Here is an 89794-nt window from a genome sequence, read left to right as displayed (position 1 = left end):
CCGGGGTTGCCGGACGGCTTTGCGGCTCGATCCGGCGCATGCCCGGCGGGCGGGTGTCACGCGTTGGCGCAGCACGCACATCCGGGGCTTTTGGTGTCAGGCTGCGCGGCGTTCCCCGACGCTCAGGCGCGCTGATGCGCGGCTGTTCGATCCGGGCGCGGTTCGGTGCAGGCGTTGCGCGAACGCCTGTTCCGCTGCGCCCCGCCGGGCCACCCGACAGGCTCCGCTCAATCCGGCGTTCTTCCACGCGCTCACCCGGCCGGCGGACCGGTTGGGACGTCACTGCACGCGGGGGAGGCGCGGCCGATTGTGCAGCGGCGGCTTCAGATTGCATGTTCCGGATTCCCGGTGGCAGGCGGCCTGCCTTTGGCGGCGTACGGGCGGCGGAATCATAGGTGCCGGCGCTCACACCCGCCTGCGGCGCATCGCGTCTTGCGCGGTCCCTATCCCTATCGCCTCTGTCTCTGCGGTCACCACCTGTCCAGTCGCCCCGGCGTCCATCCCGGCCGTCCCGTTCATGGCGGTCCCAACGGTCATGACCGGTGCTGCCGACCGGGCGGATGGAGGAGATATTATCGTTCAGGCGCAGGCCGTTCAGCTTGTCGACCGAGGCATCGACGATCTGGCAGCGGCCCTGGAAATTGGCGTGCTCGCACACTTCCCATTTGCCGGACCGGATCTGGATCGACGACACATTGTCATTGAACCGGTACCGGCTGAGATCGCGGATGCCGCGATTGATGCCCAACGAAGCGCCGCGGTCATAGGAGTCGGTATACAGCGTGACCGCCGCATCGCGCGCGCCATAGTGCCCGCGCAGCGGCGGACGTTCCCGCCGGTAATGGGTCGAGGAATAATAAGGCTGGGAGTAGCCATACCAGCCAAACCCGTACGGGTCGTAGCCAAGGCGCGGATCGTAATAGCCATAGCGCCGGTAATCGGGCGAATAACCATAATGGTAGACCTGGATCGAGGTCGAGGCGCCGTAGCCATAGCTGTAGGTGTCATAGCCATACTGCTCGTCATCGACATAGCGGATGTAGCCATTCTCATCGCGCACGAACATCAGGCCATGCTCGGCATCTGTATATTCATATACAGGACGCACCGATGAAATCTCTGCGTCCATGCCATACCAGGCAAGATCCGGAACGTCATAGCGCAGGAAGACGCAGCGGCCGGTAAAGTCGCTGTGCTGGCAGACTTCCCACTGTCCAGACAGCACCGCGATGGAGCGGGCCCGGTCGTTGAACTGCAGGTTCGGCAAGGCGTAGATCGGGTCGTATATTTCGCGGGCTTCACCGGAATAATTGGCACCGCTGTAGAGGATCAGCGTTGGCGGTCCCTCTTCCATCGCGGGGTCATAGTCATAGGTTTCTGTCTGGGCCTGTGCCCCCGCAGCCATTGCGATTGGCGCGGCGAGCACTGCCAGGAGGCGGAGGAACCTTGTCATCATCGGCCATACTTTCACTCAGTCTGGCAGAAAGTATGGCAAATCCTGTCTGAACAACCCGCAACAAACTGTGTCAGGCCCCGGGCGGGGGTTCTTCCTCTTCCGGCTCAGCCATCCATTCGTCCAGCGTCGCCACCACGACGCGGCGCGCGGCGAGGTCCACAACCGGCACATCCGCGAGGGTAAAAGGCACGAACACGCTGCCGCCGCCAGTGAGGTCTATCTCCAGCAGATCCCCTGCCCCGAAATCCTGAACGGCGCGCACGCGGCCGGCCCGATCGCTGCCGCCCGCATAGACATCGAGACCAACGAGATCCTCGATATAGAATTCGTCCTCGTCCGCTTCCGGCAGGCTGGCGCGGGGCACGTACAGCAGGGTGCCGCGCATGGCGTCCCACGCTTCCTTCTGCTTCTGCTCTTTCGGGCGGACGATGAAATGCTCCTTTCCCGGACGGGCAGATTTCGGCGTCAGGATCACTTTGCCGGACTCATCCAGCAGGGGGCCGAAATCGAACACGGCGTCAGGATCGGCGGTGAAGCTTCTCACCCGTACATCGCCGCGAACGCCATGGGCGCCTTTCAGGACGCCCACCACGATCAGCCTGTTGTCTGCTGTCTTGCTCATGCCGCCTGTGTAGCGGCGCGCGCGGCAAGGGCAAGCGGCAGCTACCGTCGCCTTAGCGCCACCCGCTGTACCGGCGGACGGACGAGATATTGTCGTTCATCCGGATCGGGCCGAGGTCGCCGGCACCGGCCGTCAGGATCGCACAGCGGCCGCGATAGTTCGCGTGTTCGCACACCTGCCAGGTGCCGCCGCTGACATAGAAGGAGCTGGCCTTGTCGTTGAACCGGTACTGGCTGAGATCGGCGACATCCCGGCTGATCTCCATCGCGTAGCCGCGCTGATTGGAATCCGGGAACAGGACAACACCCTGTCTGCCACCCCAATCGCCCCGACGGCCATCGCGCCGGCCATCCCCGCCGTCGTCCCAACGGTCATGACGTCCACCCCGGTCATACCCGGCCGGGCGGATTGAGGAGATAGTGTCGTTCAGGCGGTAGGCATTCAGATGCCTTTTGCTGGCATCGATGATTTCACACCGGCCACGGAAGTTCGCGTCCACGCAGACTTCCCACACGCCGCGATTGATCGCGATGGATGAGGCCCGGTCGTTGAAGCCGATACGGCCAAGACTGGGCACCGCGCCGTCAATCCGGACGGCTTCTCCACGGAAACCGGCATTGGAATACAGGACGGCCCCGCCCTGGCGGCCCTGATAGTCCCCGCCGCGCCAGGTATCCCGGTCACCGCGATGATCGGCACTCGCAGGCAAGGCCAGGGCAGCAAGACCCGCCGCAAAGGCGAGCGCGGAAACAAGCGTCTTCTTCATAACAGGCTCCTTTTCGGACAGACCGCTTTTAGGTGAAGCGATCTGAACCCGATCAGGATTCCCCGTTATCCTGTGTTCAGCTTTTCGGTCGGTTTTCGGGCCGCATACGGAAAAGGCCGGCACCCTTCCCGGATGCCGGCCCTTCCATGGCCCGTCAGAGGGCGCCTGCCTGTTGGCGGGCAGCTTATTCGGAAGCGGCTTCTTCTGCCGGGGCTTCCTCAGCCGGTGCTTCTTCGGCCGGAGCGGCAGCAGCTTCAGCAGCGGCTTCTGCCGCAGCAGCGGCTTTCTCTTCACGTTCCTTGATGCGTTCCTGGGCTTTCTTGCCCGGCTCGCCCTTGTTCGGGTTGTTGCCGTGCGTCCAGGTCACGACCGGCTTGCCGTCGACTTCGAGCTGCGACAGGAACCGGGCGACGCGTTCGGTCGGCTGGGCACCCTTGCGGACCCATTCAGCAGCTTTCTCGGCGTCGATCTGTACGCGGTTTTCCGAGTCTTTCGGAAGGCGCGGATCATAGGTGCCGATCTTCTCGATGAAGCGGCCGTCACGCGGGGCGCGAGCGTCGGCAACAACGACGGAGTAGAAAGGGCGTTTCTTGGACCCGCCGCGAGCGAGCCGGATTTTGAGGGCCATGGGGTTATCTCCTGTGTACTGGCGTCTCTGGAATGTTCTAGTCGGCCTCTAGGCCGCGGATGTGCTCATGATGGCGGATCACTTCCGCCACGATGAAATTGAGGAATTTCTCGGCAAAGGCCGGATCGAGACCGGAGTCCTGCGCCATGGCGCGGAGCCGTTCGATCTGTTCTGCTTCGCGGGTCTTGTCCGCAGGCGGAAGATTATGCTGAGCTTTCAGCTTGCCAACCTGTTGGGTCAACTTGAAACGCTCGGCCAGCGTGTGGACGAGGATCGCATCGAGATTGTCGATGCTGTCGCGGAACTGGCTCAGCTGGAACTTGGCCAGTGTCGTGTCGATGTCGGTCATTTCTTTTTACCCCCCAACAGGTCGCCCATGCCCGGCGGAAGCGATCCGCCGCCAAGGCCCGGCAGCTGCTGGCCGCCCATCTTTGCAAGATCAGCCTGCGAGATGCCGGCCTGCTGCGCCATGCTCAACATGTTCTTCATGCCGCCCTTGGTGCGCATCTTCTTCATCATGCCCGCCATCTGCTGGTGCATCTTTAGCAGCTTGTTCACGTCCTGCACCGTGGTGCCGGAGCCGGCGGCGATGCGCTTGCGGCGCGAGGCGTTGAGCAGCGCAGGCTTTTCACGCTCGGCTTTCGTCATGGAGGAAATGATCGCCTCCTGACGTTTCAGGACATTGTCATCGAGGTTTGCCGCTTCCATGGCCTGCTTGGCCTTGCGGGCGCCGGGCAGCATGCCCATCAGGCCGCCAAGACCGCCCATCTGCTGCATCTGCCGCAGCTGATCAGCCAGATCGTTGAGGTCGAAGATGCCCTTGCGCATCTTCTCCGCCATCCGCTCGGCCTTTGCGGCGTCCATCTGCTCGGCAGCTTTTTCGACCAGCGAGACGATATCCCCCTGCCCGAGGATGCGGCCCGCGACGCGTTTCGCATCGAAGGCGTCGAGCCCGTCGAGCTTTTCGCCGACACCGAGGAACTTGATCGGCAGGCCGGTGACCGCACGCATGGAGAGCGCGGCCCCGCCGCGGCCATCACCATCCATCCGGGTCAGGACAAGGCCGGTCAGCGGCAAGCGCTCATGGAAACGCCGCGCGGTTTCGACCGCATCCTGGCCGGTCAGGGCATCTGCGACGAGCAACGTTTCCTGCGGCTGGGCGATCTCTGCGATCTCGGCCGCCTCGGTCATCATCTGTTCGTCGATACTGGTCCGGCCGGCGGTATCTAGGAAGAGAACGTCATAGCCGCCGATCTTCGCGGCATTCATGGCGCGCCGGGCGATGTCCGCCGGCAGCTGGCCCTGCACGATCGGCAGGGAGCTGACATTCTCGCCACACTGGCCTGCCAGAATTGCCAGCTGTTCCATGGCCGCCGGGCGGCGCACATCGAGCGAAGCGAGCAGGACTTTCTTGCGGCCCTTCTCCGACAGGCGCTTGGCCAGCTTGCCGGTCGTGGTGGTTTTACCGGAGCCCTGAAGGCCCGCCATCATGACGACGGCCGGCGGGCTGTCGACGCGCAGGCTGGTATCGGCGTCTTCGCCGCCCAACATGTCGACCAGACCGTCATAGACGATCTTGATAACCTGCTGGCCCGGCTTCACGGAGCGGATGACTTCCTCGCCTACGGCGCGGGTCTTCACCTTGGCGATGAAGTCCTTGACCACGGGCAGCGCGACGTCTGCTTCCAGCAGCGCAACACGGATTTCGCGCAGCGCTTCGGACACATCCTTCTCGGACAGCGCGCCGCGCCCCGTCAGGTTGTCGAAAATGCCGCCGAGCCGTTCGCTGAGGGCGTCAAACATCGCGTTACTCCTTATGCCGTCTGTCAGAACTGTCCTGACATGGGCACTCCATGGGTTCAACGCAAAGACCAAGAGCCCCGCTGAGCGACACTTCGCCGGGCGGGGGGCCTCGCTGTCCTCACGGGAACGGTCAAGGCGCGCTTCTGGATTTGCGCAGATTTGGCGCGGCTAAAGCACGCGAATGCCAGCGGCGTCAAGCTTTTAAGCCTGTTGCAACTCCCGCACCCGGTCCTGCAGCAGGGCGATTGCCGCTTTCGCCTCATCCCCGACCAGCGACAGGACGGCCATATCGGCCCATGTTCCGTTGGCCATGCGGAAATAGCTGCGCAGCGTGCCTTCGCGCTTGGCCCCGAACCGTTCGATGGAACGGATGGAGCGCTCATTGCTTTCCGGCGTCAGGATCTCGATCCGCCGCATACGCGAGGCATACGCACGCTGGATGGTGGCAAGTTGAACCGCCGGGACGATTGCGGTGCCGCGCATCTCGTCGACGATCCAGAGAGAAGCAATCCGCAACCGCCGGTGCGTGCGGGATATATCTGCATAGGCGACCACACCGGCAAAGGCGCCGTCCGACTTCCGCCAGATCGTGAACGGGATGTAGTCACCGGACTTTTTCAGCTCCAGCGTATGATCGAAATAGGAATGGAAATTGGTGCCGGTCGCGATCACCGGCATCCATTGCCACATGGCTTCGACCGCAGACGTGTTCATCAGAACGTCCCGGTCTGCTTCCGTCAGCACTTTCAGGCTGACCAGCTCGTTCTCAAAGCCCGGATCGTCCAGTTTCATGCCCTGACAGTCTCACGCTTGGGCATTTTGGCAAGGCTCCGGAATAGAAAAACCCGGCACTTCATCCAAATGTGATTTAAGCCGACCTGGAATCCGGACTCAGTTCGTGTCGGCCAGCTTCTGGCTGAGATAGGTGAATTCCAGAGCCGTCCGCTTGGCGCGCTCGGTCTGGTTGGCCGCCGCGGCATGTCCGCCATCGATGTTCTCGTAATAGAGGAATGGCAGGCCTGCCGCCTCGAACTTCTTCGCCATCTTGCGCGCATGGCCGGGGTGCACCCGGTCATCCTTCGTGGACGTCACAAAGAATGGCTCGGGATAGGGCTTTGACGCGTCGAAATTCTGGTAGGGCGAGATCGTCTCGAGGAAGGCCCGCTCTTCCGGCACTTCCGGAGACCCGTATTCATCGACCCAGGACGCCCCTGCCAGCAGGAGATGGTAGCGCAGCATGTCGAGCAGCGGGACCTGCACCACAACGGCATTCCAGAGATCCGGCCGCTGGTTCAGCATCACGCCCATCAGCAGGCCGCCATTGGAGCCGCCCATGATGCCGAGATGATCCGCGCTGGTCACGCCGGAGGCAATGAGATCCTCGCCCACGGCGATGAAGTCGTCATAGATGCGCTGGCGGTTCTGCTTCAGGCCGGCCTGGTGCCAGGCCGGGCCGAACTCGCCGCCGCCACGGATGTTCGCCAATACATAGGCCCCGCCCTGCTCCAGCCAGAGCCTGCCCGTCACGGGGCTGTAGGCCGGGTTCATCGACACCTGGAAACCGCCATAGGCATAGAGCAGCGTCGGCGTGGTCCCGTCCATCGGGATGTCTTTCCGCGCGACGAGGAAATACGGCACCTTCGTTCCATCCTTGGAAGTCGCGAAATGCTGCTCCACCTTCAGGCCTGCCGCATCGAACTTGGCCGGCACACTTTTCAGCAGGGCCGCCGCATCGCTCGCGGTATCGTATTCGAGCAGCGAGTCCGGGGTCAGGAAGTCTTCATAGTTCAGGAAGACGGTCTTTTCGTGCGGATTGGCAAAGGCGATGCTGGCCTGGCCTTCGCCCGGCAGCGCTACGCTCCAGGTCCGCCAGCCATCGCTGCCGGGTTCAGCCCGCATCACCTTGCCGACAGCCGTGTCGCTGACAGACAGCAGCATGGCGTCCCTGGCGATGGCAACACCTTCCAGCGCCTGCGCTTCGGAAGGCCGGTAAACGAGGGAGACTGCCGGCAGCGCCCGGGTCTCCATGAACGCGGCCACATCAAAGGCAACAAGATCGCCGGACCTGAACGCATCTGACTGGCGTTCCGGTGCCCAGTCTTCCTGCAGGGAGACGAGGAACTGGCCCCGGTAAATGCCTTCCGGAGACGATTTCATTGGAATCGGCCACCGGACCGCCGTGGTCTCCCCTTCCGGGAACCACCAATAGCTCGACGTGAAGAAGGTTTCCGCCTCCACAGCGCCCTGAAGCACCCTGCCGTCATCCAGTTCCAGCGTCATCGGCCAGACGCCGACATCCGTCACTTTGCCGCGGAAGACTTCCTCAGCGCTTTCCAGGGATGTGCCGCGCGCCCAGCGTTTGACGACGAAGGGGTAGCCCGACTCCGTCACCGTGCCTTCGCCCCAGTCGGTTGAGATCAGCACCGTATCCGGCCCGGCCCAGGCGAGGCCCTGTTTGGCTTCCGGTGTGACGAAGCCATCTTTCACGAAAGTCCTGGTCGCCAGATCGAATTCGCGCTGGATCACGGCATCCTTGCCGCCATCCGACAACGAGACCATGCACTTATAGGTCCCTGTGCCTTTCGGCTCGAAACAGTTCGCGCCCTTGTAGACCCAGTTCTTGCCTTCCGATTCCGCCAGCTGGTCGAAATCGACCACGGTTTCCCAATCCGGTTCATCGGTGCGGTAAGACGCGATGGATGCCCGGCGCCAAAGGCCGCGCACATTGGTGTCGTCTTGCCAGAAATTGTAGACATAGCCGGAGCGCACCACGCCATAGGCAATGCGCTCCTTGGAATTCAGTGCATCCAGCGCCGCCGCCTCAAAATCGGAATAACGGGGGTCCGCCTGAAGCTCGGCCAGCGTCCGCGCATTCTGCGCGCGAACCCAGGCGAGCGCGTCGTCCCCTTCAACTTCTTCGAGCCAGGGGTACGGATCCTCGCCCGGGAGAGACCCAGCAGGTTTCAGGGATTCTGTATCGGCCAATTTGCTCTCCGGAAATTGTGTCACTGCACATGTGGCGATCGCCAGTGCGACCAGACAAATGGAAATGCTGCGATTGAGCAACCCGCGGGATCCGCCAACTATTCGGCCCAGCGGCCAAGGCGTTCGAATTTCACCGATTCAACGATCAGCGCCCGGGACTTGTCCGGCACGACCGGGCGGATGCCGAGATAATCGACCCCCTGCTCGCCCTCAATGACCGGCACATCATATTCAAAGCTGTAATCCTGGAACTCGCGTTGCAGGTCGAACACCTGCCAGCCCGAATCACCGACCCGGCCGGCGGAATAATTTGCCTCCATCTGAAGGGCGCCCCGCGTATCCGCCGGGCGGGCCCGCACGGTGCACCGGACCGTAAAGCCGGAGAACTGCACTTCCATGTCCGCCGCCAGCCGGAAGTGGGGCCCAAGTTCGGGCGCTCTCTCGAGCGTATCCGCGTCCACCTCGATATAAAGTTGTTTGCGTCCTTTCGGCCCGTCAATCAGCCGGGTGGTGGCATCCCCGCCGGCGACGACCTTGTTCAGATAGGCCCCGGAAACGGTGATTTCGTTGTAGTTCTGGCCATCCCCGGTCACTGCGCCGGACGGCAGGCGGCCGACGCCCGGCATGATGGCGATGCCCACCATTCCGGCCGCAACAAGCAGGGCGAGAGGAAAGAATATCCTGTCCTTCATCGGGGCCTTTCTCACTCTGGTGCGTTCGTAACGCTGCAACCGCCGGTCGCCGCTGGTCAACTGGGCCTGCTCCTGTTAGCAGGTGCTCGTCGGTTCTGGCGAGCGGCATTCGCCGACGCATCTGCTACGGGGTTTGCGCCATATGTCAAAGTCAGCCTTGAAGCGCCGGGCGCGGGAAGCCCGTCACTGGCTGATGGACGCCTGTTTTCCCCTCTGGTCTGAACGCGGTGTCGGCGAGCACGGCCTGTTCCGCGAATCGCTGACGCTCGACCACCAGGCCGGAGACCAGAAAACGACCCGCGTCCGTGTTCAGGGGCGTCAGACTTATGTCTTCACCGAAGCCCTGCGGATGGGCTGGAAACCGGACACCGCCGCCGACCATATCGGTATGGGCCTGTCTACACTGGCAGGCCCGGCCCTGCGCAGCGACGGGCTCCCCGGATGCGTTCTGAATGCGGATGGTTCGGGTCTGGCCGACGATAGGGTCGACCTCTACGACATCGCCTTTGTCCTTTATGCTCTGGCTGAATCCGCCATCGCCCTCGACGGGGCGGAAGAGGCTCTGGCGGGCGCGGCGGCCATTCTCAAAACGGTCGATGCAAAACTGCGCGCCCCTGATGGCGGGTATTTCGAGCACATTCCCGGCATAGACCAGAATCGTCATCAGAATCCCCACATGCATTTCCTGGAAGCCTGCCTCGCCCTGCACCGGGCGAATCCGGAAGGCGGTCACCTGACCCGCGCGGGCGAGATCATCAGCCTGTTCGACCGGTTCCTGACCGCCGGACCGGGAGACCTGCTGGGCGAGCATTTCGCCCCGGGCTGGACCCAGCCGACCGGACGCGATGCAGAGATTGTCGAGCCCGGCCATCAGTTCGAATGGGTCTGGCTGCTGCATGCTTTCGCGAAGGCCAGCGGTACGCCGATCCCTCCCCGGGCGGAGACCCTTTACGTCTTTGCATGCTCTACGCTGGACGAAGAAGGCAGGGCCCTGCTGGAGGTGACCCGCGAAGGCGCGGTCGCCGACGGGTCGCGCCGTACCTGGCCACAGACCGAAGCCCTGAAGGCCCATCTCGCCATGTTCGAAGCGACTGGCGAGGAAAGCTTTGCCGCTGCTGCCTGCCGCAGTTTCGATGTGCTGATGGACGAACACCTGACCCCGGAAGGCGGCTGGATCGACAGGTACGACGCCACCGGCAAACCTGTCGCCCACATGATGCCAGCCTCGACAGGCTATCATGTCGTGCTGGCCATGGTGGAGCTGATGCGGATCATGGACGCTTGAATCGGCAGCGTTTTGCGCCGAAAAGGCCGCCAGACAGACATTCAGGACTATAAAAGGACCACTGATCGCGATGCCGAAGCTAGCTCTCGTCCGCCACGGACAATCCGCCTGGAACCTCGAAAACCGTTTCACCGGCTGGTGGGATGCCGACCTGACCGAAAAAGGCGAAGGCGAAGCCAAGAAGGCCGGCCAGTTGCTGAAAGGCGTCGACGCTGATTTCCGCGCCGCCTTCACCAGCTACCAGACCCGCGCCATCCGCACGCTTTGGCTGGCGCTGACGGAGATGGGACGCGCCTGGGTGCCGGTGGAAAAAGCCTGGCAGCTGAATGAGCGCCACTATGGCGGCCTGACCGGCCTCGACAAGTCGGAGACCGCCGCAAAGCATGGCGACGAACAGGTTCATGTCTGGCGCCGTTCATATGACGTGCCGCCGCCGCCGCTGGAAAAGGGCTCCACCTGGGACCTTTCCACCGATCCGCGCTACAAGGGCATCGACATTCCGGATACGGAAAGCCTGAAACTGACGCTGGACCGCGTGCTTCCTTATTGGGACGCTGAAATTGCCCCTGTGCTGAAGTCCGGCAAGGACGTCGTCATCGCTGCACACGGCAACTCCCTGCGCGCGCTCGTGAAGCACCTGTTCAACGTGCCCGACGACAAGATCACGTCCGTCGAGATCCCGACGGGCAATCCGCTGCTGATCGATCTGGACGATAGTCTGAAGCCGGTCGCCGTGCGCTATCTCGATGCAGACCGCGCCCAGGCGCTGCCGGACCTGCCGTGAGCAAACGGCGCGACCAGCGCATGATGGGGCGGGCGCTTGCGCTCGCCCGTCTCAATCAGGGCCTGACCGGCGTGAACCCGTCCGTCGGCTGCGTAATCCTCGATTCCCATGGTCACATTGTCGGGGACGGCGTGACCGGACGGGGCGGCCGGCCCCATGCGGAAGAGATTGCGCTGGAAGAGGCCGGAGAAGCCGCGCGCGGCGGTACCGCCTATGTCACGCTGGAACCCTGCCGCGAACGCTCGGCAGGCGGCAAGTCCTGCTCTGTGAAACTCGAAGAGGCGGGCGTAGCCCGTGTGGTCTGTTCTGTGCTGGACCCGCACCCGGTCGCCAATGGGGGCATCCTGCGCCTGCGCCGGGCAGGCATTCAGGTGGATGTCGGCCCCGGCCGCCACGCAGCCGAAGGCCTCTACCGCGCTTTTTTTGCGAGTGTCGGTTAGCCCGGGAACGGCCCTGCAAAATCGATGATCTTCTGATAGAAGGCCTTCGAGTCCCGCTGGAAAGCCGCCTTGTTGAACTGCGCTTCGTAGGAGGCGCGTCCGCCAGCGACGATCTTCGCGGCGAACTCCTCGTCCGTGATCACTTTGCTGAGCGCATTCGCCAGCGCACCGACATCGTTCTTGGGAATCAGAACGCCGTTCTCGCCGTCCTTCACATAGGCCGCAGGTCCGACGGCATCGGCGGCGACCAGCGGGCGTGACGCCGCCCAGGCATCCACCGTGACGGTTCCGAACGGTTCGTAGCGCGACGGAAAGGCCACCACGTCGCAAGCCGCGAGCAGCGCACCGCGATCGTTCCGCCAGCCGAGGAAGCGGACGCGATCGTCAAGGTTCAGCCGCTTGCAATGCGCGCGCAGTTCTGCCTCCAGCGGGCCCTCCCCCGCGATCCAGACATAGAGGCCCGGCACTTTGGCGGTGGCGTCGAGCAACGTGTCGAGGCCTTTCTTCTCGTGCAGGCGGGCAAGCGCCAGGGCGACCGGCGCATCTTCGGGCGTGTCGAGGCTTGCCCGGTCAACCGGGTCGGCACCCTCAAAGTCTGCATAGGTGTGGATGATGCCGGACCGGTCCTCGCTGACCCCCTGTTCGCGGATATGCCGCAACAGGTCGATCGTCAGACCGACATGCCATTCGCAATTCACGAAGCGGGCAAGCTTGTAATAGCCGCCATACCAGCCGATCGAACGGTTGCGGTATTCCTTCGGTGCAAACTGCCCCGCGCGGCCCATCCAGTATTCGATAACATCCGGTTTGAATGTCTTGATCGCCTCACCCAGCACACGGCGCGTGGGAAACGGCCAAGCATTGTTGAACGGCGCCACATCGACGCCGATTCCGGCCTCACGGAATTTTTGTACGCGGAACTGATTGTCCGGCCGCGTCACGACGTGTTGGGTAAGACCGGCTTCGGCCAGAGCCAGAACCGATTCCAGCATGATATTTTCCGCGCCCCCCTCCGGGGCACCGGCCATCACGTGCATCACGCGCATCGGCCTCTCCTTCATGTCAGGTCAGGATATCTGGTGACGCGCATAGCCATTTACAGGCGCGGCGGCAAACACTGGTTGGCAGTGGGGGCTGAAATGCCTAAGCAGGGGCCGAGCCGAGACAGGAACCAAAGCCATGTCAGCCTATCGCCTCTTCGGCGCCGAAACCTCACCCTACTCACTGAAAGTGCGTGCCTTTCTGCGGTACAAGGGAGTCGAGTTCGAATGGATCACCCGGTCCCGCGACACGGAAACCGATTTCCGCGCACTGGCGCGTATCGCGACCGTGCCGCTACTGGTCGCACCTGATCGTCGGGTGAGCCAGGAATCGACCCGCATGCTGTTGGCGCTCGAAGCGGCGCAGCCGGAGCCGTCGGCCACGCCTGAGGATCCCGCCCTTGCAGCCCTGTCGCTGATCCTCGAAGACTATGGCGACGAGTGGCTGAACAAGTGCATGTTCCAGCAGCGCTGGGGCAACAAGCCGGACCGCGACCAGGCGGGCCTGCGCGCCTTGGTGCAGTTGTCGGGCGGCAAGCGCCCGCGTGCCTGGAAGAAGCCGTCGGTCCAGATTGCCGAGCGCATGGCCGACCGCCTGCCGCTGGTCGGTGCTTCGATTGAGAACCAGCCGGTGCTGGATGCGTCCTGGCGCCGCTTTGCGGAATTGCTGAATGCGCACCTGAAGCAGCATCTTTTCATTTTCGGGGGCCGTCCGGCCTTTGCCGATTTCAGCCTCGCCGCCCAGTTCCAGCAAATGCTGCTGGACCCGACCCCGGCAGAATGGCTGAAGGATCGCGCACCGTTCATCACGGCCTGGTGCGAAAACATGGATGACCCGAAAGCCGGTGGTCCGTTTGCGGACATAGCCGCACTTCAGCCGACGCTTACACCGCTGTTCGCGGAAGAAGTCAGCAAGACCTATCTGCCTTGGACGAAGGCGAACGCCGACGCCGTGCGCGCAGGCGAAGACAAGGTCTCCGTTGACCTCGAGGCCGGCACCTTTGTGCAATCGGCCCAGAAGCACGCTGCCGAAGCCTTCAATGCGGTCGACCGTCATGTCAGCCGCACACTGAAGGAATCGCTCGCGCTGGAAGATTTCCTCAGCGCCGCCAATTGCCTTCAGGTATTCCGCCATGCGGAGAAAGTGGCCAACGCCGGCGCCTGATGGTTCAGTTTAAAAGATAACGGCGCGCCCCGGTCAGGAGCGCGCCGAATCGTGTCTCAATCGGACAGGACCGGACTTAGGCTGCGTCAGCCTTTTTCTTACCGATCAGTTTCGGCTCCGGTGCTTCGGAGGTTCCGATCTCGATCTTGCGAGGCTTTTTCTCTTCCGGAAGTTCACGGACGAGATCAATTTTCAGGACGCCATGGTCCAGTTGAGCGCCGGTCACGAGAATGTGATCGGCTAGCTGGAAGCGGCGGATGAAGCTGCGCTGGGCAATGCCGCGGTGCAGATAGTCCCTGCCGCTGGCGTCTTCGGTTTCGGTTTTCTTGCCGGCAACGGTCAGCAGGCCTTCCTTCGCCTCGATCTCGAGATCGTCCTGCGTAAAACCGGCAACGGCAATCTCGATGGCGAAGGCGTTTTCGTCGACTCGCTCGATATTATAAGGGGGATAGCCCTGCGAACCATCCAAGCGCGCGGCCTGATCGATCATGTTTGCCATGCGGTCAAAGCCTACCATGGTGCGGTAAAGGGGGGTCAGATCTATATTCGACATGTGTTCAGTCCTCTGTCTCAAAGCAACTGGGAACACCCTGATCGGGGGGTTCCGTCTGGGGTTCGGACTTCGCAAACACCCGGCCCGAATGATGGCACCGGCACGAAACCCGGCCACGGCCCGCGTCGCAGCACCGTGACAAAGGTACATGTGGGTGCCTAAAAGGGCGGTTCAAGAGGTCCCATCGACGGAGAAACACAGATGAAAACCGCCGTATCCACTACCCTCCTTTCCCTGGCGCTGCTCGCCGGCTGCTCCCCTGCTCCGGCAGACAGCCCGGAAGCCGTTGCCGAACTCGATACCGCAGCCGCAGAGACGCCCACGCCTGAAAGCGCGCTGGAAGCCGCCATCGCCAGCGATGTGCGCTCGCCCGAGGAAAAAGCCCGCGACGTGTGGCGCCATCCGAAGGAAACGCTGGAATTCCTGGGCGTGGAAGCCGATGACACCGTCGTGGAAATCTGGCCGGGCGGCGGTTGGTACACCAACATCCTCGCACCCTACCTGGCCTCCGGCGGCGGCAAGCTGGTCGCTGTCCTGTTCTCGCCTGAAGGTATTGATGACGCCGAGCGTGTTGCCCGGATCGAGACGAACAATGAAAACTTCAAATCGAACTATACCGACCCGAAGTTCGGCACGATCACCTATTCCGGCTTCTCGGCAAACAGCGGCCCGTTGACCGAGCCCGGCACCGCGGACGTCGTGCTCACCTTCCGCAACATCCATAACTGGATGGCTGGCGGCTACGAACAGAAATTCTTCAACGACGCCTATGCGGCCCTCAAGCCCGGCGGCATTCTCGGCGTGGTCGAGCACCGCCTGCCGTCAACGGCCGTGCAGGACCCGAAAGCCCCGAGCGGCTATGTCCACGAAGACTATGTGCGCACGCTAGCGGCCAATGCCGGTTTCCAGTTCGACGGATCCTCCGAGATCAACGCAAACCCGGCTGACACCGCAGACCATCCTTACGGTGTCTGGACGCTTCCGCCGGTCAGCAACCAGCCGGACGAAGGCGAAGAAGCCCCCGAAGGCTGGGACCCGGAAGCCTACAAGGCCATCGGCGAAAGCGACCGCATGACGCTGAAATTCATCAAGCCGGCGGAGTAGTCCGTCTCCAGAATTACCCCTGCCCCGCCGGCCAGTCCGGCGGGGTCTTTCTTTTTGGTTCCGACATGACACTCAAGACCCTGTTCCCCACCTTCGTGAAAGAGGCAGCCCTCGGCACAGAAGCACTGCGCACCGAACTCGAAGCCGTCTGCTGGCTGCTGGAAGACGAGGACACAGCCGGCAACGACTGGTGCGACGAACAGGGTTATGACGGCTACACGTCCTACGCGTCGCTGGATGACCTGCCAGAACGCTTCCCAGAGTTCGCTGCACTGAAAGACCTGCTCGACCAGAAGGCTGGAGAATTTGCCCGTGAGCTGCACTGGGACATGAACGGCTTCCATCTGGAACTGGATGCGCTCTGGGTGAACATTCTCGGCGAAGGCGGCAGCCATTCCGGCCATATCCATCCGGGCAGCGTCATTTCCGGCACCTATTATGTCGCCGTGCCCGACGGCGCCGGCACGCTGAAGATGGAAGACCCGCGCCTCACCTTCATGATGGGCGCGCCTCAGCCAGCAGACGACGCGCCGGAAACCGCGCGCCGTTTCGTCTATCTGGAACCCAAGGAAGGCCACGCGCTTTTCTGGGAATCCTGGCTGCGCCATGAAGTCATGCCGAACCGGGCCGAAGAGCCGCGTGTGTCGATCAGCTTCAACTATGCCCTGATCCGAAACTGAGGAAGTTCCGCCCATGATCATCGTCACCGGCAGTGTCCGCACCCAGCCCGAGACAGCGACAGAGCTCCTTGCCTTGTGCCTTGAACACTGCGCCCGCTCGCGCGCCGAAGACGGCTGCATCGCCCACAATGTTCACGCCGATTGCGATGATCCTGCCCGTCTGGTCTTCGTAGAATACTGGCGCGACATGGGTGCGCTGAAAGCCCATTTCGCGCTGAAAGAGAGCCGCAATTTCGTCAAAGCCGCCCGCCGCCTGTCTGCTGGTGGAACGCCCATGCGGATCTTCAAGGCGGAAGAAGTAAAGGCAGAGGGCTAAGACATTAGTCGTCTGCGGCAACGCCGCCCTTGACGTTCAGGTCTCAAAAGGCCATCGCCACGCGAACTCTCACTTCCTCCCTAAGCGAGCGCAGACAATGGACCTTTCAAAGATCAGCGCGGGCCAGAACCCGCCGGATGACCTCAACGTTCTGATCGAAGTGCCCCTCGGCGGCGACCCGATCAAATACGAGATCGACAAGGATTCCGGCGCCATGTTCGTCGACCGCTATCTCTACACCGAGATGCGCTATCCCTGTAATTACGGCTTCGTCCCGCATACGATGAGCCTCGATGGCGACCCGATCGATGTCATGGTCGTTGGCAACCGCCCGCTGGTGCCGGGCTCCGTCGTGCGCGCCCGCCCGGTCGGCGTTCTCATGATGACGGACGACAAGGGCCCGGATGAGAAGATCCTCGCCGTGCCGCACCCGAAGCTGACGGCCTACTACGACAAGATCGCGACCTATCACGATCTGCCGCAGACGCTTTGTGACAAGATCGCTCACTTCTTCACGCACTACAAAGATCTCGAACAGGGCAAATGGACCCGGATCGAGGGCTGGTATGGCATCGAGAAGGCCCGTGAGCTGATCGATGCCGCCGTAAAGCGCGGCACCGAGAGCTGATCCTCTAACCCTGACGGGGGCCTGAATGGACCTTTCGGTCTGGATTGCCCTGGTTGCCCTGTTCATTGCAGGCGGCCTGACCCCCGGCCCGGCTGTCATGCTGGTGATGAGCACCTCGCTGCGCTATCGCGCGCCGACGGCGCTCATCCCGGCCCTCGGCGTTGCCGCTGCAAACCTGATCTGGATTTCGCTGGCCGCCGGCGGCATCGCAGCCTTTGCGGCGCAATTCCCGGTATTGCTCAACGGGCTGAAGATCGCCGGGATCTGCTTTATCGCCTGGCTCGCCTGGTCTCTGGCCATGGCGGACCCGTCGAGCCCCCATGCCAGCGCGAAGGACGCCCCGCCGCGCGGAAAGCTGTTCGCCCGCGGCGTCGGCCTGCAGGTGCTGAACCCCAACGCGCTGGTCTTTTTCGGCCTGCTCTTGCCGTCCTATTTCGACATGACCCACCCGGTCGTACCGCAGACGCTGATCATGATGGCCACGATCACCGTGTGTGAAATGACCGGTCTGACGCTCTATGCCTGGTTGGCGGACGGCATGAACCACCATTTCGAATCGCCCGCCTTTACCCGCTGGTTCAATCGCGGGGCGGCGCTCGCCATGCTGGCATCAGCCATTTTTGCTTCAGTTTCGACGTTTACGCCGCACACTTAGCGGTCGACCACCTCGAACCGGCCGGTTTTCGTATTCCGCCAGTGCAATTCGCCATGTTTGATCGCAAACCAGGCGCCGTGCAGTTCCAGCTCGCCTGCGCTGACGGCTTTTTCCACGAAGGGGAAGCTCATCAGATTCTTGAGGGAGGTTTCGATCCCTTCTAGTTCCAGCGAGAATTGCGGATTGATCGACCCGGATTCGAGCACCCGGTGGCGCGCCTCATCGAGCAGCGAGACCCACGGGGTCACGAATTCGCCGATCAGCGGGTTGTCTCCACCGGCAAGTGACGCCTGCACACCGCCGCAGCCGCCATGCCCCATCACTACGATGTGTTGTACCTTCAACACGTTCACCGCATATTCGAGCGCCGAGCTGACGCCGTGCAGCTTTCCGTCCGGCATGTAGGGCGGCACGAGATTGGCGACGTTTCGCACAACAAACAGCTGGCCGGGCGCCGCAGAAAAGATGTCAGAAGGCTCCGCGCGGCTGTCCGCGCAGGCGATCAGCATGATGGCCGGGCTCTGGCCCTCGCCCAGTTCGCGATAGAGGGCCGCTTGTTCAGAATAGACTCCGCCGCGGAAGCGTCTGTAGCCTTCAATTAGCTCTTCAATCGATTTCATGATCTCAATCCAGTTTCCAAGCCTGTTCCTGCCGGCGCTCCTCTATTGCATACTGCAGAAGTCGCCAATGTGAATCGGACATTGTTTACGTGTTTGGCCTAGTTTCAGGAACGAGGCCCCCGCAGTAACGCCGCAAGTGCCGCCTAGTTCCGCAAGGGAGACCATTCGAATGTCGACAGACGCCAGCGTGAAGAAGACTTCCCGCAAAGGCCCTTCGCGCAGCGAGGAGTCCCGCGCCGCCATCCTTGAAGCCACCCGTGCCGAACTGGCCGAAAGCGGCTGGCGGACTTTCAGCGTGGATGCCGTGGCCAAGCGGGCAAGCGCCTCGAAGCAGACGATCTATCGCTGGTGGCCGTCCATCGGCGCCATGTGCGTGGATGCGGCGCTGGCGCTGGTTCCGGACAGCCCCGATGGCGGACGCGATCCGCAGGAACGTATCGCCACGCTGATTGTCCCGCTAGAAGCGGCGGCCCGTACCGGAAATGGCCATGCAGTGCTGCGCGGCGCGCTGATGGCGGCGGCGGACGACCAGCATGCCGGCGAGGCCTGGCGCGCCTGGATGAGCCGCGACATCCGCCAGCCGATGCGAATGGTCCTTGCCGAACTGGCGGCAAAACGTGTGATCCGGCGCGATTTCGACCTGGATGAAGTGATCGAACAGCTCCTCGGGCCGCTCTGGCACCGGATCTGTGTGCTCCGCGCCCCGGTGAAAGAGGGCTACAGCGTGCAGCAGGCCCGATACGCCCTGCGCGTCTATTCGACGATCTGACACGTCAAAACCGGCTGAATCGCCTCCCTTCCGGACAGGCTTAATCCCTTCCTGCACGAATCTTGCAGCGGGTTTCCCCAAACAGGGAGGAGCCCCCCATGCACGCCGGACGGATTGCTTGGATCGATCACGTAAAAGGCCTTGGTATCATCCTCGTGGTGATGTCGGTCGCCGCGCTCGGTTTTGGCGCGCCCGAAGGGGGATCCAACTGGATGCTGGGTGTTGCGGCATGGGCAGATCCGTTCGTCGTTCCGGCTTTTTTCCTGATTGCGGGCCTGTTCCTGCACCGCTCCCTTTTCGGATCGGCCCCGGCCTATTTTGACCGCAAGCTGCTGCGCCTCGTCTATTTCTTCACCCTTTGGCTAGCCATTGAGACGGTGATCCTGAACGCGGGCGCCTTCACCCGCGGCCCGGCGGAACTTGCGCGCATCTACCTTTCCGGCTGGATCGCGCCGCACAGCCCGCTCTGGTTCCTGCAGCAGCTTGCTCTCTTCTATCTCGTCACGCGTACCATCCGGCGGCTGAAAGCCCCGCGCGTGCTCGCCGCAGGGGCCTTGTTGCAGATGCTGGCCGCAGCGGGCCTGTTCCAGACCGGCTGGTCCGTGGCCGATCATTTTGCCAGTAATTACATCTTCTTCTACACTGGCTATGCCGGGGCATCGCTGGTCTTTTCCTTTGCGCAGAGCGCGACCACGCGCTGGCGGGACATTGGCTGGGCCCTCGGCATCTGGGCTGGTGTGCACACAGCCTTTGTCGCCATGGGGATTGCCGGCCTGCCGATCGTCTCGCTGATCCTTGGCTTTGCCGGCAGCTTTGCCCTGATCGGTATGGGCGTTCTTCTTTCAACGCTGCCCGCCGCACACTTTATCGGCGATGCGGGCCGCCAGTCCATGGCCATCTATCTCGGCTTCTTCATTCCGCTTCAGGCGGTGGTGACTCTGGTGCAGGCAAGCGGCATCTTCGCGGATGCCGGGGCGGCCAGCCTCGCGGTTGCCGCCGCCGCGCTGATGATCGCGCTCGGCATGCATCGTCTGGCGATGGAGACGCCGCTGCGGATGCTATATGTCCGCCCCCGGATTTTCAGGCTGAAGCGCTCTCAGACCTCGCAGCGCGGCACCTTGCTGGTTTCACCGACGCAGCCAGATGCTTGACAATTGGCGCCTAGCGCCCGCGGTTCCACACCATGAGCGGATCGAAGGCGCCGGTTTCGGCCGCCTTCTGGAGCTGCGCGATCTGCTCCGACACCGGGTTTGCCCCGCTCGCCTTGGCCTGCGCACCATAAAGTGCTTCATCAAGACGGCAGATCTGTTCGAACAATGCCTCTGACCGGTCCACCAGTTCCAGGAAGCGCACCGGCAGGCCCCTGCCCTCCTGCGCCTTCACGTCGAGCGGTGGATCCTCTCTCCGTATGCGGTATTTCTTGGCAGCAGCGTCGTCTCGTTTCATCTCGCCGTCGCGCACAGCCTTCTGCATGACCAGCCAGCTCGCCGCCTGCATCAGGCGCGTCGTCAGCTCCATGCTCCAGGCGGCATAAGTCAGTCCCGGCTCACGATCCAGCGTCTTGGCATGTTCGCGGCCCGGCCCGTCCAGATAGGTGGCGGTTTCCTCGACCAGCGCCATACCGCGCGTGAAGACGGTATCGAACAGCTTGCCGCCGGTGAACCCGTCCGACATGCTCATGCCTTCGTCCTGCGACTGTTCCGCTGCCATAAATCTGTCCCTGACGCTCTGGACACCAACACGTGCTTTACCATGGCGACGTTTATGTCCGCTTAATCCCCGCCGCCACCAAACAACGCATCGGCTGCTGATTTCTGGGCGCGTTTCTTCTCGATTTCCCGTTCGCAGGCGGCAATGCCGTCTTTCAACTGCACAATGCGCGCTTCCAGCTCGTCCACAGACATCTGCTCCAGCGTCTGCGGTGTGTTCACGAGGATTGGCTCTTCATCCGAAATTGCCATCATCGCCTCCCGATCGGTCTCTTGGGGTTCATCAAAGCAGAAACTGCCCTTACATGCGACTCCTCAACACGGGAGTCATGCACATGGGCGAGACGATGAAAGCCGTCGAAATCGAAAAGGACGGGCCGCTTTACCTCGCGGACCTGCCAAAGCCGGAACCGGGCGAAAACGAGGTTCTGGTAAAGACGGCCTTTTCCGGCCTGAACCGCGCGGATCTCGTCCAGAGAGCCGGCGCCTATCCCCCGCCGCCTGGTGCCTCGACCATCCTCGGCCTGGAAATCTCCGGCACGGTCGAAGCTGTCGGCAGCGGTGTTACGCGCTGGAAAGCGGGCGACAAGGTCTGCGGTCTTCTGGCTGGCGGCGGCTATGCCGAATATGTCGCCGTCGATGAGGGCTCCCTCTTCCCGGTGCCGGAGGGCATGAGCCTCGACCAGGCCGCATGCCTGCCGGAAGCGATGATGACGGTCTGGGCCAATGTGTTCGACCGTGTCGGCCTGAAGGCCGGGGAGAATTTTCTATGCCATGGCGGCACATCCGGCATCGGCGTGATGGCCATCCAGATGGCAAAGGCGGCAGGCGCCGCGAAGATCTTCGCCACGGCCGGGACGGACGAGAAATGCCAGTTGGCCACCAGCCTCGGCGCGACCCGCGCGATCAACTACAAGACCGAGGATTTCGCCGAGATCGTCAAAGCCGAAGGCGGATCCGACGTCACGCTCGACATGGTCGGCGGCGATTACATCCAGAAGAACATATCCGCGGCCAATCCGGACGGGCGGATCATCAACATCGCTTACCAGAACGGCTTCCAGGCGAACGTCAATTTCGCCCCGGTCCTGATGAAGCGCCTGACGCTGGCGGCCACGACACTGCGGGCCCGGCCTCTGCCGGAGAAAAAGCGTATCCGCGACGCGGTCGAAGCCGATTTCTGGCCGCACATAGCCAGCGGTGCGATCATTCCGGTACTGCAGAAAGTCTTCCCCGCCGCAGACGCCGAACAGGCCCACCAGCTGATGGCCTCCGGCACCCATTCCGGGAAAATCCTGCTGTCCTGGTAAAAAAGGCCAAATTTACAGACCCCTGTGGCTGATGCCTTTCCAATACAGGGCAGCTGTACTATAGAAACGGGCAAGGTTCAGCACGCGCCTGACCTCAACCGCCCGGCACGACGTGCCGGGCGGCTGCATTTCAGGCGGCGTAAAAACAACAGGGAGAGCCTCATGTCCGAAGTCCTCATGCCGAAGGCCACCGCCGTCTGGCTGCTCGACAATACCAGCCTCACCTTTGCCCAGATCGCGGATTTCTGCGGCCTGCATCACCTTGAAGTCAAAGGCATCGCCGATGGCGACGTGGCCGAGAACATGCGCGGCGTCGACCCGATCGCCGGCGGCATACTCTCGCGCGAGGAAATCCAGCGCGGCGAGAATGACGAGAGCTACCGCCTGAAAGTGGCCGAGTCGAAAATCGCCCACATCCCGCAGCCGAAGCGCAAGGGCAGCCGCTACACCCCGGTCATCCGCCGCCAAGACAAGCCGGACGCCGTGGCATGGTTCATCCGCAACCACCCGGAAGTCTCCGACGCGCAGATCTCCAAGCTGATCGGCACCACCAAGTCGACGATCAACAATGTACGCGACAAGAGCCACTGGAACTCGCCGAACATCCGCCCAGTCGACCCGGTGACGCTCGGCCTCTGCACCCAGATCGAGCTCGATGAAGTGATCGCGAAATCGGCCGAAAAGCGCCGCAAGATGGAAGCCGAGAAAGCCCTGCGCAGCGAGGGCCCGGGCCTCGCCCCGGCCCAGGACGATCCGGACGCCTACGACACGTCGGAAGAAGACGCCGCGAAAAAAGACGTCTCCGCCGACGACGTGTTCCGCGACTTCAGCTGATCCGGGCATACCCGTCCAAAAAGAAAGCCGGCGCTCTTCGGGTGCCGGCTTTTTTCATGTCCGCCTGAGTCTGCGATAATCCGGATAAGTCCGATATAGTCATGACGCGGTCCGGTTTAGTCCGGCAATGCACATGCGTGATCCGCGCTAAGTCTGCCTCAGGAACACATACCAGGCACCCGACCCGCCATGTCGCGGATGCGCTTCGGAATATCCGGACACGAGCGCCCGCGCCGCAGGCATCTCCAGCCAGCGCAGGAAGTTGCGGCGCAGGACGCCCTCCCCGCCTTTCCCCTTGCCTGTAATAACCAGCACACAGCGCGCGCCTTCCGCCTGTTTCCGGGCGAGGAATTCCGGCAACGCCGCATCGGCACTGATTTGGGTATGACCATGCAGATCGAACCGGCCAGCCAGTTCCAGCTTTCCCCGGCGCACGCGCTTCTCGTTAGCCCGGTTCTGCGGCACCGCTGGAGATTTTACCGCTTTCGGCATGGGCTTTTCCGGCGGTGCGGGTGGCGGTTTCGCCTTGCCATGGCGCAGCACCGGCTCGCCATGCTCCAGCGCGTCGATGAAGGTTTCAATATCTTCCGTCTTCGGACCGATCGGCTTCACCGTCCGCGCAACGCGGGCCCAGGCGCGGGCTTCATCAGGGGTCAGGCGACGGTGGCTCATGCCCGCCCCTTACGGCGCCGGCGGGATCATGTCGAGGCTGGCATAGCCTTCGGTCCGCATCCGCTGCGCCACGGCACGCGGCAGGAAAACCCAAAGGCGCCCTGGCGCATTCATCGTTCCGGCGCGGTCTCCCGCTTCGGTGCCCGTGCCGAAATAGATGTCGCCGCGCACGGCGCCCTTGATCGCGCCGCCGGTATCCTGCGCCACCAGCATGCCAGACCAGCCCCCGCCGAGGCCCGGCGCAGTGGTCTGCACAAACATGGGCACGCCAAGTGGATGAAGGCTCGTATCGACAGCCATCGAGCCAAGCGGTGTCAGCGGAACACCTTCCGCGCCGACGGGCCCTAAAGCAGGGTCGCCTTCCGCTTCAGCCCTGAAGAACACAAAGCGCGGATTCTGGTTCATCGCCGTTCGCGTCTCCGCCGGCCCGGCCCGGTTCATCCAGGCACGGATGCCCTGCATGCTGGCCTCCCCGCTGGAGATGCGTCCGGTACGGATCAACCAGTTGGCGGTCGATTTGAACTTGTGCCCATTATGCGCCGCATAGACCGCGCGCATAGTCGTGCCATCCGGGAAGGTCAGCCGACCGGAGCCCTGGATCTGGAGGAAGAACACATCGGCCGGATGGGCATAGGCAATTGCCTGAACACCCGACGTCGTGATCTGGGCCCGCGAGGGATAGGGCCGCGTTGTGCCGTTCGGCAGGCGCTGCAACGGCTTGCCATTGTTCGGAATGAGGTCAGACGGCAAGGCCGGGACGGGTTCGGTGAAGGGCGGTGTCGGCGTCCGGCGCGCCTCATAGGTCGGTTCGAAATAACCTGTGAACTTGCGCGCGCCATCCGGCGGGATGATTTCGATCGGTACAAAGACCTGTTCGATCAGGGCGCGGGCTTCATCGTCGCTGCGGGCCGCGGAGAGGGCGCCGCAAGGCTCGGCCCAATCTTCCACCCGCCCAGCCCAAGGTGCAGCATCGGAAAGATAAGCTGTGATCTCCAGGCCGGAAAACTTTTCGCACGAGCGTTTGAACGCGCTGACTGCCGCTTCGAGTCTGGCAGCAGGCCAGTCAGGCAGGTCGGAAAAAGCAGCAGGCGTTTCCCATGCCGGAAGCTGCGGAGGTGCGGCCGGCAGTGGCGCTTCAGGCGCCGGAGGCGTGATCACCTTGATCGGTGCAGGCTGGGTCTGACAGGCGGCCAGCAGGATCAGGAGGATAAACGAACGGAAACGCAGCCACATGCACGCTTTATGGCGTGCTTCCGGCTGAAGTGTCACCCGGAAATGTTGTGCCGGCGGGCCCTAGTTGGCGACTTCGACGTCGTCCAGAATCCAGTTTGGATCATCTGCCCGGACATTGCGCATGAAGGTCCAGATTTCCTTCGCAGTACGCACCATTTCACCATCGCCCAGTTCGGCTTCGTAGCGAACCGCAACCCGCGCGATGTCCCCGTCCAGTTCTGCGCTTTCGATCTCCGCCTTGCGGATGCGCAGCAGCTCAAAGCCCGGCTGGTCCGGCGTCCGTTCGGAAATGGCCGCATCCCAGGCTTCGTAAACATCGTCGTCCAGCATGGGGCGGAGCTTGTCACGATCGCCGCGTGCAAAGGCCGAAACGATGATTTCATACGCTGCGCGAGCGCCTCTCATGAATGCAGGTGTGCTGAAGCTGCGATCGACATTGTAGATTTCTTCGAGTCCGCCTGCAGCCGGACCGGTGAATATCGGCTTATCTGCATGGGCCATTGCATCATCGCGGGTTTTCGCCTGGTTGGGCGCTTCATCGCCAGCAGTTGCCGGGGACGGCCGCTTCACGGGATTGTCATTGTCGCCCTTGCCGAGCGCAAAATACAGGCGCGACAGGACAAACAGCGCAACTGCTGCCAGGATCATGACTTGCATCACGGGGTCCATTGGTGGTGGCGTGTCCTTGCATTCGTGTTCACTCAACCCCCAAGATAGGGCCGACAGGCTGGAAGTGCCAGTGATCATTGCGCGTTAAGGGGCCGCATGCTAGCGCCCGCCCGGTAGAGTTGGGAGGTAGACATGACTGATACAAGTGCGCCGCAAGCACCAAACCAAGGCCAGAACGGCGCGACCCCGGCGGGTCTGCGCGTGCTCGGCCAGTATGTGAAGGACCTGTCCTTCGAGAATCCGGGGCATCCAGCGGTGCAGTCCCAGCCGAATATCGATCTTGGCATCGATGTCGGCGCAACCCCGCATGCCGATGGAAACGGGCTTTACGAAGTCTCGCTGAAATTGTCGGCCAAAGCTGTCGCAGACGGCACGGTGCTTTTCATCACCGAGCTCGACTATGCCGGCCTGTTCCAGCTTCAGAACGTGCCGCAGGCCCAGCTTGAGCCGCTGCTGCTGATCGAATGCCCGCGGCTGCTGTTCCCGTTTGCCCGCCGCATCGTGGCAGAGATCACGCGCGAAGGCGGTTTCCCGCCCCTGCTGATCGATCCCGTCGATTTCGTGCAGCTTTATCAGCAGCAATACCGCCGCGCGCAGGAAGCCGCCGCCGCTTCAGGCCAGGCGCCGCCTGCTCAGGACGCGTAACGCTTCCAGAAAGCTTCATCGCCAAGGTCGCTCACGAACGCCTCGTGGGCGGCTTTTTCATCCTCGGTCAGCCGGGATGCGAGCGATTTGGGACGCTGGCGCGCAGGCTGGAACTCTTCCACGATTTCGGTTTCGACGACGGCCTCAAACGAAAACGCCCGGGCCCGTCCGCCCATGAGCTCCAGGTACACCGCCGCGAGCAGCTGGCTGTCCAGCAGAGCCCCGTGGAATGTCCGGCTTTCCAGCGAGATGTCGAAGCGCTTGCAAAGCGCGTCGAGGCTGGCGGGTGCGCCGGGGAACTTACGGCGAGCCATCGCCGCCGTGTCCACCCATCGGTCATCCGGAATCGGGTCCCGCCCGCACCGGCCCAGTTCCATGTTCAGGAATGACCGGTCAAATCCGGCATTGTGAGCAACCAGCGTGGCGTCGCCGATGAACGCCAGAAACGCATCGATCACTTCCGGCGCCTCAAACGGCGGCGCATCCTTGAGGTCATCATCGGTGATGCCGGTGATGCGAACCGTATCCGCGGACACTTCCCGGCCCGGATTGATCAGCGTCCGGAAAGTGCGGCCCGACGGGATGTGGTTGATCATCTCGACAGCGCCGAGCTCGATGATCCTGTCGCCCTCATTGGGGTTGAGGCCCGTGGTCTCGGTATCGAAAGCAATCTCGCGGATCTGACTCATGCATTGTCCCCTGCGGCCTTGCGATTCATCAGGGCTACTATGGCGCGAACATGATCGCGTGCAAACTCGAACCCATGCGCTGTCGACAGGATAAAATCCGCTTTGGCGCGCTTTTCGGCATCCGGCACCTGGCGCTTCAGAATGGCTTCGAAGGTTTCTTCCGTGACGCCCGGACGGGAAAGAACGCGTTCGCGCTGCACTTCCGGCGGCGCTGAAACGACGAGTACATAGTCGCAATAGCCTGACCCGCCGGTCTCGTAGAGCAGCGGAATATCCAGGACCGCAAAGGCCGCACCCGATTTCCGGGCGGCTTCCCGGAAATCCTGCTGCGCGGCGCCGGCAAGCGGATGGACGATGCTTTCCAGCCGTTTCATCGCCGCAGAATCGTTCAGTACGCGTTCGCGCAGCAAAGTGCGGTCGATGGCGCCTTCGACCTTTACACCGGGAAAGGCCGCTTCGACCGGGTCCACAGCCGCGCCGCCCTTTTGGTAGAGCTGGTGGACAGCCGCATCGGCATCATAGACCGGCACGCCCTCATCCCGGAACAGCGTGGCTGTGGCAGATTTCCCCATTCCGATGGAACCTGTGAGGCCGAGGATGATCACGTCGTTACCTCCACGAGCTTGCGGCAATGGGCCAACGCTTCCTTGGTGTCCGGCAAAACACCGAACCAGTGTTCAAAGCTGTACGCTGCCTGCGCCACCAGCATGCCAAGCCCGTCCATCGGCTGCCAGTTCTTGGCCAGCGCCTCTGCCCGGATGGCCGCAGCGGGCTTGCCGTAAGAGATGTCGTAGAAATACTGGCCGGTGGCTTCCGGCAAGTCGAGGCTTTCACCTGAATGCCCAAGGCTGAGCGTGTTGATCACGACATCGGCCGTCGCCGCTTCAGAGATTCCCTGTTCCAGTGAGCAGATATCCGCGGTGATGCCCGTCTCGGAAACCAACGTTTCCGCCCGTTCGCGGGTCCGGTTCGCGATGGTAATCTCGGCGCGCAGGTCCATCAGGCTGATGGCGACCGCGCGGGCAGAACCACCGGCCCCTAGCAAGGTCACCCGGCATCCGGCCACTTCGATACCGGCATCCAGCAAGCTACGCACAAAGCCGGGCGCATCCGTGTTCTCGGCGCGCCACCCCCCCTGCTCCCGGCGTATTAGCGTGTTTGCGGCACCGATGCGGCGCGCGATGTCGCTTGTTTCATCGGCCAGCTCCAGCGCATCTTCCTTGTGCGGAAGAGTGATGTTGAAGCCGAGGGCGTTGCGTTTCGAAAGCGTTTCGAGCGCACTTCCAAGATTTCCGCGCTCAACCCGCAGCGCTTCATAGCTCGCATCGAAGCCGTGTTCGCGGATCCACATATTGTGGATCACAGGAGATAGCGAATGCGAGACCGGATCGCCGATCACACCCAGCAGCCAGGTCATGACGGCAGCACCCCCCGGATGCGGAGATAATCAAGCAATGGCAGCAATGGCAGGCCGAGAATGGAGAAGTAGTCCCCCTCGATCTTGTTGAAGAGCTGCGCGCCGAGGCTCTCCAGTTGGTAAGCACCGACAGTGGACAGAAGCGCCTCGCCCACCTGCTCGACATATTGTTCGATGAAGTCCTCGCTGAGCGGGCGCATGGTGAGCCGTGGCCGTGCGAGGTGTCTCCAGACAGGCTGGCCGTTTTCACATACGACAATGGCCGTCTCGAGCGTATGCGCCTTACCGGACAGTTTGCGCAGATGATCGCGTGCTCCGTCCAGGTCCTTCGGCTTGTCGAAAGCTTCGTCACCGAGGGCGAGCATCTGGTCTCCGCCGATGACAAGCCCCGGCTGGCGCTGGGATATCTTGATGGCTTTCAGTTCAGCAAGCCGCATGGCCTGATCGCGCACGGGAAGGCCTTCGGCGCGCAACCCGGCTTTCATTGCATCTTCATCGACGTTCGGGCGAACAGCTGTGGCATCCACACCAGCAGAGGTCAGCAATCGCCGGCGGCTTTCGCTGCCGGACGCAAGAATCACTTCAAGACTCACAGATGCCCCCGGCGTTCGTTCAGCATGTTCAGAATTGCGGCGGCCGTTTCTTCGACCGAGCGGCGGGAGACATCGATCGTCCGCCACTTGTTGCGCTGGAACAGGCGGTTGGCCTGGGTCACTTCATCGCGCACGGCGTCTTCGTCGGCATAGATTGTGTGCTCGTCCTGATTCAATGAGATCAGACGCGCGCGGCGGATCTGCACAAGACGTTCAGCGCTGATCTTGAGCCCTACAATCATTGGGCCTTTGTCGCCCATCTTCTCTATGTGTGGCGGGAGCTGCACCCCTGGTACAAGCGGAATATTCCCGGCACGGACTTTCCGGTTGGCGAGATACACACAGGTTGGCGTCTTGGAGGTCCGGCTTACGCCCAGCAGGATCACATCGGCGCCGGTCAGGCTTTCAACATTCTGGCCGTCATCATGCGCCAGCGTGAAATTTATCGCCTCCATGCGTTCGAAATAGTCTTCGTCCAGCGCGTGCTGTCCGGCGACTTTCTGGTTGGCCGAAATGCCGAGGTGGCGGCTGAGCATGGCAATGGAGGCGTCCAGCACCGGCAGTGTCGGAATGGATTTCTCGCGGCAGAAAGATTCCAGCCGTCCGCGCAGAACCTCGTCAGAGATTGTGTACCAGACCACGCCGGGCGCGGCTTCGATCTCACGCATCACGCGTTCCAGCTGGCGTTCGGACCGGACAAGGTAATAATTGTGCTCCAGCGCCTGCACATTCTCGAACTGGGCGCAGGCCGCGCGCTGGATGGCGTTCAGTGTCTCGCCCGTGGAATCGGAGACGAGATGCACATTGAAATAGATGCTGGGGCGTTGGGACCGAGTCATGGTCTCCTTGTCTTGCCGAGGTTTGGGGATTTCACAAGACCTGTGACTCGCCTGTGGATAGCGCTTTTTGTCTCGCTGGAATCACAAAAATCCCACAGGTGGCGGAATCCGACTCCGCGGAATCACCTTCCGTTCCGGCCTGTGACTCCAATTGGCCCGTTTACGTTTGGTTAACTATTGAATCCCGGGTGTTAAGACACCCTTAACCCTGTCTGCCAACCTGTGACTCCTGTGTGGAATTCTCTGGACAAATCCGCGCATCACCCTTTTTCCCACGGACTCACCGTCTAATAGTCATAAGCGCCCTGACGGGCTTGTTTTTTGTTTTTGGGAAAATTGCCATGGGCACCGATGGATCGAAAAAACTGCTTCAGGTTCTCGGTGGAGAGCGATTTGAACAGCCACCAGTTTGGATGATGCGCCAGGCTGGGCGGCACTTGCCCGAATATCTTGAGCTCCGGTCCCGGGCGAAGAATTTCCTCGACTTCTGTTACACGCCTTCGATGGCAGCTGAGGCGACGCTTCAACCCATTCGCCGCTACGGGATGGATGGAGCGATCCTGTTTGCCGATATTCTGCTGATCCTGGACGCGATGGGATTGGGCGTGAAATTCGAAAAAGGCGTTGGTCCGCTTGTAGAACAGATTTCCGGACCGGCTGACCTCGACCGCGTACCGGCTGTCAAAGCGGCCGACAGATTGTCTCCCATCTATGAAACCGTGTCCCGTGTGCGAGAGGGCCTGCCGACGGAAACAGCATTGATCGGGTTTGCCGGGTCGCCTTGGACAGTCAGCCTTTATGCTATCGAGGGGCGCGGAAAGACCGACAAGTCCGATGCCTGGCGTTGGGCACATGGCCGGCCGAAAGATCTGGCAGCGGTCATGGACAAGGTTGGCGAAGCGACGGTGGAGTACCTCGCCCGCCAGGTGGAAGCCGGTGCCGAAGCGCTGATGCTGTTTGACAGCTGGGCAGAAGGCCTGCCGGACAATATTTTTCGCGAAGTCATCATCGCACCAACCAAGAAGCTGGTCGCCCGCCTCCGCGAGCGCGGTGTAACCGTGCCGGTGATCGGTTTCCCGAGGGGCGCAGGCGTCATGCTGGAAGCCTATGCCAAGGAGACCGGCGTGACCGCGGTCGGGCTCGACACGGCGGCTGTGCCTTCCTTCGTGAACTCTGCGCTTCCAGCTGACATGCCGGTTCAGGGCCATCTCGATCCCCTGCTACTGATCGAAGGCGGTTCGCGCCTGGACGACCGGGTACGGGAATTGATGGCAGCTTATTCCAGCCGCCCCCATATCTTCAATCTTGGCCATGGCGTCCGTCCGGAGACGCCAATCGTAAACGTCGAGCGCGTTCTGGAGATTCTGCGGAGAGGATGAGTATGGGCCGGAAAATCGCCGTCGTATTGTTCAATCTGGGTGGACCGGACAAGGCAGAGTCTGTCCGTCCATTCCTTAAGAACCTGTTCCGCGATCCGGCCATCATCACCGCACCGCTGCCAATCCGATGGTTCCTGGCGCGGCTGATCTCGCGCACGCGGGCCCCAAGCGTGATCAAGAATTATGCGATGATGGATGCGGGCGGCGGGTCTCCCCTTCTCCCTGAAACAATGGAACAGGCTGAAGCGTTACAGGCAGAATTGGCGAAGCGGCTACCGGAAGACGAGGTGCGCTGTTTCATCGCCATGCGCTATTGGTATCCATTCACTGAGCAGGCCGCGAAGGATGTGAAAGCCTGGGGCGCGGATGAAGTCATCCTGTTGCCGCTCTATCCACAATTCTCCACGACGACGACGGGGTCCTCGCTGACAGCCTGGAAGAAGGCTTACAAGGATCCGGTCCGGACCGTTTGTTGTTACCCGTTTGAGGAAAACTTTGTTTCGGCTCACGTCGAGCGGATCATGCAGGCCTGGGAAAAAGCCGGCCGGCCGGAGAATGTCTCCCTGCTCCTGTCCGCGCACGGTCTGCCGGAAAAGATCGTGAAAGACGGAGATCCCTATCAGTGGCAATGCGAAACCATGGCGGAGATGATCACGGGGCGTGTGCCGCGTGATTGGGAGGTCACTGCCTGCTACCAATCCCGGGTTGGCCCACTGAAATGGATCGGCCCGCCGACCGAGGAAGTGATCGCCGAGAAATCGAAGGCCGGGAAAAACATCCTGATCGCCCCAATCGCCTTCGTGTCGGAGCATATCGAAACCCTGGTCGAGCTTGGCGAAGAGTACCGCCTCGTTGCGGAAGAACATGGCGCAGCGAGCTATACGCGTGTCGAGGCGCTGGGCACTCATCCGGAATTCATTTCCATGCTGGCTGGCGAAACGCTGGAAGCGCTGGGCATGAAAACGCCAATGCGTTCCTGTGGCGGCGACCGGCTCTGCCCCCATGAGTTCAGCGGATGTCCACACAAACAGCCAATCCGCAAAGCCGGCCAGGCAATCAATCCGCAATCCTGAAGGATCGGCAGACATGCTCTACAACTGGATCAAGGCCGCACATTTGATCTTCGTCATCGCCACGATGGCGAGCCTGATGATTTATCCGCGCTACAAGATCCACCAACTGGCGAGCCAGCCTGGCGAACCCCTGTTTGAAACCATGAAGTCTGCTGCCAACAAGCTGCGCCTGATCGTCATGAACCCTTCGATTATCCTGATCTGGGTATTCGGCGGGCTTATGTTGTGGATGAACCCGGCCCTGCTGTCTCAGCCGTGGATGCATGTGAAACTGTTGTTCGTGACCCTGATCACCGCCATGCACGGTTACTATGTTTATGTTGGCAAGCGAATTGACCGCGGTTCGTCGAAAGTGTCTGCGAAGACTCTGCGCATGCTGAACGAAGTGCCGTTCCTGATGATGATTGTCGTTGTGATCATGGTCCTGGTTCGACCGCTCTGACCGAGCCGGTTGCGCGCGAACTCTTGACGAACAGGGCATCCTGAGCCCATAAGCCCGTCAATCCGGTGCACAGTCCTTGTGCCTTGCGACATCTTTCCCGTCGCCCGGGCCTCCCAAAATCCGTCTCCCGCAGACCCCTACAATTGGAATCCATCGGCATGGCCTCTTCGATGCTCGACAACGTCACAAGCGTGACTCTTCGTGAACTCAAAGCGAAGTCTCCGGAAGAGCTGCTCGCCTACGCGGAAGAACTGGAAGTCGAGAACGCCTCCTCGATGCGGACGCAGGATATGTTGTTCGCAATCCTGAAGGAGCTGGCCGACAGCGAAGTGGAAATCACCGGCCAGGGCGTGCTGGAAGTCCTGACCGATGGCTTTGGCTTCCTGCGCTCACCGGAATCCAACTACCTACCCGGCCCGGACGATATCTATGTCAGCCCGGAAGTTCTCAAAAAGGGCAATATCCGTACAGGTGACACGGTCGAAGGGCCGATTGTGGCCCCGCAGGACAGCGAGCGTTACTTCGCCCTGACTGACGTTTCGCGGATCAACTTCGAAGAACCGGACAAGGCCAACAAGAAAGTCCACTTCGACAATCTTACGCCGCTCTATCCGGAAGAACGCCTGCGCATGGAAAGCCAGGATCCGACCCGGAAAGACCGTTCCGGCCGCGTCATAGATATCGTCGCGCCGATCGGCAAAGGCCAGCGCGCCCTGATCGTTGCGCCGCCGCGGACCGGTAAGACGGTGCTACTGCAGAACATAGCGTCGGCCATCGAAGAGAATCACCCGGAATGCTACCTGATCGTCCTGCTGATCGACGAGCGACCGGAAGAAGTGACAGACATGCGCCGTACGGTGAAGGGCGAAGTTGTTGCTTCGACCTTTGACGAGCCGGCGACCCGCCACGTCCAGGTCGCCGAAATGGTGATCGAGAAGGCCAAGCGTCTTGTTGAGCACAAACGCGACGTCGTGATCCTGCTCGACTCGATTACGCGTCTTGGCCGGGCCTACAACACGACGGTCCCCTCCTCCGGCAAGGTCCTGACCGGCGGTGTCGACGCCAACGCTCTGCAGCGGCCGAAGCGTTTCTTCGGTGCCGCGCGGAACGTCGAAAACGGTGGGTCGCTGACCATCGTCGCAACCGCTCTGATCGATACGGGCAGCCGGATGGACGAAGTCATCTTCGAGGAATTCAAAGGCACCGGTAACTCCGAAGTCGTGCTCGACCGGAAGATTGCCGACAAGCGGACCTTCCCGGCCATCGACATCATGAAGTCCGGAACGCGGAAAGAAGAACTCATCACGCCGCAGGACCAGCTGTCGAAGATCTATATCCTTCGCCGTATTCTGGGACCGATGGGCACAAACGATGCCATCGACTTCCTGATCGACAAGCTGCGTCAGACGAAGACGAACGACGAATTCTTCGAAGCGATGAAAAACTGATCGGAGGCGTTTGGTCATGAGCGAGCGCGACACGATCTGCGCCCTCGCTTCGGGCCAGCCCCCGGCCGCCATCTGCATTCTCCGTCTGTCGGGCGACCGCGTCTGGAAAATTGCCGGCGCCCTGCTCGAGTGCGGGTTGCCGGAACCGCGCCATGCCACACTCACCCGGTTTCGCGATGAAGACGGAAACCTGATTGATGAGGGCCTCGCCCTGTTCATGCCGGGGCCGCATTCCTACACAGGCGAGGACACGCTGGAGCTCTATCTTCATGGTGGGCCCGCAGTGATCAAACACTCACTTGAGGCGTTGGCCCGGCAGCCTGGGGTTCGCCTGGCGGAGCCTGGAGAGTTCACACGCCGCGCCTTCGAGGCTGGCAAGCTGGACCTGACAGAAGCTGAGGGCGTGGCCGATATCATCGAGGCCGAAACGGAAGCGCAAAAAGCCCAGGCCCTGCGCCAGCTGACAGGCGGCCTGACAGAGACCTATGATCGCTGGCGCGCAGAGCTGACAGGTGTGCTCGCGCTGATCGAAGTCATGGTCGATTTTCCGGACGAAGGCGACACGCCGGAAGACACGGTCCGACCGATTCTCGACAAACTGGATCTGATCATCGCTGAGCTCGAAGATGCACTCGGCGACCGGGGAATTGGCGAAAAGATCCGGGATGGGTTCCGCGTCGCGATCGTCGGACCGCCGAACGCTGGCAAGTCTTCCCTGCTCAACCGGATCGCCCGGCGTGAAGCGGCCATCGTGACAGATATTGCCGGTACGACCCGGGACGTTGTTGAAGTCCGTCTGGTGCTTGGTGGACAGGTCGTCTGGCTGGCGGACACAGCAGGCCTCCGAAAGACAGCAGACGTCGTTGAAGCGGAAGGTGTACGCCGGGCAGAGCGTGCAGCACGCGAAGCAGATCTCCGCATTCATGTCATCGATGGCGCCAATCCTGCCACGCCAGCAGGACCCGTTGAAGATCTGGATATCGTCGTCTTCAACAAGGCCGATCAACGGTCAGGAGCGTCGGCACCAGGGGATGCCCTGCTCGTCTCGGCAGCGACCGGTGAAGGGATTGAAAAACTCGAATCCCTGATCGGAGCATTTATCTCCAACCGCGCCGCCTCCGTAGAAGCCCCGGTCATTACACGGGCACGGCACAGGGAGAAACTGAGCGCCGGTCTCGCCAGTCTGGTTCAGGCGCGCCAGCTGTTGGAAGACGATATGGGCGCCGAACTTGCAGCCGAAGATGTGCGCATGGCCCTGCGCCAACTGGGCGCCGTGATCGGGACGGTTGGTGTTGAAGATATTCTGGGCGCTGTCTTCTCCCAGTTCTGTATCGGCAAATGACCCCTAGGGTTTAGCGGCCCCCGGCGTTATATAGCCCGCTCATTATCCACAGGATGAACAGAGCCATGACGGGAACCTCCCGCTTCGATGTCATTGTAATTGGCGGCGGCCACGCCGGATGCGAAGCCGCATCCGCGGCCGCACGCTATGGCGCAAGGACAGCGCTCGTCACGCACAAGATCTCGACAATCGGTGAGATGAGCTGCAATCCGGCCATCGGTGGACTCGGCAAAGGGCATCTGGTCCGGGAGATCGACGCGCTAGATGGTTTGATGGGCCGGCTGGCCGACAAGGCGGGTATCCAGTTCCGGATGCTGAACCGTTCGAAAGGCCCGGCGGTGTGGGGTCCGCGATCGCAGATCGACCGGAAGCTCTATCGCCAGGCGATGCAGGAAGCGATCCTGAACCATGAGAATCTGACGGTCATTGAAGATGGCGCTGAAGACCTGATCGTGGAAAACGGCCAGGTCGCAGGTGTGATAGGCCTGACCGGCGAAGAATACAGGGCGCCGAAAGTCGTTATCACGACAGGGACTTTCCTGAAGGGTGAGATCCATATCGGGGCAAAGCGGATTCCTGCCGGACGTGTGGGCGAGGCGCCTGCCATCGGCCTGTCGGACCGGCTGTACAGTCTGGACCTGCCGATGGGCCGACTGAAAACCGGCACGCCTGCCCGTCTCGATGGTCGCACCATTGCATGGGACCGGCTGGAAATGCAGCCCGCCGATGATGAGCCAGTACCCTTCTCTTACATGACCGACCGGATCGACGTCCCGCAGATATCTTGCGGGATCACGTGGACCACACAGGAAACCCACGCGATCATCGAAGAGAACATGGAACAATCCGCCGTCTATTCCGGCGCAATCGCCGGGCGTGGACCGCGCTATTGCCCGTCGATTGAAGACAAGGTGAACCGGTTTGCAGACCGCGACCGGCATCAGGTGTTCCTGGAACCGGAAGGTCTCGACGATCACACGGTCTATCCGAACGGCATTTCGACGTCGCTTCCAGAAGATGTTCAGGAGCGTTTTGTCCGTACGATCCCCGGACTGGAGAGCGTGAAGATCCTCCAGCATGCCTATGCCATCGAATATGATTACGTCGATCCGCGAGCCTTGAACGCGTCACTCGAAGTGAAAGCGCTGTCAGGTCTTTATCTCGCAGGCCAGATCAATGGGACGACAGGTTATGAAGAAGCTGGTGCCCAGGGTCTGATGGCCGGTCTGAACGCTGCCCGCGCGGCCGGCGGGAAAGACCCAATCATTCTGGACCGGGCTGAAGCCTATATTGGCGTTCTCGTCGATGATCTGATCACCCGCGGCGTGACGGAGCCCTATCGGATGTTCACATCCCGGGCCGAATACCGCCTCGCCCTTCGCGCGGACAATGCCGATCAACGGCTCACAGAGAAAGGGATCGAAGCCGGATGCGTTGGTGAAACACGCGCGGCGATGTTTCACGTGAAACATTTGGCCCTGTCGGAATCCCGAAAAACGCTCCAAACCCTGTCATTATCCCCGGCGAAAGCCCGGGAGGCCGGGTGGAATGTTAATCAGGATGGTCGCATCCGCACCGCTTGGGAATATCTCGGATACAAAGACATATCCCTCGAGACCCTTTCCAAAGTCTGGCCGGAGCTTTCGGACATCGATCCGGCCATCGCGGCGCAATTAGAAATCGAGGCGCTCTACTCCGGTTATATCGAACGCCAGGCCGGGGACGTCGAAGCGCTTCGCCGGGATGAGGCTCTCCGTATTCCCGACGCGATCGACTATTCGGCGATTGGTGGTCTCTCGAACGAGGTCCGTCAGAAACTCGAGGCCATCCGACCGGCCACACTCGGACAGGCGTCCCGTATCGAAGGTGTGACGCCGGGGGCGCTAACCGCGCTTCTTGGTCATGTGAAACGCCGCCGGAAGACAGGCTAGAATATGGAAAACCAGGATCGCGCGGCCTTTCTGGCCGCTGAGGATGTTTCACGTGAAACACTCGACCGGCTCGACCGTGTCATCGACACGCTGGATGCCTGGCGGCAGCGGAGCAATCTTATCGGACCGCGGGAGTGGCCCGTGATCTGGACCCGCCACGTCGCCGACTGTTTCCAGCTTCTGGATCATCTTCCAGAGGACGCAAAAGTCGTCGACCTCGGGTCTGGCGCCGGATTTCCAGGTCTGATCATCGCGGCTGCGCGGCCGGAGGGCCATGTAACCATGATCGAGAGTGTCGGAAAGAAATGTGGCTTCCTTCGTGCGGCAATTGAAGCGGCCGGCCTGAAGGCAACCGTTCGTCAGGAACGCGTGGAATCCACCGGGCCGATTGCCGCCGATTATGTCACTGCGCGAGCTTTTGCACCGCTTCCGAAATTGCTCGACTATGCGGCGCCATGGTTGAAACAGGGTGCAACAGGGCTTTTCCTCAAGGGCGAACGCTGGAAAGAAGAATTGACGGAGGCCAGCCAAACATGGAACTTCGCTTATGAGGCGATTCCAAGCCGGGTTGGTGGGTCAGGTACAATTCTGATTGTCAGGGAGCTACGAAGTGGCAGGCATTAGGCCCAGAATCTTTGCCGTCGTGAACCAAAAAGGTGGCGTCGGTAAAACAACAACTTCGATCAATCTCGGGACGGCGCTCGCCGCCGTTGGCCGCCGTGTTCTCATCGTCGACTTCGACGCTCAGGGCAACGCGTCGACGGGACTTGGGATCGAGCGGACGGACCGCGCAACAACGTCTTACGATATTGTCGTGGATCGTTTGCCGCTGGAGCAGGCGGTTCTGTCGACCATCGTTCCTCGCCTGGACATCGTGCCGGGGGATGAGAACCTGTCCGGCGTCGAGACGGAACTGGCCGCAGACCCGCATCGGTCCTATCGACTTCGCGAAGCGCTCCATAACTATGTTGATCGCGCCGAAGAGCAGGGCCTGCCGCGCTACGACTATATTCTCATCGACTGCCCGCCGTCGCTGTCGGCGCTGACGATGAATGCCATGACGGCGGCCGACGCACTGCTCGTCCCGCTGCAGTGCGAGTTTCTGGCACTGGAGGGCCTCAGCCAGTTGCTGCGGACCGTAGATGTTGTGCGTCAGGGCCTGAACCCGAACTTGGAAATCCAGGGCGTTGTGCTGACCATGTATGATCGCCGCAACAATCTCTCCGATCAGGTTGCTGATGAAGTCCGCGCGTTCTTCGGTAACAAGGTCTACAATACGGTGATCCCGCGCAATGTGCGCCTGTCGGAGGCGCCATCCTTCGGCAAGCCGGCGCTCCTCTATGATTATCGTTGTCCCGGCAGCGAGGCTTACATCCGCCTCGCGTCGGAAGTTCTTCAGCGCGAGAAGGCACGGGCGGCCTGATCAATATGGCGAACGAACCGAAACAGAAACCAAGCCGTCTCGGCCGGGGCCTGTCTGCCCTGATCGGTGAGGTCGAAGCGTCTACGCCCGCAAAGCCGGAATCTGGTGCTGCGCCGTCGGCGAATGGCGTCAATGAGATCTCGATCAAGAGCATCCGCCGGAACCCTGCACAGCCGCGCCGGACGTTTGATGAAACGGCCCTGCAGGAATTGGCGGAATCGATCCGCACCAAAGGTATCCTGCAGGCGATCCTTGTCCGTCCCGATCCGAAAGAGCCGGGCAAGTACCAGATCATCGCGGGGGAACGCCGCTGGCGCGCGGCCCGGCTTGCCGGCCTTGAATCCATTCCGGCCGTCGTCCGGAACCTCGATGAGCTGGAACTGCTGGAAATCGGAATCATCGAGAACGTCCAGCGCGCAGACCTCAACCCGATTGAAGAGGCCGAAGCCTATGAGGCGCTGATGAGCCGGTTTGGCCGGACGCAGGAAAGCCTGGCGAGCAGCGTCGGCAAGAGCCGGGTGCACATCACCAATACGCTCCGCTTGCTCCAGTTGCCGGAGGCCGCGAGGGCCTATGTGCGTGAAGGCAAGGTCACCGCAGGCCATGCCCGCGCCGCGCTCGGGGCACCGGATCCGGAAGCTGTGATCGAAATGGCAGCGGAGCGTGGCCTCAGCGTTCGCGAAGTTGAGGCCCTGGTCAAAGGGGCCAAGGATGGCGGGACGCTTGAAGCCAAGCCCGCCAAGTCCAAGGCACCGGAAAAGGATGTCGATACCGAAGCGCTTGAAGCGGACCTCATGCGCCAGCTTGGCCTGCAGGTGGATATCCGGCACGGCAAGAATGGCGGTGAGTTGCGCATCAAGTATCGTGATCTGGAACAGCTGGATGATGTCTGTCGCCGGTTGACCCGCAAGAAGGCTTAATCTTATCGGGCGGCTTCAGCTGCACGCGCGAGATCATTCATCAGTACACGAACAACAGCATCTGTGCTGCCACCTGCGCGCTTCGCTTGCGCTTCGGCATCATAGATCCGTTCCAGGACGCGCGTGAGACGGCGAACCGGCCATTTGCTGAGGCGGGCGCGATAGGCGGGCCATTCGCTTTGCCAAACAGGCGGGCGCAGTTTCATATTTGGACTGGACTGGCCTTCTTCGATCCGGACATGCGCGTCCAGCATGCGGCGCACCTCAAACTGAAGGGATCGCAAGACGCTGATACCTGCGGTACCGGCCATTGCGAGTTTTTCGAATGCCGCATTGGCGGCGGCCGGGTGGCCGTCGAGCGTGGCGGAGATCGCGGTGGACAGAGTCTGCTCGAACTCTGTTGCACAGAGTGCGCGGATATCAGCTTCTGAAACAGATCGGCCGAGACCACGCGCGTACAGCGCGAGTTTCTCGATTTCAGAATTTGCCGCCATGCGGTGACCAGGCAGGTCGCCGACGAACAGGCGAAGGGCGTCCGGGTCGATATTGACCCCGGCTTCCGACAGCGCCTGCTTGGCGCGTTGCTCGATATCGACGCCCTCATCGGCGAAGAACTGAAGGCAGGCGGTTCGCTTTGCAGATTCCGCGGCAATTCGAAGTTTGGACTTCTTCTGCAGGCTACCAGCTTCTATGAGCAAGTGCGCGCTGAACCGGCGGTCGGCTTTGTCGCCTTCCTCGATCGCGTCGATCAACAGCTTGGCGATCTTGTCTCCGCTGGTGCGCACGCGAACGACACGCGGATCGCCCAACAAAGAGACGGCTTCCAGCGCATCGAAAAGAAGGGCTGGCTCTTTCCGGATTGTGTCGTCGTCCAGCAGGGTGACGTCGGCATGTGCACCTTTGCCTGCCCATGCGGAGATCAGCAGCTGGCCGTTATCGCTCGCAAGGCCTTCATCTTCTCCGAAGGCAAGCACGGCCCAGATATCAGGGTCCGGCTTACGGGCGAAGGAAGCAGCCTTCTTGCCCTGGAACAGCATCAGTTCTGCGTCGAGAGCTGTAGCCGAAGATCATCGACAATGCGGCCAGCCAGGACACGCATCACCCGATCGCTCGCATTGGTCTGGGCCGAGATGTCCCCATAGGGCTGGTCCGGCACAGAGAAGCTGGTTTCAGCATCCGAGCTTCCAGTGACCCGGACAGATTCTCCGGCCAGAACATAAGACGCGGCAGCCGTGTAGGACGAGCGGGATGCGGCGCCGTCTGGCTTGAACTGAAGGCGTGTCAGCTGATCATTCAGCCTGACTTCCAGAATTGCTGTTGTGCTCAGGTTCGGCAGGCCCGCTGCGAGTTCCTTCTGAAGTTCACGGCGCAGCATGTAGCCGGCCCGACCCGGGATCTCTTTTACGGTAATATTGCCAGAGGCAAATGATGCGCTGCCGCCGGGCGCATAGACCGGCTGGAAGCCGCAGGCCGGAAGAACAAGAGCGAGCGCGATCAGGAAGCGTTTCATGCCACCACGATATTCACGATGCGGCCCGGCACGACAATGGTTTTCTTCACGGTCTTGCCTTCGATGAAGGACACGACTTCCGGCAGCGCATGCGCGACAGCTTCCACGGCCTCGTTGGATTCGCCCTTCGGCACAGTGATCTCGCCACGGCGTTTGCCGTTGACCTGAACGGCCATGGTCACGGCGTCGTCTTCGGTCAGCGTCTTGTCGGCGATCGGCCAGGGCGCAGCCGAAACAAAGCCTTCACCACCGATACGCTCCCAGCAGGACTCAGCGAGGTGCGGCATGAAAGGTGTCAGGCAGCGCGCCAGCATCGAAGCGCCTTCGAAGCGGGCCCCGATGGCTTCGCCTGCCGACTCGGCTTTTTTCAGTGCGCTGACCCATTCATGGATGCTGGCGACAGCTGAGTTAAAGCGGAATTCCTCAATCGCCTTGTCGATAGCAACGACCGCCTTGTGGCTGGCCTTGCGCACTGTGACGGAAGCGGTGTCATCGGCCGGGTCGGCCTTTTCAAGGTCACCCAGAGCATCGAACACGCTCCACAGACGCTGCGCAAACCTGCCAGCGCCTTCGACGCCGGCTTGTGTCCACTCCACGTCGCGCTCTGGCGGAGAGTCAGACAGGACGAACCAGCGTGCGACGTCCGCGCCGAATTGCGCGATAATCGCGTCCGGATCGACCGTGTTCTTCTTGGATTTCGACATCTTCTCGATCGGGCCGGGCGTCACGAGTCCGCCTGTTGCCTTTTCGATCCAGGTGTCACCTTCCTGCTCGACTTCGGACGGCTGCAGCCATTGTCCGGAAGCCGACTTGTAGGTTTCGTGCGTAACCATGCCTTGCGTGAATAGGCCGGCGAAGGGCTCGCCGCTCGGCAGGTCCAGCTCGCCAATGTCCCGCATCGCACGGGAGAAGAAGCGGGAATAGAGGAGATGCAGCACGGCGTGCTCGATGCCGCCGACATACTGGTCAACCGGCAGCCAGTAGGCGCGCTCTTCCAGGTCGTCCGCACTCGCAAAGCGGGCATAGTACCAGGACGAGTCGACAAACGTATCCAGCGTGTCCGTCTCACGACGGGCGGGCTTTCCGCACTTCGGGCAATCGACATGTTTCCACGTCGCATGCCGGTCCAGCGGATTGCCTGGCTGGTCGAAGGTCACGTCATCCGGCAGGCGCACGGGCAAGTCGCTTTCCGGGACCGGCACCACGCCACAGCCTTCGCAATGGACAACCGGGATCGGGCAGCCCCAATAACGCTGACGCGAGACCCCCCAGTCGCGCAGGCGATAATTCACCGTGCCGGCACCGAGGCCCATGCCTTCAATCCGTTCAATTGCGGTACGCTTGGCGTCTTCGATACCAAGACCATCCAGGAATGCCGAATTGAAGATGGAACCGGGGCCCGTATAAGCCTCGTCGTCTACGGTGAAGCTCGCCCGGTCAGCGCCCGGGGGCAGCACAACCGGTGTCACGTTCAAACCGAACTTGCGGGCAAATTCGATGTCGCGCTGGTCATGCGCCGGGCACCCGAAAATGGCGCCGGTGCCGTAGCCCATCAGCACGAAGTTCGCGACCCAGACAGGCAGCGTCTTTCCGTCCACGAATGGGTGCTTGACCGTCAGACCGGTGTCGAAGCCCAGCTTCTCGGCTTTCTCGATGGCCTCCTCGCTGGTGCCGACCTGTGCGCATTTTCCACGGAAGGCCTTCAATTCTTCCGAATTTTCCGCCAGCTGGATCGTCAGCGGATGATCCGGAGACAGTGCAATAAAGCTCGCGCCGAACAGCGTGTCCGGGCGGGTTGTGAAAATCTCGATGCCGTCGTCGAAATTGGCCGGTGCATCAGCGTCCCATTCGAAGCGCATCTGCAGGCCTTCCGACCGGCCAATCCAGTTCGCCTGCATGGTGCGCACTTTCTCGGGCCAGCGCTCCAGCTTCTGCACTTCTCCCAGCAGATCTTCAGCGTAATGCGTGATCTTGAAGAACCATTGCGTCAGCTCGCGCTGCTCCACCAGCGCGCCGGAACGCCAGCCGCGCCCGTCGATCACCTGCTCGTTCGCCAGAACCGTATTGTCGACCGGATCCCAGTTCACCTTGGAGGCTTTCCGGTAGATCAGGCCCTTGTCCAGCATCTTCAGGAACAGGGCCTGCTGTGCGCCGTAGTATTCCGGGTCGCAGGTTGCGAATTCCCGGCTCCAGTCCAGCGACAGGCCGAGCTTTGCGAACTGGGCCTTCATCGCGGCGATGTTCTGATAGGTCCATTTGCCGGGATGGACGTTTTTTTCCATGGCAGCGTTTTCCGCCGGCATGCCAAAGGCGTCCCAGCCCATGGGATGCAGCACGTTATAGCCCTTGGCCCGCTTATGGCGCGCGACAACGTCGCCCATAGCATAGTTGCGGACGTGGCCCATATGCAGCCGGCCGGACGGATAGGGGAACATCTCCAGCACGTAGGCTTTCGGGGCGTCGCCCGCTTCCTTCGGGGATTTCGCCCTGAACAGGTCCGCCTTCGTCCAGGCTTCACGCCATTTTTGCTCCGCAGCTTGCGGATCGTACCGGGTGGCCATCGGCCTCTCCCCCTGATTTTTGTCTGATCAGACCGACTTCTAGCCGAGTTGCGAGTTCTTGAGATTCCGCGCGCGGTCAAGGATCGCATTTTCCAGCTGCATCGCGGTTTCCGGGTCGACCGGTGCGTCGACCCATGTGCCGTCCTGATTCACCTGGCGGAATACGGCCACTTTCACGCCATCAGCGCGTAGTCGCGTATCGAGAATGTAGACGGTCGCCTTGATGCGCTCATTTTCGGAGCCCGGGAAACTCTTCCAATCATACACGATCAGGCCGCCGATCGGATCGGTGCTCGAAATGGGCATGTTGGTGAACGTGTCGAGTGAGGCGCGCCACAGATAGGGGTTCACCGTGCCGACATTCTTCGCGGTAACCTGAGCGTCTGCGCTGAGACGCTTGCCACCGCCCTGGCATCCAACCAGTGCGAACATGGCAGCAGCTGCCGCGGAGAAGACATATTTGTTCATGAGGAAAGTTCCCGAGCGCAATACCTTGTAGACCGGCGTTTGTATAACAACACGAGTCTGGGCTCGCCAGTGCTCATGTGTGCAGTATCCCGAAGGAGTTAAGCATGAAACGTCCGATCCTTCTGGCCCTGGTTTCGGTGAGCGCCAGCCTGCCCGCTGCGGCGCAGGAAGACTGGTCGATCTGGGAAACGGACTGGAAGGCAGAGGCCGGGCTCGTGCTGTCGCCTGGTGCGGACGAGCAAGCTCTTTACCGTCTGGGACTTGGCGTCGATACCAATCGTGTCCTGGATAATGGATTGGTGCTGGGTTTCGCCCTTCAGCTGGACGCGCAACAGGATCATCCTGCCCGTGCGGGATTCTCCGGTGTCGTTGCAGATCCGGCGATTGGCATGCCTGCGGTGGCAGGTGCCTTCAGTGGGCTGGCTCAGGCTCCCGGATTCGAAGATGATGGTGTCCGCAGTGAACTACAGACGGCCTATCTTTACGTCGAGGGGGGGTATGGCGAAGTCCGTCTCGGCCGGGATGAGGGCGTTGCGAAGCGCTTCTCGCAAGGTGCGCCATCCTTGTTTTCGACGGTGTCGCTGCACGCTCCGAGACTGGACCCCGACGGGGGGGCGATTGTGCGCACAGATCATGACCTCACCGGTCCGGCGGCGAAAATATCCTACTCCACGCCGCGAATTGTCGGCTTCAAGGGCGGACTATCTTATACGCCTGACGCCAATGTCCGAGGCCTGGACCGGGATCCTGAGCGAATCCTGCCCGGCACAGCGGCCCTTTCCTTGTCGGATGCGGGGGAAGCCAGCCTGAGCTTCAATCACCGCTTCCGGGAAAGCGGCGTGCGGGTACGCGCAGCGACAGCCTGGAGCCGCGCGGATGTCGATGCCTCGCCCGTATCGCCTGTCACTTATGGTACGGTGGAAACCCTGTCTGTCGGCGCGAATGCGGAGTGGAAGAACACCATTGTCGGCGCCAGCTGGCAGAACAGCGATAACGGCCTGACAGGCCTCTCCGGCGATTATTCTGCCTGGACTGCTGGAATTACCCAATCCGCGCTCGGATTCGACTGGGGCGTCGAATATGGCCACGCAACGGACGATACCGCTGGCGTCGAAGGCGAATCCTGGCGGGCCGGACTCGCCCGTCCTGTGACAGACTCTGCCCGAATTGCGTTCGGATACCGGTATGACCAGCTGGATTTCGCGGCAGATGCATCTTCCAGGCCCCTCGGAGGGGACGGAATTGTGATAGAAATCACACTATCGCATTAGTTTATCAGGCGTGTCCGATAATTAATCTTCTGTTTAGGAGATCGGACCCCTAATGTTCGGTGAGGAAAACGGTGCAATTATGCGGCTTGGGCTTTTGCTCACTTGTGTATTCTCGGCGACGGTTCTGGTGATGCCAGCAGCCGCGCAGGAGGATTCCCGCGTGCCGACAGTCACCGTCGATGCGCCGCAGCTTTCCGAAACGCAGGCAGGAAAGGTCGACTGGTACCGCCAGTTCGCTATTTCCAAGCCGGCTGACGCCCGCCCGGTCTGGCAGGCCGAGCCGTCGGAAGACGTTTCCATGCAGTTCTCCGGCAGTGACCGCTGGGAATTCCGGATCGACAAACTGTCCCGCCCGTCTGCAAACCTCTCCCCGCTTCCGCGCCAGGAAATGCAGGCCGGTGCGACCTTCAAGATCACCCCGCGTTTCTCGGTTGGTGGTGAAGTCAGCGTGGGCGCTGACGATCTGAACGCCGTTTCGACCTGGGAAGACCGCGAAGTCGAAACCGGTGTCCGCCTGAAGTCCGCCTTCAAGTTCTAGGGCCGCGCTTTCGGGCCGAACACGGCCTCTATTCCTTCTATTGCTGCAATACCTGCTACAGGTGCGATAAATGATGCCGTGCCGGCATGAACACCACCGAGCGCATAGACCGGCAAGGTGGATGCACGAGCAAGCTTTCGGAATTTCAGGGCGCCGAGCGGCTTGCGGGCGCTGGGGCTGGCGGATGGGAAGGCCGTTGATAGCGGGGCTGCGTCAAACACCGCATTCTGTAATAATCGCAACTGTTGCGGCGTATGTGCGCTCACCGTCATCAAGGCAAAACGATTGCGCCAGCGGCGGGCTTTGCCCCGTTCTGCGAACGGCCAGTGCACACCGTCCGCGCCGACCTGCATCGCAAGCATAGGATCGTTGGCGATCAGCAGTTTCACATGCCGCTTTCGGCAGACTATCGCCAGATCAGCGGCAACTTGTTCGTGCCCCGGCTGACCATAGTGCCGGTAAACCAGACCATGCCATGACGATAGCCGACTAGCGGTGGCGACCGGATCCGGTGTCCGCGCCGGATCGGTCAGGTACAGGATCGGCGGCAAGCCGGATGGCAGGTGCCGCCCCGCGACACGTGCGGCGGTGCGGAGCTTGCGTTCGGCGCGGTTTCGGTCTTCCTGCGTCATCGTGATGACTGATACCGACACGCTCTCCATTGCCAAGCGCCGCGAGGCGGTGCTGGCCGAACTTTCCGACGCTGCCACCCCGCCGCCCCAGCTGGTGGCGGTCACAAAGACGCAGCCCGACGCGGCGATCGAGGAAATCCTCGCGACTGGCCAGCGCGTGTTCGGTGAGAACCGCGTTCAGGAAGCCGAAGCCCGCTGGAGCGGCCGCCGGTCCGCCTACCCGGACCTGGAACTTCACCTGATTGGCCCGCTGCAGACGAACAAGGCCGAGATCGCGGTGCGCCTGTTTGACGTGATCGAGACGCTCGACCGGCCGAAACTCGCCGATGCCCTGGCGAAGGCAATGACGAAAGTGGGCCGCGCCCTGCCCGTCCTGATCCAGGTGAACACCGGCGAAGAGCCGCAAAAGGCCGGGGTCGCGCCGTCGAATCTGAAGCAGCTGCTACAGTATGCGCGTGAGAAGGGTCTCGATGTGCAGGGTCTCATGTGCATCCCGCCAGTGGATGAGCCGGCCGGGCCGCACTTCGCCCTGCTCGCCAAGCTGGCGAAGGAAGCGGGTTTGCCGACCCTCTCCATGGGTATGAGTTCCGATTATGTGACGGCCGCGCGTTTCGGTTCCACCCATGTACGGGTCGGGTCCGCCCTGTTCGGTCCGCGGGATTACGCCTGATCTAGAGCCGGATCTCGATCTCAGACCCGCGCGCAGACAGGCGCAGTATTTCCAGCATGTCTTCCAGCGTCACGGCCACACAGCCCGCTGTCGGGCCCCAGTCCGGCCGGGCAAGATGCAGGAAGATGGCGCTGCCCAGCGACGGAACGGGCGGATCGTCATTGTGTCCGAGTTCAACAATCACATCGTAGATATGGTCTTCCAGCCAGAGATTCTCGTGGCTGGCGGCGTAGGGCAGTTTGACCCAGCGATTGTAGAGTGGGTCATCCGGCGCGTCGCACCAGCCGTCTTCCGGGGTGAGTGGCACGAGCGGCAACAGGGTTTTCGGGGCGTCCAGCCGGTCCGGTCTGTAGAAGACGCGCCGCATCGGCCAGGTGCCCGCAGGTGAAAAGCCGTCGCCTTCCCGCTTGTCTTCACTGGCGATGACGCCGCTGCGACCGACCGAGCACCGGGTTTCCCGTCCGGCCAGAAGGAAGCGTCCGTCTGCATAGGCTATGAAATCCGCGCTCACGGAATCCTCCCGCTCTTGTGATCGTTCGTGCGTTACATTCATATGGCATCGTGATGCGATATGGATAGAAGCAGCACTCACTCGGAACAGGAGAGTCGCATGGCTGCCAAGAAAACGGTCCTTCTGGTGGACGATGATGAAGACCTGCGCGAAGCGCTGGCCGAACAGTTCGAGCTGCACGACAGCTTCGAAACCCTTCAGGCTGCCAATGCGAACGAGGGGATCGAAGCCGCGACCAGCCAGCGCATCGACCTGGTCCTGCTTGATGTCGACATGCCGGACATGGATGGCCGCGAGGCTTGCAAGATCATGCGGCAGAAAGGCGTGCGCGCCCCGGTGATCATGCTGACGGGTCAGGATGGCGATGCCGACACGATCCTCGGCCTTGAGTCCGGTGCGAACGATTACGTGACCAAGCCGTTCAAATTCTCCGTCCTGCTTGCCCGCGTCCGTGCGCACCTGCGCAGTTTCGAACAGTCCGAGGACGCCACATTCAAGGTTGGCCCGTATGAGTTCCGCCCGGCGATGAAGCTGCTGGTGACCGATGAGGACAAGAAGATCCGCCTGACGGAAAAAGAGACGAACATCCTGAAATATCTCTACCGGGCCGGCGGCAAGCCGGTGGCGCGGGATGAGCTGCTGGCGGAAGTCTGGGGCTACAATGCCGCCGTCACCACGCACACGCTGGAAACGCACATCTATCGCCTGCGCCAGAAGGTCGAGCCGGATCCGGCGCATGCCCGCTTGCTGCTGACCGATGCGGGCGGCTATCGTCTGCAGCCGTGATTGTCCGGCCAGCTAAACTTTAACCTGCCTTGATCTGCACACTGACCGGTGCGTGGTCTGACGGTTTCCAACCGCCGCGCCAGCCGAGATGGATCTTGTAGCTGTCGACCAGCGTTTCGGGCAGGCCCGCGGAATTGACCCAGATGTGATCCAGACGGCGTCCGCGGTTCGAGGCCGCCCAGTCTTTCGCGCGATAGCTCCACCATGTGTAGAGCTTCTGATCGTCCGGCACGGCGAGGCGAGCAATGTCTGCAAACTTCGCCATGTTGCGGGAATCTTCCAGCCGCTCGGTTTCTCCAGGTGTGTGGGAGACGATTTTCAGTAACTGCTTGTGCGACCAGACATCGTTCTCATGCGGAGCGACATTGAGGTCGCCCACCAGTACGCGCGGCGTCTTGGTTTGCTTCTTGTAGGCGGGCCCGAGTTTTTCGAGGAAGTCGAGCTTGTGGGCGAACTTGTCGTTCTTCGCCGGGTCCGGCTCATCCCCGCCGGCGGGCAGGTAGATATTGTGGATCTCGATGCCCGCGACTTTCGCGGCAATCACGCGCGAATGGCCTTCCCGGCACAGGTCCGGCGCCTCGATCCGCTCCAGCGGCAGGCGCGAGGCTATGGCGACACCATGGTGCCCGCCTTTCTGGCCGTTCAGGACAAGATGCTTCAGCCCCATCTCGTTGAAGGCCTTTACCGGGAATTCCCCGTCCTGGCACTTGGTCTCCTGAAGGCAGATCACATCCGGATTTTCCTGCGCAACGAAGGCTTCGATGTTCGGGGCGCGCAGGCGAACCGAGTTGATGTTCCAGCTGACGATCTTGAGAGGTTTAGGCATTCGGGCTGCGTAGCATTGTTCCCTGAAACGTCAACGCGCCCGAACGCGGGGAGTTCGGGCGCGCCTGACGCGGTTTCCAACGTCTCGCCGGGAGGGGAAGGCTCCGGCTGCGACAACACGGTGGTTCACAGCGGGGGGGTCGGGTGCTGCGCGGGGTTTGCCGTGTGTCGACAGTTGCAAAGATGTCACTACGGGCGAAAATTTCAAGTAAAATATGTGTTAAGTGCTTGAGTGACTCTTGGTAACACTCGCCCGGAAAGCGTGGGCTCCCGGGGCGAGTGGTTTCGGAATCTGTTGCAGTTGTTGCACTACTCGTCGTCGAAATCCCTGACGATGAAGAGGCGCGGATTGAGTTTCTTTCCGGTCACCACATTGTGCAATTCGACCTGAGTCAGGTTCCCTGCACTGTCGATCGTGCGCCAGCCGGTCAGGTCATGATCCGGACCGCTGAACAACAGGGTCAGCGTGCCGTCCATTTCGCCATCCGGATCGCGAAGGGTCACCGCCGCCTCATCGCCGCTTTCACTGACGTCCACAATCTCGGCCTCGGTCTCGAAATCGAGATTGTCGTCGAGCAGCAGGGCAAGCGGGGTGGAGCCGAGCGGCACGCGGTCGGTCGTCTCCAGTTCGGAGTCCTGCATCGTGACCGTCGTGCCATTGGCGACGATCAGAAGCGGGGAAGGGGCGTCATAGTCGAACCGCACCTTACCGGGGCGGGAAATGGCGAAGCTGCCCGTGCTGGTCGTAAAGTCCGGCGAGAGCTGGTCGAACCGGCCTGAGGCGGTCTTCACCTTCTCCATGGAGGCGGCGATGTCTTTCAGCAGCGCGGTGCGCTGGGCAGCGGTCATACCGGCCGGCGCCGTGGTGATCTTTGTCGGTGCCGCTTCGGGGGTCGCCTGACGCGCCAGCGCGAGGGGTGTGCCGGCGAGGGCGGCAGCAGCAACCAGGGCAGCGAGCTTGGTCTTCATCGAACGGGTCTCCTTTTCGTGACCTTGCGCTTACACTTAATCGCCTGAACCCTGCCTAAACAGGGCGGGATAAAGGTATTTTGGCCGCTTTTCGTTGGCCGCCATTCAGCTTCAGGGCAGGCACGGTGCAAGACCTGACCGCAGATGAACACGCAGGCGTGTCTGTTGTTCTGCTTGCGAAGTCTGGCCTGAACGCCCATCTTCCGGCCAGACTTTGAAGGAATACTAGCCATGGCCGATGCCGCAGCCCTGCACACCAAAGACACCACCGACCAGGAGTTCATGACCGATGTGGTCGAGGCGTCAAACACCCAGCCCGTGATCGTCGATTTCTGGGCCCCTTGGTGCGGCCCCTGCCGCCAGCTCGGCCCGGTGATCGAGAAAGTGGTCGAGAGCCATAATGGCGCGGTGAAACTGGTGAAGATCAATATCGACGAGAACCCGGCCTATGCCGGCCAGCTCGGCGTGCGCTCTATCCCGGCGGTCTATGCGTTCGACAAGGGCCGCCCGGTCGATGCGTTCATGGGCGCGCTGCCGGAAGGCCAGGTGCGCAGCTTCATCGAAAAGCTCGTCTCCGGGACCGATTCCGCCAAGGAAATCGCAGATGCGCTCGCGCAGGCAGAAGCTGCCAGCCAGGCCGGTGATATCGCGACGGCCGCACAGATCTACGCCGCGATCATTCAGCATGACCCGCAGAATGTCGCCGCGATTGCGGGCCTTGCGCGCTGCTACCTCGCCAATGGTGACAAGGAACGCGCCGCCGAAACGCTGGACATGGTGCCGGAAGACCAGAAGCACGACACCGCTGTCAAAGGCGTGCGCATGGCGATCGACATGATGGAAGACGCTCCGGCTGCCGACGAATTCGACGACTTGCTGAACGCCGTCATGGCGGCGCCGGAAGATCACGCCAAGCGGTTTGAACTGGCTGAGAAATACGCAGCGGCCCAGCGCTATGGCGATGCGGTCGATCACCTGCTGATTATCCTCGGATCCAAGATGGATTGGGAAGAAGGCAAGGCGAAGGAAAAGCTGCTCCAGATTTTCGAAGCGGCGGGCCCGACCGATCCGGCAACAGTCGACGGACGCCGCCGTCTCGCATCCCTTATGTTTGCCTGAGGCAGCCACCTCCCGCATAATGCCGTGATGCGAGGGGGCAACGGCGCCCCGGAGGCAGAATGAGCAGCGTAACCTATCACTCGGTGGATCAGTTGCCGGACACATTGACCGTGTTCCCGCTGCCGGGTGTCGTGCTGTTTCCCCACTGGCATCTGCCGCTCAACATCTTCGAGCCGCGTTACCTGAACATGGTCGACGATGCGATGGCCGGAAACCGGCTGATCGGCATGATCCAGAGCGTTGGCGGTGACCGCCAGAAGCCGGACCTGATTGGCGTTGGCTGTGCCGGGCGCATCACGTCTTATTCCGAAACGGATGATGGCCGTTACCTGATCACCCTGGCCGGCATTGCCCGCTTTCGCGTGCTGGAGGAGCTGGATGTGATGACGCCCTACCGTCAGGTGCGTCCGAACTGGGCGCCTTATGCGAACGATCTGAAACCCGATTCTGTGGTCGGTCTGCCATCGCGCGAGGATCTGGTCGCCGCACTGCGCAAATATGTCAGCAGTCACGACATGAAGGCGGATTGGGATGCGGTTGAAGTGGCTCCCGTCGATGCGCTGGTTCAGGCACTGGCCGCGGGCAGCCCGTTCTCGGTGATGGAGAAGCAGGCCCTGCTGGAAGCGCCCACGCTGAGAGACCGGGCCGACATGCTGATCACAATCCTGACAATGGATTCCGCTGGTCCAGATGACGGAACCCTGCAATAGGACGCCCATGACTGACGACACTTCCAGCACGCGCCGGCCCCATTCGGGCGTTGATCCGCGCCTTCTTGAAATCCTCATCTGCCCGCAGACGCGCCAGCCGCTTCACTACAATGCGGAAACGGATGAACTGGTCTCGCCCAAGGCACGGCTGGCTTATCCGATCCGGGGCGGTATCCCGATCATGCTGCCGGAAGAGGCGCGCGACCTGGACTTGGAAGAGGGCGGGGCATGAGCGCCATGGCCTGGCCCCTGAAGCTCGTCTTCCGCAAATCGGATGGCGCGCTCTATGCCGAATTCGATGACGGCAAGTCCGGTTCGGTTAGCTACAAGCGGCTTAGAGAACAGTCTCCGTCAGCGGCTGTACGCGGCCATGGTAGCGGGCCGCCTCCGCCGCAGGCGCCGGTGCCGGACGATATCAGTGTGCTTCGCGCCGACCCGGTCGGCCGTTATGCGCTCCGCATCGTCTTCTCGGACGGGCACGATAGCGGGCTCTATAACTGGGATCTGATCCGAAAACTCACCGTCGGCGACGAGGCCGTTACTGCATAAGGCTCGGCAGGTGCGGCTGGTCGGCGCTGGCCTGACGCGCCATCGCCCGGCGTAGCGGACCGATCTTGTTGGCCGCCGTCAGGGCAAGACCCCGCAGGGGTTTCAGCACAGCATTGTCGTTTGAAAAGGCCCGGTCGATCACATCCATGAACAGGGCCACGCTCGTCATGTCGAAGCGGCGCCATTGCTGGTAGCGCTCCAGGGCAGGCGCGGCACCATGGTCGAGGCCCACTTCACGCGACTCGACCATGATGTCGATCAGGGCAGCGACGTCCTTGAAGCCGAGGTTCAGGCCTTGTCCGGCCAGCGGGTTGATCCGGTGCGCCGCATCGCCCAGCAGGGCCACACGCGGCCCGGTCATTGCCCGGGCAAGGCGCATTTTCAGCGGATAGGAGATGACAGGCCCGTCGATCGTCATATGTCCGGCGAAATCCTCGAACCGCGCATTCAGCTCCGCCTCGATGTCCTCAACCGGCATCTTTGCCAGCGCTTCGGCGGCGCCGCGCTTCATGTACCAGGCCAGATTGGCCCGGTTGTCCGGCATCGGCAGGGTCGCAAACGGGCCTTCCGGCATGAACAGCTGGCGGGCGATGCCTTTATGCGGACGGTCCAGTTTCACATTCGCGGCGAAGACGGATTTTCCATAATCATGATCCTCCGTCCCGATGCCGAGGGCATCGCGAACCGAGGAATTCACCCCGTCGCAGGCGGCGACCAGCCGGGTGCGGATCCGGGTGCCGTCTTCCAGCACAACGGTCGCCGGACCGGGCCCGTCTTCCAGTCCCTTGAAGCGGGCGCCATTAAGGATAACGAGGCCCTGATCAGTGCCTGCAATCTGACCAGCAACCTCGTCCAGGGCCTTCTGAAGGTCTGCTGACGGGACCATTTGTCCTAGAGGTTGGCCGTCATCATCGTCCGGAAGATCCTCATTTCCGAAGATCACACCGGGGGCGCCGAAGACATGACTGCCTCCATCGGTGGCTTCCAGCCCATTCAGAGCCTCTGTTGTCCCTTCGAGCAGGGGGTGAACCCCGGTGGCCCCCAGCATCCGCCAGCTGCCGCGAACTATAGCAAATGTACGTGTATCCGTTGCAGGCGCTGCAGAAGGATCGCGCGCATCAATCAGGATTGTTGAGAAGCCGCGCTGGACGGCCAGAACCGCCAGAGAGGTGCCAACAGGACCGGCCCCGACAATAACGAGGTCTACAGGTTCGTTGGAGGCGAGGGATGGTTTCGACATGGTGACTAGCTACGCCTGTCTTAATCCTCCGTCTAGCGGTGGTAAGGAATTGGGCGTTTCGCCGCAACGCTGCACATGTTTTGACCACTCGTCTTGAGAATGGGCCTCAGAGCAGAAGCGCCAAGCGACTTTCTTGGGCACCCGAAATCATATCGGAGATGGGAGAGCGCGGGGGGTCCCGAGCTCCGAAACCTGCGACATGGAGGGGCCGAATGGGCCAGTTACTGAAAAGAATGACGCGCGGGGTGGCCTTGCTGCCCGCCTTCGCGTTGACGGGGGCGCTCGCATACGCACAGGACGCGGATCTGGAAGCACGGCTCGCTGCACTGGAAGAGTCGGTGAACAGCAGCGCGAGTTCCTATGTCGACAACTCCTACCTGTTCTTGATCGGCGGCATCATCGTCATGCTGATGGCAGCCGGCTTCATGTGTCTTGAGGTCGGTCTGGTGCGTTCGAAGAACGCTGCCATGCAGTCGATGAAGAACGTTGTGCTGTACGCTGTGGCCGGCTTCATGTTCTGGCTGGTCGGCTACAACATGGCCTATCCGGGCTCCACGATCCTCGGCGGCCTGCTCGGCACGACACCGGTTATCTGGAACGGCGGCGACCTCGAGGCCATGAGCGATGCGGGTTACGCTCCGGCTTCCGACTGGTTCTTTCAGATGGTGTTCGTTGCAACGGCTGCTTCGATTGTCTCCGGTACGGTTGCCGAGCGCGTGAAGCTCTGGCCGTTCCTGATCTTCACAGCTGTCCTGACCGGCTTCATCTATCCGATCGTCGTGTCCTGGGAGTGGGGCGGCGGTTACCTCGACTCCGAATGGGCCTTCTCCGACTTCGCCGGTTCGACGCTGGTGCACTCGACGGGTGGCTGGGCGGCTCTTATGGGCGCGCTGATCATCGGCCCGCGGACAGGCAAGTATTTCGGCAAGCAAGTGAACCCGATGCCGGGCTCCAACATCCCGCTCGCCGGTCTTGGTACTTTTATCCTGTGGTTCGGCTGGTTCGGCTTTAACGGTGCTTCGCAGCTTGCTGCCGGTACGGTGACGGACATCAACTCGGTCGCCCAGATCTTCGCCAACACGAATATGGGGGCTGTCGGCGGTACGCTATTCGCCATGATCACCACCGCAGTCCTCTACAAGGGCAAGGTCGACGCCACGATGGTCTTCAACGGCGCGCTCGGCGGCCTGGTGTCCATCACGGCTGAGCCGCTGGCGCCGTCCATGGGCGCTTCGGTCCTTATCGGCGGCGTGGGCGGTGTCCTGGCTGTCCTGACCGTTCCGGTGCTCGACAAGTTCAAGATCGATGACGTCGTCGGCGCCATCCCGGTCCACCTTGTCTGCGGTATCTGGGGCACGATCATCGTTGCCGCTTCCTACGGCAACAACATCATGCCGAACGAAGCCGGTGACCCGAGCTATGTCGGCCAGCTGGTTGGCGTGGTCCTGACTGGTGTGTTCGTCTCGATCGCTTCCGTGATCGTCTGGATGGCCCTCAAGCTCACGATTGGCGTCCGCGCCAGCGAGGAAGAGGAAATGGCCGGTATGGACGTTTCCGAAGTTGGTCTCGAAGCCTATCCGGACTTCACCAACGCCTAAGGTTGCGGCTCTCCGAAACGAAAACCCCCGGCAGGATCTGCCGGGGGTTTTTTCATTGCGGGAGGGAAGGGGACTTACTGCTCCTGCGTTTCAGCGTCTTCCGGCCTGGCGGCCGGGGGTGTGTTCAGGTCCCCATCCTTCATCGCTTCGGATTCGCTCTCATAATAGGGCCCGCCCACGGCGACTTCCGCAGGTCCGTCCTGCGGGACGATGACTTCCTCGCGCTCGGCCGTGAAGACGAGCTCCTCTTCCGGCTCAGGCGTATCGGCGACGATCACCGGGGCCTTGTTCGTCAATTCGGCGATCTCGAAGGCGTTCTGTTCCAGCCGGGCGCGCTGCAGCTCGTTCAGGTCCTGAACGGACATGCCTTCCAGGTCAGCCGGGATTTCGTCAAAAATTTCGGCTTTGGAGGCGTTAACTGCAGAGGCATCTTCATTCATTTCCTGTGCATTTGCAGACATAACCGTTAACAGCGCAAAGGCTGCGGGTGTGATCAGGGCGCGTGTCATTTCGTGTCTCCTTTCGGGTTTCCTGATTGTCCTGTATCAATAGAGCATCAGGCCGGATGTTCCGTGATTACGGGAATTAAATGCACCAGGACCCTCATGGGACGGGGCAGGGACATGTACCGGCGTGAGCCGGATAATGCCGGATCCGAGCCCCGAAACGCCCCTCTGAAAACGTTAATTCGCCGCTGAAAAAGACTTTCGGGCATTTGCCCAGAGTTAAGGTTGATGGGCCAGATTGACCGCTCCACCGACAACACGGAGCCGTCCCCCTTCATGACCGACTATGCTTATGATGATGACGCAACCCATTTCAGCGTTAGCGATCCTGTCTGGCGCATCCTGACGGGTGCGGCCGCATTTGCGATCGGCGTTTTCATCTGTGGCAGTGTCGGCTCTTATGTTGCGACGGACCCTTCCTGGAATGCCGCGACCGATTCTGATGTTCAGAACCTGTTCGGGCGCTCAGGCGCCGTGTTCGCAGACCTTGCCCGTCAGACGCTCGGCTGGTCGGCATGGACCGCCGGTCTCGCGCTGATGATTGGCGGGGCCATGCGCACTGTGCTGATTGGCGCGCCGCGTGTGCATCGCTGGGTGAAGGGCTTCCTGTTTGTGCCGTTTTCGGCGGCCTTCTTCGCTGCCTGGCCGGTGCCGCAGTCCTGGCCGCTGAGCGCCGGGCTTGGCGGCGTGGTCGGCGATGGCCTGTTCCATTTCGCGGCCATGCCTTTCCGTGCGCTGATGCTGCCGTCCCCTGAAAGCTGGGCCGCCTTTTTCCTCGGTACGCTCGCCCTCTGGGCTGGTCTGTCGGCGCTCGGCTTCCGCCGCGGCGATGCCCGTCTTCTGAAGCATGCGGCCGCATCGTCCGGTGCTCGTGCTGCCCGTCAGGCCAGCGGGGTCGGCGGCTTGCTGCTTGCCATCGCACGTGCCCTCGCACCGAAGCGCAGGATCGAGGTCGAAGACGAGATGGTCGACGTCCGAGAAGATCGCGCTCGCGTCGTGCTGACTGATGACGATGAAACGCCCGGTTTCCTGCGCAAGCGCGGCAAGAATGTCATCGAGATCGAAGAAGACGACGACTTTGATGATGAAGCGGAATACCTCGACGACGCCGAAGACGATTACGATGACTACGAAGACGAAATCGACGACGAAGCCGACGATTATGAAGATGACGAGGATGAAGAGCAGGAGCGTAAGCCGCTCTTCACCCTGCCGAAGCCCAAGGCGAAGCCGCAGTCTGCAGCGCCGCGTGTCTCCAAGCCGGTCGAACGCCGCCGCAAGGCCGGACGCCTGCCGTCGATCGATCTCCTGGAACAGACGGTCGAACGCGCCGACTCGATCGATGAGGATGCGCTGCTCGCGAAGGCTGCGAAACTTTCAGACGTTCTGAAGGAGTTCGGTGTTCGCGGCCGCGTCAAGGAAGTGCGCCCGGGCCCGGTGATTACCCTGTTCGAAATGGAGCCGGCGCCGGGCGTGAAATCTTCCCGCGTCATCTCTCTGGCAGACGACATTGCCCGCTCGATGAGCGCGAAATCCGCCCGCGTCGCGGTTGTGCCGGGCAAGAATGCGATCGGTATCGAACTGCCGAATGAAGATCGCGATACGGTGTATCTCCGCACGCTGCTGCAATCGGACGCCTATACCGGCTCACGGGCCAGCCTTCCGATGGCGCTGGGTGAAGACATTGGCGGCGTGCCGACCGTGGTCGACCTGGCCAAGATGCCTCACTTGCTGATCGCGGGTACGACAGGCTCGGGTAAGTCGGTCGGTGTGAACGCGATGATCCTGTCACTGATCTACCGTCACACGCCGGAACAGTGCCGTTTCATCATGATCGACCCAAAAATGCTCGAGCTCTCGATCTATGAAGGCATCCCGCACCTGCTGGCACCGGTTGTGACCGATCCGAAGAAAGCCGTGAACGCGCTGCAGTGGACCGTGCGCGAAATGGAAAGCCGCTATGAACTGATGTCGAAAGCGGGCGTCCGGAACCTCGCGGGCTTCAACGAGAAAGCCGCGAAATACCGCAATGCCGGCGAGAACCTCGTTCGCAAGGTGCAGACCGGTTTCGATGATCGCGGCAAGCCGGTCTACGAAACCGAGATCCTGCCGACCGAGCATATTCCGAACATCGTGGTCGTGATCGACGAGATGGCCGATCTGATGCTGGTGGCCGGCAAGGAAGTGGAAGGCTGCGTCCAGCGTCTCGCCCAGATGGCGCGTGCGGCCGGCATCCACCTGATCACTGCAACGCAGCGACCGTCCGTGGACGTCATTACCGGTACGATCAAGGCGAACTTCCCGACTCGTATCTCCTACATGGTGACGACGAAGATCGACTCCCGGACAATCCTCAACGAGCAGGGCGCTGAACAGCTGCTCGGCATGGGCGACCTGCTCTACCAGGCACCGGGCCATAAATCGACGCGCCTGCATGGCCCGTTCGTTTCCGATGAAGACGTCGGCGCGGTCACCGACTGGCTGCGTGAGCAGGGCGAGCCGGACTATGTGATGGATATCCTGGAAGCGCCGGATGATGGCTCCACCGGTTCGGCCGTGATGGATGCGATGCTCGGCACTTCAACCGGCGACGAAGAAGACGATCTCTTCTCGCAGGCCATCGCCATTGTTGTGCGCGACCAGCGCGCCTCGACGTCTTACCTGCAGCGCCGCTTGAAGATCGGTTACAACAAGGCGGCGGGCGTCATCGACCGGCTGGAGGAAGAGGGCATCATTTCCGCGCCGAACCACGCCGGCAAACGCGAAGTATTGGCGAACGGACGCCCCTCTCCGGAATGACCGTCGCCTGAACAATCTCACCCGGCTAAGGTGGGCAATTGGGGCAACCCCCGTTCGCGGTGAAATGCGAACGGGGGTTTCAATTTGTGGAGGTGTCAGCCCATCGGGTACTGGATGTCCTTCGTCACCGCGTCGCAGGCCTTCATCACGTCATCCGACAGGGTGAGGTCTGCAGCGGCGAAGATGTCGTCCAACTGGTCGAACTTCGAGACACCGACAATGGTGGAGGCCACGAATTTGTGCTGCTTCGACCAGGCGGTAGCGAGGGTGACGACGTTGATGCCGGCCTCCTTCGCGATGTCCATGAACCTTGCCGTCGAGGCGAGCGATTTCTCGTTCACGAAGCGGTGGGCCATCGCTGCCTGTCGGCCGCCAATCTCCAGATAGCGGGAGAAGCGTGCGCCTTCCGGCCGTGCGCCATCCTGATATTTGCCGGAGAGGACACCGCCGCCGATTGGGGAGTATGGGATCAGGCTGACGTCTTCCTTCACGCAGACCTTGGAGAGCGCGTCCTCGAAGCGGCGGTTGTTCAGGCTGAAATTTTTCTGGATCGTCTCGTAGCGAACGGTGCCGAGTCGGCTGGACGCTTCGAGGCTTTTCATCAGGCCCCATGCATCTTCGTTTGAACAGCCGACGATGCGGACCTTTCCGGCCTGGACGAGGTCATCCAGCGTTTCCATCGTCTCGTCATAGGCTGTGCCATGGTCCGGCCAGTGGGTCTGGTAAAGGTCCACATAGTCCGTTCCGAGACGGGTGAGGCTGTCCTCGATGGCTTTGGTGATGTTGTGGCGGTCGAGCGCGGTCATGCCGGCGCGCTGGCTGCCCTTGATCCAGCCATGTGAAGGTCCGCAGACCTTGGTCGCCAGGATGATGGAATCCCGGTCCTTGGTCTTCAGCCATTTGCCAACAATTTCCTCCGTGCGGCCGGCCCATTTGGTATCGGGCGGGACGGGGTAGTTCTCAGCGGTGTCGTAGAAATTGATCCCGGCGTCGAAGCTCGCGTCGAGAATCCGCAGGGATTCAGCCTCATCGGTCTGGGAACCGAAGGTCATCGTGCCCATACAGATATCGGATACATAGATGGCGCTTCGGCCGAGGCGGCGGTGTTGCATGTTGGCGTTCTCCCTGTCTTGTTGCGGCGACACTAGCGGCCAGAAACGGCATGACCAGAGGCGAGCGCGAACAAATTCGTGAGACGCCCGCCCGCCTTACTCTGCGTCGGTCAGCAGCTGGGTGAAATCGATCACTTCAAAGCCATGGCCGGTGGCGCGAACGAACTTTTCGAAATCCGCCTTTGAAACCGTCGTTGTGCCGGTATTGGTGAGCGGGTGGAAGTTGACCGGTTCATGTTCCATGAGTGCGGCGTCGACAAGGAACCGCACGCGGCCTTCGGTGTCGTTCATCAAGGCAAATGCGGTGACCGAGCCGGGCGTCACGCCGAGCAGTTCCTCCATCAGGTCTGGCGAACCAAAGGACAGCCGCTTCGTCCCGATCAGTTTGTGCAACTTGTTCAGCTTCAGCTGAGAGTGCGCCTCTGCCGCGATCAGGATGATGTTGCCGTCCTTGTCCTTGAGGAACAGGTTCTTTGTATGCCCGCCGGGCAGGGTGCGTTTCACGTCCGTGCTCTGGTCCACAGTGAACACAGCCTCGTGCCACTGTGTCGAGTGCGCGATGCCCAGCTGGTCTAGATAGGCGAACAGGTCGTCGGGGGTTGCCGTCATGGGGCCCTTTGGGCCAAGACTTGTGGCCTCCGTCAAGCGCAGAGCCTCCCCCATGTTTCTTGATTGCTACAAAATCTACGATGTCGCGCCGGATCTGGTGCCTGCGCGGTCAAATCGTGACTGGATGGACGCCTTTACCGACCGCCATCCCTATCGTTGCCTGCCGCTGACCATGGCGAACTCCACGGGCTGGGAATTGCTGGCGCCGATGGACATCAAGATCGAGTGGAATGGCGGCCCGCGAAACGAGGACATCCGCCTGCTGACCCGTGGCGACCCGCGCAGCATCGAGAGTTTTGCCGGGGCGCACTTCGCCCGCGGCATCGTCACCTTCCACACCGGCCACCTCTTCCGCACGCCGCCCGGCTGGGGCGTCTGGGTGACTGGCCCGCCGAACTGGCCGAAGGATGGGATCTATCCGCTGACGGGCCTGGTTGAGACCGACTGGCTGCCATTCCCGTTCACGATGAACTGGCAGATGACCCGCAAGGGCAGCGTGATCTTCGAAAAGGGCGAGCCCTTCGCTTTCATCACACTGATGGAGCACAAGAAGCTGGAAGAGATTCAGCCGGAGCGGAAACTCCTGCGCTCGAACGAGGAACTGGTGAAGGAATACAATGCCTGGACGGAAAGCCGCGCCGACTTCAACAAGCGGCTTGGTGAGGGCGAAGAGAGCGCAATGAAGGAGCGCTGGCAGCGCCATTATATGCGTGGCGAAAAGCCGACCGGCGACAAGGCTGACAGCCACCAGACCAAGCGTCGCCTGAAGCCGCCGAAAGAGATTTCATGATCACAATCCGGGCCTATGCGCCCGCAGACCTGCCGGCCCTGCACGCGATCAACGAGCAGGGCGTGCCGGGCGTCAGCCGCGAAACACCCGAAGATCTGGCCAAGTGGCTATCTCTCTCCGAATGCCTCGTTGCGGTGGGGGAAGACGGCCAGCCAGTCGGTTTCCTGAATCTCGTGCCGCCGGGCACGGCTGCCTATACCAGCGACAATCTCCGCTGGTTCGAGGCGCGGGGCGGCAATGTGAATTATGTCGACCGGATCGCCATCGATGCGCGTGCGCGGGGCCAGCGGATCGGCGAAGCGCTCTATCAGGCGGTGTTTGCGGTCTGCGCCGGGCGCTACGATGCCATTGGATGCGAGGTGAACCGCCTGCCGCCCAATCCGGGCTCGCTGCGCTTCCACAAACGGCTGGGTTTCGAGGAAGTCGGCGGCCAGGCCTTCGTGCCCGGCGAAAAGGAAGTGATCTATCTGGAGCGGAAGCTCTGACGCTCAGTCCTTGCGGCTCGCCTTTTCCACAATCCCGCTTGTACCTTGCCGTTTCTCCAGCGCAGTCGCCACATCGTCGAGGCTGACACCGCGCACGCGCAGGGCAACAAGGGCGTGATAGAGCATGTCGGCGGCTTCGCTGGCGACGCGTTCATTGCTTTCTTCGCGCAGGGCCTGGATGAATTCGCCGGCTTCTTCCTCCGCCTTGTCCGCGCAGGCGCCGACGCCTTTCGACAGCAGCTTTGCCGTCCAGGACGCGCTCGCGTCGCCCGTTTCGGCGCGCGTATCGATGGTCATGCCCAGATGGGCGAGGGCTTCGGCGAGGCGGTCGGCGGATCCGAGAATAGACATGGGGCCTCCATACTCTCCTTCCGCGAGGGGAGGAAGCCTGCCCGCTTGACGCAGGCCGCCACCGCGTCACTTTTACCTGAAACGAGGAGGATTCCAGATGAACGACCGGGTGACGATCACGCATCTTGAAGACGGCATCGCCGATGTCCGTATGGTGCGCACCGACAAGATGAATGCGCTCGACCCTGCCCAGTTCAAGGCGCTGGCCGACACGATCGAGGAGCTGCACGGCACAAAGGGCCTGCGCTGCGTCGTGCTGTCAGGGGAGGGGCGGGCCTTCTGTGCGGGCCTCGACCTGTCCAGCATGTCAGGTAATTCCTCCGGCGATGGGGAGAAGAAAAAAGGCGGCGCAACGGGCGACCTTGCCACGCGGGCCTTCGGCGATGCAAACCTCGCCCAATACGTCGCCTGGGGCTGGCGGAAGCTGGAAGTGCCCGTGATTGCGGCCGCTCACGGCGTGGCCTTCGGCGGCGGGTTCCAGATCCTGTCAGGCGCGGACGTGCGCTTCATCCATCCGGACACGCGCTGTGCGATCATGGAAATGAAGTGGGGCCTGGTGCCCGACATGGCCGGCTTCCCCCTGTGGCGGGGCAATGCGCGCGACGATGTGATCCGCGAGCTGACCTATACCAACCGGGAGTTCAATGGCCGCGAAGCGCACGCCATGGGCTTTGCCACGCACGTCTCCGAGACGCCGCTGGAGGACGCGCTGGCACTGGCCAAGATCATCGCCAACAAGCACCCGGCCGCAATGCGCGGCGCCAAAACGCTGTGCAATGCGATGGCGGAGCTGTCGGACGCAGACCTCCTGATGCTGGAAAGCACCGAACAGCTGAAAGTCATCCGCACGCCCAACCAGATGGAAGCGGTGATGGCCGAGATGCAGAAGCGCAAACCCGTCTTCGCGGAATAAAATTTAGAACGGGCGGACGGGCGCCCCGGCGGCATGCAATGCGCGCCGGGCGTCTGCCACGGTCGCTTCGCCGAAATGGAAGATCGAGGCGGCGAGCACAGCGCTCGCCCCGCCGTCCAGCACGGCGGCTGGCATGTCGTCCACGCTGCCGGCGCCGCCGCTGGCCACAACCGGAATGTTTACAACAGATGTGACCGCCTTCAGCAGCGGGATGTCATAGCCGGATTTGGTGCCGTCCTTGTCCATGCTGGTCAGCAGGATCTCGCCGGCACCGCGCTTTTCGGCTTCCTTTGCGAACGCCACCGCGTCGATGCCCGTGGCCGTGCGGCCGCCATGGGTGAAGATCTCCCAATGGCCGCCTTCCTCGTCATTGACGCGCCGCGCATCGATGGCGACGACGACAGCCTGGCGCCCGGCCTTGGCGGCGCAGCGGGAGATGACGGAAGGGTCTGCGACCGCGGCGGAATTGATCGCCACCTTGTCGGCCCCGGCCCGGAGCAGCGCGACGAGGTCGTCTGCGCTGCGCACGCCGCCGCCCACCGTCAGGGGCATGAAGCACTGTTCTGCCGTCGCTGAGACGATGTCGAGCAGGGTGCCGCGGCCTTCGTGGCTGGCGGTGATATCGAGGAAACAGAGCTCGTCTGCGCCTTGCGCGTCATAGGCCTTGGCCAGCGCGACGGGGTCGCCCGCGTCCTTTAAGTCCACGAAGTTGACGCCCTTGACGGTACGCCCGTCTTTCACGTCGAGGCAGGGGATGATGCGGGTCTTGAGGCTCATGGGCATGGCTTTAGCCGGGAAAGTCCGCCCCGCAAAGCTGCGATCTGTCCCACAACTTATCCAACACCCCCTCCGGGGACGCGGCACCGTGTAAACACCGTGAATAGACCATGTATGGACCATGAATAGATCAAATTTCACAGACCTTCTGGACGGCCCCTTAAGCAGGAAACTGCATAAGGCGAGGCATGGGACTGGGACGGGATTGGATGCCGCCGCGCGAGGTGCGCCGGGCGGTCAGGCTCGGGGCGATCATCACGATCGGCTCGATCTTCTTCACCGTCTTCCCCGTCTGGGTCTGGCTGCAGATCGACCCCGTCATCCGCTTGCGTGACATCTACATTTCCTGCGTCGTGCTGCCGACCCTGATCTCGCCGACCTGCAGCTTCTTCGTCCTGCGCGCCCAGATCCGGGCCGAGCGGCTGGCGGCGCTGAACGACCAGCTGGCCAATCATGACGAACTGACCGGCCTGCCGAACCGCCGCGCCTTTTTCGCGCGGGCAGGGACGCTGCAGACCGACGCGCATCGCAGCACCGACATTTTCGCCTGCGCCATTGCCGACATCGACAATTTCAAACGCATCAATGACACCCACGGCCATGATACGGGTGACCGGGTGCTGAAAGGGCTGGCCGCCGCGCTGGCAGACCTTGCCTCGGACGGCATCATCCTGGCCCGGCTTGGCGGGGAGGAATTCGCCGTCGCGGGCACGTTCGCCAGCGAGGCCGCCGCGCGCATCTGGTTCGAGGCGCTGGTGCGCGCCGTGGAACACCGGCATCCGGGAAACCTGCCGGTGACGATCAGCCTCGGCTGGTGTGTGGCGGAAGCTGCGGAGAATCTTTCCTCACAACTCAGCCGGGCAGACCATGCGCTCTACGAGGCAAAGGCCCGCGGCAAGAACTGCGCGGTTAAGACGGCAACCGCCGGGCCGCGAGTGGTGGCGGTGGCGTAAGTCGCCGAAAGGTTTGACACCCGGGCAAGGCCCCCTCATGTCTGGGGCATGACCGAACACGAAAAAGACGAAGCCGCCCGCTGGGCAAGAATGGTCGACGCAGAGGAACGCGCCTTCGCGCTGCTGGACGCAATCGAGGCTGCGGGCATCATGAAACCAGGCCGCACCGAAGGCGAGGTCGACCGCGACATCGAAACCATCGCGGCCGAGCAGTTCGGGATAAAGCGCAACTGGCACCAGCGCCTCGTGCGCGCCGGGCCGAACACGACCTGCATCTTCTCGGACATGCCGGACGAAGTGACCATCGGGCCGGAGGACACGGTCTATGTCGACATGGGCCCCGTCTTCGAACAGGCGGAGGCCGACGTCGGCCGCACCTATGCGATGGGGCAGGACCCGGCCCGCCACACGCTGGTCGCCGCGCTGCCCGAAGTGTTCGAGGAAATGCGCGCCTTCACCCTCAGCAAACCGGATGTAACGGGGGCGGAGGTTTATGACTTTGCCTGCCGCGCGGCGGAGGCGCGGGGCTATCATTTCGGCGGCAAGATCGCCGGGCACACCGTGGGGGAGTTCCCGCACGCCACCTGGCCGCTGGAACAGGCCCTCCAGCGCCTCTGGCCGGACAACCCGCAGCCGCTGAGCACGCCCGACCATCTCGGCCGCCCCCGCTACTGGATTTTAGAAGCCCACCTCGTAGAGCCGGGCCGCCAATGGGGCGGCTTTTATGAGCGGCTTCTCAGGCTCTGATAGCACAGAGAATCATCAGCATCTGGAATAGCGCGCGGAGCCTATTGGGAACGGAGGCGGTGTTCGCGAGCTCTGCCTTAAACGGAAAATTGACGCCGGTCTTCAGGCCGTCGGTTTAGCGATCAAGGCGCAGAATTTCCCGCTACGCTCCGGATGTATGCCACACGCTCATCCGTGCCCGTGATTTCGGTGCGGACGACATCGCCTGTGTCGGTGGCGATGGTGTCGAGGGTGGCGGCGATCATGTAGGGGAAGGCCTGGTGCAGGTCGGCGCTGGTGCCGGTGCTGCCGATGTCGGTCTCGAAGGCTTTCTCCCAGTCGCTGGCGTCTTTGGCCGGGTCGACGAGATAGCCGTCCAGCAGGATGAAATGCGTATAGGTCGTGTAGGTCTTCGGCGCGAATTCAGAGCCGAGCGCGAACGTGGCGCCGGCGGACCGTCCGCTGGGCCCGAAGACGGCGGAGGATTTGCCGGAGCTTGCCGCCGCCGGGGAAAATTCCACGCCCTGGGCGGCCATGGTGACATGGTCAAATTCCGCCGTATCATTCACGCGCACGCGCTTTTCCGGCGCGCCCGTTCCGTAGCGCAGCAGGACCACCAGGTCCGGCTGGCTGCTTGGCGCGGCGCGGGTCAGCCCCTGGGCGCCAAAGGCCTGTTCGACATAGGCGGCATATTCGAGGAAGTCGGCATTCGTCGGGGTGATGCGGCTGTCCATCGGTGCCAGCGCGTAGGATTTCGCCGCGGCGGCCTCCGCGCTCGCCGAACTGCTGGCGGAGACATAATGTTCCGGGATGGCGGCCTGATCAGGCCCGGCTGCGGTGGCGCAATTGCCGAGCGCCAGAAGCGATGCCAGCGCGGCACTCACTGACAAAGCCCGAAGCATGGATTACTCCTGTAGGTTGCCTTCGGTCAACCTATCGGAAAGTCAGCCTCTCGCAAGCGCAATCGCTTCGGCGGGCACGATGTCCCCGTCATAAAGGGCGCGTCCGAGGATGCTGCCCGCGATGGGTGCATCCGCCGCCATCAGGGCACGGATGTCGTCCACGCTGGCGACGCCGCCCGAGGCGATGACAGGGATGGAGACCGTGCCCGCGAGCTCTGCCGTGAACGGAACATTGACGCCGGTCTTCAGGCCGTCGCGGCCGATGTCCGTCGCGACGATGGCGGCGACGCCGCAGCCTTCAAACGCCTTGGCGAGTTCGGTTGCCTTCATGTCGCTGGTCTCGGCCCAGCCTTCGACCGCCACCATGCCATTCTTCGCATCGATGCCGACGACAATTTGACCGGGCAGTGCGCGGGCGGCTTCCTTCACCAGCTCCGGATCGCGCAGGGCCACGGTGCCGAGGATGACGCGGGAAATGCCGGCTTCCAGCCAGGCGTCGATCTGTGCCCGCGTGCGGATGCCGCCGCCGAGCTGGACCGGCGCATCGGTGGCCTTCAGGATCGCCTCGACCGCCGCGCGGTTCACGGCCTTGCCCTCGAAGGCGCCGTTCAGGTCTACCACGTGAAGATGGGTGAAGCCTGCGTCCCGGAAGGATTTCGCCTGCGCCGCCGGGCTGTCGGAGAAGACGGTCGCCTGGTCCATCTCGCCGCGCAGGAGGCGCACGCACTGGCCGTCTTTCAGGTCGATGGCGGGGTAGAGGGTAAAGGTCATGCGTGTACTCAGGGCGCCCATTGCAGGAAATTGGAGAGGATCTTGAGGCCGGTCTTCTGGCTCTTCTCCGGGTGGAACTGCGTGCCGAACATGTTGCGCCGAGCCACCGCCGCCACGATCTGGTGTCCATAGTCGGCGGTTGCGGCGATGTCGGCCGGGTTGTCGGGCTTCATCGCATAGGAATGGGTGAAATAGACGTGCGGGTCGTCGCCAAGGCCGGCCAGCACGGGGTGAGGCTGAAGGTGGGTAAAGGTCAGCCCGTTCCAGCCCATGTGCGGCACGCGGAAGCCTTCGCCCGGCTCGATCAGCTCCACCGTGCCCTTGATCCAGCCGAGGCCGGCCGTGTAGCCGTCTTCGAGGCCCGCGGTCGCCATCAGCTGCATGCCGACGCAGATGCCGAAGAAGGGCTTCGCCTGCTTCAGCACCGCCTCGTTGAGCGCGTCCTCCACGCCCTCCCGGGCGCGCAGACCCGCGGCGCAGTCGGCAAAATGGCCGACGCCGGGCAGGACGATGCGGGTGGATTCGAGGATGACTTCGGGGGAATCGGTCACGATAATCTCGTGGCTCGTTCCCGCCAGCGCCGCCGCCTCCCGCAAGGCCCGTTCAGCCGAGTGGAGGTTGCCGGAGCCGTAATCGATCAGCGCGACCTGTGTCATGCGCGCGTGTTAGCGGGGCGGCGGGCAGAGGAAAAGGCATTTCGTGTCACGGGCGTGGTTCTTCCTTGTGGGAAAGCAGGCTAGGCTCGCGCTGCTGCCAGTATTGCACTTGAGGGTATCCATGCCGGAAATCATACAGGATACGAAGACCTTCCGGGCTGACCGGGCCTGGGGGGCGCGAGATATCGCCCGCATCGACGGGGCGAGCGTGCGCCTGCACTGGACCGACCAGCCCTATGAATGGCACGTCAATGACGGCGAAGAGGTCTTCGTCGTGCTGCAGGGCGTGGTCGACATGCACTATCGCGAGCGCGGGCAGGAAAAGATCGTCCAGCTCTCGCCGGGGGACATGTTTGTCGCCGGAGTGGGGGACGAGCACGTGGCCCATCCCATCGGGGAGGCACGGGTGCTCGTGATCGAGCGCGAAGGCTCCGTCTGACAGTCCGCCGGTCCGGTTTTCCTTGTGCAAGGGCAGGGGCTGTCCCAATGTTCGCACCAGACTCGAGACCAAAACCGGAGCTTGCCCCATGCGCCCCATCCTGCCGCTTCTTTCCACCGCGCTCCTCGCCGCCTGTATCACCGGCCCCGCCTGGCCGGACAGCCGCGACGGGAAACTGATCGGGCAGGTGGAACAGAAGGCGGAGCTGTCGAGCAGCCTGTCGGACCAGATCTGGGAATGGGCCGAGGTCGGCTATCAGGAGGAAAAATCCTCCAGCCTGCTTCAGCAGACGCTGAAAGTCGAAGGCTTCGACATCGAGGCAGGCGTCGCCGGCATTCCGACGGCCTTCGTGGCCGAATACGGCACCGGCGGACCCGTCATCGCCATCCTCGCCGAGTTCGACGCACTGCCCGGCATCAACCAGACTGCCAGCCCCGACTGGGAAGAGCGAGACGGCATGGGCGCAGGCCACGCCTGCGGCCACAACCTCTTCGCGGCAGGCTCCACCACGGCGGCCATCGCCATCAAGGATTGGCTGGAAGAGACCGGCACACCGGGCCGAATCCGGCTCTACGGCACGCCGGCGGAAGAGGGCGGCAGCGGCAAGGTCTATATGGTCCGCGCGGGCCTCTTCAACGATGTCGACATCGCGCTGCACTGGCATGCGGGGGACCGCAACTCCGCTGCCGCGCGCACGACGCTGGCAAACCGCTCAGCCAAGTTCCGGTTCCGCGGGCTTTCGGCTCACGCGGCGGGCGCGCCGGAGAAGGGCCGCTCGGCGCTCGACGGCGTCGAGGCATTCAACATGATGGCCAACATGATGCATGAGCACATCCCGCAGGAAGCGCGCATCCATTACGTGATCACCTCCGGCGGGTCAGCCCCGAACGTGGTGCCGGACTTCGCCGAAGTCTTCTACTATGTCCGCCACCCGTCCGCCGATGGTGTCGAGGAGATCTGGCCGCGCCTTGAGGCCGCCGCGAAAGGCGCCGCGATGGGCACCGGCACGACGGTCGATTGGGAAATCATCCACGGGAACAACCCGCTGCTGGTCAACGAGACACTCGCCAAGATGATGGATGAGAAACTCCGCGAAGTCGGCGGGGTTACCTATAACGAAGAAGAGCAGGCCTTCGCTACAGCCATCTATGAAACGCTGACCACACCGACCCTGCCGCTTGGCTCGGAATCCGAAGTGCAGCCCTACGAAGTCTCGCTCGGCTACGGCTCCACCGATGTGGGCGATGTGTCCTATGCCGTGCCGACCGTGGGCCTCAATACTGCGACCTGGGTACCGGGCACGCCGGCACACTCCTGGCAGGCGGTTGCGGCCTCCGGCACGTCGATCGGCCACAAGGGCACGCAGGTGGCGGCAAAGACGCTGACACTGGCGGCGATCGAGCTCTTCACGAATTCGAAGCTGCGTGAGGAAGCCCGCAAGGAATTCGATGAGAAGCGCGGACCGGATTATCAGTACCGTTCGCTTCTGGGCGACCGCGACCCGCCGCTCGATTACCGGAAATAGAGGCCGGAAAACTCCGGACACGTCGCGCTGGCGGAAATGTGGGAAGTGGGCTTGCCCGCCCGCCGGCGTCAGCTGCGCGCCATGCCTTCATTGTCAGCCCGGTCCAGCGGCCGCTGATCGCGGGCCAACGCGTCTGCAAGTTCGGCAGGGTCGATGGCGATGAACTTGGTTTGCGTCCGCTCACCGCGTTTCGTGTGGACGATCATCGTGGTGGCGATCCGACGGAAAGCGAGAAAGGACGGGCTGTCCAGAGGCTCTTCTTCTGTTTCGATCGTATAATTACCTGCAGGCCATTCTTCTTCGAGACTGTCGAGATAAAACGGGCTGCGGAACGTTACGAGTTGTTTTGAAATGCGATTCGTCATGGTGGTTCCTTTCCGGTCTCCACCTTTCACGCCTGTGGACTCCGGATTGATACGGGAAGCCGCATCCGGAAAGCGGGTCCGGACGCGGCCCCTGGGTGCGATCAGGCGTAGGGGGGTGCCCGACCGCGTTCGGGAACAACTAGTTCTTCAGGGGGATTTCCTTGTCCTGCTTGCCTTGCTGGCGGGCTTGTGCTGCGCGCCTTTCCTCCAACGATTGCGGCTGTGAGGGCTTTCCTGGCTGGTCCTGTTTGTTTTTGTTGTTTTGGGAGGACATCGGATTGGCTTTCATCTGTACGGAAAAAATATTCCGTATCCCATATATGGGGATGCTAGCCGTCGATTACATCGGGCGTGCAGAATTAAAGACGTTTCCTCCGCCGAGTCAGACGCTGCGCTCTGTACTGGCGGCAGACGTCTTCAGAGCTTTGGCGATTTCGGAAATCTCGCCTTCGTCCAGTGTTTCCTTTTTGAGCAGGTCCTGCGCGCACTTTTCAAGAAGGTCGCGATTGTCCGACAGAACAGCCGTCGTGCGCTGGAATGCGTCGCGGATGATGTCGGCCGTGGCCGCGTCGAGGCGTTCGGCCGTGGCTTCGCTGATGGACCGTGACCTGACGGCTGTGTTGTCCAGGAAGAGGGGGCGGTCTTCCTGGAAGACCATGTGGCCAAGTGCCTCGTCCATGCCGAATCGCTCGACCATGCTGCGCGCGATGTCGGTGGCCTTGGAGAGATCATCGGCGGCGCCCGTGGAGACTTCGTCGAAAATCAGTTTCTCGGCGGCCCGTCCGCCAAGCAACACGCAGATCTTGCTGATCAGTTCTTCCCGGGTCATCAGGTAACGATCTTCCGTGGGCCGCTGGATTGTGTAACCGAGTGCGCCGACCCCGCGCGGAATGATGGAAACCTTGTGCACCTTGTCCGATCCCGGCAGGGCGAGGGCCATGATCGCGTGTCCCATTTCATGATGGGCCACGATTCGGCGCTCTTTCTCGTTGAGCAGGCGATTGCGCTTCTCCAACCCGGCGACAATACGCTCGATGGCGGCGGAAAAATCCTCCATGCCAACTGCGGCCGCCCGGCGGCGGGTGGCCAGGATCGCTGCCTCGTTCACGAGGTTTGCCAGGTCGGCGCCTGTGAACCCGGTGGTCATCGATGCTACTGGCTCAAGGTCAACGTCCGGCCCCAGATGAATCTTGCGGGTGTGGACTTTCAGGATCGCGATCCGGCCCGCCTTGTCAGGTTTGTCGACGAGGACCTGCCGGTCGAACCGGCCGGCGCGCAGGAGCGCGGGATCGAGGATTTCCGGACGGTTGGTTGCGGCCAGCAGGACGATCCCTGACGAGGGATCGAAGCCGTCGAGTTCCGCGAGCAACTGGTTCAGGGTCTGCTCGCGTTCATCATTGCCGACGATCTGTCCGAGGCTGCGGGCGCGGCCGAGGGCATCAAGTTCGTCAACGAAGATGATCGCCGGCGCCATCTTCCGGGCCTGGGTGAAGAGGTCACGCACACGTGCAGCGCCGACGCCGACGAAGACTTCGACAAATTGCGATCCGCTGATCGAGAAGAATGGCACGCCGGCCTGACCGGCCACGGCGCGGGCCAGCAGGGTCTTGCCGGTCCCGGGCGGGCCGACCAGCAGCACGCCTTTCGGAACGTGCGCGCCGAGCCTTTCATATTCACCGGGATTCTTCAGGAAATCGATGATCTCCATGAGTTCGAGCTTTGCTTCATCGACACCGGCAACATCATCGAAGGTGACCCCGGTTTCCTCTTCGGCAAAGATCTTTGCGCCGCTTTTCCCGAGCGAAATGGCGCCGCCGCCTGCGCCGATCGACCGGCGGAACAGAAAGAAATAGAGCCCCAGAAACAGGATGAGCGGGGCCAGCATGGACACGAGCGCGCCGAAAACGGGGTTCGGCGGAACATTTTCGATTTCCACGTCCATGCCTTCGAGCCGGTCGGCGAGGGCTGGATCGACCAGGCTGGTCCGGAACCGTTCATTCCCGTCGACAGGCTGTCGAAACGTACCGGAGAGGGTGGCCCCCGAGATCGTCACCTTCTCGACCTGACCCTCGCGCGCAAGCTTTTCGAACTCGCTGTAGGACAGCCGTGCCCGGTCCGCCGGTCCGGATAGGAGAGCCTGCATCAGGAAATAAAGCGCGACCAGCGACATGAAGGGCCAGAGCTGGAATTCGTCGTCGTTCTTCATTCCGGTCCCTGATGCGGCTGGATCGCACGATACGTACAGATCACGCCACATGATAGGCAGCCGTCAGGCCGAAGGCAAAGACGATACGCCGCCGCACTTTGGGGTTTGTGGCAGGTTTGGTGGGATTTAGAGGCTGCCCTTGGTGCTGGCAGGCTTGCCGCCGAGCTTCGGATCGACTGTTACCGCAGCGCGCAGGGCGCGGGCCGTGGCCTTGAAGCAGCTCTCGGCAATATGGTGGCAGTTCTCGCCGTAGAGGTTCTCCACGTGCAGGCACATGCCGCCATTGCCGGCGAGGGCATGGAAGAACTCCTTGAAGAGTTCGGTGTCCATCTCGCCGATCTTGTCGCGCGTGAATTGTACTTTCCACACCAGATAGGGCCGTTTGCAGAGGTCGAGGCTCGCCCGGCTCAGCGTTTCGTCCATGGGTATATAGGCCGTGCCGAAACGAGTGATGCCGGCAAAGTCGCCCAGCGCCTTCAGGATGGCCTGGCCGATGACAATACCAGTGTCCTCGACACTGTGGTGCATGTCGATATGCAGGTCGCCGTCGCAGCGCACAGTCAGGTCGATGGCGGAATGCTTGGAGAAGCTTTCCAGCATATGGTCGAAAAAGCCGATCCCGGTCTGGATGTCGGATTTTCCTGTGCCGTCGAGGTCCACGGTAACGGAAATGTCGGTTTCCTTGGTCTTGCGGCTGACGGTGGCGGTGCGGTTCTGGGTCATGGCTGCCGATATAGTGTTTAGATCGCGCTACAGCTAGCGCATCTTGTTCACTGATTTCTAAACATATTGGGGGAATGTGCGCCCGGGAACGCACGCCCTGTGGTGTGCCGAGGCGAGGTACCTTTGCGCAAGCTGTCGCAGATACGCCGGTTTTTCGGCTCAATGACGCTGCCGGCATTTGCCGCGACTGCCGGCGCGATTGCGGCTATTCTCGTTTTCTCTGCCGTTGTGGTGCTGGAACAAACCTATCGGGTTCTTGTCGAGGGCAAGGCATGGAGCGAGCTTGCCTCGCCTCCGGAAGTCATGGCCGGCCTCGTGCTGATGTCGATGACCGTCGCGGCCGGTGCGGCATTCCTGTTGGCCCGCTCCTTCCAGCGCTTCCTGCAGAAATTTCTCGCCTATCTGGACGATACGACGCCGGTTCGCCCGCGCGGCGTGGAATCGGTCATGTTCAAGGAGCTGCGCCGCCTGCGCGTGGCGGTGACGCGCCGCGTCAGCCATCTTCGCCGGGAAAACGAGCGCCTGACCAATATCGCTTATGTCGACCAGCGGACCGGCCTGCCGAACATGATCGCGCTGGAGGCCGAGATCGAGCGCAAGCTGCCGTTTGCTTCCTTCGATGCGCCGGCCGCTTTCTTCCTGCTGGACCTCGACCAGTTCGGCCGGGCCGCCGAACGGCTGGGCAGCCTCGCCACGAACTCGCTCCTGAAGTCGGTCGGGGAGCGCCTGACCGGCTGCATGTCCCGCCTTGAAGCACCGGTTGCCTCCAGCCTCGAAGGCGCGGTGATCGCGGCGCTGCATAATGACCAGTTTGCGATCTTCCTGCCGAACGCCATCACGCGGGAGAATGTCTCCAATATCGCGCGGGCCATACGTGTCGCCTTTGCGCAGCCCTTCGAAATCAATGGTCAGTCCGTCAGTGTCGGGATGTCCGGCGGGATCGTCATGGCGCCGGAAGATGCGGACTCGGCGCAGAAGCTGTTCCGGCATGCGGATCTTGCGCTCCAGCAGGTGCGCCAGGAATCGGCGTCCGGCTTCCGTTATTTCTCGCCGCGCCTCAACCGCGTGGCCCGTGGCAAGTACATGCTGGAAGCGGAGCTGCGCGAGGCTGTCGCCGCGCGCGAGTTCAAGGCCGTGTTCCAGCCGAAGGTCGACTTTGCCACCGGCAAGATCGTCGGCTGCGAGGCCCTTGCCCGCTGGCAGCGCGCCAATGGCAAGATCATTTCTCCGGCAGCCTTTATTCCGCTAGCGGAGGAAACGGGCCTCGTCAATCAGATTGGTGAGCAGATCCTCGAATCGGCGTGCGAATGCGCTGTCGTCTGGATGAAAGAGGGCTTCGATGTCTCCGTCGCGGTCAACGTGTCGCCGCGGCAGTTCATGACAGTGGACCTGACAAACCTGGTGCTCGAAGTCCTGAAGCGTACCGGCTTGCCGCCTGCACGGCTGGAACTCGAGATCACCGAAAGCATGGCCGTCTCCGACCCGACCAAGGTGGACCGTGTGATGCGCCCGCTGCGCGCGCTGGGCGTGAAGCTGGCACTCGACGATTTCGGCACGGGCCACTCGAACCTTTCCATGCTGACGCAGCTGCCGTTCGACGTTTTCAAGATCGACCGCCAGTTTGTCTCCGCGCTGGATGCCGACCGTCAGGCGCCGGCCATTGTCGAGATGATCCTCGCGATGGCGGAAACACTTGGCTTGAAGACGGTTGCAGAAGGCGTCGAGACGGAGCGTCAGGCGGAATTCCTGTCGCGCCGCGGCTGTTCCATGGCGCAGGGGTTCCTCTATTCCCCGGGCCTGCCGCAGGAAGGGTTCCTTGAACTGCTGCGCGGCTGGGAAACCCGCGCCAATGCGACCCGCAAGGCAGGCTAGGCGTTCCGGTGATAGACCGTGACCGGATGGTCGCGCAGCGTTGACATCGTCCAGAGCATGTACCCGGCCTTCTCTGCCACCCGGCGGGAGCCAATATTGTCCTCATCGATGATGCAGACGCTTTTGCCCGGATGGGCCTCGTCCAGCCATGTGTGCATAAGGCTCACCGCGTCGCTGCCGATGCCCCGGCCCCAGGAGGCGCGGGCGAAGGCCCAGCCCGCTTCCGGCCATTGCGAGAGGTCCGGTTTGATGCCCCGCTTGAAATCGGCAAAGCCGGATTCGCCGAGATAGGTGCCGGTTTCGCGGTCGATCACCGACCAGTTGCCGTAGCCCTTGATATCCCACATGCCGCGGCCGCGGACGCACGCGAACCAGACATCCTGCGGGCTGCGAGTCACGCCGCCAATATAGCGGACGACTTCGGCATCCCCCCACATGGCAACGGCGTGCGGGTAGTCAGCTTCTTCGAAAGGCCGGAGAATCAGCCGGTCTGTCGTCAATGTGGGTGGGTTCACGCGCCAGCCTTCATCTTCGCTAGCATGGCGCCCATGGCGGCATGCACGGTCTGGATGGCTTTCAGCGGACGGACCATCACCTTGAAGTCCGTGATCTGTCCGGCATCGTTCCACGCGATCATGTCGACACCGTTGACCTGGATGCCATCCATCACACACTCGAATTCCAGCACGGCCTTGTCGCCGCAATCGAAAGCGCGGACATAGCGGAACGTGTCGCCGCCCAGCGTTTCTCCGGCGGCGGTGAGATAGGCCATCGTGACCGGCTTGCCTTCCTGCGGCGTGTGAACGACCGGGCTGCGGAAGACGACATCTTCGGCCAGCTGGCCGGACAGGCCCTCCGGCGAGTGATCGCTTTCCATCCAGTCGAACCAGCGCTGCAGGTGCGCCGAATAGCCGGTCATTGGGATCAGGTGTTGTCTTGCCATGTCGTATCCTCCGGCAGGCACCCTAAGCATTCGGCCGCGGCCGGGCAACTTTCGTTATTGGGGAAGGAGATGCCAGGATCAGTCCGCGTAGGCGGCGGCGAGATCCGGATCCTTCGAGGCGACGAGGTCGGCGAGATCGGAGATCACCTTGGCCTGTTTCCAGGTGGCATCGTCCTGCATCTTTCCGTCGATCATGGCGACGCCGGTGCCGTCCGGCATGGCGGCCAGGATCTTGCGGGCGAATTTCACCTCATTCGGATCGGGGCTGAACACGCGCTTGGCGATGGCGATCTGGTTCGGGTGCAGGCTCCACGTGCCGGAACAGCCGAGCAGGAACGCGTTGCGGAACTGCTGTTCGCAGGCGTCGAGGTCGGCGATGTCACCGAAAGGCCCGTAGAAGGCATTGATGCCGGCCATGCGGCAGGCATCCACCATGCGGGCGATCGTATAGTGCCACGGGTCTTGCTGGGCAGAAGCGCGGGCGCTGCCGTCTTCCTTCGGATCTTCGATCACGCGGTAGAAGGGGTGGCCGCCGCCAACGCGGGTTGTCTTCATCTTGCGGTCTGCGGCAAGGTCTGCCGGGCCGAGGCTGATGCCCTGCATGCGCGGGGAGGCAAGGGCGATCTCCTCGACCAGCGCCATGCCCTGGGCGGTCTCGAGGATCGCGTGGAACAGGATCGGGCGGGTGAGGCCGGCCTTTGCTTCCAGCTGGGCGACATACTGGTCGGCGAAGTGAATGTCCCAGGGGCCTTCGACCTTGGGCAGCATGATCACGTCCAGCTGGTGGCCGGCGTTCAGAACGAGCTGGGAGACGTCTTCCTGGAACCAGGGGGAGTTCAGCGGGTTCACGCGGCTCCAGAAGCCCGTACCCTTGCCCTGCCAGTCATACATGGAGGCCATTTCGATGGCGCCGGCGCGGGCGGCATCCTTGGCGTCGGCCGGGATCGCGTCTTCCAGATTGGCCAGGATCACGTCCACGCCGGGAGCCATGTCTGGCACTTTCGCGCGCACTTTGTCGAGATGCGGCGGGACGAAATGGATCATCCGCTCCAGCTTGACGGGAAGGTCCCGCATCGGCTCTGGCGCGCCGATGGCGAGCGGCTTGAAGAAATTACGCGGTGTTTTCTGTGACATGTTCTCTGCCCCTGACTTTTGCCGATACGCCTAGGGCGAATGTTGCAGCGCGTCAAATCGCCATTTGGCCGCGTTGGCGGCAGATGGAACGACTGTCTCGCCGGGGCGTTGATCCGGCAGAAGAGCTGACGAGAAAGGTAATATCATGTCCATTCTGATGATCCTGCTCACCATCCTGTTCCCGCCTGTGCCTGTGGCACTCAAGGAAGGGATCGGTACGCAGCTTCTGCTCAATGTGCTTCTCACATTGATTGGCTGGCTCCCGGGCGTCATCCACGCCTTCTGGGTCCAGACCCGTGGATCGGACGCAATCGAGATCTAGGGTCTTGGTGAGGCAGCGGCCGCTATTCAGGCGTCGGCGGTCGTTTCACCAGCGGCCATGCGCTTTTCGGAGCGGATGGCGCGGCGGAATACGGCAATACCAATGGCGACCACACCAATCGCAGTCACGGCTTCCCCGCCCAGGATAACGGATGATCCGAAATGCATCTCTGCCAGGATCGACCAAGTGGCGGTGAAGAAGACAATGGCGGCGATCTCAGTGAGCAGCGCTGCCGGAATGATCGCTTTCATCAACGGGCCCATGGGGACTCTCCACATCTGTTGCCATCAATATCGTTCCACGCGCGCCTGATCGCAAGCGTGTTTAGCCGTTGTCGCCTTTAACTGCGGGCGAGGGGGTGGGCGGTTTCCAGCAGTTCGGCGAGCTCATCGGTGAGGACGTGGGTGTATATCTGGGTCGTCGCGATGTCGGCGTGGCCGAGGAGGGTCTGCACGCTGCGCAGGTCTGCGCCGCCCATCAGGAGGTGGGTGGCATAGGCATGGCGCAGGGCGTGGGGGTGTACCCGGTTCGGCCTTATACCGGCCATGATGGCGAGCTCTTCCAGCAACTGGCCGAGGCGGCGGCGCGTGAGGTGGCCTTCCTTTCCGCGCGATGGGAACACGAACTTCTCAGCGCGCGTCCGGGCGAGGCTGTTCTTCGGAAGGTGCTCTTCCCGCACGGCCAGCCAATCTGACAAGGCTGCCAGCGCCGGGCCGCCTAGCGGGCAGAGGCGTTCCTTGCCGCCCTTGCCGCGGATGATGACATCGCGCGTTACCCAGCGCTCGCCCTTGCGGCGGGGGAGGGAGCCAAGCGTTAGCGAGACGAGTTCTGATACACGCAGGCCCGCGCCATATAGCAGCTCAACCAGGGCCTTCAGCCGAAGGTCTTCGCCGCAGGCATCGATCAGCTGGGCCATTTCCTCACGCGACAGCACGTCCGGCACATCGCGGGAGGGTTTCGGCCCGTCCAGTTTTGCGGTCGGGTCGTCCTTGCGGTCGCCCTCTTCGAACAGGAAGCGGAAGAAGCGGCGCACGGCGGAGAGTTTGCGTGCCTGGGACGAGGGCGCCATGCCGCGCGCGGCAAGATCGGCTAGCCATCCGGCAAGATCGCGCGGGCCCGCGGTCTCCAGCTTGCCGCCGCAATATTCCGAAGCGTCCAGCAGGTCGCGGCCATAGGCGTCGAGCGTATTGGGCGAAGCGCCCCGCTCGGCGGACATCATTTCAAGGAAGGCTTCAATACGCGCGCGATCAGACATGAAGCCAGTATGCGCGGGTCTGGTTGAGGGGGTGTGAACGAACGGCGTCATCCATTGGCTTGCGGCCGGGCGACATGCGCCGGAGAATGCGGTCATGCCGCAAACACCCCGCCCGCTTCGCGCTGCAATTCCACGCACTGTGTGGGCGCTTGGGCTGGTCAGCCTTTTCATGGATATCTCTTCCGAGATGATCCATGCCCTGCTGCCATTGTTCCTGACGACGGCGCTCGGGGCCAGCGCCATCTATGTCGGGATCGTCGAGGGGGTGGGGGAGGCGGCAGCCGCCATTGTGAAAGTGTTTTCGGGCTACGCGTCCGACCGGTTCGGACGGCGAAAACCGCTCATCCTGCTTGGCTACGGGCTTGGTACTTTGTCGAAGCCCCTTTTCGCCCTGGCGGGGGCGCCGGGCATGGTGCTTCTGGCGCGGTTCTCTGACCGGGTCGGCAAGGGCATTCGCGGTGCCCCGCGGGACGCGCTGATTGCGGATGTAACCCCGAAAGAGGTGCGCGGGCGCGCCTATGGCCTTCGCCAGAGCCTCGATACGGCAGGGGCCTTCATCGGCCCGCTGATCGCGATCGGATTGATGTTCCTGCTGGCCGAAAATATGCGCGCGGTCTTCTGGTTCGCGCTGGTGCCGGGGATGATTGCTGTTCTCTGTGTCTTGTTAGGCGTGGAGGACCAGGGCTCGGGGGGTGCGCCGGTTTCCCGGTCGCCGGTCCGGCTTCAGGACCTGGCGGGACTGGGACGGGCTTTCTGGGTGGTCGTCATTGTCGGTGTGGTCTTCACGCTCGCGCGCTTCAGCGAAGCCTTCCTTGTGCTGAAGGCGCATCAGGCCGGACTTCCGCTTGCCCTGGCGCCGCTTGTCCTGGTTGCGATGAACATTGTCTATTCGCTTGGTGCATATCCTGCCGGATTGCTGTCGGACCAGATGCCGCCGGCCCGTCTCCTGATTGTCGCGCTGCTGGCCCTTGTGGGTGCCGATCTTTGCCTTGCCCTGTCTGGCGGGCTTGCCGGCAGTTTTGCGGGCATTGCCCTGTGGGGTGTACACATGGCGTTCAGTCAGGGCTTGCTGTCGAAGCTGGTGGCGGACCGCGCACCAGCCGGGCTGCGGGCTTCAGCGTTCGGCTTGTTCAACATGTTCACCGGTATTGCGCTTCTGGTGGCCAGCCTTCTGGCCGGTATCCTGTGGGACCGGGCGGGTTCCTCCGCCACCTTCTTTACGGGCGCGTTCTTTTCCGCCTTGTCCATTCTCCTTGTCAGCGTGTTCCTTATGAAGAAAGTCAAGCCAGAGGCGTGAGGTGTCATGTCCGGCTGGAGGTCCGGGGGGCGCAGAGCAGGGTGTCTGCCTTGCGCGGCAAGCTAAATTGTCTCAGCCTTCAGGATTATACCAGACCGGGCTCGTCCAGGCGCGTTCCTGGATCGTGGAGGGCATGTCCGGATTGGGCGGCGTGCCGTTGCGTGCGGCATCCCAGCTGGACCAGCGGCAGGATGGGTTTTCCAGCACACGGACATAGTAGGCGGAGCGTCGGGCCGCGTCGAAGTCTGGGTCTGTCCAGAGCGCTTTCATCTCACCAACGCCTGTGGCGTCATCTGTGGAGCAGTCGGAGAGATTGACGCTGGCGCCATTATCCGGGCACCGATGAGTATCCGGATCGGGCAAGGTGCCGCCGGAACAGGCCGCGTCATAGACGGCCTCATGCGCGGTGCCGTCCGCATCGGTCCAGACCTTCACGACCTGCAGACGCTGCAGGGGATAGGAATCCGGATCGCGCATCGCCCAGGCGAGGATTTTCGGTGCGGTACCTGTGCCGGACAGCATGCTGCCCTGCGGCACGCCGGCCTCGTAAGCACTGGCGACAAGCTCCGGATCGGAGAGGATCGCCTCATCATAGTCGAAGCTCGCAAACATGCGGGCCTTCATGCGCGGGCCGGACGTGCCGAATGTCTCCTTGCGGCGAATGGCATCGAAGATGGCTTCGCGCGTGTTTTCATCCGCCCACACACCAGCAAGGCCCGAGGCGCTGTATTGTCTGGCAGCCAGGAGGCGGCGCATGTTCGGAACCATCACGCCATCGGCGGGAATGGACGCCTCGGCTTCGGTCGCGTCCCAGGTCATTGCGCCATCCGGCGGAATGGAATGGCGGGCTGCGGGATCTGCGCCATCTACCGGGAACTTGCCCCAGAACTTCTCTTCAATGAAGGGGCCGGCGCCGATATGGGTGTCGCTGGACCCGATGAAGCCGAACTTGAACGGGTTGAAGCCTTTCGTGTCGGCGAGGCCGAGGCCGCGCGCCAGCGCATTGCGGGCATAGTCCCCGATATGCGGCGAGGATTTCGCAGCGCTGCCGATGAAGGTCTCGTAGAGTTCGAAATTCGCCCACTCGTCATTCGGCGAGAGGGAGGGGTGAACTTCAGACGTGCCCTTGATCTGGGTGATCTCAATCACCGGCTCGTTGCGCATACGGGTGACAGCATAGTCCGCCGTCAGCTCGCCGCCTTCATAGGTTTCGGAGGCGAACATCTCGCCATTGGACGCGTTCGAATTGTGGGGGATGGACATGACGTCCCGACCGCCTGTGCGCTGGGCGTCCATCCAGGACCAGAGATCCTCCGGGTTCGGTGAATCGAGGGTGGAGAAAAGGCGCGCGGGCGCTTCGCCGCGGAATATGACATTGCGGTGCAGGTTCGCCGCCGCCGGGATTTCGGATTCCAGCACCGGCGTCATAGCCGTGAACTCATACCCGGCGAAGGTTGTGAACTTGCCGGGCTCGTAATGGCGTTCGGCCGCATAAATGGCGCGCTGCCAGGCCGAATCGATCACGTCCCGGTCGTAGATCTCCTCGATCTCGTCGCCGGAGACGATGGTCAGGCCGACATTCTGGAAGGATTGGGCCGGGTTCTCGGCATCTGGTCCGAACACGGTCTTTGCGAAGGCGGTCTGCGAGAGGGCCGTGCCTGGTGTTGCCATGGCCGGCATGATGCCCATGTATTCGCCATGGTCGGTCACGGCGAGGAAATCGAGCGGGCCATTCAGCTGCACGTCATAGCCGCCGTCGGTGGTGATCTTCTCGCCCTTGGCAAAGCGGTAGGCATCGTCCGGCGTCGCACGGACGGAGGAAATGAAGGCGTCGAAGGACTGGCCGGTGTGGACGTGCAGGTCACCGAACAGGGCGACGCGGCCTGCCGGGGCAGGGGGCGCGGCTTTGGCTGGTGTGGTTTCGGCGAGTGTTTCCGGCGTGCTGGCCGCGGCGTCCGGCGCGGATGCAGTATCCTGCGGGGCTGTGCAGGCAGCCGCCAGCATCAGGGCGGCGAGGCTCGCCTGTCCCAGATATTTCATGAATTCCTCCCTCGGGCCTCTCGGTCGGGCCTTCCAATTGTGGCACAGCATCTGCCTTTTTCGGCAGAGATCAAGCGGGAGTTCGGATCAGGGCGTTTCTTTCCAGTAGCCGGTTGCCTCAAGCGCCAGCAGGCGCGCGGCGTCCCCTGCACCGATATCCTCAAGCGCGGCGAGGATCAGCGTAATATCCGCAAGGCCGAGTTCGGATGGATCGCCATTGGTAAGCGAGACGGTCCGCAGCACGACTTCCGCGGCGGTGCCGGACCGGGCTGCGGCCCAGATGGCAATCGCGTCGCCGGGGGCGGACGAGGAGTCTGCCGTCGGGCTTTCGATGGACAGGAAGGTCCGCGCCTCGGATGGTGGCGCCGTCCCGGCTGCGGACCAGAGTGCGAACATGCGCGCGGCGGCTTCGGCCTTTTCTTCATTCTGTGCGGCCGCGATCAGCTGGTCGGCCGCGGCCTCAATGGCGTCCTTGCGGGCGTCAGCATCTGCAAGAATGACCAGCGCGCCGATCCAGGCAGCCTCGAAAGTCGGCGGCTCTGCAACGGGGTCTTCTTCGTCCGGCAGCATTTCGCCTTCTGCGAGAAGCTCATCGGAAGCCTCCTCCGCATCGGTATCCTCCGGCGGGCCGCCAGTTTCGATCGTGATGCCGGTCGGGACCAGCAGGTTTGCCGGGCCGCTTGCCTCGGCGTCTTCCGGGGCGGGGCCGATCTCTTCAAGCGTCGGTTCAGGGGCGGCAGGTTCCGGTTCCGGCTCTGGCGGCGTGACCCAGCGGATAGCTTCATCGAATTCACCGGCAGCAATATTGGCGCGGGCGAAAAGGAAGGCCTTGTCCTCGGTGTCGGGACTGAGCGGCAGCTTCGCCATCCCGGCCCGCAACAGGCTGGCCGTCGCGGCGAAATGGGCCGGGCTTTCTTCTGCCTCGATCAGCGCGGCAGCGATGGCCTTTGCCGTTTCAGCGTCGCTGCTCATCCCGTCGGCGGCAGCGAACATGGCTTCGCTGAGCAGGGTGCGCGGATTGAACCCGTCGGCGGCGAGGGCGGAATTGTAGGCGATGCGGAATTCTTCGCGGTCGATCAAGCCCGCTTCGGCGGCAATCTGGGCCGCTTTGACGCGCACGTCCGGCGGCGTCAGCTTGCGGCGCGCCATGGCGGCGGCGATGTCGGCCCGGTCTTGCGGGACGGCGTCGGGCGTGACTTCCAGAACGGCGCGGTTCGACATGGCAAAGCCGATGCCGCTGTCGAATCTTGCCTTGGGCGGGTTCGGCGTGACGCCGGACATGGCGAAGATCGCGCTTGCCAGCCAGCCATCATCCACGCCTTGGGCCTGCGCCATCTCCATGGCAAGCTCGGCGCCGGACGTGTTGCCCGCAAGCGCGGCGCAGACGGCGCGCAGCCTCGGCCAGTAGTCGCTCTCAGGGTTCGGCGTGTTCAGCGCCTCGCAGGCGGTCGCTTCATTGCCGAGGACAAGGTTCAGGTCTGCGGCCATAGCAAGGGCATCCACACCGGGCGGAGGTGACTTCAATTCAGAGAACTGACCCGCAGCCGCCGCGGCTTCGCCAAGCTCGAACGCAATCCGGGCGCGTTCGGCGAGCAGGGTGTCACGGTCTTCACCCTCCGGGGCGCGCCCGCCCGACAAGGCCAGGCGGCGCATAAGGATCTGTTCGGCGGGGCTGAGGCCCTTGGTGCGGGCATCCTGCATCAGCGCCAGCAGGTCTTCCCCGCGCGCGCCGCGCCACATGCGCGTTCGCAGGGCCGGTTCGTCCTCGCCGAGGTAACTGATTCCCCAGGGATCGACCTGTTCGAGCCAGCTGTCCTCGATCTGCGCGTGCGCCGGACAACCAAGGAGTGTAGCCAGAACCGCGCCGGCAAGGGCCCGTCTAGACCACATCTTCAACCTCGATCCGGATCTCGCCCGGGGCCGGCTTGCCTTGCTCTGCCTTGGTGCCCAGCCACCACAGGCCTGCCAGCCCAATCACCGCCAAGAGTCCGAGCAGGATCAGGAATTTGCGCATGAGATCACACCTCTGGGTTGTATTCGGTCTTTTGCGGCCCACCTTCACCAATTGCGAAGGCCTTACCGTCTCTATAGGAATTGAACCGAACCGGCCATGAAAGTCCAGAATGCCATCTGACAGCGACAGTCCAGCGCAAGAAAAACCGGCGGCTCTGCCTTATGAGTCGCGCACAATTGCGCTTGTCGGCCTGATGGGCGCCGGCAAATCGACTGTCGGGCGGCGGCTCGCCGAGAAGCTGGGCCGACCATTCTATGACAGCGACACCGAAATCGAGAAGGCGGCGGGCCTGTCGATCTCCGACATCTTCGCCCTGCATGGCGAGGCGGATTTCCGGCGCGGCGAACAGCAGGTGCTGAAACGCCTGCTGGCGATGCCGCCGCATGTGCTGGCCACCGGGGGCGGAGCCTATCTCAATGAGGAGACCCGCGCCCTGATGCGGGAGCACGCCGTGACCGTGTGGCTGAACGCAGATCTCGAAACCCTGTGGAAGCGCGTGCAGAAGCGCGATACACGCCCGCTGTTGCAGCGCGGCGATGCCAAGAGTGTGCTGACGAACCTGCTGGCAGAGCGCACGCCGATCTATTCGCAGGCCGATCTCGTCGTGCGCTCCAAGGACGGTCCGCACACGAACACGGTGAATGCCATCCTGAAGGCCCTGAAGACCTGGAAACCCGAATGAGCGTGACTGCCCCCGAACTGGAAACCGTGTCTGTCGATCTCGGCGCCCGGTCTTACGATATCCTTGTCGGCCATGGCGCGCTGGAGGAGCTCGGCCCGCGCCTTGCGCCGATGCTGAAGCAGAAGCGCGTCTTCGTGCTGACCGATGAGCATGTCGCCGCTGCGCACCGGGCCCGTGTCGAGGCGGTGCTGTCGGCTTCCGGCATCACGTCCAGCTGGCTGATGCTGACGCCGGGCGAGAAGACCAAGAGCTTTTCCAATCTCGAAGCCATTCTCGACTGGCTGCTTGAAGGCGGGGCGGATCGGTCCGACATGCTGATCGCGCTCGGCGGCGGCGTGATCGGGGATATTGCGGGCCTCTCGGCCAGCCTGATGAAGCGCGGCATGGGCTTTGTGCAGGTGCCGACGACGCTGCTGGCGCAGGTCGATTCCTCCGTTGGCGGAAAGACAGCGGTGAACAGCCCGCGCGGCAAGAACCTGATCGGCGCCTTCTACCAGCCCCGGCTGGTGATCGCCGACACGGAATTGCTCGCCACGCTGCCGGCACGGGAGCTGCGCGCGGGCTATGCCGAGATCGTCAAATACGGCCTGATCAATGACCCGGCCTTTTTCGACTGGCTGGAAGCGAATGGCGCGCGCGTGCTGGCACTGGAAGCAGACGCGATCACTTATGCTGTTGCCGTCAGCTGCCGGGCGAAGGCCGCCATCGTCGCAGAGGACGAAACCGAGAAGGGCGTGCGCGCGCTGCTGAACCTTGGCCATACATTCGGTCATGCGCTGGAAGCGGCAAACAATTACCGTCCGGACCTGCTGCATGGCGAAGCGGTCTCCATCGGCATGGCGCTCGCCTTCCGGTATGGCGCCGCCAAGGGTATCACGCCGGCGGAAGATGCCGCGCGGGTACGCCGGGTGCTGGAAGCCTCCGGACTGCAAGCGGCCATTCCCGGCCGGCAGGGCGGGACGTATACGGCCAGCGAACTCGTCCGCCTGATGCAGCAGGACAAGAAGGCCAGCGGCGGGAAAGTGCCGCTGATTCTCGCCCGCGGCATCGGACAGGCATACATTCATCCCGATGCAGACCTTGCCGCAGTGGAAGATTTCCTGCGCGGCGAGACACTTGAGGGATAACAGGGGACATACGGGCTGACATGATCGCCGGTTACATCATCGCCATCTTCGTCTTGCTGGCGCTTTCAGGCTTCTTCTCGGGATCCGAGACGGCGCTGACGGCGGCCTCGCGCGCGCGCATGCATGCGCTGGAAAAGGACGGCGACAAGCGCGCCGCCGCCGTGAACCGGCTGATCTCCAACCGGGAAGGGCTGATCGGCTCGATCCTGCTGGGCAACAATGTGGTGAACATCCTCGCCTCCGTGCTTGCGACGTCGCTGTTTACCCAGCTGTTCGGGCAGGGCGGTATGGCCATGGCGATGGCGACCGGTGTGATGACGATCCTCGTGCTCGTCTTCGCCGAAGTCATGCCGAAGACCTATGCGATCGGCCGCCCGGATGCGATGGCGATGACGGTGGCGGGCATCATTTCCGTCCTCGTGGCGCTGGTGTCGTGGATCGTGACGGCGATCCAGGCAATCGTTACGGTGACGCTGAAACTGCTGGGCCTTGGCGCGCCGGCCGAAGCGATCACGGCGGATGAGGAGATCCGCGGTGCGATCGACCTGCACGCCTTCGAAGGCGGTGTCGCCGCCGCCGACCGGCAGCGCCTCGTCGGCGCACTGGATCTCAAGGAACTGACCGTCGAAGACGTCATGATCCACCGCAAGAACATCAAGATGCTGAGCGCCGACCTGGACCCGCGCCAGATGGTGATGAAGGCGCTGGCCAGCCCCCATACGCGCATCCCGCTCTATCGCGGTGAGAAGGAAGAGATTGTCGGCATCCTTCATGCCAAGGATTTGCTGCGTGCGATCATCCCGCTCGGCGGCAATCTTGCCAGCCTCGACCTCGATTCCATCATGCGCAAGCCCTGGTTCGTGCCGGAAACGACACCCGTGCAGGACCAGCTCGATGCCTTCCTGAAGGAGCGCAGTCACTTTGCCCTCGTCATCGACGAATATGGCGAGCTTCAGGGCCTGATCACACTGGAAGACATTCTCGAAGAGATCGTTGGTTCAATCCATGATGAGCATGACATTGCCGTACAGGGCGTGCGCCCGCAGGAGGATGGCTCGGTCAATGTCGATGGCTGGGTGCCAATCCGCGATGTGAACCGCGCGATGAACTGGAACCTGCCAGATGATGAAGCCGTCACGGTGGCGGGCCTTGTGATCCACGAAGCGCAGACCATCCCGGAAGCCGGGCAGAGCTTCGTGTTCCACGGCTACCGGTTCAATGTGCTGCGCCGCCAGCGCAACCAGGTGACAGGCCTCAATATCTCAGTAATCGAACCCGCCTGAGTCCGGCGTCACGGTCGACACATTCATGGAAGCCGGCTGGCGCGCCGCCGGGCTGTGGCAGCCATGGCGGATCAGCCAGACGCGCTGGTCGGGCGTCACGACATGGGCGCTGATCACATTCAGATTGTCTGCTGGCACGAGGGCGTAGCTCATCTCGCTTGTGGGCACGTCGTGAGACACCGGCAGGAACAGCACTTCGTCACCTGTCGCGCAGACCGTGTCGCGAATCTGGTACAGTATGCCGAGGTCAGCACGGGCTTCGAATCGCGTATCGAAACTGGCGCTTGTCTCCTTGGCGGACGCTGCGCACACGCAACCGCCTGCGGTCAGCGCCGCCATGATCATCCTGATTACCATCACCCGTTCTCCTCGACGGTGTTGAAGAGAATACGTTCAGGTAGGGAAAGGGGTTCCGAAGAATCCCAAAAATCAGGACTTTGGCGCACTCGCCTTCAGGGCCAGCGCATGCAGGCCGGTATCGAATTCCTGTTGCAGGGCCAGCATCACACTGCGCTGGATCTGTACGCGTGACAGGCCTTCGAAAGCCGCGGAGATGATTCTCACGCTGTAATGTGTTTCGCCTTCGGGGCGGGCGCCCGCATGACCGGCATGTTTTGCGCTGTCATCTGTGATTTCCAGCTCCACCGGCTGAAAAGCTTCAGTCAAAAGCTCATGAATCCGCGACAGTCTGTCAGTCAGTTGTGGCATCTTTAACGCGCACTCCCTATTATCCCGGGTCATGTCCGATGGCGATCCATACCCATACCGTGTCAAGTTCACCGATATAAGGGTGAACCCGCCGGCCGACGAGGTGTCGCGTGAGCGCGCGCGCAAGACTCGTGTCTGCGATCACAAGGGATGCGACCTCGAAGGCAGTCACCCGGCGCCGAAGCGCGGGGCCAAGGGGAACGGGCGCCATTACTTCTGCGCCAAGCACATCGCCGAATACAATCGCAGCTTCAATTTCTTCGAAGGTATGTCTCAGGCCGAAGCCGCGGCCTTCGCGCGGGCCGAGCGATTCGGCCACAAGCGTACCTGGCGTTTCGGTACCGGACCGATGGCTGGCAAGAAAAGCGCTGACCAGTTCGATCCGCGCCGCTGGGCAGGCCGCCGTTTCTTCGACATGGACGATGTGGCCGAGGCGACCGGCAATGCCACTGGCGGCCGCCGCTCCGGCCTGCAGGCCCGGGCGCTGCGCGAACTGGATCTTGAGATCGACGCTTCGCCGAACGAGATCCGCGCGCGCTATGCCGAATATGTCCGCCGCTTCCACCCGGACTCTAACAAGGGTGACCGGTCGTCGGAAGACAAGCTTCAGCGCGTGCTGCGGGCAGGCAAGCTGCTCAAGGCCGCCGGCCTGATGAAAGGGTAGGGCGCCTCGTGCAGGACCTGCTCGTCATCGGCGGGGGCATCAACGGCACCGGCATTGCCCGCGATGCGGCCGGACGCGGACTGGATGTCGTGCTCGTCGAGAAGGACGATCTTGCCCAGCATACATCTTCCGCCAGCACCAAGCTGATCCATGGTGGGCTGCGCTACCTTGAAATGTATGATTTTGCGCTGGTGCGCAAAGCACTGATCGAGCGGGAAATCCTGCTGCGCGCCGCGCCGCATATCATCTGGCCGATGCGGTTCGTCCTGCCGCACGACAAGGGTCAGCGCCCGGCCTGGCTGATCCGGCTGGGCCTGTTTATCTATGACCATCTCGGCGGGCGGAAATTGCTACCCGCGACCTCCACGCTGCACCGGGGCAAGACGGACAAGCTCGATCCGCTCAAGGAGGAATTCCGGCTGGCCTTCGAATATTCCGATTGCTGGGTGGAAGATTCGCGCCTTGTCGTGCTGAACGCAGTGGACGCGAAAGAGCGCGGCGCAGAGGTGCTGACGCGCACGGCCTGCACGAAGCTCGTCCGGCACAAGGACCATTGGGACGCAACATTCGCGTCAGACGGGGGAACGGAGACCCGCCAGTTCAAGGCAGTGGTGAATGCGGCAGGCGGCTGGGTGGACGAGATCATCGATCTTGCCGATCCACAGGATGAAACCACGCACCTCCGCCTCGTCAAAGGCAGCCACATCATCGTGCCGAAATGGCATGAGGGCGAGCATGCCTATTTCTTCCAGAATGCCGACGGCCGGATCATGTTCGCCATCCCATACGAGCGCGGCGAGTTCACCCTGATCGGTACGACAGACATTCCGTACACCGCCGACAAGGACAAGGTTGAGATCAGCCAGGAAGAGATCGAATATCTCTGCGCCGGTGCGAGCGAATACTACCAGCGCGCCATCACGCCTGACGATGTCGTTGCCACCTATTCCGGCGTGCGCCCGCTTTATGACGATCATGCGGCGTCTGCCTCCAAGGTCACACGGGATTTTGTGCTGCACTATGAAACAGAGGGCGGCGCGCCGATCCTGTCTGTCTTCGGCGGCAAGATCACAACGTATCGGGAACTCGCGGAGGAAGCGGTGGCAGAGCTTGCCCCCCTGTTCGAGGGCCTGCCGAAGACCTGGACACGCCATGCCAGCCTGCCGGGAGGCGACATTCCAGCGGCGAATTTCGACGCTTATCTTTCCGGCCTCGTCCTGACCCATCCGCACCTGCCGGTCGAATTTCTGACCCGGCTCGCCCGCGCCTATGGCACCCGCACGCGGGACCTGCTGGGCGATGCGGAGACGCTGGCAGACCTCGGCCGGG

100 protein-coding genes (1 of these 100 running past the window's edge) are annotated in these 89794 nt (G+C 62.3%); 48 read left to right on the top strand and 52 right to left on the bottom strand.

The annotated features are described in order from the left end of the window. The 9 genes from HY26_RS17070 to HY26_RS17030 all read right to left on the bottom strand — a co-directional run. A partial coding sequence (locus HY26_RS17070; RefSeq protein WP_146740267.1) for a beta/gamma crystallin-related protein occupies positions 1–1456 on the bottom strand: 1456 nt, incomplete at its 3' end. Positions 1457–1526: 70 nt separating this feature from the next. Beyond that, positions 1527–2078 carry a ribosome maturation factor RimM gene (gene rimM / locus HY26_RS17065; RefSeq protein WP_112074194.1) on the bottom strand — a complete coding sequence of 184 codons (552 nt, stop codon included), beginning with the start codon at positions 2076–2078 and terminating at the stop codon, positions 1527–1529. Positions 2079–2130: 52 nt separating this feature from the next. Then, a complete protein-coding gene (locus HY26_RS17060) occupies positions 2131–2844 on the bottom strand; it encodes a beta/gamma crystallin-related protein (protein ID WP_112074193.1) in 714 nt (237 codons plus the stop codon). A 184-nt stretch (positions 2845–3028) separates the two neighbouring features. Beyond that, entirely contained in the window at positions 3029–3472 is a 444-nt protein-coding gene (rpsP, locus tag HY26_RS19460; protein ID WP_034766995.1) for a 30S ribosomal protein S16, read from the bottom strand. A gap of 37 nt (positions 3473–3509) precedes the next feature. Next, on the bottom strand, positions 3510–3821 hold the full coding sequence (locus HY26_RS17050; protein ID WP_034766994.1) for a chorismate mutase: 312 nt from the start codon (positions 3819–3821) through the stop codon (positions 3510–3512). Then, positions 3818–5275 (bottom strand): signal recognition particle protein, encoded by a 1458-nt coding sequence (gene ffh / locus HY26_RS17045; RefSeq protein ID WP_112074192.1) that lies wholly within the window; start codon positions 5273–5275, stop codon positions 3818–3820. The genes HY26_RS17050 and ffh overlap by 4 nt, the downstream gene beginning before the upstream one ends. Positions 5276–5476: 201 nt before the next feature. Beyond that, on the bottom strand, positions 5477–6067 hold the full coding sequence (locus tag HY26_RS17040) for a GNAT family N-acetyltransferase (protein WP_051600054.1): 591 nt from the start codon (positions 6065–6067) through the stop codon (positions 5477–5479). 99 nt (positions 6068–6166) lie between these two features. Next, on the bottom strand, positions 6167–8260 hold the full coding sequence (locus HY26_RS17035) for a prolyl oligopeptidase family protein (protein WP_233351672.1): 2094 nt from the start codon (positions 8258–8260) through the stop codon (positions 6167–6169). Between the two features lie 98 nt (positions 8261–8358). Next, positions 8359–8952 carry a hypothetical protein gene (locus HY26_RS17030; RefSeq protein WP_034766991.1) on the bottom strand — a complete coding sequence of 198 codons (594 nt, stop codon included), beginning with the start codon at positions 8950–8952 and terminating at the stop codon, positions 8359–8361. Between the two features lie 142 nt (positions 8953–9094). Between HY26_RS17030 and HY26_RS17025 the strand changes: the two genes are divergently transcribed. From HY26_RS17025 to HY26_RS17015, 3 genes are all read left to right on the top strand, one after another. After that, on the top strand, positions 9095–10237 hold the full coding sequence (locus HY26_RS17025) for an AGE family epimerase/isomerase (protein WP_112074191.1): 1143 nt from the start codon (positions 9095–9097) through the stop codon (positions 10235–10237). Between the two features lie 70 nt (positions 10238–10307). Further along, entirely contained in the window at positions 10308–11021 is a 714-nt protein-coding gene (gene gpmA, locus HY26_RS17020) for a 2,3-diphosphoglycerate-dependent phosphoglycerate mutase (RefSeq protein WP_112074190.1), read from the top strand. Beyond that, entirely contained in the window at positions 11018–11461 is a 444-nt protein-coding gene (locus HY26_RS17015; RefSeq protein ID WP_233348785.1) for a bifunctional diaminohydroxyphosphoribosylaminopyrimidine deaminase/5-amino-6-(5-phosphoribosylamino)uracil reductase RibD, read from the top strand. The genes gpmA and HY26_RS17015 overlap by 4 nt, the downstream gene beginning before the upstream one ends. Here the strand turns inward: HY26_RS17015 and HY26_RS17010 are convergent. Then, positions 11458–12507: a glycosyltransferase gene (locus tag HY26_RS17010; protein ID WP_112074189.1), complete on the bottom strand. Its 1050-nt coding sequence runs from the start codon at positions 12505–12507 to the stop codon at positions 11458–11460. The two genes, HY26_RS17015 and HY26_RS17010, sit on opposite strands and share 4 nt — an antisense overlap. 133 nt (positions 12508–12640) lie before the next feature. On the opposite strand from HY26_RS17010, the gene HY26_RS17005 reads away from it, so the two are divergent. After that, positions 12641–13666 (top strand): glutathione S-transferase family protein, encoded by a 1026-nt coding sequence (locus tag HY26_RS17005; RefSeq protein WP_051600052.1) that lies wholly within the window; start codon positions 12641–12643, stop codon positions 13664–13666. Between the two features lie 76 nt (positions 13667–13742). Here the strand turns inward: HY26_RS17005 and HY26_RS17000 are convergent, their stop codons facing one another. Continuing rightward, positions 13743–14219 (bottom strand): Hsp20 family protein, encoded by a 477-nt coding sequence (locus HY26_RS17000; protein ID WP_112074188.1) that lies wholly within the window; start codon positions 14217–14219, stop codon positions 13743–13745. A 201-nt stretch (positions 14220–14420) separates the two neighbouring features. On the opposite strand from HY26_RS17000, the gene HY26_RS16995 reads away from it, so the two are divergent. The 5 genes from HY26_RS16995 (at position 14421) to HY26_RS16975 (ending at position 17602) form a co-directional block, all read left to right on the top strand. After that, positions 14421–15323 (top strand): class I SAM-dependent methyltransferase, encoded by a 903-nt coding sequence (locus tag HY26_RS16995; RefSeq protein WP_112074187.1) that lies wholly within the window; start codon positions 14421–14423, stop codon positions 15321–15323. A gap of 65 nt (positions 15324–15388) precedes the next feature. Continuing rightward, positions 15389–16003: a TIGR02466 family protein gene (locus HY26_RS16990; protein WP_034766979.1), complete on the top strand. Its 615-nt coding sequence runs from the start codon at positions 15389–15391 to the stop codon at positions 16001–16003. Between the two features lie 13 nt (positions 16004–16016). Then, the gene (locus tag HY26_RS16985) at positions 16017–16319 is read left to right on the top strand and encodes a putative quinol monooxygenase (RefSeq protein ID WP_112074186.1); all 303 of its coding nucleotides are present in this window, start codon (positions 16017–16019) and stop codon (positions 16317–16319) included. 97 nt (positions 16320–16416) lie between these two features. Beyond that, a complete protein-coding gene (gene ppa, locus HY26_RS16980) occupies positions 16417–16947 on the top strand; it encodes an inorganic diphosphatase (RefSeq protein WP_034766975.1) in 531 nt (176 codons plus the stop codon). Positions 16948–16972: 25 nt separating this feature from the next. Continuing rightward, positions 16973–17602, top strand: coding sequence for a LysE family translocator (locus tag HY26_RS16975; RefSeq protein ID WP_034766973.1), 630 nt, complete (start codon positions 16973–16975; stop codon positions 17600–17602). On the opposite strand, the gene HY26_RS16970 is transcribed toward HY26_RS16975, so the two are convergent. Next, a complete protein-coding gene (locus HY26_RS16970) occupies positions 17599–18222 on the bottom strand; it encodes a carbonic anhydrase (RefSeq protein WP_112074185.1) in 624 nt (207 codons plus the stop codon). The two genes, HY26_RS16975 and HY26_RS16970, sit on opposite strands and share 4 nt — an antisense overlap. Before the next feature lie 169 nt (positions 18223–18391). Here HY26_RS16970 and HY26_RS16965 point away from each other — a divergent pair, with 169 nt between their 5' ends. Continuing rightward, the gene (locus HY26_RS16965; RefSeq protein ID WP_034766967.1) at positions 18392–18991 is read left to right on the top strand and encodes a TetR/AcrR family transcriptional regulator; all 600 of its coding nucleotides are present in this window, start codon (positions 18392–18394) and stop codon (positions 18989–18991) included. A gap of 98 nt (positions 18992–19089) precedes the next feature. Next, positions 19090–20142, top strand: coding sequence for an acyltransferase family protein (locus HY26_RS16960; protein WP_112074184.1), 1053 nt, complete (start codon positions 19090–19092; stop codon positions 20140–20142). 10 nt (positions 20143–20152) lie between these two features. On the opposite strand, the gene HY26_RS16955 is transcribed toward HY26_RS16960, so the two are convergent. After that, positions 20153–20701, bottom strand: coding sequence for a DUF1465 family protein (locus HY26_RS16955; protein ID WP_199288563.1), 549 nt, complete (start codon positions 20699–20701; stop codon positions 20153–20155). Between the two features lie 62 nt (positions 20702–20763). After that, the gene (locus tag HY26_RS16950; protein ID WP_034766963.1) at positions 20764–20952 is read right to left on the bottom strand and encodes a DUF1192 domain-containing protein; all 189 of its coding nucleotides are present in this window, start codon (positions 20950–20952) and stop codon (positions 20764–20766) included. 77 nt (positions 20953–21029) lie between these two features. Between HY26_RS16950 and HY26_RS16945 the strand changes: the two genes are divergently transcribed. Further along, positions 21030–22010, top strand: a complete 981-nt coding sequence (locus HY26_RS16945) for an NAD(P)H-quinone oxidoreductase (protein ID WP_175354424.1) — start codon at positions 21030–21032, stop codon at positions 22008–22010. A gap of 162 nt (positions 22011–22172) precedes the next feature. Continuing rightward, complete coding sequence (locus HY26_RS16940; RefSeq protein ID WP_034766961.1) at positions 22173–22844, top strand: DUF1013 domain-containing protein; 672 nt, start codon at positions 22173–22175, stop codon at positions 22842–22844. A 147-nt stretch (positions 22845–22991) separates the two neighbouring features. Here HY26_RS16940 and HY26_RS16935 read toward each other — a convergent pair whose 3' ends face one another. The 3 genes from HY26_RS16935 to HY26_RS16925 are packed head-to-tail and all read right to left on the bottom strand — an operon-like array spanning position 22992 to position 25454. Then, complete coding sequence (locus tag HY26_RS16935; protein WP_112074183.1) at positions 22992–23516, bottom strand: Smr/MutS family protein; 525 nt, start codon at positions 23514–23516, stop codon at positions 22992–22994. A gap of 9 nt (positions 23517–23525) precedes the next feature. Continuing rightward, on the bottom strand, positions 23526–24749 hold the full coding sequence (locus tag HY26_RS16930) for a murein transglycosylase A (protein WP_112074182.1): 1224 nt from the start codon (positions 24747–24749) through the stop codon (positions 23526–23528). Between the two features lie 60 nt (positions 24750–24809). After that, the gene (locus HY26_RS16925; protein ID WP_233351671.1) at positions 24810–25454 is read right to left on the bottom strand and encodes a Tim44/TimA family putative adaptor protein; all 645 of its coding nucleotides are present in this window, start codon (positions 25452–25454) and stop codon (positions 24810–24812) included. A gap of 96 nt (positions 25455–25550) precedes the next feature. Here HY26_RS16925 and secB point away from each other — a divergent pair, with 96 nt between their 5' ends. Further along, positions 25551–26063 (top strand): protein-export chaperone SecB, encoded by a 513-nt coding sequence (secB, locus tag HY26_RS16920; protein ID WP_034766952.1) that lies wholly within the window; start codon positions 25551–25553, stop codon positions 26061–26063. On the opposite strand, the gene dnaQ is transcribed toward secB, so the two are convergent. Genes dnaQ through HY26_RS16895 form a run of 5 tightly spaced genes read right to left on the bottom strand, consistent with a single transcriptional unit; the run spans position 26051 to position 29601 of the window. Beyond that, complete coding sequence (gene dnaQ / locus HY26_RS16915) at positions 26051–26752, bottom strand: DNA polymerase III subunit epsilon (protein WP_034766950.1); 702 nt, start codon at positions 26750–26752, stop codon at positions 26051–26053. The two genes, secB and dnaQ, sit on opposite strands and share 13 nt — an antisense overlap. Then, positions 26749–27357: a dephospho-CoA kinase gene (coaE, locus tag HY26_RS16910; RefSeq protein WP_112074181.1), complete on the bottom strand. Its 609-nt coding sequence runs from the start codon at positions 27355–27357 to the stop codon at positions 26749–26751. The genes dnaQ and coaE overlap by 4 nt, the downstream gene beginning before the upstream one ends. Further along, positions 27354–28169 carry a shikimate dehydrogenase gene (gene aroE / locus HY26_RS16905; RefSeq protein WP_112074180.1) on the bottom strand — a complete coding sequence of 272 codons (816 nt, stop codon included), beginning with the start codon at positions 28167–28169 and terminating at the stop codon, positions 27354–27356. Before aroE ends, coaE begins: the two co-directional genes overlap by 4 nt. Next, entirely contained in the window at positions 28166–28762 is a 597-nt protein-coding gene (locus HY26_RS16900) for a Maf family protein (protein WP_034766946.1), read from the bottom strand. The genes aroE and HY26_RS16900 overlap by 4 nt, the downstream gene beginning before the upstream one ends. Next, positions 28759–29601 carry a pyruvate, water dikinase regulatory protein gene (locus HY26_RS16895; protein WP_034766945.1) on the bottom strand — a complete coding sequence of 281 codons (843 nt, stop codon included), beginning with the start codon at positions 29599–29601 and terminating at the stop codon, positions 28759–28761. Before HY26_RS16895 ends, HY26_RS16900 begins: the two co-directional genes overlap by 4 nt. 341 nt (positions 29602–29942) lie before the next feature. Between HY26_RS16895 and hemE the strand changes: the two genes are divergently transcribed. The 9 genes from hemE to HY26_RS16850 all read left to right on the top strand — a co-directional run bounded on the left by hemE (position 29943) and on the right by HY26_RS16850 (position 39559). Beyond that, entirely contained in the window at positions 29943–30980 is a 1038-nt protein-coding gene (gene hemE / locus HY26_RS16890; protein WP_112074179.1) for a uroporphyrinogen decarboxylase, read from the top strand. Between the two features lie 2 nt (positions 30981–30982). After that, complete coding sequence (hemH, locus tag HY26_RS16885; protein ID WP_112074178.1) at positions 30983–32053, top strand: ferrochelatase; 1071 nt, start codon at positions 30983–30985, stop codon at positions 32051–32053. A gap of 13 nt (positions 32054–32066) precedes the next feature. Continuing rightward, positions 32067–32495, top strand: a complete 429-nt coding sequence (locus HY26_RS16880; protein ID WP_112074177.1) for a CopD family protein — start codon at positions 32067–32069, stop codon at positions 32493–32495. 158 nt (positions 32496–32653) lie between these two features. Further along, positions 32654–33943 (top strand): transcription termination factor Rho, encoded by a 1290-nt coding sequence (rho, locus tag HY26_RS16875; protein ID WP_369802201.1) that lies wholly within the window; start codon positions 32654–32656, stop codon positions 33941–33943. A gap of 16 nt (positions 33944–33959) precedes the next feature. Beyond that, positions 33960–35285 carry a tRNA uridine-5-carboxymethylaminomethyl(34) synthesis GTPase MnmE gene (gene mnmE / locus HY26_RS16870; RefSeq protein WP_112074176.1) on the top strand — a complete coding sequence of 442 codons (1326 nt, stop codon included), beginning with the start codon at positions 33960–33962 and terminating at the stop codon, positions 35283–35285. 65 nt (positions 35286–35350) lie between these two features. Continuing rightward, positions 35351–37216 (top strand): tRNA uridine-5-carboxymethylaminomethyl(34) synthesis enzyme MnmG, encoded by a 1866-nt coding sequence (mnmG, locus tag HY26_RS16865; protein WP_233351670.1) that lies wholly within the window; start codon positions 35351–35353, stop codon positions 37214–37216. A gap of 3 nt (positions 37217–37219) precedes the next feature. Further along, positions 37220–37840 carry a 16S rRNA (guanine(527)-N(7))-methyltransferase RsmG gene (rsmG, locus tag HY26_RS16860; protein ID WP_112074174.1) on the top strand — a complete coding sequence of 207 codons (621 nt, stop codon included), beginning with the start codon at positions 37220–37222 and terminating at the stop codon, positions 37838–37840. Then, positions 37836–38639 carry a ParA family protein gene (locus tag HY26_RS16855; RefSeq protein WP_034767098.1) on the top strand — a complete coding sequence of 268 codons (804 nt, stop codon included), beginning with the start codon at positions 37836–37838 and terminating at the stop codon, positions 38637–38639. Before rsmG ends, HY26_RS16855 begins: the two co-directional genes overlap by 5 nt. Positions 38640–38644: 5 nt before the next feature. Continuing rightward, on the top strand, positions 38645–39559 hold the full coding sequence (locus tag HY26_RS16850; protein WP_112074173.1) for a ParB/RepB/Spo0J family partition protein: 915 nt from the start codon (positions 38645–38647) through the stop codon (positions 39557–39559). Between the two features lie 2 nt (positions 39560–39561). Here HY26_RS16850 and holA read toward each other — a convergent pair whose 3' ends face one another. Genes holA through HY26_RS16830 form a run of 4 tightly spaced genes read right to left on the bottom strand, consistent with a single transcriptional unit; the run spans position 39562 to position 44098 of the window. After that, a complete protein-coding gene (gene holA / locus HY26_RS16845; RefSeq protein WP_112074172.1) occupies positions 39562–40596 on the bottom strand; it encodes a DNA polymerase III subunit delta in 1035 nt (344 codons plus the stop codon). Then, on the bottom strand, positions 40596–41069 hold the full coding sequence (gene lptE / locus HY26_RS16840; RefSeq protein ID WP_065383182.1) for an LPS assembly lipoprotein LptE: 474 nt from the start codon (positions 41067–41069) through the stop codon (positions 40596–40598). The genes holA and lptE overlap by 1 nt, the downstream gene beginning before the upstream one ends. Beyond that, positions 41066–43630 carry a leucine--tRNA ligase gene (gene leuS, locus HY26_RS16835; RefSeq protein ID WP_112074171.1) on the bottom strand — a complete coding sequence of 855 codons (2565 nt, stop codon included), beginning with the start codon at positions 43628–43630 and terminating at the stop codon, positions 41066–41068. Before leuS ends, lptE begins: the two co-directional genes overlap by 4 nt. A gap of 39 nt (positions 43631–43669) precedes the next feature. Then, the gene (locus HY26_RS16830) at positions 43670–44098 is read right to left on the bottom strand and encodes a DUF3576 domain-containing protein (RefSeq protein WP_034766926.1); all 429 of its coding nucleotides are present in this window, start codon (positions 44096–44098) and stop codon (positions 43670–43672) included. A 104-nt stretch (positions 44099–44202) separates the two neighbouring features. On the opposite strand from HY26_RS16830, the gene HY26_RS16825 reads away from it, so the two are divergent. Beyond that, positions 44203–45369 carry a porin gene (locus HY26_RS16825; RefSeq protein WP_112074170.1) on the top strand — a complete coding sequence of 389 codons (1167 nt, stop codon included), beginning with the start codon at positions 44203–44205 and terminating at the stop codon, positions 45367–45369. Between the two features lie 130 nt (positions 45370–45499). Continuing rightward, positions 45500–45907, top strand: a complete 408-nt coding sequence (locus HY26_RS16820) for an NtrZ family periplasmic regulatory protein (protein ID WP_158531546.1) — start codon at positions 45500–45502, stop codon at positions 45905–45907. Here HY26_RS16820 and HY26_RS16815 read toward each other — a convergent pair. Continuing rightward, the gene (locus tag HY26_RS16815) at positions 45904–46539 is read right to left on the bottom strand and encodes a thiamine phosphate synthase (RefSeq protein ID WP_158531545.1); all 636 of its coding nucleotides are present in this window, start codon (positions 46537–46539) and stop codon (positions 45904–45906) included. The genes HY26_RS16820 and HY26_RS16815 overlap by 4 nt on opposite strands. A gap of 4 nt (positions 46540–46543) precedes the next feature. Between HY26_RS16815 and HY26_RS16810 the strand changes: the two genes are divergently transcribed. Further along, on the top strand, positions 46544–47209 hold the full coding sequence (locus tag HY26_RS16810; protein ID WP_112074198.1) for a YggS family pyridoxal phosphate-dependent enzyme: 666 nt from the start codon (positions 46544–46546) through the stop codon (positions 47207–47209). A gap of 1 nt (position 47210) precedes the next feature. Here the strand turns inward: HY26_RS16810 and HY26_RS16805 are convergent, their stop codons facing one another. Next, positions 47211–47720, bottom strand: coding sequence for a L,D-transpeptidase (locus tag HY26_RS16805; RefSeq protein ID WP_233351669.1), 510 nt, complete (start codon positions 47718–47720; stop codon positions 47211–47213). 99 nt (positions 47721–47819) lie between these two features. Here HY26_RS16805 and HY26_RS16800 point away from each other — a divergent pair, with 99 nt between their 5' ends. Beyond that, on the top strand, positions 47820–48506 hold the full coding sequence (locus tag HY26_RS16800) for a response regulator transcription factor (protein ID WP_034766915.1): 687 nt from the start codon (positions 47820–47822) through the stop codon (positions 48504–48506). Between the two features lie 19 nt (positions 48507–48525). On the opposite strand, the gene HY26_RS16795 is transcribed toward HY26_RS16800, so the two are convergent. Both HY26_RS16795 and HY26_RS16790 read right to left on the bottom strand, forming a co-directional pair. Next, entirely contained in the window at positions 48526–49332 is an 807-nt protein-coding gene (locus tag HY26_RS16795; protein ID WP_112074168.1) for an exodeoxyribonuclease III, read from the bottom strand. Between the two features lie 308 nt (positions 49333–49640). Next, entirely contained in the window at positions 49641–50300 is a 660-nt protein-coding gene (locus tag HY26_RS16790) for an outer membrane lipoprotein carrier protein LolA (protein ID WP_112074167.1), read from the bottom strand. Positions 50301–50531: 231 nt separating this feature from the next. On the opposite strand from HY26_RS16790, the gene trxA reads away from it, so the two are divergent. Genes trxA through HY26_RS16770 form a run of 4 tightly spaced genes read left to right on the top strand, consistent with a single transcriptional unit; the run spans position 50532 to position 52678 of the window. Beyond that, entirely contained in the window at positions 50532–51419 is an 888-nt protein-coding gene (gene trxA / locus HY26_RS16785; RefSeq protein WP_034766909.1) for a thioredoxin, read from the top strand. A 59-nt stretch (positions 51420–51478) separates the two neighbouring features. Then, positions 51479–52129, top strand: a complete 651-nt coding sequence (locus HY26_RS16780) for an LON peptidase substrate-binding domain-containing protein (RefSeq protein WP_034766906.1) — start codon at positions 51479–51481, stop codon at positions 52127–52129. A 7-nt stretch (positions 52130–52136) separates the two neighbouring features. Continuing rightward, positions 52137–52361: a Trm112 family protein gene (locus HY26_RS16775; protein WP_034766904.1), complete on the top strand. Its 225-nt coding sequence runs from the start codon at positions 52137–52139 to the stop codon at positions 52359–52361. Further along, on the top strand, positions 52358–52678 hold the full coding sequence (locus HY26_RS16770) for a DUF971 domain-containing protein (protein ID WP_112074166.1): 321 nt from the start codon (positions 52358–52360) through the stop codon (positions 52676–52678). The genes HY26_RS16775 and HY26_RS16770 overlap by 4 nt, the downstream gene beginning before the upstream one ends. Here HY26_RS16770 and HY26_RS16765 read toward each other — a convergent pair. Beyond that, positions 52668–53918 (bottom strand): FAD-dependent oxidoreductase, encoded by a 1251-nt coding sequence (locus tag HY26_RS16765; protein ID WP_034766900.1) that lies wholly within the window; start codon positions 53916–53918, stop codon positions 52668–52670. The two genes, HY26_RS16770 and HY26_RS16765, sit on opposite strands and share 11 nt — an antisense overlap. 212 nt (positions 53919–54130) lie before the next feature. Here HY26_RS16765 and HY26_RS16760 point away from each other — a divergent pair, with 212 nt between their 5' ends. Beyond that, on the top strand, positions 54131–55516 hold the full coding sequence (locus tag HY26_RS16760) for an ammonium transporter (RefSeq protein WP_034766898.1): 1386 nt from the start codon (positions 54131–54133) through the stop codon (positions 55514–55516). A gap of 74 nt (positions 55517–55590) precedes the next feature. Here HY26_RS16760 and HY26_RS16755 read toward each other — a convergent pair whose 3' ends face one another. After that, a complete protein-coding gene (locus HY26_RS16755) occupies positions 55591–56025 on the bottom strand; it encodes a hypothetical protein (RefSeq protein WP_034766896.1) in 435 nt (144 codons plus the stop codon). Between the two features lie 225 nt (positions 56026–56250). Between HY26_RS16755 and HY26_RS16750 the strand changes: the two genes are divergently transcribed. Continuing rightward, the gene (locus tag HY26_RS16750) at positions 56251–58821 is read left to right on the top strand and encodes a DNA translocase FtsK 4TM domain-containing protein (protein ID WP_233348779.1); all 2571 of its coding nucleotides are present in this window, start codon (positions 56251–56253) and stop codon (positions 58819–58821) included. 95 nt (positions 58822–58916) lie between these two features. Here the strand turns inward: HY26_RS16750 and HY26_RS16745 are convergent, their stop codons facing one another. Together HY26_RS16745 and HY26_RS16740 are read right to left on the bottom strand one after the other, a co-directional pair. Next, complete coding sequence (locus tag HY26_RS16745) at positions 58917–59933, bottom strand: aldo/keto reductase (protein ID WP_112074165.1); 1017 nt, start codon at positions 59931–59933, stop codon at positions 58917–58919. Positions 59934–60029: 96 nt separating this feature from the next. After that, positions 60030–60542, bottom strand: a complete 513-nt coding sequence (locus tag HY26_RS16740) for a prolyl-tRNA synthetase associated domain-containing protein (protein ID WP_112074197.1) — start codon at positions 60540–60542, stop codon at positions 60030–60032. Between the two features lie 52 nt (positions 60543–60594). Here HY26_RS16740 and HY26_RS16735 point away from each other — a divergent pair, with 52 nt between their 5' ends. Together HY26_RS16735 and HY26_RS16730 are read left to right on the top strand one after the other, a co-directional pair. Further along, positions 60595–61332 carry a DUF6065 family protein gene (locus HY26_RS16735; protein ID WP_034766892.1) on the top strand — a complete coding sequence of 246 codons (738 nt, stop codon included), beginning with the start codon at positions 60595–60597 and terminating at the stop codon, positions 61330–61332. Continuing rightward, entirely contained in the window at positions 61329–61817 is a 489-nt protein-coding gene (locus HY26_RS16730; protein ID WP_034766891.1) for a GNAT family N-acetyltransferase, read from the top strand. The genes HY26_RS16735 and HY26_RS16730 overlap by 4 nt, the downstream gene beginning before the upstream one ends. Positions 61818–61820: 3 nt before the next feature. Here HY26_RS16730 and hisE read toward each other — a convergent pair whose 3' ends face one another. Beyond that, positions 61821–62168, bottom strand: a complete 348-nt coding sequence (gene hisE / locus HY26_RS16725) for a phosphoribosyl-ATP diphosphatase (RefSeq protein ID WP_034766889.1) — start codon at positions 62166–62168, stop codon at positions 61821–61823. Positions 62169–62265: 97 nt separating this feature from the next. Here hisE and HY26_RS16720 point away from each other — a divergent pair, with 97 nt between their 5' ends. After that, complete coding sequence (locus tag HY26_RS16720) at positions 62266–63081, top strand: crotonase/enoyl-CoA hydratase family protein (RefSeq protein WP_112074164.1); 816 nt, start codon at positions 62266–62268, stop codon at positions 63079–63081. A gap of 3 nt (positions 63082–63084) precedes the next feature. Here HY26_RS16720 and hisF read toward each other — a convergent pair whose 3' ends face one another. Beyond that, positions 63085–63858, bottom strand: a complete 774-nt coding sequence (hisF, locus tag HY26_RS16715; protein WP_034766885.1) for an imidazole glycerol phosphate synthase subunit HisF — start codon at positions 63856–63858, stop codon at positions 63085–63087. 188 nt (positions 63859–64046) lie between these two features. On the opposite strand from hisF, the gene HY26_RS16710 reads away from it, so the two are divergent. After that, positions 64047–64811 (top strand): GGDEF domain-containing protein, encoded by a 765-nt coding sequence (locus HY26_RS16710; RefSeq protein ID WP_112074163.1) that lies wholly within the window; start codon positions 64047–64049, stop codon positions 64809–64811. Between the two features lie 48 nt (positions 64812–64859). Continuing rightward, the gene (locus HY26_RS16705) at positions 64860–65558 is read left to right on the top strand and encodes a M24 family metallopeptidase (protein ID WP_112074162.1); all 699 of its coding nucleotides are present in this window, start codon (positions 64860–64862) and stop codon (positions 65556–65558) included. A gap of 122 nt (positions 65559–65680) precedes the next feature. Here the strand turns inward: HY26_RS16705 and HY26_RS16700 are convergent, their stop codons facing one another. From HY26_RS16700 to hisH, 3 genes are read right to left on the bottom strand one after another with little or no spacing between them, the layout of a single operon-like run. After that, a complete protein-coding gene (locus tag HY26_RS16700; RefSeq protein ID WP_112074161.1) occupies positions 65681–66439 on the bottom strand; it encodes a DUF4136 domain-containing protein in 759 nt (252 codons plus the stop codon). Positions 66440–66481: 42 nt separating this feature from the next. Beyond that, positions 66482–67210 (bottom strand): 1-(5-phosphoribosyl)-5-[(5-phosphoribosylamino)methylideneamino]imidazole-4-carboxamide isomerase, encoded by a 729-nt coding sequence (hisA, locus tag HY26_RS16695; protein ID WP_112074196.1) that lies wholly within the window; start codon positions 67208–67210, stop codon positions 66482–66484. Between the two features lie 8 nt (positions 67211–67218). Continuing rightward, positions 67219–67866: an imidazole glycerol phosphate synthase subunit HisH gene (hisH, locus tag HY26_RS16690; RefSeq protein WP_034766879.1), complete on the bottom strand. Its 648-nt coding sequence runs from the start codon at positions 67864–67866 to the stop codon at positions 67219–67221. 121 nt (positions 67867–67987) lie between these two features. Here hisH and HY26_RS16685 point away from each other — a divergent pair, with 121 nt between their 5' ends. Continuing rightward, positions 67988–68305 (top strand): AraC family ligand binding domain-containing protein, encoded by a 318-nt coding sequence (locus HY26_RS16685; RefSeq protein ID WP_112074160.1) that lies wholly within the window; start codon positions 67988–67990, stop codon positions 68303–68305. A gap of 88 nt (positions 68306–68393) precedes the next feature. Further along, the gene (locus HY26_RS16680) at positions 68394–69830 is read left to right on the top strand and encodes an amidohydrolase (protein WP_112074159.1); all 1437 of its coding nucleotides are present in this window, start codon (positions 68394–68396) and stop codon (positions 69828–69830) included. A gap of 68 nt (positions 69831–69898) precedes the next feature. On the opposite strand, the gene HY26_RS16675 is transcribed toward HY26_RS16680, so the two are convergent. From HY26_RS16675 to hisB, 3 genes are all read right to left on the bottom strand, one after another. Further along, positions 69899–70195 (bottom strand): hypothetical protein, encoded by a 297-nt coding sequence (locus HY26_RS16675; protein WP_112074158.1) that lies wholly within the window; start codon positions 70193–70195, stop codon positions 69899–69901. A gap of 382 nt (positions 70196–70577) precedes the next feature. Beyond that, positions 70578–72401 carry an ATP-dependent zinc metalloprotease FtsH gene (gene ftsH / locus HY26_RS16670; RefSeq protein WP_112074157.1) on the bottom strand — a complete coding sequence of 608 codons (1824 nt, stop codon included), beginning with the start codon at positions 72399–72401 and terminating at the stop codon, positions 70578–70580. A gap of 126 nt (positions 72402–72527) precedes the next feature. Beyond that, a complete protein-coding gene (hisB, locus tag HY26_RS16665; protein WP_112074156.1) occupies positions 72528–73124 on the bottom strand; it encodes an imidazoleglycerol-phosphate dehydratase HisB in 597 nt (198 codons plus the stop codon). 162 nt (positions 73125–73286) lie between these two features. On the opposite strand from hisB, the gene HY26_RS16660 reads away from it, so the two are divergent. Beyond that, positions 73287–74996, top strand: coding sequence for a bifunctional diguanylate cyclase/phosphodiesterase (locus tag HY26_RS16660; RefSeq protein WP_146740266.1), 1710 nt, complete (start codon positions 73287–73289; stop codon positions 74994–74996). Here HY26_RS16660 and HY26_RS16655 read toward each other — a convergent pair. The 3 genes from HY26_RS16655 to HY26_RS16645 form a co-directional block, all read right to left on the bottom strand. Further along, entirely contained in the window at positions 74993–75511 is a 519-nt protein-coding gene (locus HY26_RS16655; protein WP_034766870.1) for a GNAT family N-acetyltransferase, read from the bottom strand. The genes HY26_RS16660 and HY26_RS16655 overlap by 4 nt on opposite strands. Next, on the bottom strand, positions 75508–75939 hold the full coding sequence (locus tag HY26_RS16650; RefSeq protein ID WP_197020278.1) for a nuclear transport factor 2 family protein: 432 nt from the start codon (positions 75937–75939) through the stop codon (positions 75508–75510). Before HY26_RS16650 ends, HY26_RS16655 begins: the two co-directional genes overlap by 4 nt. A 78-nt stretch (positions 75940–76017) precedes the next feature. Then, entirely contained in the window at positions 76018–77073 is a 1056-nt protein-coding gene (locus tag HY26_RS16645; RefSeq protein ID WP_034766864.1) for a CoA ester lyase, read from the bottom strand. 145 nt (positions 77074–77218) lie between these two features. Between HY26_RS16645 and HY26_RS16640 the strand changes: the two genes are divergently transcribed. Further along, positions 77219–77395: a YqaE/Pmp3 family membrane protein gene (locus HY26_RS16640; protein ID WP_112074154.1), complete on the top strand. Its 177-nt coding sequence runs from the start codon at positions 77219–77221 to the stop codon at positions 77393–77395. 26 nt (positions 77396–77421) lie between these two features. On the opposite strand, the gene HY26_RS16635 is transcribed toward HY26_RS16640, so the two are convergent. Further along, positions 77422–77658 carry a hypothetical protein gene (locus HY26_RS16635; RefSeq protein WP_034766863.1) on the bottom strand — a complete coding sequence of 79 codons (237 nt, stop codon included), beginning with the start codon at positions 77656–77658 and terminating at the stop codon, positions 77422–77424. Between the two features lie 77 nt (positions 77659–77735). Continuing rightward, a complete protein-coding gene (locus tag HY26_RS16630) occupies positions 77736–78650 on the bottom strand; it encodes a tyrosine recombinase (RefSeq protein ID WP_112074153.1) in 915 nt (304 codons plus the stop codon). A 94-nt stretch (positions 78651–78744) separates the two neighbouring features. On the opposite strand from HY26_RS16630, the gene HY26_RS16625 reads away from it, so the two are divergent. Continuing rightward, complete coding sequence (locus HY26_RS16625) at positions 78745–79947, top strand: MFS transporter (protein WP_034766859.1); 1203 nt, start codon at positions 78745–78747, stop codon at positions 79945–79947. Positions 79948–80019: 72 nt separating this feature from the next. Here HY26_RS16625 and HY26_RS16620 read toward each other — a convergent pair whose 3' ends face one another. The 3 genes from HY26_RS16620 to HY26_RS19320 all read right to left on the bottom strand — a co-directional run bounded on the left by HY26_RS16620 (position 80020) and on the right by HY26_RS19320 (position 84001). After that, on the bottom strand, positions 80020–81987 hold the full coding sequence (locus tag HY26_RS16620; RefSeq protein ID WP_158531544.1) for a DUF3604 domain-containing protein: 1968 nt from the start codon (positions 81985–81987) through the stop codon (positions 80020–80022). 87 nt (positions 81988–82074) lie between these two features. Then, complete coding sequence (locus tag HY26_RS16615; protein WP_112074151.1) at positions 82075–83877, bottom strand: hypothetical protein; 1803 nt, start codon at positions 83875–83877, stop codon at positions 82075–82077. Further along, complete coding sequence (locus tag HY26_RS19320; RefSeq protein WP_139068928.1) at positions 83867–84001, bottom strand: DUF945 domain-containing protein; 135 nt, start codon at positions 83999–84001, stop codon at positions 83867–83869. Before HY26_RS19320 ends, HY26_RS16615 begins: the two co-directional genes overlap by 11 nt. 109 nt (positions 84002–84110) lie before the next feature. Between HY26_RS19320 and HY26_RS16610 the strand changes: the two genes are divergently transcribed. Genes HY26_RS16610 through HY26_RS16600 form a run of 3 tightly spaced genes read left to right on the top strand, consistent with a single transcriptional unit; the run spans position 84111 to position 87093 of the window. Continuing rightward, complete coding sequence (locus HY26_RS16610) at positions 84111–84683, top strand: shikimate kinase (protein WP_034766856.1); 573 nt, start codon at positions 84111–84113, stop codon at positions 84681–84683. Then, the gene (gene aroB / locus HY26_RS16605; RefSeq protein WP_112074150.1) at positions 84680–85810 is read left to right on the top strand and encodes a 3-dehydroquinate synthase; all 1131 of its coding nucleotides are present in this window, start codon (positions 84680–84682) and stop codon (positions 85808–85810) included. The genes HY26_RS16610 and aroB overlap by 4 nt, the downstream gene beginning before the upstream one ends. A gap of 20 nt (positions 85811–85830) precedes the next feature. Then, a complete protein-coding gene (locus HY26_RS16600; RefSeq protein ID WP_034766852.1) occupies positions 85831–87093 on the top strand; it encodes an HlyC/CorC family transporter in 1263 nt (420 codons plus the stop codon). Here the strand turns inward: HY26_RS16600 and HY26_RS16595 are convergent. Together HY26_RS16595 and HY26_RS16590 are read right to left on the bottom strand one after the other, a co-directional pair. Further along, a complete protein-coding gene (locus tag HY26_RS16595; protein WP_112074149.1) occupies positions 87073–87450 on the bottom strand; it encodes a hypothetical protein in 378 nt (125 codons plus the stop codon). The two genes, HY26_RS16600 and HY26_RS16595, sit on opposite strands and share 21 nt — an antisense overlap. A gap of 72 nt (positions 87451–87522) precedes the next feature. After that, positions 87523–87801 (bottom strand): BolA family transcriptional regulator, encoded by a 279-nt coding sequence (locus tag HY26_RS16590; protein ID WP_112074148.1) that lies wholly within the window; start codon positions 87799–87801, stop codon positions 87523–87525. Between the two features lie 31 nt (positions 87802–87832). On the opposite strand from HY26_RS16590, the gene HY26_RS16585 reads away from it, so the two are divergent. Both HY26_RS16585 and HY26_RS16580 read left to right on the top strand, forming a co-directional pair. Continuing rightward, positions 87833–88465: a J domain-containing protein gene (locus HY26_RS16585; RefSeq protein ID WP_034766847.1), complete on the top strand. Its 633-nt coding sequence runs from the start codon at positions 87833–87835 to the stop codon at positions 88463–88465. Between the two features lie 8 nt (positions 88466–88473). Then, positions 88474–89794: the 5' portion of a glycerol-3-phosphate dehydrogenase gene (locus tag HY26_RS16580; RefSeq protein WP_034766845.1), read on the top strand. It continues 179 nt past the right edge of the window; 1321 of the gene's 1500 nt are visible here — the first part of the coding sequence; it begins with the start codon at positions 88474–88476; the stop codon falls past the right edge of the window.

It is taken from the genome of Hyphomonas sp. GM-8P (genome assembly GCF_003263315.1).
Classification (GTDB): domain Bacteria; phylum Pseudomonadota; class Alphaproteobacteria; order Caulobacterales; family Hyphomonadaceae; genus Hyphomonas.
The sequence above is the reverse complement of the archived record's forward strand: the minus strand, read 5'-3'. Positions and strand labels throughout refer to the sequence as shown.

Coding starts and splice junctions, on each gene's coding strand:
- rimM (WP_112074194.1), bottom strand. CDS start 2,078: ATGAGCAAGACAGCAGACAACAGGCTGATCGTGGTGGGCGTCCTGAAA.
- HY26_RS17060 (WP_112074193.1), bottom strand. CDS start 2,844: ATGAAGAAGACGCTTGTTTCCGCGCTCGCCTTTGCGGCGGGTCTTGCT.
- rpsP (WP_034766995.1), bottom strand. CDS start 3,472: ATGGCCCTCAAAATCCGGCTCGCTCGCGGCGGGTCCAAGAAACGCCCT.
- HY26_RS17050 (WP_034766994.1), bottom strand. CDS start 3,821: ATGACCGACATCGACACGACACTGGCCAAGTTCCAGCTGAGCCAGTTC.
- ffh (WP_112074192.1), bottom strand. CDS start 5,275: ATGTTTGACGCCCTCAGCGAACGGCTCGGCGGCATTTTCGACAACCTG.
- HY26_RS17040 (WP_051600054.1), bottom strand. CDS start 6,067: ATGAAACTGGACGATCCGGGCTTTGAGAACGAGCTGGTCAGCCTGAAA.
- HY26_RS17030 (WP_034766991.1), bottom strand. CDS start 8,952: ATGAAGGACAGGATATTCTTTCCTCTCGCCCTGCTTGTTGCGGCCGGA.
- HY26_RS17025 (WP_112074191.1), top strand. CDS start 9,095: ATGTCAAAGTCAGCCTTGAAGCGCCGGGCGCGGGAAGCCCGTCACTGG.
- gpmA (WP_112074190.1), top strand. CDS start 10,308: ATGCCGAAGCTAGCTCTCGTCCGCCACGGACAATCCGCCTGGAACCTC.
- HY26_RS17010 (WP_112074189.1), bottom strand. CDS start 12,507: ATGCGCGTGATGCACGTGATGGCCGGTGCCCCGGAGGGGGGCGCGGAA.
- HY26_RS17005 (WP_051600052.1), top strand. CDS start 12,641: ATGTCAGCCTATCGCCTCTTCGGCGCCGAAACCTCACCCTACTCACTG.
- HY26_RS17000 (WP_112074188.1), bottom strand. CDS start 14,219: ATGTCGAATATAGATCTGACCCCCCTTTACCGCACCATGGTAGGCTTT.
- HY26_RS16995 (WP_112074187.1), top strand. CDS start 14,421: ATGAAAACCGCCGTATCCACTACCCTCCTTTCCCTGGCGCTGCTCGCC.
- HY26_RS16990 (WP_034766979.1), top strand. CDS start 15,389: ATGACACTCAAGACCCTGTTCCCCACCTTCGTGAAAGAGGCAGCCCTC.
- HY26_RS16985 (WP_112074186.1), top strand. CDS start 16,017: ATGATCATCGTCACCGGCAGTGTCCGCACCCAGCCCGAGACAGCGACA.
- ppa (WP_034766975.1), top strand. CDS start 16,417: ATGGACCTTTCAAAGATCAGCGCGGGCCAGAACCCGCCGGATGACCTC.
- HY26_RS16975 (WP_034766973.1), top strand. CDS start 16,973: ATGGACCTTTCGGTCTGGATTGCCCTGGTTGCCCTGTTCATTGCAGGC.
- HY26_RS16970 (WP_112074185.1), bottom strand. CDS start 18,222: ATGAAATCGATTGAAGAGCTAATTGAAGGCTACAGACGCTTCCGCGGC.
- HY26_RS16965 (WP_034766967.1), top strand. CDS start 18,392: ATGTCGACAGACGCCAGCGTGAAGAAGACTTCCCGCAAAGGCCCTTCG.
- HY26_RS16960 (WP_112074184.1), top strand. CDS start 19,090: ATGCACGCCGGACGGATTGCTTGGATCGATCACGTAAAAGGCCTTGGT.
- HY26_RS16955 (WP_199288563.1), bottom strand. CDS start 20,701: ATGGCAGCGGAACAGTCGCAGGACGAAGGCATGAGCATGTCGGACGGG.
- HY26_RS16950 (WP_034766963.1), bottom strand. CDS start 20,952: ATGGCAATTTCGGATGAAGAGCCAATCCTCGTGAACACACCGCAGACG.
- HY26_RS16945 (WP_175354424.1), top strand. CDS start 21,030: ATGCACATGGGCGAGACGATGAAAGCCGTCGAAATCGAAAAGGACGGG.
- HY26_RS16940 (WP_034766961.1), top strand. CDS start 22,173: ATGTCCGAAGTCCTCATGCCGAAGGCCACCGCCGTCTGGCTGCTCGAC.
- HY26_RS16935 (WP_112074183.1), bottom strand. CDS start 23,516: ATGAGCCACCGTCGCCTGACCCCTGATGAAGCCCGCGCCTGGGCCCGC.
- HY26_RS16930 (WP_112074182.1), bottom strand. CDS start 24,749: ATGTGGCTGCGTTTCCGTTCGTTTATCCTCCTGATCCTGCTGGCCGCC.
- secB (WP_034766952.1), top strand. CDS start 25,551: ATGACTGATACAAGTGCGCCGCAAGCACCAAACCAAGGCCAGAACGGC.
- dnaQ (WP_034766950.1), bottom strand. CDS start 26,752: ATGAGTCAGATCCGCGAGATTGCTTTCGATACCGAGACCACGGGCCTC.
- aroE (WP_112074180.1), bottom strand. CDS start 28,169: ATGACCTGGCTGCTGGGTGTGATCGGCGATCCGGTCTCGCATTCGCTA.
- HY26_RS16895 (WP_034766945.1), bottom strand. CDS start 29,601: ATGACTCGGTCCCAACGCCCCAGCATCTATTTCAATGTGCATCTCGTC.
- hemE (WP_112074179.1), top strand. CDS start 29,943: ATGGGCACCGATGGATCGAAAAAACTGCTTCAGGTTCTCGGTGGAGAG.
- hemH (WP_112074178.1), top strand. CDS start 30,983: ATGGGCCGGAAAATCGCCGTCGTATTGTTCAATCTGGGTGGACCGGAC.
- HY26_RS16880 (WP_112074177.1), top strand. CDS start 32,067: ATGCTCTACAACTGGATCAAGGCCGCACATTTGATCTTCGTCATCGCC.
- rho (WP_369802201.1), top strand. CDS start 32,654: ATGGCCTCTTCGATGCTCGACAACGTCACAAGCGTGACTCTTCGTGAA.
- mnmE (WP_112074176.1), top strand. CDS start 33,960: ATGAGCGAGCGCGACACGATCTGCGCCCTCGCTTCGGGCCAGCCCCCG.
- mnmG (WP_233351670.1), top strand. CDS start 35,351: ATGACGGGAACCTCCCGCTTCGATGTCATTGTAATTGGCGGCGGCCAC.
- rsmG (WP_112074174.1), top strand. CDS start 37,220: ATGGAAAACCAGGATCGCGCGGCCTTTCTGGCCGCTGAGGATGTTTCA.
- HY26_RS16850 (WP_112074173.1), top strand. CDS start 38,645: ATGGCGAACGAACCGAAACAGAAACCAAGCCGTCTCGGCCGGGGCCTG.
- holA (WP_112074172.1), bottom strand. CDS start 40,596: ATGCTGTTCCAGGGCAAGAAGGCTGCTTCCTTCGCCCGTAAGCCGGAC.
- lptE (WP_065383182.1), bottom strand. CDS start 41,069: ATGAAACGCTTCCTGATCGCGCTCGCTCTTGTTCTTCCGGCCTGCGGC.
- leuS (WP_112074171.1), bottom strand. CDS start 43,630: ATGGCCACCCGGTACGATCCGCAAGCTGCGGAGCAAAAATGGCGTGAA.
- HY26_RS16830 (WP_034766926.1), bottom strand. CDS start 44,098: ATGAACAAATATGTCTTCTCCGCGGCAGCTGCTGCCATGTTCGCACTG.
- HY26_RS16825 (WP_112074170.1), top strand. CDS start 44,203: ATGAAACGTCCGATCCTTCTGGCCCTGGTTTCGGTGAGCGCCAGCCTG.
- HY26_RS16820 (WP_158531546.1), top strand. CDS start 45,500: ATGCCAGCAGCCGCGCAGGAGGATTCCCGCGTGCCGACAGTCACCGTC.
- HY26_RS16815 (WP_158531545.1), bottom strand. CDS start 46,539: ATGACGCAGGAAGACCGAAACCGCGCCGAACGCAAGCTCCGCACCGCC.
- HY26_RS16810 (WP_112074198.1), top strand. CDS start 46,544: ATGACTGATACCGACACGCTCTCCATTGCCAAGCGCCGCGAGGCGGTG.
- HY26_RS16800 (WP_034766915.1), top strand. CDS start 47,820: ATGGCTGCCAAGAAAACGGTCCTTCTGGTGGACGATGATGAAGACCTG.
- HY26_RS16795 (WP_112074168.1), bottom strand. CDS start 49,332: ATGCCTAAACCTCTCAAGATCGTCAGCTGGAACATCAACTCGGTTCGC.
- HY26_RS16790 (WP_112074167.1), bottom strand. CDS start 50,300: ATGAAGACCAAGCTCGCTGCCCTGGTTGCTGCTGCCGCCCTCGCCGGC.
- trxA (WP_034766909.1), top strand. CDS start 50,532: ATGGCCGATGCCGCAGCCCTGCACACCAAAGACACCACCGACCAGGAG.
- HY26_RS16780 (WP_034766906.1), top strand. CDS start 51,479: ATGAGCAGCGTAACCTATCACTCGGTGGATCAGTTGCCGGACACATTG.
- HY26_RS16775 (WP_034766904.1), top strand. CDS start 52,137: ATGACTGACGACACTTCCAGCACGCGCCGGCCCCATTCGGGCGTTGAT.
- HY26_RS16770 (WP_112074166.1), top strand. CDS start 52,358: ATGAGCGCCATGGCCTGGCCCCTGAAGCTCGTCTTCCGCAAATCGGAT.
- HY26_RS16765 (WP_034766900.1), bottom strand. CDS start 53,918: ATGTCGAAACCATCCCTCGCCTCCAACGAACCTGTAGACCTCGTTATT.
- HY26_RS16760 (WP_034766898.1), top strand. CDS start 54,131: ATGGGCCAGTTACTGAAAAGAATGACGCGCGGGGTGGCCTTGCTGCCC.
- HY26_RS16755 (WP_034766896.1), bottom strand. CDS start 56,025: ATGACACGCGCCCTGATCACACCCGCAGCCTTTGCGCTGTTAACGGTT.
- HY26_RS16750 (WP_233348779.1), top strand. CDS start 56,251: ATGGGCCAGATTGACCGCTCCACCGACAACACGGAGCCGTCCCCCTTC.
- HY26_RS16745 (WP_112074165.1), bottom strand. CDS start 59,933: ATGCAACACCGCCGCCTCGGCCGAAGCGCCATCTATGTATCCGATATC.
- HY26_RS16740 (WP_112074197.1), bottom strand. CDS start 60,542: ATGACGGCAACCCCCGACGACCTGTTCGCCTATCTAGACCAGCTGGGC.
- HY26_RS16735 (WP_034766892.1), top strand. CDS start 60,595: ATGTTTCTTGATTGCTACAAAATCTACGATGTCGCGCCGGATCTGGTG.
- HY26_RS16730 (WP_034766891.1), top strand. CDS start 61,329: ATGATCACAATCCGGGCCTATGCGCCCGCAGACCTGCCGGCCCTGCAC.
- hisE (WP_034766889.1), bottom strand. CDS start 62,168: ATGTCTATTCTCGGATCCGCCGACCGCCTCGCCGAAGCCCTCGCCCAT.
- HY26_RS16720 (WP_112074164.1), top strand. CDS start 62,266: ATGAACGACCGGGTGACGATCACGCATCTTGAAGACGGCATCGCCGAT.
- hisF (WP_034766885.1), bottom strand. CDS start 63,858: ATGAGCCTCAAGACCCGCATCATCCCCTGCCTCGACGTGAAAGACGGG.
- HY26_RS16710 (WP_112074163.1), top strand. CDS start 64,047: ATGGGACTGGGACGGGATTGGATGCCGCCGCGCGAGGTGCGCCGGGCG.
- HY26_RS16705 (WP_112074162.1), top strand. CDS start 64,860: ATGACCGAACACGAAAAAGACGAAGCCGCCCGCTGGGCAAGAATGGTC.
- HY26_RS16700 (WP_112074161.1), bottom strand. CDS start 66,439: ATGCTTCGGGCTTTGTCAGTGAGTGCCGCGCTGGCATCGCTTCTGGCG.
- hisA (WP_112074196.1), bottom strand. CDS start 67,210: ATGACCTTTACCCTCTACCCCGCCATCGACCTGAAAGACGGCCAGTGC.
- hisH (WP_034766879.1), bottom strand. CDS start 67,866: ATGACACAGGTCGCGCTGATCGATTACGGCTCCGGCAACCTCCACTCG.
- HY26_RS16685 (WP_112074160.1), top strand. CDS start 67,988: ATGCCGGAAATCATACAGGATACGAAGACCTTCCGGGCTGACCGGGCC.
- HY26_RS16680 (WP_112074159.1), top strand. CDS start 68,394: ATGCGCCCCATCCTGCCGCTTCTTTCCACCGCGCTCCTCGCCGCCTGT.
- HY26_RS16675 (WP_112074158.1), bottom strand. CDS start 70,195: ATGACGAATCGCATTTCAAAACAACTCGTAACGTTCCGCAGCCCGTTT.
- ftsH (WP_112074157.1), bottom strand. CDS start 72,401: ATGAAGAACGACGACGAATTCCAGCTCTGGCCCTTCATGTCGCTGGTC.
- hisB (WP_112074156.1), bottom strand. CDS start 73,124: ATGACCCAGAACCGCACCGCCACCGTCAGCCGCAAGACCAAGGAAACC.
- HY26_RS16660 (WP_146740266.1), top strand. CDS start 73,287: ATGACGCTGCCGGCATTTGCCGCGACTGCCGGCGCGATTGCGGCTATT.
- HY26_RS16650 (WP_197020278.1), bottom strand. CDS start 75,939: ATGGCAAGACAACACCTGATCCCAATGACCGGCTATTCGGCGCACCTG.
- HY26_RS16645 (WP_034766864.1), bottom strand. CDS start 77,073: ATGTCACAGAAAACACCGCGTAATTTCTTCAAGCCGCTCGCCATCGGC.
- HY26_RS16640 (WP_112074154.1), top strand. CDS start 77,219: ATGTCCATTCTGATGATCCTGCTCACCATCCTGTTCCCGCCTGTGCCT.
- HY26_RS16635 (WP_034766863.1), bottom strand. CDS start 77,658: ATGGGCCCGTTGATGAAAGCGATCATTCCGGCAGCGCTGCTCACTGAG.
- HY26_RS16630 (WP_112074153.1), bottom strand. CDS start 78,650: ATGTCTGATCGCGCGCGTATTGAAGCCTTCCTTGAAATGATGTCCGCC.
- HY26_RS16625 (WP_034766859.1), top strand. CDS start 78,745: ATGCCGCAAACACCCCGCCCGCTTCGCGCTGCAATTCCACGCACTGTG.
- HY26_RS16620 (WP_158531544.1), bottom strand. CDS start 81,987: ATGAAATATCTGGGACAGGCGAGCCTCGCCGCCCTGATGCTGGCGGCT.
- HY26_RS16615 (WP_112074151.1), bottom strand. CDS start 83,877: ATGTGGTCTAGACGGGCCCTTGCCGGCGCGGTTCTGGCTACACTCCTT.
- HY26_RS19320 (WP_139068928.1), bottom strand. CDS start 84,001: ATGCGCAAATTCCTGATCCTGCTCGGACTCTTGGCGGTGATTGGGCTG.
- HY26_RS16610 (WP_034766856.1), top strand. CDS start 84,111: ATGCCATCTGACAGCGACAGTCCAGCGCAAGAAAAACCGGCGGCTCTG.
- aroB (WP_112074150.1), top strand. CDS start 84,680: ATGAGCGTGACTGCCCCCGAACTGGAAACCGTGTCTGTCGATCTCGGC.
- HY26_RS16600 (WP_034766852.1), top strand. CDS start 85,831: ATGATCGCCGGTTACATCATCGCCATCTTCGTCTTGCTGGCGCTTTCA.
- HY26_RS16595 (WP_112074149.1), bottom strand. CDS start 87,450: ATGGTAATCAGGATGATCATGGCGGCGCTGACCGCAGGCGGTTGCGTG.
- HY26_RS16590 (WP_112074148.1), bottom strand. CDS start 87,801: ATGCCACAACTGACTGACAGACTGTCGCGGATTCATGAGCTTTTGACT.
- HY26_RS16585 (WP_034766847.1), top strand. CDS start 87,833: ATGTCCGATGGCGATCCATACCCATACCGTGTCAAGTTCACCGATATA.